Source organism: Antrihabitans stalagmiti (assembly GCF_016482825.1).
GTDB lineage: Bacteria > Actinomycetota > Actinomycetes > Mycobacteriales > Mycobacteriaceae > Antrihabitans > Antrihabitans stalagmiti.
Genome location: NZ_JAEMNV010000001.1, coordinates 172,424 through 287,766, shown reverse-complemented (window position 1 = coordinate 287,766; position 115,343 = coordinate 172,424). Strand labels below are relative to the sequence as shown.

At 64.3% G+C, this 115,343-nt stretch carries 114 protein-coding genes and 1 riboswitch (2 of these 115 running past the window's edge); of the genes, 41 read left to right on the top strand and 73 right to left on the bottom strand.

Annotated elements, in window-relative coordinates:
• Both JGU71_RS01395 and JGU71_RS01390 read right to left on the bottom strand, forming a co-directional pair.
• Window positions 1-406, bottom strand: the 5' portion of a protein-coding gene (locus tag JGU71_RS01395; protein WP_199701245.1) for an NfeD family protein. The gene continues 26 nt to the left of window position 1, outside the view; the window shows 406 of its 432 coding nt (coding positions 1-406); the start codon lies at window positions 404-406; its stop codon lies beyond the left edge, outside the window.
• A gap of 9 nt (window positions 407-415) precedes the next feature.
• Window positions 416-1,246, bottom strand: coding sequence for a DUF3097 domain-containing protein (locus JGU71_RS01390; RefSeq protein ID WP_233528677.1), 831 nt, complete (start codon window positions 1,244-1,246; stop codon window positions 416-418).
• Between the two features lie 106 nt (window positions 1,247-1,352).
• Here JGU71_RS01390 and JGU71_RS01385 point away from each other — a divergent pair, with 106 nt between their 5' ends.
• A complete protein-coding gene (locus JGU71_RS01385; RefSeq protein WP_199701243.1) occupies window positions 1,353-2,168 on the top strand; it encodes an Rv1486c family protein in 816 nt (271 codons plus the stop codon).
• Window positions 2,169-2,180: 12 nt separating this feature from the next.
• Here JGU71_RS01385 and JGU71_RS01380 read toward each other — a convergent pair whose 3' ends face one another.
• From JGU71_RS01380 to JGU71_RS01345, 8 genes are all read right to left on the bottom strand, one after another.
• Window positions 2,181-3,152 (bottom strand): ferrochelatase, encoded by a 972-nt coding sequence (locus tag JGU71_RS01380; protein WP_233528676.1) that lies wholly within the window; start codon window positions 3,150-3,152, stop codon window positions 2,181-2,183.
• A gap of 64 nt (window positions 3,153-3,216) precedes the next feature.
• On the bottom strand, window positions 3,217-4,014 hold the full coding sequence (inhA, locus tag JGU71_RS01375; protein WP_199701241.1) for an NADH-dependent enoyl-ACP reductase InhA: 798 nt from the start codon (window positions 4,012-4,014) through the stop codon (window positions 3,217-3,219).
• A gap of 54 nt (window positions 4,015-4,068) precedes the next feature.
• Window positions 4,069-4,782 (bottom strand): 3-oxoacyl-ACP reductase FabG1, encoded by a 714-nt coding sequence (gene fabG1, locus JGU71_RS01370; protein ID WP_199701240.1) that lies wholly within the window; start codon window positions 4,780-4,782, stop codon window positions 4,069-4,071.
• 44 nt (window positions 4,783-4,826) lie between these two features.
• Entirely contained in the window at window positions 4,827-5,831 is a 1,005-nt protein-coding gene (locus JGU71_RS01365) for a VWA domain-containing protein (protein WP_199701239.1), read from the bottom strand.
• On the bottom strand, window positions 5,828-6,778 hold the full coding sequence (locus JGU71_RS01360; RefSeq protein ID WP_199701237.1) for a DUF58 domain-containing protein: 951 nt from the start codon (window positions 6,776-6,778) through the stop codon (window positions 5,828-5,830). The genes JGU71_RS01365 and JGU71_RS01360 overlap by 4 nt, the downstream gene beginning before the upstream one ends.
• Complete coding sequence (locus JGU71_RS01355) at window positions 6,775-8,016, bottom strand: AAA family ATPase (RefSeq protein ID WP_199701235.1); 1,242 nt, start codon at window positions 8,014-8,016, stop codon at window positions 6,775-6,777. The genes JGU71_RS01360 and JGU71_RS01355 overlap by 4 nt, the downstream gene beginning before the upstream one ends.
• 152 nt (window positions 8,017-8,168) lie before the next feature.
• A complete protein-coding gene (locus JGU71_RS01350; protein ID WP_307829444.1) occupies window positions 8,169-9,653 on the bottom strand; it encodes an NlpC/P60 family protein in 1,485 nt (494 codons plus the stop codon).
• A gap of 348 nt (window positions 9,654-10,001) precedes the next feature.
• Entirely contained in the window at window positions 10,002-10,550 is a 549-nt protein-coding gene (locus JGU71_RS01345) for an Rv1476 family membrane protein (RefSeq protein WP_199701233.1), read from the bottom strand.
• Window positions 10,551-10,849: 299 nt separating this feature from the next.
• On the opposite strand from JGU71_RS01345, the gene acnA reads away from it, so the two are divergent.
• Together acnA and JGU71_RS01335 are read left to right on the top strand one after the other, a co-directional pair.
• Entirely contained in the window at window positions 10,850-13,666 is a 2,817-nt protein-coding gene (acnA, locus tag JGU71_RS01340; protein ID WP_199701231.1) for an aconitate hydratase AcnA, read from the top strand.
• An 82-nt stretch (window positions 13,667-13,748) separates the two neighbouring features.
• On the top strand, window positions 13,749-14,330 hold the full coding sequence (locus JGU71_RS01335; RefSeq protein WP_199701230.1) for a TetR/AcrR family transcriptional regulator: 582 nt from the start codon (window positions 13,749-13,751) through the stop codon (window positions 14,328-14,330).
• Window positions 14,331-14,336: 6 nt separating this feature from the next.
• Here the strand turns inward: JGU71_RS01335 and JGU71_RS01330 are convergent, their stop codons facing one another.
• Both JGU71_RS01330 and JGU71_RS01325 read right to left on the bottom strand, forming a co-directional pair.
• A complete protein-coding gene (locus tag JGU71_RS01330; protein WP_199701228.1) occupies window positions 14,337-14,738 on the bottom strand; it encodes a VOC family protein in 402 nt (133 codons plus the stop codon).
• Between the two features lie 63 nt (window positions 14,739-14,801).
• Window positions 14,802-15,311: a MarR family winged helix-turn-helix transcriptional regulator gene (locus JGU71_RS01325; RefSeq protein WP_199701226.1), complete on the bottom strand. Its 510-nt coding sequence runs from the start codon at window positions 15,309-15,311 to the stop codon at window positions 14,802-14,804.
• 79 nt (window positions 15,312-15,390) lie between these two features.
• On the opposite strand from JGU71_RS01325, the gene JGU71_RS01320 reads away from it, so the two are divergent.
• Complete coding sequence (locus JGU71_RS01320) at window positions 15,391-15,891, top strand: cupin domain-containing protein (RefSeq protein ID WP_199701224.1); 501 nt, start codon at window positions 15,391-15,393, stop codon at window positions 15,889-15,891.
• Here the strand turns inward: JGU71_RS01320 and JGU71_RS01315 are convergent.
• The gene (locus JGU71_RS01315) at window positions 15,888-16,118 is read right to left on the bottom strand and encodes a helix-turn-helix domain-containing protein (protein ID WP_199701222.1); all 231 of its coding nucleotides are present in this window, start codon (window positions 16,116-16,118) and stop codon (window positions 15,888-15,890) included. The genes JGU71_RS01320 and JGU71_RS01315 overlap by 4 nt on opposite strands.
• Before the next feature lie 101 nt (window positions 16,119-16,219).
• Window positions 16,220-17,851: an ABC-F family ATP-binding cassette domain-containing protein gene (locus JGU71_RS01310; RefSeq protein ID WP_199701220.1), complete on the bottom strand. Its 1,632-nt coding sequence runs from the start codon at window positions 17,849-17,851 to the stop codon at window positions 16,220-16,222.
• A gap of 186 nt (window positions 17,852-18,037) precedes the next feature.
• Between JGU71_RS01310 and JGU71_RS01305 the strand changes: the two genes are divergently transcribed.
• Genes JGU71_RS01305 through ku form a run of 3 tightly spaced genes read left to right on the top strand, consistent with a single transcriptional unit; the run spans window position 18,038 to window position 20,840 of the window.
• Entirely contained in the window at window positions 18,038-18,763 is a 726-nt protein-coding gene (locus tag JGU71_RS01305) for a DUF2071 domain-containing protein (RefSeq protein WP_199701218.1), read from the top strand.
• Between the two features lie 5 nt (window positions 18,764-18,768).
• On the top strand, window positions 18,769-19,950 hold the full coding sequence (locus JGU71_RS01300; RefSeq protein WP_199701217.1) for a lycopene cyclase family protein: 1,182 nt from the start codon (window positions 18,769-18,771) through the stop codon (window positions 19,948-19,950).
• Window positions 19,947-20,840, top strand: coding sequence for a non-homologous end joining protein Ku (gene ku / locus JGU71_RS01295; RefSeq protein ID WP_199701214.1), 894 nt, complete (start codon window positions 19,947-19,949; stop codon window positions 20,838-20,840). The genes JGU71_RS01300 and ku overlap by 4 nt, the downstream gene beginning before the upstream one ends.
• Window positions 20,841-20,844: 4 nt before the next feature.
• Here ku and JGU71_RS01290 read toward each other — a convergent pair whose 3' ends face one another.
• The 3 genes from JGU71_RS01290 to JGU71_RS01280 form a co-directional block, all read right to left on the bottom strand.
• A complete protein-coding gene (locus tag JGU71_RS01290) occupies window positions 20,845-21,093 on the bottom strand; it encodes an anti-sigma factor family protein (protein ID WP_307829443.1) in 249 nt (82 codons plus the stop codon).
• Complete coding sequence (locus tag JGU71_RS01285) at window positions 21,090-21,761, bottom strand: RNA polymerase sigma factor (protein WP_199701213.1); 672 nt, start codon at window positions 21,759-21,761, stop codon at window positions 21,090-21,092. Before JGU71_RS01285 ends, JGU71_RS01290 begins: the two co-directional genes overlap by 4 nt.
• Window positions 21,762-21,838: 77 nt before the next feature.
• On the bottom strand, window positions 21,839-22,453 hold the full coding sequence (locus JGU71_RS01280; protein ID WP_199701212.1) for a hypothetical protein: 615 nt from the start codon (window positions 22,451-22,453) through the stop codon (window positions 21,839-21,841).
• 201 nt (window positions 22,454-22,654) lie between these two features.
• Between JGU71_RS01280 and JGU71_RS01275 the strand changes: the two genes are divergently transcribed.
• The 8 genes from JGU71_RS01275 to JGU71_RS01240 are packed head-to-tail and all read left to right on the top strand — an operon-like array spanning window position 22,655 to window position 33,516.
• Window positions 22,655-25,375, top strand: coding sequence for a phosphoenolpyruvate synthase (locus tag JGU71_RS01275; protein WP_233528560.1), 2,721 nt, complete (start codon window positions 22,655-22,657; stop codon window positions 25,373-25,375).
• Entirely contained in the window at window positions 25,372-28,716 is a 3,345-nt protein-coding gene (locus JGU71_RS01270; protein WP_199701211.1) for an AMP-binding protein, read from the top strand. Before JGU71_RS01275 ends, JGU71_RS01270 begins: the two co-directional genes overlap by 4 nt.
• Entirely contained in the window at window positions 28,713-28,961 is a 249-nt protein-coding gene (locus tag JGU71_RS01265) for an acyl carrier protein (RefSeq protein WP_199701209.1), read from the top strand. Before JGU71_RS01270 ends, JGU71_RS01265 begins: the two co-directional genes overlap by 4 nt.
• A complete protein-coding gene (locus JGU71_RS01260; RefSeq protein ID WP_199701207.1) occupies window positions 28,958-30,046 on the top strand; it encodes an SDR family oxidoreductase in 1,089 nt (362 codons plus the stop codon). Before JGU71_RS01265 ends, JGU71_RS01260 begins: the two co-directional genes overlap by 4 nt.
• Before the next feature lie 44 nt (window positions 30,047-30,090).
• Window positions 30,091-31,002 (top strand): nucleoside-diphosphate kinase, encoded by a 912-nt coding sequence (locus tag JGU71_RS01255; protein ID WP_233528559.1) that lies wholly within the window; start codon window positions 30,091-30,093, stop codon window positions 31,000-31,002.
• Entirely contained in the window at window positions 30,999-31,979 is a 981-nt protein-coding gene (locus JGU71_RS01250; RefSeq protein WP_199701204.1) for a ScbA/BarX family gamma-butyrolactone biosynthesis protein, read from the top strand. Before JGU71_RS01255 ends, JGU71_RS01250 begins: the two co-directional genes overlap by 4 nt.
• A gap of 26 nt (window positions 31,980-32,005) precedes the next feature.
• Complete coding sequence (locus tag JGU71_RS01245; RefSeq protein ID WP_307829442.1) at window positions 32,006-32,614, top strand: nitroreductase family protein; 609 nt, start codon at window positions 32,006-32,008, stop codon at window positions 32,612-32,614.
• The gene (locus JGU71_RS01240; RefSeq protein WP_307829441.1) at window positions 32,611-33,516 is read left to right on the top strand and encodes a hypothetical protein; all 906 of its coding nucleotides are present in this window, start codon (window positions 32,611-32,613) and stop codon (window positions 33,514-33,516) included. Before JGU71_RS01245 ends, JGU71_RS01240 begins: the two co-directional genes overlap by 4 nt.
• On the opposite strand, the gene JGU71_RS01235 is transcribed toward JGU71_RS01240, so the two are convergent.
• Genes JGU71_RS01235 through JGU71_RS01225 form a run of 3 tightly spaced genes read right to left on the bottom strand, consistent with a single transcriptional unit; the run spans window position 33,506 to window position 35,600 of the window.
• Window positions 33,506-34,753 carry a glycosyltransferase 87 family protein gene (locus tag JGU71_RS01235; protein WP_199701201.1) on the bottom strand — a complete coding sequence of 416 codons (1,248 nt, stop codon included), beginning with the start codon at window positions 34,751-34,753 and terminating at the stop codon, window positions 33,506-33,508. The genes JGU71_RS01240 and JGU71_RS01235 overlap by 11 nt on opposite strands.
• A 25-nt stretch (window positions 34,754-34,778) precedes the next feature.
• Window positions 34,779-35,084 (bottom strand): hypothetical protein, encoded by a 306-nt coding sequence (locus tag JGU71_RS01230; RefSeq protein ID WP_199701198.1) that lies wholly within the window; start codon window positions 35,082-35,084, stop codon window positions 34,779-34,781.
• Between the two features lie 39 nt (window positions 35,085-35,123).
• A complete protein-coding gene (locus JGU71_RS01225) occupies window positions 35,124-35,600 on the bottom strand; it encodes a hypothetical protein (protein ID WP_199701197.1) in 477 nt (158 codons plus the stop codon).
• Between the two features lie 208 nt (window positions 35,601-35,808).
• Between JGU71_RS01225 and JGU71_RS01220 the strand changes: the two genes are divergently transcribed.
• Window positions 35,809-36,336 (top strand): MarR family winged helix-turn-helix transcriptional regulator, encoded by a 528-nt coding sequence (locus JGU71_RS01220; protein ID WP_199701196.1) that lies wholly within the window; start codon window positions 35,809-35,811, stop codon window positions 36,334-36,336.
• Window positions 36,329-37,546, top strand: a complete 1,218-nt coding sequence (locus tag JGU71_RS01215) for an MFS transporter (RefSeq protein ID WP_199701194.1) — start codon at window positions 36,329-36,331, stop codon at window positions 37,544-37,546. Before JGU71_RS01220 ends, JGU71_RS01215 begins: the two co-directional genes overlap by 8 nt.
• A gap of 1 nt (window position 37,547) precedes the next feature.
• On the opposite strand, the gene JGU71_RS01210 is transcribed toward JGU71_RS01215, so the two are convergent.
• The 3 genes from JGU71_RS01210 to JGU71_RS01200 all read right to left on the bottom strand — a co-directional run bounded on the left by JGU71_RS01210 (window position 37,548) and on the right by JGU71_RS01200 (window position 39,979).
• A complete protein-coding gene (locus JGU71_RS01210) occupies window positions 37,548-38,759 on the bottom strand; it encodes a DUF6297 family protein (protein ID WP_199701192.1) in 1,212 nt (403 codons plus the stop codon).
• Between the two features lie 209 nt (window positions 38,760-38,968).
• The gene (locus JGU71_RS01205) at window positions 38,969-39,607 is read right to left on the bottom strand and encodes an ABC transporter ATP-binding protein (protein ID WP_199701190.1); all 639 of its coding nucleotides are present in this window, start codon (window positions 39,605-39,607) and stop codon (window positions 38,969-38,971) included.
• A 72-nt stretch (window positions 39,608-39,679) separates the two neighbouring features.
• Window positions 39,680-39,979, bottom strand: coding sequence for a DUF6412 domain-containing protein (locus JGU71_RS01200; RefSeq protein ID WP_199701185.1), 300 nt, complete (start codon window positions 39,977-39,979; stop codon window positions 39,680-39,682).
• A 225-nt stretch (window positions 39,980-40,204) separates the two neighbouring features.
• On the opposite strand from JGU71_RS01200, the gene JGU71_RS01195 reads away from it, so the two are divergent.
• Entirely contained in the window at window positions 40,205-40,795 is a 591-nt protein-coding gene (locus tag JGU71_RS01195) for a hypothetical protein (RefSeq protein WP_199701184.1), read from the top strand.
• Window positions 40,796-40,881: 86 nt separating this feature from the next.
• Here the strand turns inward: JGU71_RS01195 and JGU71_RS01190 are convergent, their stop codons facing one another.
• From JGU71_RS01190 to JGU71_RS01155, 8 genes are all read right to left on the bottom strand, one after another.
• The gene (locus tag JGU71_RS01190; RefSeq protein WP_199701183.1) at window positions 40,882-41,217 is read right to left on the bottom strand and encodes a transglycosylase family protein; all 336 of its coding nucleotides are present in this window, start codon (window positions 41,215-41,217) and stop codon (window positions 40,882-40,884) included.
• Window positions 41,218-41,657: 440 nt separating this feature from the next.
• Window positions 41,658-42,032 carry a metal-sulfur cluster assembly factor gene (locus JGU71_RS01185; RefSeq protein ID WP_199701176.1) on the bottom strand — a complete coding sequence of 125 codons (375 nt, stop codon included), beginning with the start codon at window positions 42,030-42,032 and terminating at the stop codon, window positions 41,658-41,660.
• Complete coding sequence (gene sufU, locus JGU71_RS01180; protein WP_199701175.1) at window positions 42,029-42,478, bottom strand: Fe-S cluster assembly sulfur transfer protein SufU; 450 nt, start codon at window positions 42,476-42,478, stop codon at window positions 42,029-42,031. The genes JGU71_RS01185 and sufU overlap by 4 nt, the downstream gene beginning before the upstream one ends.
• 3 nt (window positions 42,479-42,481) lie before the next feature.
• Window positions 42,482-43,735, bottom strand: coding sequence for a cysteine desulfurase (locus JGU71_RS01175; protein WP_199701174.1), 1,254 nt, complete (start codon window positions 43,733-43,735; stop codon window positions 42,482-42,484).
• A gap of 4 nt (window positions 43,736-43,739) precedes the next feature.
• A complete protein-coding gene (gene sufC / locus JGU71_RS01170; protein ID WP_199701173.1) occupies window positions 43,740-44,522 on the bottom strand; it encodes a Fe-S cluster assembly ATPase SufC in 783 nt (260 codons plus the stop codon).
• Window positions 44,523-44,550: 28 nt separating this feature from the next.
• Complete coding sequence (gene sufD / locus JGU71_RS01165; protein WP_199701172.1) at window positions 44,551-45,780, bottom strand: Fe-S cluster assembly protein SufD; 1,230 nt, start codon at window positions 45,778-45,780, stop codon at window positions 44,551-44,553.
• A complete protein-coding gene (gene sufB / locus JGU71_RS01160) occupies window positions 45,777-47,219 on the bottom strand; it encodes a Fe-S cluster assembly protein SufB (RefSeq protein WP_199701171.1) in 1,443 nt (480 codons plus the stop codon). The genes sufD and sufB overlap by 4 nt, the downstream gene beginning before the upstream one ends.
• 66 nt (window positions 47,220-47,285) lie before the next feature.
• Complete coding sequence (locus JGU71_RS01155; protein WP_372433070.1) at window positions 47,286-48,065, bottom strand: helix-turn-helix transcriptional regulator; 780 nt, start codon at window positions 48,063-48,065, stop codon at window positions 47,286-47,288.
• A 153-nt stretch (window positions 48,066-48,218) separates the two neighbouring features.
• Here JGU71_RS01155 and mptB point away from each other — a divergent pair, with 153 nt between their 5' ends.
• From mptB to JGU71_RS01135, 4 genes are all read left to right on the top strand, one after another.
• Window positions 48,219-49,919, top strand: a complete 1,701-nt coding sequence (mptB, locus tag JGU71_RS01150) for a polyprenol phosphomannose-dependent alpha 1,6 mannosyltransferase MptB (RefSeq protein ID WP_307829440.1) — start codon at window positions 48,219-48,221, stop codon at window positions 49,917-49,919.
• On the top strand, window positions 49,910-50,842 hold the full coding sequence (locus JGU71_RS01145; RefSeq protein WP_199702739.1) for an ABC transporter ATP-binding protein: 933 nt from the start codon (window positions 49,910-49,912) through the stop codon (window positions 50,840-50,842). Before mptB ends, JGU71_RS01145 begins: the two co-directional genes overlap by 10 nt.
• Window positions 50,839-51,612: an ABC transporter permease gene (locus tag JGU71_RS01140; RefSeq protein ID WP_307829439.1), complete on the top strand. Its 774-nt coding sequence runs from the start codon at window positions 50,839-50,841 to the stop codon at window positions 51,610-51,612. The genes JGU71_RS01145 and JGU71_RS01140 overlap by 4 nt, the downstream gene beginning before the upstream one ends.
• A 121-nt stretch (window positions 51,613-51,733) precedes the next feature.
• Window positions 51,734-52,717, top strand: a complete 984-nt coding sequence (locus JGU71_RS01135; protein ID WP_199701168.1) for a COX15/CtaA family protein — start codon at window positions 51,734-51,736, stop codon at window positions 52,715-52,717.
• Here the strand turns inward: JGU71_RS01135 and JGU71_RS01130 are convergent.
• Window positions 52,670-53,617, bottom strand: coding sequence for an endonuclease/exonuclease/phosphatase family protein (locus JGU71_RS01130; RefSeq protein ID WP_199701166.1), 948 nt, complete (start codon window positions 53,615-53,617; stop codon window positions 52,670-52,672). The two genes, JGU71_RS01135 and JGU71_RS01130, sit on opposite strands and share 48 nt — an antisense overlap.
• 10 nt (window positions 53,618-53,627) lie before the next feature.
• Complete coding sequence (locus JGU71_RS01125) at window positions 53,628-53,975, bottom strand: hypothetical protein (RefSeq protein WP_199701165.1); 348 nt, start codon at window positions 53,973-53,975, stop codon at window positions 53,628-53,630.
• A gap of 46 nt (window positions 53,976-54,021) precedes the next feature.
• On the opposite strand from JGU71_RS01125, the gene JGU71_RS01120 reads away from it, so the two are divergent.
• Window positions 54,022-54,987: a quinone oxidoreductase family protein gene (locus tag JGU71_RS01120; RefSeq protein ID WP_199701161.1), complete on the top strand. Its 966-nt coding sequence runs from the start codon at window positions 54,022-54,024 to the stop codon at window positions 54,985-54,987.
• A 19-nt stretch (window positions 54,988-55,006) separates the two neighbouring features.
• Here the strand turns inward: JGU71_RS01120 and JGU71_RS01115 are convergent, their stop codons facing one another.
• Complete coding sequence (locus JGU71_RS01115) at window positions 55,007-55,915, bottom strand: heme o synthase (RefSeq protein WP_372433092.1); 909 nt, start codon at window positions 55,913-55,915, stop codon at window positions 55,007-55,009.
• Between the two features lie 424 nt (window positions 55,916-56,339).
• On the opposite strand from JGU71_RS01115, the gene tkt reads away from it, so the two are divergent.
• The 6 genes from tkt (at window position 56,340) to JGU71_RS01085 (ending at window position 63,572) form a co-directional block, all read left to right on the top strand.
• Window positions 56,340-58,439 carry a transketolase gene (gene tkt / locus JGU71_RS01110; protein WP_199701158.1) on the top strand — a complete coding sequence of 700 codons (2,100 nt, stop codon included), beginning with the start codon at window positions 56,340-56,342 and terminating at the stop codon, window positions 58,437-58,439.
• A 4-nt stretch (window positions 58,440-58,443) separates the two neighbouring features.
• Complete coding sequence (gene tal / locus JGU71_RS01105; protein ID WP_199701157.1) at window positions 58,444-59,565, top strand: transaldolase; 1,122 nt, start codon at window positions 58,444-58,446, stop codon at window positions 59,563-59,565.
• A 3-nt stretch (window positions 59,566-59,568) separates the two neighbouring features.
• Window positions 59,569-61,113, top strand: coding sequence for a glucose-6-phosphate dehydrogenase (gene zwf, locus JGU71_RS01100; protein WP_199701155.1), 1,545 nt, complete (start codon window positions 59,569-59,571; stop codon window positions 61,111-61,113).
• Window positions 61,110-62,018, top strand: coding sequence for a glucose-6-phosphate dehydrogenase assembly protein OpcA (gene opcA / locus JGU71_RS01095; protein ID WP_199701154.1), 909 nt, complete (start codon window positions 61,110-61,112; stop codon window positions 62,016-62,018). Before zwf ends, opcA begins: the two co-directional genes overlap by 4 nt.
• Window positions 62,011-62,748, top strand: coding sequence for a 6-phosphogluconolactonase (gene pgl / locus JGU71_RS01090; RefSeq protein WP_199701153.1), 738 nt, complete (start codon window positions 62,011-62,013; stop codon window positions 62,746-62,748). The genes opcA and pgl overlap by 8 nt, the downstream gene beginning before the upstream one ends.
• Window positions 62,749-63,089: 341 nt before the next feature.
• Window positions 63,090-63,572, top strand: coding sequence for an SRPBCC domain-containing protein (locus tag JGU71_RS01085; protein ID WP_199701152.1), 483 nt, complete (start codon window positions 63,090-63,092; stop codon window positions 63,570-63,572).
• A 42-nt stretch (window positions 63,573-63,614) separates the two neighbouring features.
• Here the strand turns inward: JGU71_RS01085 and JGU71_RS01080 are convergent, their stop codons facing one another.
• Together JGU71_RS01080 and JGU71_RS01075 are read right to left on the bottom strand one after the other, a co-directional pair.
• Window positions 63,615-65,234, bottom strand: a complete 1,620-nt coding sequence (locus JGU71_RS01080; protein WP_199701146.1) for a cutinase family protein — start codon at window positions 65,232-65,234, stop codon at window positions 63,615-63,617.
• Between the two features lie 142 nt (window positions 65,235-65,376).
• Window positions 65,377-66,087 carry a MerR family transcriptional regulator gene (locus JGU71_RS01075; RefSeq protein WP_199701145.1) on the bottom strand — a complete coding sequence of 237 codons (711 nt, stop codon included), beginning with the start codon at window positions 66,085-66,087 and terminating at the stop codon, window positions 65,377-65,379.
• Window positions 66,088-66,138: 51 nt separating this feature from the next.
• On the opposite strand from JGU71_RS01075, the gene JGU71_RS01070 reads away from it, so the two are divergent.
• A complete protein-coding gene (locus JGU71_RS01070) occupies window positions 66,139-67,386 on the top strand; it encodes an erythromycin esterase family protein (protein ID WP_199701143.1) in 1,248 nt (415 codons plus the stop codon).
• Between the two features lie 13 nt (window positions 67,387-67,399).
• Here JGU71_RS01070 and ppc read toward each other — a convergent pair whose 3' ends face one another.
• A complete protein-coding gene (gene ppc, locus JGU71_RS01065) occupies window positions 67,400-70,159 on the bottom strand; it encodes a phosphoenolpyruvate carboxylase (RefSeq protein ID WP_199701141.1) in 2,760 nt (919 codons plus the stop codon).
• A 70-nt stretch (window positions 70,160-70,229) separates the two neighbouring features.
• Complete coding sequence (secG, locus tag JGU71_RS01060; RefSeq protein WP_199701140.1) at window positions 70,230-70,463, bottom strand: preprotein translocase subunit SecG; 234 nt, start codon at window positions 70,461-70,463, stop codon at window positions 70,230-70,232.
• 149 nt (window positions 70,464-70,612) lie between these two features.
• On the opposite strand from secG, the gene JGU71_RS01055 reads away from it, so the two are divergent.
• Genes JGU71_RS01055 through JGU71_RS01040 form a run of 4 tightly spaced genes read left to right on the top strand, consistent with a single transcriptional unit; the run spans window position 70,613 to window position 72,709 of the window.
• Window positions 70,613-71,119 (top strand): RNA polymerase sigma factor, encoded by a 507-nt coding sequence (locus JGU71_RS01055; RefSeq protein WP_307829437.1) that lies wholly within the window; start codon window positions 70,613-70,615, stop codon window positions 71,117-71,119.
• Window positions 71,116-71,712 carry a hypothetical protein gene (locus JGU71_RS01050; RefSeq protein WP_199701138.1) on the top strand — a complete coding sequence of 199 codons (597 nt, stop codon included), beginning with the start codon at window positions 71,116-71,118 and terminating at the stop codon, window positions 71,710-71,712. Before JGU71_RS01055 ends, JGU71_RS01050 begins: the two co-directional genes overlap by 4 nt.
• Window positions 71,713-71,714: 2 nt before the next feature.
• Entirely contained in the window at window positions 71,715-72,176 is a 462-nt protein-coding gene (locus tag JGU71_RS01045; protein WP_199701136.1) for a hypothetical protein, read from the top strand.
• Complete coding sequence (locus JGU71_RS01040; protein WP_199701134.1) at window positions 72,173-72,709, top strand: carboxymuconolactone decarboxylase family protein; 537 nt, start codon at window positions 72,173-72,175, stop codon at window positions 72,707-72,709. The genes JGU71_RS01045 and JGU71_RS01040 overlap by 4 nt, the downstream gene beginning before the upstream one ends.
• A 70-nt stretch (window positions 72,710-72,779) precedes the next feature.
• On the opposite strand, the gene tpiA is transcribed toward JGU71_RS01040, so the two are convergent.
• From tpiA to uvrC, 7 genes are all read right to left on the bottom strand, one after another.
• Window positions 72,780-73,565 (bottom strand): triose-phosphate isomerase, encoded by a 786-nt coding sequence (tpiA, locus tag JGU71_RS01035; protein ID WP_199701132.1) that lies wholly within the window; start codon window positions 73,563-73,565, stop codon window positions 72,780-72,782.
• Window positions 73,562-74,779 carry a phosphoglycerate kinase gene (locus JGU71_RS01030; RefSeq protein WP_199701130.1) on the bottom strand — a complete coding sequence of 406 codons (1,218 nt, stop codon included), beginning with the start codon at window positions 74,777-74,779 and terminating at the stop codon, window positions 73,562-73,564. Before JGU71_RS01030 ends, tpiA begins: the two co-directional genes overlap by 4 nt.
• 11 nt (window positions 74,780-74,790) lie before the next feature.
• Entirely contained in the window at window positions 74,791-75,810 is a 1,020-nt protein-coding gene (gap, locus tag JGU71_RS01025) for a type I glyceraldehyde-3-phosphate dehydrogenase (RefSeq protein WP_199701128.1), read from the bottom strand.
• Between the two features lie 131 nt (window positions 75,811-75,941).
• Window positions 75,942-76,919, bottom strand: coding sequence for a DNA-binding protein WhiA (gene whiA, locus JGU71_RS01020; RefSeq protein ID WP_199702735.1), 978 nt, complete (start codon window positions 76,917-76,919; stop codon window positions 75,942-75,944).
• The gene (locus tag JGU71_RS01015) at window positions 76,916-77,914 is read right to left on the bottom strand and encodes a gluconeogenesis factor YvcK family protein (RefSeq protein ID WP_199701124.1); all 999 of its coding nucleotides are present in this window, start codon (window positions 77,912-77,914) and stop codon (window positions 76,916-76,918) included. The genes whiA and JGU71_RS01015 overlap by 4 nt, the downstream gene beginning before the upstream one ends.
• A complete protein-coding gene (rapZ, locus tag JGU71_RS01010) occupies window positions 77,911-78,837 on the bottom strand; it encodes an RNase adapter RapZ (RefSeq protein ID WP_372433069.1) in 927 nt (308 codons plus the stop codon). The genes JGU71_RS01015 and rapZ overlap by 4 nt, the downstream gene beginning before the upstream one ends.
• Window positions 78,838-78,923: 86 nt before the next feature.
• Entirely contained in the window at window positions 78,924-81,029 is a 2,106-nt protein-coding gene (gene uvrC / locus JGU71_RS01005; protein WP_199701117.1) for an excinuclease ABC subunit UvrC, read from the bottom strand.
• Between the two features lie 65 nt (window positions 81,030-81,094).
• On the opposite strand from uvrC, the gene ggt reads away from it, so the two are divergent.
• Entirely contained in the window at window positions 81,095-83,083 is a 1,989-nt protein-coding gene (gene ggt, locus JGU71_RS01000; RefSeq protein ID WP_233528556.1) for a gamma-glutamyltransferase, read from the top strand.
• Here ggt and JGU71_RS00995 read toward each other — a convergent pair.
• The 6 genes from JGU71_RS00995 to JGU71_RS00970 form a co-directional block, all read right to left on the bottom strand.
• Entirely contained in the window at window positions 83,080-83,520 is a 441-nt protein-coding gene (locus tag JGU71_RS00995; RefSeq protein ID WP_199702725.1) for a PH domain-containing protein, read from the bottom strand. The two genes, ggt and JGU71_RS00995, sit on opposite strands and share 4 nt — an antisense overlap.
• Complete coding sequence (gene ribH, locus JGU71_RS00990; RefSeq protein WP_199701115.1) at window positions 83,520-84,014, bottom strand: 6,7-dimethyl-8-ribityllumazine synthase; 495 nt, start codon at window positions 84,012-84,014, stop codon at window positions 83,520-83,522. Before ribH ends, JGU71_RS00995 begins: the two co-directional genes overlap by 1 nt.
• On the bottom strand, window positions 84,011-85,264 hold the full coding sequence (locus JGU71_RS00985) for a bifunctional 3,4-dihydroxy-2-butanone-4-phosphate synthase/GTP cyclohydrolase II (protein WP_199701114.1): 1,254 nt from the start codon (window positions 85,262-85,264) through the stop codon (window positions 84,011-84,013). The genes ribH and JGU71_RS00985 overlap by 4 nt, the downstream gene beginning before the upstream one ends.
• A gap of 49 nt (window positions 85,265-85,313) precedes the next feature.
• Window positions 85,314-85,919: a riboflavin synthase gene (locus tag JGU71_RS00980; RefSeq protein ID WP_199702723.1), complete on the bottom strand. Its 606-nt coding sequence runs from the start codon at window positions 85,917-85,919 to the stop codon at window positions 85,314-85,316.
• 2 nt (window positions 85,920-85,921) lie between these two features.
• On the bottom strand, window positions 85,922-86,953 hold the full coding sequence (ribD, locus tag JGU71_RS00975; protein WP_199702721.1) for a bifunctional diaminohydroxyphosphoribosylaminopyrimidine deaminase/5-amino-6-(5-phosphoribosylamino)uracil reductase RibD: 1,032 nt from the start codon (window positions 86,951-86,953) through the stop codon (window positions 85,922-85,924).
• Window positions 86,954-87,028: 75 nt separating this feature from the next.
• Window positions 87,029-88,384 (bottom strand): HNH endonuclease, encoded by a 1,356-nt coding sequence (locus JGU71_RS00970; protein ID WP_199701112.1) that lies wholly within the window; start codon window positions 88,382-88,384, stop codon window positions 87,029-87,031.
• 210 nt (window positions 88,385-88,594) lie between these two features.
• Between JGU71_RS00970 and JGU71_RS00965 the strand changes: the two genes are divergently transcribed.
• Entirely contained in the window at window positions 88,595-89,824 is a 1,230-nt protein-coding gene (locus JGU71_RS00965) for an ankyrin repeat domain-containing protein (protein ID WP_199701110.1), read from the top strand.
• A riboswitch (ZMP/ZTP riboswitch) is annotated at window positions 89,825-89,912 on the top strand.
• A gap of 22 nt (window positions 89,913-89,934) precedes the next feature.
• On the top strand, window positions 89,935-90,795 hold the full coding sequence (locus JGU71_RS00960) for a bifunctional 5,10-methylenetetrahydrofolate dehydrogenase/5,10-methenyltetrahydrofolate cyclohydrolase (protein ID WP_199701108.1): 861 nt from the start codon (window positions 89,935-89,937) through the stop codon (window positions 90,793-90,795).
• Here the strand turns inward: JGU71_RS00960 and JGU71_RS00955 are convergent.
• Window positions 90,779-91,219 carry a hypothetical protein gene (locus JGU71_RS00955; RefSeq protein ID WP_199701106.1) on the bottom strand — a complete coding sequence of 147 codons (441 nt, stop codon included), beginning with the start codon at window positions 91,217-91,219 and terminating at the stop codon, window positions 90,779-90,781. The two genes, JGU71_RS00960 and JGU71_RS00955, sit on opposite strands and share 17 nt — an antisense overlap.
• Window positions 91,220-91,249: 30 nt before the next feature.
• On the opposite strand from JGU71_RS00955, the gene JGU71_RS00950 reads away from it, so the two are divergent.
• Window positions 91,250-91,888, top strand: coding sequence for a hypothetical protein (locus tag JGU71_RS00950; protein ID WP_199701104.1), 639 nt, complete (start codon window positions 91,250-91,252; stop codon window positions 91,886-91,888).
• A 1-nt stretch (window position 91,889) separates the two neighbouring features.
• On the opposite strand, the gene rpe is transcribed toward JGU71_RS00950, so the two are convergent.
• From rpe to def, 6 genes are read right to left on the bottom strand one after another with little or no spacing between them, the layout of a single operon-like run.
• Window positions 91,890-92,570: a ribulose-phosphate 3-epimerase gene (gene rpe, locus JGU71_RS00945; protein WP_199701103.1), complete on the bottom strand. Its 681-nt coding sequence runs from the start codon at window positions 92,568-92,570 to the stop codon at window positions 91,890-91,892.
• Between the two features lie 33 nt (window positions 92,571-92,603).
• Window positions 92,604-93,650 (bottom strand): DNA glycosylase AlkZ-like family protein, encoded by a 1,047-nt coding sequence (locus tag JGU71_RS00940; protein WP_199701101.1) that lies wholly within the window; start codon window positions 93,648-93,650, stop codon window positions 92,604-92,606.
• Window positions 93,651-93,656: 6 nt separating this feature from the next.
• Window positions 93,657-94,007, bottom strand: a complete 351-nt coding sequence (locus JGU71_RS00935; protein WP_199701100.1) for an MmcQ/YjbR family DNA-binding protein — start codon at window positions 94,005-94,007, stop codon at window positions 93,657-93,659.
• A 49-nt stretch (window positions 94,008-94,056) separates the two neighbouring features.
• On the bottom strand, window positions 94,057-95,490 hold the full coding sequence (locus tag JGU71_RS00930) for an RsmB/NOP family class I SAM-dependent RNA methyltransferase (RefSeq protein WP_199701098.1): 1,434 nt from the start codon (window positions 95,488-95,490) through the stop codon (window positions 94,057-94,059).
• Window positions 95,487-96,410 carry a methionyl-tRNA formyltransferase gene (gene fmt, locus JGU71_RS00925; protein ID WP_199702719.1) on the bottom strand — a complete coding sequence of 308 codons (924 nt, stop codon included), beginning with the start codon at window positions 96,408-96,410 and terminating at the stop codon, window positions 95,487-95,489. The genes JGU71_RS00930 and fmt overlap by 4 nt, the downstream gene beginning before the upstream one ends.
• A gap of 1 nt (window position 96,411) precedes the next feature.
• Window positions 96,412-96,960: a peptide deformylase gene (gene def / locus JGU71_RS00920; RefSeq protein ID WP_199701097.1), complete on the bottom strand. Its 549-nt coding sequence runs from the start codon at window positions 96,958-96,960 to the stop codon at window positions 96,412-96,414.
• Window positions 96,961-97,071: 111 nt separating this feature from the next.
• Between def and JGU71_RS00915 the strand changes: the two genes are divergently transcribed.
• Complete coding sequence (locus JGU71_RS00915) at window positions 97,072-97,278, top strand: hypothetical protein (RefSeq protein WP_199701096.1); 207 nt, start codon at window positions 97,072-97,074, stop codon at window positions 97,276-97,278.
• A gap of 68 nt (window positions 97,279-97,346) precedes the next feature.
• On the opposite strand, the gene JGU71_RS00910 is transcribed toward JGU71_RS00915, so the two are convergent.
• Both JGU71_RS00910 and JGU71_RS00905 read right to left on the bottom strand, forming a co-directional pair.
• On the bottom strand, window positions 97,347-98,345 hold the full coding sequence (locus JGU71_RS00910) for a lipase family alpha/beta hydrolase (RefSeq protein ID WP_199701095.1): 999 nt from the start codon (window positions 98,343-98,345) through the stop codon (window positions 97,347-97,349).
• 73 nt (window positions 98,346-98,418) lie between these two features.
• Window positions 98,419-99,045, bottom strand: coding sequence for a PadR family transcriptional regulator (locus tag JGU71_RS00905; RefSeq protein ID WP_199701091.1), 627 nt, complete (start codon window positions 99,043-99,045; stop codon window positions 98,419-98,421).
• 192 nt (window positions 99,046-99,237) lie between these two features.
• On the opposite strand from JGU71_RS00905, the gene JGU71_RS00900 reads away from it, so the two are divergent.
• Complete coding sequence (locus JGU71_RS00900) at window positions 99,238-99,735, top strand: GNAT family N-acetyltransferase (RefSeq protein WP_199701090.1); 498 nt, start codon at window positions 99,238-99,240, stop codon at window positions 99,733-99,735.
• Here JGU71_RS00900 and JGU71_RS00895 read toward each other — a convergent pair.
• The 6 genes from JGU71_RS00895 to mihF form a co-directional block, all read right to left on the bottom strand.
• Complete coding sequence (locus JGU71_RS00895) at window positions 99,732-101,732, bottom strand: primosomal protein N' (RefSeq protein WP_307829435.1); 2,001 nt, start codon at window positions 101,730-101,732, stop codon at window positions 99,732-99,734. The genes JGU71_RS00900 and JGU71_RS00895 overlap by 4 nt on opposite strands.
• A 29-nt stretch (window positions 101,733-101,761) precedes the next feature.
• Window positions 101,762-102,976, bottom strand: coding sequence for a methionine adenosyltransferase (metK, locus tag JGU71_RS00890; RefSeq protein ID WP_199701089.1), 1,215 nt, complete (start codon window positions 102,974-102,976; stop codon window positions 101,762-101,764).
• 106 nt (window positions 102,977-103,082) lie between these two features.
• A complete protein-coding gene (coaBC, locus tag JGU71_RS00885) occupies window positions 103,083-104,354 on the bottom strand; it encodes a bifunctional phosphopantothenoylcysteine decarboxylase/phosphopantothenate--cysteine ligase CoaBC (protein WP_199701088.1) in 1,272 nt (423 codons plus the stop codon).
• A gap of 19 nt (window positions 104,355-104,373) precedes the next feature.
• On the bottom strand, window positions 104,374-104,679 hold the full coding sequence (gene rpoZ / locus JGU71_RS00880) for a DNA-directed RNA polymerase subunit omega (RefSeq protein ID WP_199701087.1): 306 nt from the start codon (window positions 104,677-104,679) through the stop codon (window positions 104,374-104,376).
• A 37-nt stretch (window positions 104,680-104,716) separates the two neighbouring features.
• Window positions 104,717-105,298 (bottom strand): guanylate kinase, encoded by a 582-nt coding sequence (gene gmk / locus JGU71_RS00875; protein WP_372433066.1) that lies wholly within the window; start codon window positions 105,296-105,298, stop codon window positions 104,717-104,719.
• Window positions 105,299-105,342: 44 nt separating this feature from the next.
• Entirely contained in the window at window positions 105,343-105,663 is a 321-nt protein-coding gene (mihF, locus tag JGU71_RS00870; RefSeq protein ID WP_199701084.1) for an integration host factor, actinobacterial type, read from the bottom strand.
• Window positions 105,664-106,164: 501 nt separating this feature from the next.
• Here mihF and JGU71_RS00865 point away from each other — a divergent pair.
• Entirely contained in the window at window positions 106,165-107,043 is an 879-nt protein-coding gene (locus tag JGU71_RS00865; protein WP_199701078.1) for a TIGR03564 family F420-dependent LLM class oxidoreductase, read from the top strand.
• Window positions 107,044-107,051: 8 nt separating this feature from the next.
• Here the strand turns inward: JGU71_RS00865 and pyrF are convergent, their stop codons facing one another.
• The 7 genes in view from pyrF to pyrR are tightly spaced (at most 1 nt apart) and all read right to left on the bottom strand, a layout consistent with a single transcriptional unit that may run on beyond the window.
• Window positions 107,052-107,876, bottom strand: a complete 825-nt coding sequence (pyrF, locus tag JGU71_RS00860; RefSeq protein ID WP_199701077.1) for an orotidine-5'-phosphate decarboxylase — start codon at window positions 107,874-107,876, stop codon at window positions 107,052-107,054.
• Window positions 107,873-111,238: a carbamoyl-phosphate synthase large subunit gene (carB, locus tag JGU71_RS00855; protein WP_199701075.1), complete on the bottom strand. Its 3,366-nt coding sequence runs from the start codon at window positions 111,236-111,238 to the stop codon at window positions 107,873-107,875. The genes pyrF and carB overlap by 4 nt, the downstream gene beginning before the upstream one ends.
• On the bottom strand, window positions 111,238-112,386 hold the full coding sequence (gene carA / locus JGU71_RS00850; protein ID WP_199701073.1) for a glutamine-hydrolyzing carbamoyl-phosphate synthase small subunit: 1,149 nt from the start codon (window positions 112,384-112,386) through the stop codon (window positions 111,238-111,240). The genes carB and carA overlap by 1 nt, the downstream gene beginning before the upstream one ends.
• On the bottom strand, window positions 112,383-112,916 hold the full coding sequence (locus JGU71_RS00845) for a PH-like domain-containing protein (RefSeq protein WP_199701069.1): 534 nt from the start codon (window positions 112,914-112,916) through the stop codon (window positions 112,383-112,385). Before JGU71_RS00845 ends, carA begins: the two co-directional genes overlap by 4 nt.
• 1 nt (window position 112,917) lies before the next feature.
• A complete protein-coding gene (locus tag JGU71_RS00840) occupies window positions 112,918-114,219 on the bottom strand; it encodes a dihydroorotase (RefSeq protein WP_199701068.1) in 1,302 nt (433 codons plus the stop codon).
• The gene (locus JGU71_RS00835) at window positions 114,216-115,157 is read right to left on the bottom strand and encodes an aspartate carbamoyltransferase catalytic subunit (protein WP_199701067.1); all 942 of its coding nucleotides are present in this window, start codon (window positions 115,155-115,157) and stop codon (window positions 114,216-114,218) included. The genes JGU71_RS00840 and JGU71_RS00835 overlap by 4 nt, the downstream gene beginning before the upstream one ends.
• Window positions 115,154-115,343: the 3' portion of a bifunctional pyr operon transcriptional regulator/uracil phosphoribosyltransferase PyrR gene (pyrR, locus tag JGU71_RS00830; RefSeq protein ID WP_199701066.1), read on the bottom strand. Its footprint extends 464 nt past the window's final position; 190 of the gene's 654 nt are visible here — the last part of the coding sequence; its start codon lies off the right edge, out of view — the gene reads right to left on this strand; it ends in the stop codon at window positions 115,154-115,156. Before pyrR ends, JGU71_RS00835 begins: the two co-directional genes overlap by 4 nt.

Genomic DNA, 115,343 nt, shown 5'->3' with positions numbered 1-115,343 from the left:
TAGCGCCGTCGATCTTCATCACGGTCACGGTCGTGCCAGGCGGGTACACCTCGGTGACGTCCAGCGGCCGGGCTGTCCAGACGTCGCCGTCGAGTTTGACTTGCCCCGCATGTTCGCCGACCTCCTCCAGCACCAACGCATGCTTGCCGCTCAACGCATCGGCGTTCATCGCCAGCGCCGGACGCGACGACATCCGGCGCAACAGCACAGGGCGAACCGTCACGAGCATCGTCGCGGACACGAAGGCGAAAACGATTGCGTCCGCCCACACCGGAAAGTCGGTGAGCGCGCTGACACCGGCAGTGGCAAGCGCCCCACCGGCGAGCATCAGCAGAAACAGATCACCGGTGAGCGCCTCCGCGGCAGCGAGCAGCAATCCCGCTACCAACCAGATCAAAGCCGCCATAACTCAAGACTAACCAGATCCCCCGGTCTCGCCAGCGGTTACGAAATCGACGAGCCGCTCGACGGCTCCGATCAGCGGCGCTTCGAGGTCACGATAGGAGTTCACCGCCGAATACACCCGCCGCCAGCCTTCCTGCGGCGTCCCCCACCGCAGGCGGGTGCAGATGCCCGTCTTCCAGTCTTCACCGCGCGGCACCTTGGGCCACGCTTCGATTCCGACAGCCTTGGGCCGCACAGCTTCCCACACGTCGATGTAGGGATGACCGGTCACCATGACGTACGGACCCAGCCCCTTGGTCAGCTGCGTTTCCTTCGAGCCCGTGACCAGATGGTCGACGAGCACTCCGACCAAACGTCCTGGACCAGGCTGGAATTCGGCGAGTCGCTCGCCGAGGTTGTCGAGCCCTTCCAGGTGCTCGACAACGACGCCTTCGACACGCAGATCGTGGCCCCACACCCGCTCGACGAGTGCGGCATCGTGCACACCTTCGACCCAGATCCGACTCGGCAGCGCTACCCGGGCGCGCAAACCTTCGACCTTGGTCGACCCGGACGCCGACCGCGTCCGCGCTGCCTGAGCGGGCTTCGCCGTCGGTCGCACGAGCGTCACCGGCTTGCCTTCCAGCAGAAAGGCCGCCTCGCGCATGGCAAACAGACGAGTCCGTCGCGCGCCGTCCTCCAACCGGACGAACTCGCCGTCGTAGGACCGTTCGAAGCCGACGACAGCGCCACAGAAGCCTGTTGCCGCGTCCTCGACGACCAGGTCTCGTTCGGCCGCAACCTTCGGCACGACTGCCTTACGCGCCCTGCTGTGTCCGGACAAAATGTCCCCGCCGTACATATCCCGCGGTGTCACGTTCGCTGCACATCCCTTCGTATCAACGAAAGACGCTAAGCGATGCTCATCACCGAGCGCGGCACGCCACGCCGTCCTATGCTCGGTCATTATGAGTGCTCCAAGCGCCACCCTCGCCGTGTGGGCCAGCTCCTGGCTGGCAGGCACAAGCGCGCCCGACGACGTCCTGGAGGCGTTGGGAACCTGGGCACCGAACACACTGGTACTTGCCAGCGATCCAGGGGTCGCCGCCCGCACCGGGTTGCCGTGGCCGGAACCCGAAAGAACCGGAGCAACAACGCTTCTCAAGACGATTCGCGAAGCGCTGGCATCGCAGTCGAGTGAAATGCGGATCCTCTTCCCGGTACCCGGCGACGTCCGCGGTCTGCCGACCGGCACACCCTTCGCGACGGACGCGATCGAGGCAGGCGAAGGACTCCTTGTCGGCGAACCTGGACGCAGAGGCACCGGCCTCGTCCCTGGCTGGACCGACGAGGACACCCTGTGCTGGACCGTGCACGACGTGCCGATCACCGACGTTCGAAGCAACGAGCTGACACTCGGCGAAGCCGAGTTCGCGATGCGCGAAGCAGTGCGTGCCGCCGCCGACGCGCTCTCCAAGCTGGCAAGCGTCACCTCGCAATCACGTGACGAGGATCCCCGTGACGCGATCGAGGACGAACTCGCCGAGTACACAAGGCACCCGTACCCGCCGTCGGTCACACCACGCGCCCTGCGGGTACTCGACAGCGCCGATCAGGTTGCCGCAATTCTGACTGTCGCACAACGGGGACCGGCAATGGATGCGCTCACAGCGACAATCGACACGGCCAGGCAAGATCAACTTCGTCCACTGTGGGACGCCGTCCGATCGGCGCGGCTCGCTGCGCTCGACTCGTGCCTACGGTCGGGTGTCCGGCGGGCGTGATCAGCGAGCTGATTACCGTGCGCAGCAACCTGTTCGGCAACTGACGCCGTCACGACCGACCCCGTAGGACGGTTCTATCCCCAAGCGCTGCACCGGGATATCGCCACGCTGCTCTGCGATCAAGTCGATCACCAGTTCCGCGAAGCGCGGGTCGGTTCCCGGCGTTCCCGCCCGAGCGAACGCGATGCCCAGTTCGGCGGCCTTCTCACTGGCTTCGGTATCGAGATCCCACACGACCTCGAGGTGGTCGGACACGAAACCGACAGGGCAGACGACAACCGCGTCGGTACCGTCGGCGGCCAACGCTTCCAGATGGTCGCAGATGTCGGGATCGAGCCACGGCACCTGCGGCGGACCCGACCTGGACTGCCAGACCAGATCGTGCGACTCGAATCCTGCTGCGGCAGCGACCAATCGAGCAGCTTCGGCTACCTGGCGGCTGTAGAGGTTGCCGCCGTCCTCCGGCGGTCCGGCCGCGGCGTCGGCGGCGATGGGCACCGAATGTGCGGTGAACACCAGTCGTGCACCGTTACGTCGGTCGGCGGGTAGTTCGGCCACCGCAGCACCGACTGCATCGGCGAACGACGCGACGAGCAGCGGATGGTCGTAGTACTGCCGCAGCTTCACCAACTGCGGGGCATTCGGACCTACGGCAGACCGGGCACGCGCGATGTCCTCGTGGTACTGCCTGCATCCTGAGTAGCCACCCCACGCCGACGTCGGGAAGACGAGTGCCGACCTGACGCCGTCGTCGCGCATCTGCGCAACGGTGTCCTCGATCATCGGATGCCAGTTGCGATTACCGAAATAGACCGGCAAATCGATTGCCGCCGAACGCAATTGCGCCTCGACGGCCGTGATGATCTGCCGATTCAGCTCGTTGATCGGCGAGACTCCGCCGAAATGCATGTAGTGCTCGGCAACGGCTTCGAGGCGAGCGCGTGGCACTCCCCTGCCGCGAGTGACGTTCTCGAGGAACGGCATAACGTCGTCGGGCTGCTCGGGACCGCCGAACGAGAGAAGAAGCAGGGCGTCGGGCACCTGCTGCTCAGCCGCCCATGTGGCTGGCGCCGCCGTCGACGTAGACGATCGAGGCGGTGGTCGCAGGCAGCCAATCCGACAGCACGGCACAGACCGACTTGGCGACCGGCGTCGGGTCGTCGACGTTCCAGCCGATCGGCGCCTTCGCGTCCCATGCCGTGTTCAACTGGTTCAGCTGCGTGGCCTCACCCGTCGCTGTACCTGCAATCGCCTTGGCCGCAAGCGTTTTGATCGGGCCGGCCGCGACGAGGTTCGAGCGAATGCCACGATCGCCGACCTCGCGCGCAACGTAGCGGTTGACGGCTTCCAGGGTGTTCTTCGCGACGCCCATCCAGTTGTAGAAAGGCACCGCGGTGCGCGGATCGAAATCCATACCGACGATCGAGGCGTTGTCGTTCAGCACCGGCAGCAGGGCTTTCGCGAGAGCTGAGTAGGAGTACGCCGAGACCTCCAGTGCGACGGCAACATCGGCCCACGGAGCGTCGAGGAACGGGGCACCGAGGCAGGTACGCGGTGCGAATGCGATGGAGTGGACGACACCGTCGATGCCCTCGGGAGCATGCTCGCGCACCCGCTCGGCAAGAGTCTCGAGGTGCTCGGGATTCTGCACGTCCAACGAGATCGCGGGCGGCACGGGCTGCGGGAGGCGCTGGGCGATGCGGTCGATCAGACGCAGTCGATCGAAGCCCGTGATCACGACCTTCGCACCCTGCTCCTGCGCGGTCTTCGCCACGTGGAACGCGATCGACGAATCGGTGATGATTCCGGTGACGAGAATGGTCTTGCCTTCGAGCAGTCCGCCCATGATGTGTCTCCTGATCGGTTGAAAAGTGTGTTGTGGGAGCCGAACCGAAACGGCCTAGTGGCCCATTCCCATACCGCCGTCGACCGGGATCACCGCGCCGGACACGTACGCCGAATCCTCGGAGGCGAGGAAGCTGACCACAGCGGCCACGTCTTCCGCCTTGCCGAGACGCTGCAACGGGATGAACTCTCGCGCCATCGTCTTGTACTTCTCGTCCAGTTCGGCCGTCATGTCGGTTTCGATGAAGCCGGGCGCAACCACGTTCGCGGTGATCGAGCGCGAACCGAGTTCCCGCGTGATCGAACGAGCCATACCGATGACACCGGCCTTGGACGCCGCGTAGTTGATCTGACCGGGTCCGCCGCCCATACCCACAACGGAGCCGAGGAAGATCATGCGTCCCCAGCGAGCCCGCAGCATCGCGCGGTTCGCCCGCTTGGCGCAGCGGAAGGCGCCGGTCAGGTTGGCATCGATGACCCGGCTGAACTGTTCCTCGCTCATGCGCATCAACAGCGTGTCGTCGGTGATGCCCGCGTTCGCGACGAGCACCTCCACGGCGCCCTGATGATCCTCGACCTCTTTGAACGCGCGATCGACGGCGTCGGAATCGGTGACGTCGCACACGACGCCGAACAGACCGTCCGGCACGCCCGAGCCACGATGTGTAACAGCGACTTTGTGACCGTCGGCAGCGAGCCGAAGAGCGACAGCGAGACCGATTCCGCGGTTGCCGCCGGTGACCAAGACCGAGCGCGAGGGGTTCGACATACCGAACAACCTATCGTCTGGAATTTTCGGAACGGAGATCGGGATCACGGGATCCGTTGTCGAAGCACAAGCGCAGTCGCAACGCCTGCGGCCGTGACAAGGCCGCTGAGCAGGAACCACAGCCTGCTCGCGTCGCCGCGCCTTATCTCGTAACCGATCTGCTGTTCGAGAGTGTCGTAGACGGCCGTCAGCTCTTCCAAACTCGACGCCGTATAGAACTCGCCACCGGAGAGGTTCGCGATTTCCCGCAGCGAATCGTCGTCCACAGGCACTTCGACCCGGTCGGTACCGCCACGCTCCTGGTCGGGTATCTCGACCGTTCCATAACTGGTTCCGAACGAAATCGTCGACACCGGAATGCCTTTCGCCTTCGCCTCACGGGCGGCGACGAACGCGTGCCGAGGATTGCTGACGTCCTGGTCGTCGGGAACGGTCTGTTTACCGTCCGACATCAACACGATCCGCGCCGGCGGCGGTTCTTCGGCGCCACCGATCACCGCGCCGAGCGTCTCGATCGAATTCAGGGCAGAGTAGATACCTTCACCCGTCGCGGTTCGCTCACTGAGTTTGATCCTGTCGATGGCAACCTTGACGGCCTCCCGGTCCGTTGTCGGCGACACCAGCACGGACGCGGTGCCCGCGAACGCGACGAGACCGAGGTTGATCCCGGACGTGAGTCCGTCGGCGAAATCCTTCGCGGCTTCCTGCGCGACTGCGAGCCTGCTCGGCTTGACGTCGGTTGCCTCCATCGACAGCGAGACGTCGAGAACCAGAACCACGGTCGCGCGGTTGCGAGGTACCCGCTGTTCCTTCGTCGGGGACGCCGCTCCAACGGTGAACAGCAGCAGACCGATCAACAGCAGCGCAACCGGAAGGTGTCGCATGCGATTGGGTCGGGTGGGTGCGACCTTCTCGAGCAACTCCATATTGGTGAACCGCATGACGTCGCGTTGTTTGCGGCGTTGGCCGAGCCAGTAGCCGATTGCGAGAGCAACGACGACGAGTCCGAACGCAAGCCAGATCGTCGCGGTGAATTGCGTAGGAATCACTGGCGCGGTGCCCCGTTCACTGGTGCGCCGAAACTCGTGCGTCGTGTGGCGACGAAGCGGACGACATCGGATATCCAGTCGCGATCGGTGCGCAAGGTCAGCACCGGCGCACCACAACTACGCAACGTCTGCTCCACGTCGATTCGGTGTTGTTGTGCAGCGTGGGCGAAGTCGGCACGCAGTTCGGGACTCACGTTGAATTCACGCGTGCGTCCGGTCTCCGGATCGTGCAGAACGACGTTGCCGACATCGGGAAGTTCGAGATCGCGCGGATCGAGCACTTCGACAGCGAGCAGGTCGTGGCGATTGGAGATTGCGCGCAACGACCGCTGCCAATCGATCGGGCCGAGGAAGTCACTGATCACCACGGCGAGTCCACGTTTGCGCTGTGGCCGACGCAACGATTCGATGCCACCTTTGAGGTCGCCACGCACGCCGTCCTCGGCATGTGGTGTCGCAGCGATCTTCCGCAGCAGAGCGTGTGCGTGCATCCTGCCGCTCCTGGCCGGAATGCGAATCGTCTTGTCACCCGTGGTGACGACGGCACCGATCCGGTTGCCGCCACCGCTGGTGAGGTGGGTGATCGCAGCGGCAGCCGCGATGACGAGGTCGCGTTTCTCGCAGTCGGCGGTTCCGAAATCGAGGCTCGCCGAGAGGTCCGCGACGATCCACGTTTCGAGCTCACGATCGGCAACCATCTGCCGCACATGTGGATGGGTCGTGCGGGCGGTGACCGACCAATCCATCTGCCGCACATCGTCACCCGGTTGGTAGAGCCGGGCGTCGCCTGGTTCGGAGCCCGGTCCGGGAATCAGACCTTGATGGTCACCGTGCAGCACGCCGTCCAACCGGCGACGAACTGTCAGTTCGAGCGTTTTCAGCGCTGCTGAAAGTCTCGGGTCGTCGAGATTTCCCGAGCGAAAAGACGGCGGAGTATTCGCCGTCACTGCGACTTGGTGAGGGACGTCGACGGCGCCGGACCGCCACCGGGTGCACTACCCGGCTGTGGTCCTTGCTGTTGGGATCCAGCCGGAGGCACGGGTTGACCCTGCTGCTGCGGCGGTCCTTGCTGAGGCTGACCTTGCTGCGGAGGTCCCTGCTGGGGCTGACCCTGCTGCGGCGGACCCGGTACGTGTGGCTGCGGCGGACCCTGCGGTGCGGGCGCGTGCGGCTGGGCCGCGATCGGCTGTGCGGCCACCTGCGGCAGGCCGACCGTTTGCAGAATCTTCGTGATGATGTCCTCGGGGGACACCTCGTCTGCGAGGGCGTCGTAGGACAGCACCAGGCGGTGCCGAAGCACGTCGGGGATGACCTCGAGGACGTCCTGCGGTACGACGTAGTCGCGCCCGCGAATCAGTGCGAGTGCACGTGATGCGGCGATGATGCCCAAGCTCGCGCGCGGCGAAGCGCCGTAGGAGATCCAGCCCGCCACATCGTCGAGGCCGAACTGCGCCGGATTACGGGTCGCGGAGATGACCCGAACCACGTAGTCGACGAGCGCGTGGTGGACGAACACCTCGCTGGCGACCTTCTGCAACCGCACGACCTCGGCCGGGTTGAGGATCGGCTTCGCAACGGGCGGAACGACACCCATGCGGTAGACGATTTCGCGCTCTTCCTCGACCGACGGGTAGTCGACGAGCACCTTGAAGAGAAAGCGGTCGCGTTGCGCTTCGGGGAGCGGGTAGACACCCTCGGATTCGATCGGGTTCTGCGTGGCCATGACGAGGAAGGGACTCGGCATCGGATAGGTCTTGCCACCGATCGACACGTGCCGCTCCGCCATCACCTCGAGCAACGCGGACTGCACCTTCGCAGGCGCACGGTTGATCTCGTCTGCGAGGACGAAGTTCGCGACGACCGGGCCGAGCTCGGTGTCGAACTCTTCGCGACCCTGCCGGTAGATCCGCGTACCGATCAGGTCGGTCGGAACGAGGTCGGGCGTGAACTGCACGCGCGAGAACGAGCCACCGACGACAGTCGCGAACGTCTCGACCGCCAAGGTCTTGGCGATGCCGGGGACACCTTCCAGGAGCACGTGGCCGCGAGCGAGTACACCTACGAGAAGACGTTCGACCAGTCGGTCCTGACCGACGATCACACGCTTGACCTCGTAGATCGCTTTCTCGAGGATCTGGACGTCCGTTGCGAGGCTCGACGCAGCACCGTCGGATGAGGTCACCAAGAATCCACCGCTTTCAACCTAGGAATCGTGCTCGAATCAGCTACCCGACACAACTATTCCAGGTGTCCGGCGATTGCGCCGTAACGGGTTTGTCCAAGGCAGGTCGTCGGGCATGTCACGAACGCGCCGCCACGATGGGGCGGTGCTCTCGACTAGTCGTACAGGCGGACCGCGTACGGCATGATTCCACCCTCACGAACAGGGGAAATCTTGACCACGTCGCCTGATTGCGGCGCTTCGAGCATCTCGCCGTTGCCGAGGTAGAGCGCGACGTGCTGGCTGCCGTTGGGTCCCCAGAAGAGCATGTCGCCGCGTTCCATCTCGTCGATCGGAACCTGCTCACCGGAGGTGTACTGGTAGCCGCTGTAGTGCGGAAGCGAGATCCCGATACCGGCGAAGGCGTAGACCATAAGCCCCGAGCAGTCGAAGCCGACCTTCTTGTAGTCGCCGTGACTGTCGGCGACGCCGCCGTCCTTGATGCCCTTGGTCGGGCCGTTTTCGTCGCCGCCGCCCCATGCGTAGGTCACGCCGAGTTGCGACATACCGCGGTCGATCACGGTCTCGACTGCCGCGGAACCCGTTACCTTCGGCTTCGTCTTGCTCTTCGGCTTCGACTTGGTCTTGGGCGCCGGCGTCGAATCCTCGTCGTCGTCTTCGACCTGGGTGTGCGGCCGCTGCCCCGACGAGAGTTCTGCGGCGCGGTCACGCGCGGCCTGGTTCGCCGCTACGCGAGCAGCGGCCTGCAGTGCGAGTTCCTGGGCCGTTTCGGCGGCGGCGGCGATTGCCTGCTCTTCGAACTGCCGCTGGGTGTCCCACTGCTCGTAGTTCGAGCGCTGATCCTGCAATCCCGCGACGTTGGACCGCGCTGCGTCGAGCTGTGCCTGTGCGGACGCGCGTTGATCCTCGATCTGCTGTTTGCGGTTCGCCTGCTCCGCAAGTGCGGACTGGGCGACCGCAATCGCTTGTTCCGCTTCGCCCTTCTTCGCCTCGGCGTCGGCTGCGGCGACGTCGGCGTCCTGCTTCGCCTTGCGGGCGGACGAGTCCTTGTTCGCCTGTGCAGTGCGGGCCCGTTGCAGGTTGTCGACGACGGCTTCCTGGCTCGACGACACAAGCTGCAGCAACTGCGCCTGGTTCATGACGTCGTCGGGAGTTTTCGATCCGAGGTAGGACCCGACCGAGGCCGCGCCGGCGTTGCCCTGCATGTAGGACTGTGCCGCGTAGCCGTCGAAACGTGTCTGAGCTTGCTCGATCTGGGCGCCGGCGTCGACGAGTGCCTGCTGAGCGGTGCCGACGAAAGCGGCGGCGGCATCGACCGCGCTGCGCGCGTTCTGCAGGTCGACGAGGGCCTTGTTGACCTCTTCACGCTTTGCCGCAACCGCGTCGTCGAGCTGGCGAAGCTGCTCGTTCGCGGCGGCGACCCGATTGATCAGCTCGCCGACGTTGCCGAGTTGCGCTTGCACCTGCGTGTCGGCCTGCGCGATGTCGGAGTCGCTGGGATTGGGCGGTGGTGGCGGGACCGCGGCGCTCGTACCAGGTACGGCAGCGGCAAGGGCGACGGCGACGATCATGCCGATCAAAGCCCGCGCCGCAGTCGTAGCTGTCCGCGGCCGGCCGCGGCTGCTCGACTTCTGCTTCACAAATCTCTCCCTCGGTCCACTGAGCCCACGGGAAAAACGGACGCAAACCGGCACAAGACGCACACCGTCGAGCACTCGAACCGTCCTGAATCACTGGAAACTCGGGACCACTTCGCACTCTTTGCGACACTTCTTCCCCAAGAGTGTCAATGGCACCGTACGACACTTTTGCCGCTAAAGGAACTCCAGTAACAAATAACATCGACGTAATTTGTTGCCCTCTACCTGCGACGATGCGGTGGATGCTCGTGGTTTCAGCGGAGAACCCGCTCGGAATACGGCCAAAAAAGTCAGGCTGCACTCTTTTCGAGTGCAGCCTGATTCGAATCGATGCCCGATGATTTCTACCTAATCGGGAATTTCCGACTTTTCGGTCGACGGAGTTACTACGGGTTCGTCCCTGCGGGATTTGACGACATACAGCCCGGCAACCACAGCAACCGTCACGGCAAGCAGCACTGCTGTGATCGCAGTCCACGGCAGGCTGTCCGTCATCAGCTCGTCTGTGAACTTCTGTGCCGCGACCGTCGAATTTCCACCTTGATTCTTGGCCGGGTCCTCTGCGGTCTCGAGCTGGACCCGACTGATCGTCGTGCTGTAGGTCCCGATCCAGTCGGGGCTGAGCACGACGACGGTGCCGCCCTCCTGCTTACCGACCTCGGTCGCGAGGTCTCGCAACATCGAATCGTGACCGGGGTTGGCGGGGATCACGATGATGGAGAGCTCGATGCCCGCCGACTGCGCTTGCTCGACGATGTCGACCAATTCGGCTGTTTCCTTCGTGGTCTTGCCCTCGGCTGCGACGTGGTCGCCCGCGAGATCGGCGACTATCTCGTCGACGTCGATATTCGGAGGCAACTCTGCGCGAGCAGGCTGGAACGAGGTAACAAAGGACACAGGCGGTTCATCCGGTTCGGTCGAGGGTGCGTGAGCACAGGCGGTCGAAGAGCGATGTCGGTCGAGTCGAGACTCGTTGCACACTACGCGAACGGGTCAGTCGATCCCGCTCCGATCGACTTCCGGCGAGGCGAGTCGTTCCAAGATTTTCAGTTCGTCGATTCCGCCCCGCGGTTTCACAGGACAAGCGTACTGTTAGACTCGGGAGCGAGGTTGAAAGCCGAATCCTCGGTCCACAAGCCTCAACGAGCCGTCGACACAGCCCCGTCGGCGGCGACCCTCACCTGAGTGGAGCTGACGTGACCGCAAGCATTGATACGTTCGGCGCCAAGGGCACCCTCGAGGTCGGAGACAACTCCTACGAGATCTTCCGACTCTCGGCCGTGCCTGGCACCGAAAAACTTCCCTATTCCTTGAAGGTCCTCGCGGAGAACCTGCTTCGTACCGAAGACGGCGCGAACATCACCGAGGACCATATTCGCGCCATTGCAAACTGGGATCCGTCCGCGGATCCGGACACCGAGATCCAGTTCACCCCCGCCCGCGTGATCATGCAGGACTTCACCGGCGTGCCCTGCATTGTCGACCTCGCCACCATGCGTGAGGCGATCGCGACGCTCGGTGGCGACCCGAGCAAGGTGAACCCGCTCTCCCCCGCCGACATGGTCATCGACCACTCGGTCATCCTCGACGTCTTCGGCCAGGCCGACGCACTCGAGCGCAACGTCGATCTCGAGTACCAGCGCAACGGCGAGCGCTACCAGTTCCTGCGCTGGGGTCAGGGCGCGTTCGACGACTTCAAGGTCGTCCCCCCTGGCATGGGCATCGTGCACCAGGTCAACATCGAGTACCTTGCGCCGACCGTCATGGTCCGCAACGGCCAGGCCTACCCCGACACCTGCGTCGGCACCGACTCCCACACCACCATGGTCAACGGTCTCGGTGTGCTCGGCTGGGGCGTCGGCGGCATCGAGGCAGAGGCGGCCATGCTCGGCCAGCCCGTCTCCATGCTGATTCCGCGTGTGGTCGGCTTCAAGCTCTCCGGTGAGATCAAGCCGGGCGTCACCGCGACCGACGTCGTCCTCACCGTGACCGAACAGCTTCGCAAGCACGGCGTGGTCGGCAAGTTCGTCGAGTTCTACGGCAAGGGTGTCGCCGAGGTTCCCCTGGCGAACCGCGCGACACTCGGCAACATGAGCCCCGAATTCGGTTCCACCGCAGCCATTTTCCCGATCGACGGCGAGACCATCAACTACCTGCGCCTCACCGGCCGCAGCGACGAGCAGCTTGCTCTCGTCGAGGCGTACGCGAAGGAACAGGGCATGTGGCATGACGCCGACAAGGAGCCCGTCTACTCCGAGTACCTGGAGCTGGACCTCTCCACCGTCGTCCCGTCGATCGCCGGACCGAAGCGCCCGCAGGACCGCATCCTGCTCAGCGAGTCGAAGATCGCCTTCCGCAAGGACATTCACAACTACACGAACGACGCAGAGGGCCACTCGGCAGCGACGCCGCACTCGCAGCTCGACGAAGCCATCGAAGAGTCGTTCCCGGCCAGCGATTCGGCGAGTCTGTCGTTCGCGGACGACGGTGCTGTCGACGTTGCGTCTGCTGCCAACGGCGCAGAGGGCCGTCCGACCAAGCCGGTCAAGGTCACCACGGACGAGAAGGGCGAGTTCATCCTCGACCACGGCGCCGTCGTGGTTGCGGGCATCACGTCCTGCACCAACACCTCGAATCCGTCGGTCATGCTCGGCGCGGCACTGCTCGCTCGCAATGCGGTCGAGAAGGGTCTCACGACCAAGCCGTGGGTCAAGACCAACATGGCACCCGGTTCGCAGGTCGTCACCGACTACTACGAGAAGGCCGGCCTGTGGCCCTACCTCGAGAAGCTCGGCTACTACCTCGGTGGTTACGGCTGCACCACGTGTATCGGTAACACCGGACCGCTGCTGGAGCCGATCTCCAAGGCGATCAACGACAACGACCTCACCGTCACTGCCGTGCTGTCGGGTAACCGCAACTTCGAGGGTCGCATCTCCCCCGACGTCAAGATGAACTACTTGGCGTCGCCGCCTCTGGTGATCGCGTACGGTCTCGCAGGCACGATGGACTTCGACTTCGAGAACGACGCGCTCGGCCAGGACTCCGACGGCAACGACGTGTTCCTGAAGGACATCTGGCCGTCCGCGCAGGAGATCGACGACACGATCAAGTCCGCGATCAACCGTGAGATGTTCTCCTCGTCCTACGAAACGATCTTCGCGGGCGATCACCGCTGGCAGGGGCTCGAGACCCCGGAGGGCGACACCTTCGAGTGGGACGAGAACTCGACCTACGTGCGCAAGGCACCGTACTTCGAGGGTATGACGATGGAGACGACTCCCGTCGCCGACATCAAGGGCGCTCGTGTGCTTGCGCTGCTCGGCGACTCGGTCACGACCGACCACATCAGCCCGGCCGGTCCGATCAAGCCGGGCACCCCGGCCGCGCAGTACCTCGACTCGCACGGCGTCGAGCGCAAGGACTACAACTCGCTCGGCTCTCGTCGCGGTAACCACGAAGTAATGATCCGCGGCACGTTCGCGAACATCCGCCTGAAGAACCAACTGCTGGATGATGTTTCGGGTGGTTACACCCGCGACTTCACCCAGGACGGCGCACCACAGTCGTTCATCTACGACGCGTCGCAGAACTACCAGGCGGCCGGCATCCCGCTTGTCGTGCTCGGTGGCAAGGAATACGGGTCCGGATCCTCGCGCGACTGGGCGGCCAAGGGCACGAGCCTGTTGGGCGTCAAGGCCGTCATCGTGGAGTCGTTCGAACGTATCCACCGGTCGAACCTGATCGGCATGGGCGTTGTCCCGCTGCAGTTCCCGGCGGGCGAATCTGCCTCGAGCCTGAAGTTGACCGGCACGGAGACCTTCGACATCGACGGCATCTCGGCGCTGAACGACGGCAAGACCCCGAAGACGGTGCACGTCACTGCGACCAAGGAAGACGGCTCCAAGGTGGAGTTCGACGCGGTTGTCCGCATCGACACACCGGGTGAGGCGGACTACTACCGCAACGGCGGCATCCTGCAGTACGTGCTGCGGAACATGGTCCGCTCCTAGGCGCTTCGCGCTCGTGAGTCTTTTTGGAGGGCCCGCCCTCCGAAAAGACTCACGAGGCCGCAGGCCCTACGAAGGAGGCCTTTTGCCCAAGGTCAGCGATGACCATCTCGCCGCGCGCCGTAGTCAGATTCTCGACGGCGCGCGACGTTGTTTTGCCGAATTCGGTTACGACGGCGCAACTGTCCGGCTGCTCGAGGAAGCTACCGGGCTGTCTCGCGGTGCGATCTTCCACCACTTCCGTGACAAGGACGCGCTCTTCCTTGCGTTGGCCAGGGAGGACGCGGCACGGATGGCCGAGGTCGCAGCGACCCAGGGTCTGGTTCAGGTGATGCGTGACATGCTGGCGCATCCGGAGCAGTTCGATTGGCTCGGAACACGTTTGGAGATCGCGCGGCGTCTCCGCACCGACACCGAATTCCGCCGCAACTGGGAGCAGCGGTCCGAAGAACTCACCGCAGCGACGATCGCACGATTGGAACAGCGCAAGTCGGAGGGTCGACTACGTGAAGACGTACCGACCGACGTTCTGCTCGGCTATCTCGACCTTGTGCTCGACGGCCTGATTGCGCGCATCGCATCCGGACATGTCAGCGAGAACCTTTCGGCTGTACTCGATCTCGTCGAAGCATCGGTGCGCACGCAGAGTCCGACGCTCGAGAACTGACCTCGCTCACACGCTGAACGCAGCCTGCTCTTCGCTGAACGGAATCACCGTCACGACGTCGACGAGCAAGCCGTCCGGGTCGACTGTCATGAAGTGGCGTTGGCCGAATTCTTCGCTGCGCAGCGGCATCACGATGGTCAGTCCGTGTTCGACGGCCCTGGTGTGGATCGCGTCTGTGTCGTCGACCTCGACGGTGACCAGCACTCCCGAAGGCGCGGTTCGATAGCCGACGGGGACGGTGTCGTGCTCGCGGGCGACGATGCCCAACTGAACCGTCTCGTTCGCCGGGTCCTGCAGGTGGACGAACCAACCCGAATCGAAGACGACCTTCATGCCGAGCAGATCGCGGTAGTAGTCGCGGCTGAGCGCTACGTCGGAGGCGCAGATGACGGGGTACAGGGAGAACATGTCGGGCTCCTTCTGGTTGTTTCCAGCGACAGCACAACCATCTGGCCTCCCGTTGCTGGAGAGTCAAGTACCTGCTTCGAGACCTGCCAGAAGCAGCCGCGAGATTCGATCGAGTTCCCGCCGATCCTTCGCGGCCAACACCGAGAGCAACCGCTCCTCGTTCTCGACGTGGTCGGCAACGACGATGTCGACCAGGGACCGTCCCGAGGGTGTCAGCGCAACCCGAACGCTACGGCGATCTGCCGAGTCTGCAATGCGGCGGACAAGTCCGGCACCTTCGAGCCGATCGAGCCGACCGGTCATGCCTGCGCGCGAGAGCATCATCGTTTCGGCGAGAACCGAGGGGTTCAGTTCGAAGGGCGCTCCCGAACGACGCAGTGCTGCAAGCACATCGAACTCCCCGCGCTGGAGACCGTGCCGATCGAACGTCGCGTTTATCGCGGCCTCGAGCAGCATTGCGACCCGACCTAGACGGCCGAAGATGCCCATCGCCTCCGTCGGAAGGTCCGGTCGTTCTCGCGACCACTGATCGACGATCACATCGACTCGGTCGACTTTTCCTTGCGCTGCCATGGACGTATCTTATTCGCTGGCATATAGTTCGGTAGCGAATTATCTTTCACCGAATTATCTCGGCGATACGGAGGACACCATGGAACACGCAGCGGTTGTACAACCGAGCGACGTCGAGGTCATCGGCAACGAACACGTGTCGACCCACCTGCTCCTCGACGCGAGCAGCACGGGCGGTGCTCTATCCACCCTCGAAGTCCGGCTGGACCTAGGCGCAGACGGTGCCGCACCGCATTTCCACACCCGATCGTCGGAATTCTTCTACGTGATCGACGGCGAGATTCAGATCCTTCTCGACGACCGCATCGTGACGGTCGGCGCAGGCGGGTCCGCGGTGGTCCCGAAACGGATGACGCACGCATTCGGTGCCGCACCGGGCACGTCGGCACGACTTCTCATCGCCCTGACACCCGGGGTCGAACGATTCGACTACTTCCGGTTGCTCGGACGCATCCAGGACGGCACGGCGACACTCGCCGATCTTGCTGCCTCACAAGAGCTTTACGACAACCACTTCGTCGACGCGCCGAACTGGTGGCAGGAGCGCACCGCGGGCCGAACAGTCGCCGCACAGGCCTAACCGGCTGCGGCAGAGGCCCTTCTACGATTCGCCCCGCCACGGCTACGCAACTGCGTGTGCGACTCGACGAGGACGTTGTGGATGAAGCCGTACGATCGCCCCGTCGATTGCGCGAGGGAGCGGATGCTCGCACCGGCTTCGTACTGCTTCTTGAGCTGACTCTGCAGCTTGTCTCTGGACTTGCCCGTCACGCGGGCGCCTTTGGGTAGTCCTGCACGTTCGCCCATGGCGTCCTCCAGTCGCTGACCAGCGTAGATCCAAGGCTAGACACTCACCTCGAGCTGATCAACCACCATCGACTTGCTACTCGCGAGTAGTCGAACAAGTTTCACGCCAACTGAATGAGTTCCAGGTATTCGGCCGACCAGTGATCCTCGGTTCCGTCGGGCAGCAGGATCACGCGCTCGGGGGAAAGAGCGTCGGCGGCACCAGGATCGTGCGTGACGAGAACGACTGCGCCCGCGTAGCTGCGCAACGCGTCGAGCACCTGTTCGCGCGAGATCGGATCGAGGTTGTTGGTCGGTTCGTCGAGCAGCAGCACGTTGGCTGCCGACGACACCAAACCTGCCAGCGCGAGTCGCGTCTTCTCGCCACCGGAGAGCGTGCCCGCAGGCTGCTCCAACTGCGGCCCGGTGAACATAAACGCACCGAGCAGCGAGCGCAGGTCCTGCTCCCCCGCGTCCGGGGCCGCGTGGCGAATGTTGTCCCACACACTGGCGGTGTCGTCGAGGGTGTCGTGTTCCTGCGCGAAGTAGCCGATCTTGAGGCCATGCCCCGGCACGATCGAACCCGCCTCCGGAGTCTCGACACCGGCGAGAATACGAAGCAACGTCGTCTTACCCGCACCGTTGAGGCCGAGGATGACTACGCGGCTACCGCGGTCGATGGCGAGGTCGACACCGGTGAAGATCTCGAGCGAGCCGTAGACCTTCGTGAGGTTCTCGGCCATCAGCGGCGTCTTCCCGCACGGAGCCGGTTCCGGGAAACGGATGTGGGCAACCTTGTCGGAGACGCGGACGTCGTCGAGGGCTGCCATCAACTTGTCCGCGCGCTTCGCCATGTTCTGTGCAGCAACAGCTTTGGTTGCCTTGGCACCCATCTTCGCGGCCTGCACCCGAAGTGCGCCTGCCTTCTTCTCGGCATTGGCGCGTTCGCGACGCCGACGCTGCTCGTCTGTCGCCCGCGCGTCGAGGTACTTCTGCCACGTCATGTTGTAGATGTCGGCCTCGCTGCGAACAGCGTCGAGGAACCACACCCGATTGACGACGTCGGCGAGCAGTTCGACATCGTGACTGATCACGATCAGCCCACCGTCGTGGCTCTGCAGAAAACTGCGCAGCCACGTGATGGAGTCGGCGTCGAGGTGGTTGGTCGGTTCGTCGAGCAGCAGGACCGTGTCCGACCGACCGCCGCTACCGTCGGAGGCAGCGAACAGGATTCGGGCGAGTTCGATACGTCTGCGCTGACCACCGGACAGCGTGCGCAGCGACTGGGCAAGCACGCGATCGGGCAGTCCGAGACTGTTGCAGATGCGGGCAGCTTCGCTCTCGGCGACATAACCACCGAGCGAGGAGAACCGCTCTTCCAGCTGCCCGTACTTACGGACCGCGCGGTCGCGTTCGGTCTCGTCGACCACCTCGGCCATCAGCAGTTGCTGCTTCTCGAGGTCACGAAGGATCTGATCGAGGCCACGTGCCGAGAGCACTCGGTCCTTCGCAAGAACGTCGAGATCGCCTTCGCGCGGATCCTGCGGCAGATAGCCGACGTCACCCGAGCGGATCACCGCACCCGCATAGGGCTCGCCTTCGCCGGCGAGAATGCGCAGTGTGGTCGTTTTACCTGCACCGTTACGACCGACGAGGCCGATCCGATCGCCGGACTGGACGCGTAGAGCCGGACCCGGAGCCGAAAGGAGAGTGCGCACACCGGCACGGACCTCGAGGTCGGTGGCGGTAATCACAGGGTTCTCCTTGGGTTGGCTGAGCTTCACGGTTGGTTCGAAGCTGGGTCGATGCCCGGTTCCGAGCACAAGAACCACCCATTTTACCGCTTCCGGACAAGGCCGCCTGCCACCTTCGTGGTGACTCCGCTAACGTTGCCGAACATGACGAGGGACCAGGTTCTGTCGGGCAGGCTCTGAGCACACATGGGTTCACGCCTTCCCTCGGTGAGCGCGCGTATGCACGAGCGGTTCATCGTCAATCTCAGGGTGCCGCCGCAGGTGTTGCGCGACCGACTGCCAGCCTGCGTCACACCGCAGGTCGTCAACGGTTACGCGGTGGTGTCGTTCTGCATGCTCGACCTCCGCGGCGTGACGTTGGCACCACTCCCCCCGATCGTCGGTCCACGCAGTATCTCCTGCGCTCAGCGGTATGCCATCCTCGCCGAGTCGGGTGAACCGGCCGTGTTCGTTCCGGAACGCCAGACGAACTTTGCGGTCGGCGCACGGTTGTCGGCACTCGGGTTCGCGGCGCCGCATCGCCTCGTCGACATCGCGATCGAGCGCGAATCGCCAGCCACCGAACTGCGGGTGCAGGACGGCAACGACATCATGTTCGAGGCCGCGCTGCGACCGAGCGGCGAATTCTCGTCCGCCGTCTTCGCAACCCTCGACGATTTCGCCGCGTTTATGGCGGCAGGGGTTCGCAGTTACGGCCGCTCCCGCCACGAAGGCCGCCTCACGGTTCTCGACCTGCACAAGGACGACGGCTCCTACGAGCCGCTGTTCATCGAGTGGATCGGTGGCACCTTCGTCGACGACTGCCTGGCCGTCGGTGCGCAGGTCGACAGTGCCCTGCGGACGACCGATGCGCACTACGTCTGGAAGTACCACGGCCTGATCGCGGACGCCGTCGGTTCGACCAGGTCCTGAGTCCGATGGCACCTCTGGACACGACGCCGACCGACGTTCTCGTCGTCGGTCTCGGTCCTGCCGGTCTCGCACTGAGCCATCGCTGCGCGGAAGCGGGTTTGTCGGTTCGCGCCGTCGAGACACATCCACATCGAACGTGGACACCGACCTACGCCATCTGGGACGACGAACTCCCGCACTGGCTCGATCGCTCGGTCATCGCGACGACGACGGACGAGCCGGACGTCTGGACGACAAGACGGCAGACGATTCCGCGCGCCTACTCGGTACTGAATTCTCGCCGCCTGCAGGATTCGCTCTCGTTCGACTACAACTTCGTCGTGACAGGAACGGCGGTCGACGTCGCCGAGGACTCGGTGACGCTGACCGACGGCACGACCCTGCGCGCAGGAACCGTGATCGACGCGCGCGGGACGACGCGGACGCCGGCGACAGCCGAGCAGACCGCGTTCGGCGTCGTCGTCGATGGCGAGACGGGGCGACGCGCGCTGGAAGGTGCCGCCGCGTGGTTTATGGACTGGCGTCGCGACAACGGCACCTCGCCGACGGATCCGCCGTCTTTCCTCTATGCGGTGCCGCTCGGCAGCGACGAAATCCTACTCGAGGAGACCTGCCTCGTCGGTCGCCCCGGTCTGCATCTGCGCGAGCTGCGCGCACGCCTGGAGGTGCGTTTGCGCTCGCGAGGGGTGCGAATCGACGGAACCGAACGGTTGGAACGCGTTCGGTTTCCCGTGGAACCAGGTCCACGCAGGCTGTTCACGAGCACCGCAACAGCTTTCGGCTCACGCGGCGGATTTATGCACCCGGGAACCGGCTACAGCGTCGCCATGGCGCTAGGCCTCGCCGACCCGGTCGCGAAAGCCATCGCCGGAGGCGAGGACCTGCGAGAACTGTTGTGGCCGTTGCCCGCTCGCGGGGTTCGCAAGCTGCGTCGCGCTGGCCTCAAGATGTTGCTCGGCATGGACGCGGCGCAGGTGGCGCCGTTCTTCGCCACGTTCTTCGACCTGCCGATCGAACTACAGCGGGCCTATCTTTCCGATCGCAACGACCTCGCGGGCACCGCCGTTGCGATGCGAAAGTTGTTCGCACATTTCCCGCCGGGACTGCGGAGTATCGCCGTGAAGTCGACGATCTTGCCAGGCAATCGCTCGCCTAAACGGTCGGATTCGACCATCATGGACACATGAGGTCGATCTGGAAGGGCTCAATCGCGTTCGGACTCGTGAACGTTCCGGTGAAGGTGTACACCGCCACCGACGATCACGACATCAAGTTTCACCAGGTACACGCCAAGGACGGCGGTCGAATCAAGTACGACCGAGTCTGCTCGGTGTGCGGAAACTCGGTGCAGTACGCCGACATCGACAAGGCATGGGAATCCCCCGAAGGTGATCGGGTGATCTTGACCGACGTCGAATTCAACAAGTTGCCCGCGGCCGAGAAGCACGAGATCCCGGTGTTGCAGTTCGTACCTTCCGAACAGTTGGATCCGATCCTGCTCGACAAGAGCTACTACCTCGAACCCGACTCGGCGACGCCGAAAGCGTATGTGCTGCTTGCGAAGACGCTAGAGAAGATCGACCAGACCGCGCTCGTGCATTTCACTCTTCGCCAGAAGACCCGGCTTGCTGCACTGCGAGTTCGCGACGGCGTGCTCGTGTTGCAGACCCTGCTGTGGCCGGATGAGGTTCGTGCAGCGGAGTTTTCGTCGTTGGACGACGTCTCCGAACCGCGCCCCCAGGAATTGAAGATGGCCGAAACGCTTGTCGAGAGCATGTCCGGCGACTTCGATCCGTCGGAGTACACCGACGACTATCAAATCGAACTGCGCAAGATGCTGGAGGATGCCGTCGCGGCAGGCGGCAAGGCCGTCATCCCCGCGGCCGAAGCCGAAGAGGAATCCGAGGACGCCGAAGTCGTCGACCTGGTCGCTGCATTGCAACGCAGTGTGGACGCGGCAGCCGGTAAGAAGTCGAGCACCACACGCGAGCCTGCGAAGAAAGCACCGGCCAAGAAGGCTGCCGCGAAGAAGGCACCGGCCAAAGCGACGGCGACCAGGGCTCGCAAAGGCGCCTGAGAGTTTACTTCCAGTCGCGAAATGCGCTGAGCAGTCGCAGCGTGAAGTCTGGGTTCAACTGTTGCGGTGCATCGGTGTGCAGCGAGGCCAGACTGCCGACCGTCGTCTTGAATTGCTCGACGTAGGCGACGCAGGGGTCGCACTCGGCCAGGTGCTCGTCGAATCGCCGCCGCGTCGGCTCGTCCAACGCATCGTCGAGATAGGCGGTGATCAGTTCGACCAGGTCCTGGCAGTCCATCGGCGTGGCGGTCACGAGTGGACTCCTAGATAGTCGGCCAGACTCGCTCTGATGCGCGTCCGACCTCGGTGCAGCAGAACCCGTTGGTTCGCGGGCGTCAAGGACAGCAAGGTGCACACCTCCTGCGCGTCGAAGCCGAGGACATCGCGCAGCGCGACCACCTGCCGTTGCTGCTCGGGTAGGCGCTCGAGTTCACGCCGGGTGATGTCACGCATCTCCGCCTCCAGTACCGAACCCTCCGGGGTCGGTAGCCACGCCGGCGGTGGCGTCACCCAATGCCGAGGCCACGGATCGTCTTCCGTCCGGAACAGAGTCGGATCGACCGACGCGCCTGCCGGGTACGGTGCCCGCTCTGCGACAGCGACGTTGTGGTCGCGAACGCCCCTTGTCTTTGCGATGTTGACGAGAACTCGGAACAACCATGTCCGCAGACTCGACCGCCCTTCGAACTTGTCGACGCCTTTGACCAGCGCGATCCACGTCTCCTGGACAACTTCCTCGGCCGTTTCGTGGTTGGCTACGTAGCCGCGCGCGACGCGCAGCATCATCGGTGTGTGGGCCTCGACAAGTTCGACGAACGCCCGCTCGTCGCCCGCTCGAAGTCGTTCGACAAGTAGCCGCTCGCGTCGGACCTGATCGTCGGAGTCGAGGTGAGCTGTCATCGGGGCAAACGCTACCGGCATGGAACCTCCTCACGTCGGATGTCGAAGTCGCAATCTGACCCGTTCATACCGCACAGTGCGAAGAGCAGCCGAAAGCGTTACACGGCCGCCTCCTGCCTGCCCTGTTCGAAGAACTCGACGATCGATTCCGCGGTCGGCAGGTCCCCGACGGCCCGTTGGGCACCGAAGGACGCGTTCCAGAACGGTCCGGTCCGCGGCGTGTGTGGACCGACGTACGCGTAGGGGTCCGGGTGCGCGTCGTCGCCCGGTGAGATTCCGTAGTTGACGTCGCCGACGACGATGCCGAGGTCGAAATGCTCCGGCCACAGCACAGGGTCCTGCGTCGGTGCGAAGGCGCGCAACGCGCTGTCGCCGAGCTTGAACCAGCCGAGCACGAGGCTCATCGCAGCAGGGTCGATCTCCAGTTCCTCGTCGGCGGAGACGCCGGAGGTATCGGTGTACAGCCCATCGGGTCCGCCCGGCTCCACTCCGGCGACGGCAGCCAGTGCCCGGTAGCTGCCGGTCAGCGGGTATCGCCCCTGTGGGGTCACGAGTTCGGTGGCTTCGATCGCGATCGGCATCTTCGCACCGGCGATCCCCTGCGGTGTAACGATCAGGCGGATCGACTCGTACAGGCGATACTGGGGTCCGGCGATCAGGAGTTCGATGATTCCGTGCAGTGACCTGCGGGTCGCGGCGAGCGTGTCGTTCATCCGATACCTCCTCCAGGCCGGTCGCGACGACCGACAGGTTCCTCCATTGTGCGCGTTGCGCCGACGCGCCGTACGGGTGTCGGTGATGACAATGTTGCGTTTATGCGATTAGCTGCGATATCGAACATAGAAATCGTTCTTTCGGCGCTGTGCCCATAGAAATAGGGGCATCGTTGCCAAAAGCCTCGGGGAGGGTGACTTTTGCAGATTTTGGTGGCCACGTCGACGGCCGAATTGGTAGGCGAACTCGCTGGAGGCAAGGCCCGTGGCCTGCATACGTTGACCTCCAACGGGTTTCGCGTGCCGAATTGGGCTGTGCTCGGCGTCGACGTGTTCGGCGCGTTCATGACCGCGAACGGCCTGGACGCTGATCTCGAAACACTATGCGCTGCAACCGATCTAGACGAGGCGCTGCGGCTGGCAACAGCGCTGCGGCAGCGGATAACGGATGCCGAACTGCCGGAAGCGATCCGCGCGCTCGTCGATCGCGCCTACACCGAGGTCGGCGGCGGGGCCGTCGCGGTCCGATCGTCCGGCGCTGCCGAAGACGGCGCAGCGTTGTCGCACGCGGGTCAATTCGATTCCTATTTGAATGTCAACGATTTCGCCGCTGTGCAGCGTGGCGTCCAGCGTTGTTGGGCATCGGCTTATTCGAACCGTTCGGTCGGGTATTTGTTCACACACGGCGCCCCGATATCGAATGTCGGTATTGCGGTAATCGTTCAGCAACTCGTATCGGCCAAGGCCAGCGGTGTCGTCTTCACCGCCGATCCGATCTCGGGCGCACGCGACGTTGTCGCAGTCAGTTCGGTCTACGGCCTCGGCGAAGGGCTGGTTTCCGGTGCCGTCGATGCCGACTACGTCCGTGTGGACAGAGCCACAGGCGTGATACTCGACCGGGTCGTCGGCGACAAGACCGAGCAGTACCTGCCCGCGACGGACGACGGCTGCACCGTGACGCCCGTTCCCGAGCAACTGCGCAACGAACCGTCGTTGTCGGACGTCGAAATCGCCGAACTGGTCCAGCTCGGCATCGCGATCGAATCGTTCGACACCCGTCCCCTCGATATCGAGTGGGTGAGCGACGGCGCGGCCGTCTGGGTTGTCCAGGCTCGCCCGATCACGACCCTGCACGATGTCGTTTCCCCCGAGTCCGGTGTCGTACGCGGTGCTGCCGAGACCGTGACCGACGACGCGATGCGAATCTGGGACAACTCCAACATCATCGAGAGCTTCAGCGGGATCAGCTCGCCGCTCACCTTCACAACGGCGTCCGACGTCTACGGACGTGTCTACCGCAGCTACGCGCGCTCGCTTCGGGTGTCGCGCAACGAGCTTCGCCAGCTCGACGAGTGGACGCCCGCGATGCTCGGCTACTTCCACGGTCGCGTGTACTACAACCTGCTGCACTGGTATCGGATGGTCGGGATCGCTCCCGGCTATCCGTTGAATCGCCGGGTCCTCGAAGTTGCCCTCGGCGTCGACGAGAACCTCGACGACGACATCGCGAAAACATTGCGGCCGTTCGTGTTCGACTCCGTTGCCCGCCGTGTGGTCGCGCGGACCGTCACCACCGCGACCTACATCAAGCGGTTCGCCGAGATCGACCGCAAAACAGAGCGATTCATGACCGAGTTCTACCGCGTGTACGACGAGTACGAGGCGATCGACTACAACGCACTGTCGGGAGACGAGGTCTACGCACGGTACCGGCGCTGCGAACGCGATCTGGTCGACCGCTGGGGACCGATGATGGTGCTCGACGCGATCTTGCTGACGTCGTCGGGAATGTTGTTCGCGCTCACCAAACTTTTCCTGCGTGACACGCCGGAATGGTTCACCTACGCCGTCGTCAGCCCGGGTTCCGACGTCGAATCCGCCGAACCCGCACGGGTGATGGCGGAATTGGCACGCTTCGTTCGAGCTGACCCCGCATTGACGGAGTTCATCAATACAACTCTCCCGGACGAGGCGTACGGGGCGCTGCAGGCGGCGAAGTCGTCGAGCCCGGCGTGGCAGGATTTCGCCGCACAGGTCGACGACTACATCAGCAGATTCGGGTACCGCAGTCTCGACGAGCTCAAGCTAGAGACACCCGATCTCCGTGAGGATCCGGCGAGCCTGTTCGTCATGCTGCGCAGCGCCATGCCGGATGCGCCACTGAGTCGTCGCAACGATGCCGACACCTATCTCGACGAGCGGCTCGATGGGGTTCGCCGCAGGATCTACGAGGCACTACGCAGCAAGACCAGCCGTGCGCTCGCCAACCGGGAACGGTTGCGCTTCTGCAGAACTCGCGCCTTCGGCATGGTCAAGCGCATGATCCGCGCGATGGGCCGCGACCTCACCGCTCGCGGCGTCCTCGACGAGTTCTCCGATGTGTTCTACCTCCGGCTCGACGAGTTGCACGGCTGCTACGAGGGAACCACCGACGTCACCGAGCTCGCCGGACTGGTTGCAGCTCGCAAAGCTCAGCGCCTCGTGGACGCGGAACTGGTTGCGCCGTCACGATTCACGACGCATGGTCCTGCGCTGAGCGACGCCGAGCTGACGGCACAGGGCTGGATCCCGGTGCACGACAAAGAATCAGCGAAGACCGGCTCGGTTCTGCGTGGCACACCGTCGGCGGCAGGCGTCGTACGAGGAACGGCGGTGGTCGTCACCGAGCCGCGCGACGTTGCCGGCGGCATCCTGATCGCCTATCGGACCGATCCGGGTTGGGTGGCGGCGCTGCCGTCCGCGTCTGCTCTTGTGATCGAACGCGGCAGTCCGCTGACCCACGTCGCAATCGTTGCGCGCGAGCTCGGGATTCCGACCGTCGTTCAGGTCAAGGACGTCACGACCCTCGTTCGAACGGGCATGACGATCGAGATCGACGGCGCCGGTGGCACGGTGCGCATCATCACCGGAGAAGCGGAATGACCGCCGCGACGTCCCGTTCCGAAACGGCGCTGCGCCACTGGCTCACAGCACCTGCGGACGGGCACGGTGTGCACCTCGCCGACGAGTCGGACGGATGGGCATTCCATACCTATGCCGAGCTGGCCGACAGGTCACGCCGAGTGGCGTCGTTGCTGCGGGGGCGTGGATTCGTTGCAGGTGACAGCGCGTGTGTAGTACTACCGACAACTGCGCTGTGCATCGCCGCGTTCTACGGAACATGGTCCGCCGGTGGCGCGTTCACGCCGATCTCGCCGCCGATGTTCGAGGATCTCGAACGCTATACCGAGCACTTGTCCGGCATCCTTGCGCAGGCGGCGCCACGGGTCGTGGTGACCTCCCCCGATGTCGTCGATCTGGTTGCGGCCGCAATGGCGGCGGCGGGCAGGACCGACGCTGCGTTGGTGCTCGACGACGCAACGGTCGCCGCGGCCGAGCCCATTGCAGCGATCGCACCGGCCGGCGAACACTGCCTCGTGCAATTCACCTCCGGCTCGACGGCGACGCCACGTGGCGTGCAGGTCGGGTGGGACAATCTCGACGCCAACATCGACATGATCTGCGACGTGATCGGTTGGCGCGAAGGCGATGCCATCGCATCCTGGCTGCCGCTCTATCACGACATGGGCTTGATCGGCGCATTGCTGACGGCCGTCGCACGGCAGGGCGACCTCTACCTCATGCGACCGGACCAGTTCGTCCGCGACCCCGCTCGGTGGCTGCAAGCCATGCAGTACGCCCAGCATTCACCCTCTCCCGCTTTCGCGCTCGGCTACATCGGACGCAGGGTCGACTCCGAACAGCTGCGTGGCATCGATCTCTCGGGCTGGCGATCGTTGGTCATCGGCTCCGAGCCAGTTCCCGCCGCCGACGCCCTTGCCTTCTCGGCATTGCTCGGCGGCAACGGTTTCCGCCTGTCGACGTTCACGATGGCGTACGGACTCGCCGAGGCGACGTTGCTTGTCACGTCGTCGTCGCGGTCGGCGCCTCTGCAGGCGGTGCGTATCGATTCGTCGACGCTCCGCTTCGGTTCCGCTGTCGACGTTCTCGAACGTCGCGAACTGTCGGACGGCGACGAGATCGAGGGCAGCGGGTGGACGACCGGCCTCGGCTCCACCACAGCCGCGTCGACGGTCACCATCGTCGACACCGATGGAACGCCGCTACCCGATGGCCACCTCGGCGAAGTTGTCGTCGAAGGTTCGTCGGTTGCCCGTGGCTACACCGGCGACGCAGCTACCGCGACGACGCGGTTCGTGGACGGTCGACTGCACACCGGAGATGCCGGATTCCTCTGCGCCGGTGAGCTGTTCGTCTTCGGTCGAATGGGTACGAGTACCAAGGTCATGGGCCGGTCGGTGTTCATGGAAGACGTGGAGGCTCGCGTCGCCGACAGCCTCGGGATCTCCCGCGGAAACATTGCGGCAGTTGCGATCCCCGACGTAGCCGAGATCGTCCTGTTCGTCGAACGTCGATCCGAAGGTCACGATGCCGACTTTGTCGAGCAGGCACGCCACGCTGCGAATGCCGCGATCGGCGGGAGCCGGGTCAGGGTTGTCACCGGCCGGCGTGGACTGATCCGTCGCACGTCGAGTGGCAAGCCGCGGCGTCGGCACATGTGGCAACTGCTCACCGCCGGGGTGCTCGAGACCGACGACAACCTGATCCTGTCGATCGACTACATCCGCGAGTTGCTCGACCGCGCAGCCGAACTGGTGTCGGTACCGCCGAACTGCACAGTCCTGTTGGAAGGCTCCATCGCCGAAGGCTTCGGCAACGACGGGTCCGACATCGACTTTCTGATCGTCTCCCCCGGCGACGAGCCGATGCCGACCATGCCAACGGTGTTGTTCATCGACGGCAGACGCGTCGAAATCCGCACCCGGTCACTGGCACAGCTGCGTGGGCAAGTCGAACGCCTGGCAGCGGGGCAACTCGACGAAGACACGCTCAATCGGGTACAGCGTTTTCACCGTGCCCGAATCGTTCAGGCCGGCGACGTCGACATCGACGCTGTCCGGAACATTCTCCCGTACAACGAGTTCACCGTCGCGATCAGCGCCTGGTGGACCGAACGTGCCACACAGGCGCTCCGCTATGCCGTGGCGCTCGACGCCCTCGGTGCGCGCGAGGAGGCCGGCGACTGGGCTCGTGACGGCCTCACCCAACAGCTGAAGGCCTGGGCAGCAACGCGTGGCGAAGGCTATCTGGAATCGAAGTGGCTTCCGCATCAGCTCGACCGAATCGGTCCCGACCCGCTGATCGACGCGTATCGGGACCTGATGTCCGACAGCTCCACTGCGGAGTCCTATCTCGATCGTGTACTCGACGTCGCTGTCGCAGCCGGTGGTCCTGCAGTGCCGAACGACCCGAATCTTGTTCGACTACGGCGAATTTCGGACATCACAACCTGGCCGATCGGCTCGCGACTGCACGTGGTGCGGGACCGACGTGACGTATTCGGTCTGTCCGACCACGCGGCCGCCGCGTGGCGATCGGTTGTCTTCGGCCAGTCCCTCGCAGCCGTGATCGCCCGGTCGCCCAGCGATGTTCGAAGCGAGCTCGCCGAGTTCCTACGCCTCGGCTTCGTCGGGCTACGGTGGCACGGAGCAGGTTCGATCGAACCTGCACTGGCGATGTGCGACGGCGTCGCGCCGTACACACCGCCACCCGGCACCGCAGTCCCCGCACTCGGAATTGCCGGTGCCGCAAGGACTCCTGGCGAGCACGCCACGCTATCGCCACTGCCTGCACAGCGATTCGCCGAAGCGGCGCTCACCCTGATCTGGTCGAACGTCGTAGCCGAGAACGCCCGCGAAGACCTCACGGGAGCGATCAAGAACTCCCAATGGCAGGTCGCAGGCATTGCAGCGCATCGCCTGATCGCCATGTGCACACGGGTTGTGTTGTCCGCGTTCGGTATACATCCACTTCCCGCAGATGTTGCACCGAGCACGACCATTCGGCGGCTGCTTCCGGCCGGTCCGCAACGCGACGAATTGCTCGAACGCCTCGACCGGGCGCAACGACTGCGCTTCGCACCGCAGTCGACCGCAGCCGATTCGGCGCAGACCGATCTCGCTGTCCTCGACGAGTTGCTGGACTCCGTTCGTGAGATCGCGAACGGCAGCGACTTCCCTTCGTCGTTCGCCTCCCGTGAGCAATGGCGCGCGACACTGGACATCTGCTACGACTGGCTCCGCCTCGGCGGCTACCTGAACAGCCGTCTACCGATCGACGAGGCGCGAGACCTGCTCGAGTCCGGCGGCATTCAGCCGCACACCGTCTCCGAAAACACCACCGCTGCGAAGGAAAGCCGATGACCGACGACACCGTTCGCAGCCTGGTCGCATCGATGGCACCGAGCCGTCCGACGACCGTCACCGACGATCAGCGTCTCGTCGAAGACCTGGGATACGACTCGCTCCGGCTTATGGAGCTGACAGTGGTACTGGAGCGCGCCTTTTCGCTGCCCCCGTTCCGGCCGGAGCAACTCGCCGGGGTGCGTACAGCGGGCGCGGTTGTGACGTTGATCGACAACACCATGGCCAAGGAGGTCGAACAGTGACGCCGGGCAAGGTACTGCTCACGGGCGCAAGCGGTCTGGTCGGCGTCGAGGTCCTTGCTCGCCTCGTCGCTGCGGGCACCGCGGTCACCGCTGCGGTGCACAGCAACTCGGCGTTCGTCGCCAACGACGGCAGTACCGTCGATTCGAGTCGATTCGACACTGTCGACGCAAACGTCCGCCGACCGTCGTTCGGTTTCTCGGACAACGTTCGCCGTGCACTCGGCGGGTCGCAGACGTGCCTCGTGCACTGTGCCGCAACAACCGATTTCGGAGCGCCGACAACCGAGTACGACGAACTCAACGTTGCGGGCACCGCCAACGCGATCGCGCTGGCACTCGAGTGGGACATTCCGTTCGTCTACGTCAGTACCGCGTACGTGTGCGGCCTCCGCAACGGTGTGATTCGTGAAAGCGAACTCGACACCGGTCAACGCTTCGGCAACGACTACGAGAACAGCAAGTTCCGCGCGGAATTGCTTGTCAAGGAGGCGATCACCCGGGGTTTGCGAGCAACCGTCGTCCGCCCGTCGATCGTCACCGGGCTGGCAAGCGACGGCGCGATCCGCGACCACAAGAATCTGTATCCGGTCGTGAAGCTGATCGTCGAAGCCAAACTGCGTTCGCTGCCAGGACGTTACGACGCGACGCTCGCGCTCGTCCCTGTCGATCACGTCGCGGACGTGATCACCGCGGTCGTGCACAACATCGACGACGTCATCGGTACGACGTTCCATGCGGTCGGGCGCGATGCGCTCTCGCTTCGGGACGTGTCCGACGTCTTTGCCGAGTACCCCTCGTTCGCTGTCGCGAAGTTCGTTCCGCCGTCTACGTTTTCGGTCGACGACCTAGGTCGTGACGAGCGCGAGTACTTCACGCGGATCGGTTCGCTGTACACAACGTATTTCGATCGTCGACCGGCTTTCGAGTACACCAATACGGCCGACATTCTCGGCATCAAAGCACCGGCAACGGGTCAGGAGTACCTACGACTGCTACTCGACAGCTGCCTCGAAACCGGCTACCTCGGTGACACGCTGCCCTCGATCGAACAGATCCTCCGGCAACACGGATTGGGTGAGAAATGACCGTGACCGCCGACCACAGAACGCCCTTGGACACTCTCACGACCATGCCCGAGAAGTCCGCTGCATACACCCACGACACCTACTACCTCGAAACCGCCGACCAACTCGCGACGCTGGACATCGATGCGCACACCTTCGCGCATCGCCACGGTCTACTGTTTCTCAAACCAGATGCCATCGCCGCCCGCGCCGTCGAACCGACAGTGGAGTGGTTGCAGGCGAACAGTTTTCGTATCGTCAGCGCACGCAAGGTCGTCGCGGACCGACATCTGGTGAGGGCGCTGTGGTACTTCCAGTGGAATATCGCATCACCGGAACGTCGGCGGCTTGCCGAGCTGCTGGTCGACATTTCGTCCGCGCTGCTGCTCGTGGTCACCGATACAGCTGACGAGGTACCGACGTCGGTCCGACTGACCGACCGCAAGGGACCGACCGCTCCGTCGAAACGACGTCCCGGCGAGCTACGGCACCTGCTCGGCGGCAGCAGCTACCTGTTGAACATGGTGCACACCGCCGACGAGCCTGCGGATGTTCTTCGGGAACTCGGGGTCTACCTCACCGAATCCGACCGTGCCGCCGTCATTGCCGAGTCCGTCCGGGGCGCCGACCGTAGCGGCGACGCACGGCACCTCGGCTCGGAGATCTACACCGATTGTCCCTCACGCAGTTTCGATCGCGCTCATGCCGAAGCGGTGCTTCGCGAGCAACTCCGGGATGCGAATCTGCCCGCGGCGGTGCGGGATTCGGCCGACGGGGTGCAGGTCGCCACTACGTCGGACGCCGGCTGGGCTGCTGTGATCCTCGCTTGCTGGCAGCACGGTGTCCGGCTCGACCCGTGGGCCACGCTTGTCGTCGGCTCCGCAGTACTTCCGATGAGAACTCCGACCGGGACGCAAACCCTCGGCCCCGTCGGACCCGCACAATGGCACACCAACCGATACGGAGGCACCACATGACCACGACGATCTCGCGCCCGTCGGGTGTGCACACCATCCCACGAGAGTTGGTGCACCGTATCGCCATTGCCGAGGTGTTCGTCACCTCGATCGCCGCGCGCAGCGAAGCTGAATTCGTCACGACCGCACAGTTGCCGCGCTCGCACGCCTACTTCGGCGACCACACCGGTGGTCTCGAATTCCGGTACGACCCGATGATGGTGATGGAGGCCGCACGCCAATCCGGTATGGCGGTGGTGCACAGCTACTTCGGCATTCCGTTCGACCGCGCCTTTCTCCTGCGCACCTTCAACGGAACAGCGGCGGCAGGGCCGGTATGGGAAATCGAGGCCCAGCCTGCGGAATTGGAGCTCGTCACCCGCATCACGCGACTGTACAAGACCGACGACGCGCTCACCGGTCTGAGCGTCGAGGTCGAGGTGACGCGACGCGGCGTGCGGATGCTGAGCGTCGACAGCAAGTTCTCCTGGATCGAGCGCAAACAATGGGACCTGTTGCGACGCAACGTCCGCAAGGCTGCTGGACTAAGCGACCTGTTCACGGAAGCACTCCCCCTCGGCACCCGCGCTACGCCGGCCGAAGTCGGCCGACAGTTGGCGTCGAACGTCGTCATCTCGTCGCCTCGGACTGCCGGTGACGCGACCATCGCAACACTCGTCTCGGACACGAACCACGCAACGATGTTCGATCATCCCGTCGACCACGTGCCGGGTTCGTTGCAGATCGAAGCGTGCCGACAGCTGGGAGTGTCCGCGCTGAACAGTCGAACCGGTTGCGGAACAGCCGCACTCGACAGCGTGCAGAGCAACTTCACGGGCTTCCTCGAACTGGACCGACCGAGCGAGATCACGGCCACGGTCGTCACCGTCGACGACGGCCACGCCACGATCAGGGCCACGATCGATCAGTTCGGCCGCACCGCAGCGCATTTCGAACTCGGCTTCACGCTGCCGTTCGGCGCTCGAAGCGACCGTTGAACGTGGGCGATCTCTCGGTGGCAAACGTGTTGACGACAACACGAACGTTCCGCCGAAAGCTGGACCTCACCCGCCCCGTGCCGCGCGAGGTGATCATGGGGTGTCTCGACCTCGCCGTGCATGCGCCGAGCGGATCCAACAGGCAGGGTTGGCGATTCGTCGTCATCGACGAGCCCGACCTTCGCGCGGCGATTGCTCACTACTACAGGCTCGGTTCCGCGGCGAATCTGTCCGGCAGAGTTCCGACGCCGGAGCAACTCGCGGACTTCGAATCAGCCACCTACCTGGCCGATCATCTGCACGAGGTGCCCGCTCTGGTACTTGCGTGTCAGAGCGGCCGACCACCGACGTCGCCTGCGAAGCTGGCGAGCTTCTACGGATCGATCTTTCCTGCGGTCTGGAGTTTTATGCTCGCGTTGCGCTCGCAGGGTCTGGGAACAAGTCTGACGACGGCCCATCTGGCACACGAGCGTGCAGTCGCCGATGTGGTCGGACTTCCGTTCGACTCGGTCACGCAGGTTGCTCTGCTGCCAGTCGCCTATCTACGGGCGGGCAACGTCTCCCCCGGCGCTCGGATACCTGCGGAGCGGGTGACGTCGTGGAACGGCTGGACTTCGAGCGAGCAAACACAGTGAACGGTTCCTCCGTCGGGCGGATCGTCGACTTCGTCAGAGTCATGTATCGACCGCACTATGCGCTGTACGGGTTGCTGTGGGTGCTCGCGCTGGAGGGCACGGCAGCGCTGGTATCCGGTGTGCCCGTCCGCTGGCATCCCACCTGGGAGACAGCGGTTCGGCTACTGGTCGTACTGGTGGTTCTGCTTTATCTGCGGATGGTCGACGAGCAGAAGGACCTCGAGTACGACAGGATCAACAATCCGGATCGACCGTTGGTCACCGGCGCGATAAGCGCGACCGAACTGCGCGTGTCGATGGCGTTGATCGGAATTGTCTCCGTCGCAGCAAGTCTCACGTTGTCCGTCGCTTCGGCTGTGACGATCACCGCTGCGCTGGCGTACGGATTGTTCCTGTGGGCGGCGGAGGAAACCGTACCTGCGGTTCGACGCAACATCATGGTCAACCTCGTCATCACCTATCCGGTGCAGCTTCTGGTCACGGCATACGTCGTCGTGTCGGCGATCGACACCGGCCAGGTAGAGCAGCAGTGGCAGGCCTACGCGACAGCGATCATCTTCGCGGGCGCGTTCCTCCAGTTCGAGTTTGCGCGCAAGACCACGAAAATGATTGCACCGGAGCAGTTGCTGTATTCGAACACACTCGGCGCGACCGGCAGCGCGGTCACGACAGTGCTGTTCGCCGCGGCTGCGGTTGCGGCAGACCTGTTGCTCGCGCAGCCGTGGCAACTCGGTGGCGCGGCAGCGGTCATCGGCTGGATTCCGTTGGTGCTGATCGTGATCCCACTCGTTGGTCTGCGGGAGTTCCTGCGCACACCACGCGAGACGTTTCCACTCGGTCCACCGGTGGTCTTCATCATCGCTTTGTACGCGACGTTGATCGCACAGGCTGCTACCGCGTGAGGTCGTCCTCGCTGGAGGGTGCCAACGTCGGCAGCCACACTGGCAGCGACACCAGAGCTACGACAGTGACGACGAGGTAGCCCGTCGCTGCGAGCACCACCTGCTCGGAGATAGCGAATGAGCGACCCTCCGCCGTCCACTCCGTGGGCACCGCAACCACGAACAGCGGCACGTAGAACCAGACGGCCGTCGCAATTGTCAGCACCCGGGCCACCCGCGATACACAGCGCCACGACGCGCAGCAGAGCCAGATCAGCGTCGGAACGATCCAGACGAAATGATGCGGCCAGGTCACAGGCGACACGAGCAGCGCTGTGTAGCCGACGACAATCGTCGCAACGAGGTCGTTGCCTCGCCGGTGCACCGCCGCCGCACCGATCAGACCAGCAACCCCGGCGACCGCGCTGACGAGGAGCCACCAGTGCGACGTGGCGAAGGTTTGCGACGCTCGAGCGAGCAGTCCCGGCAGCGACTGGTTCTGCACGTCGGCGAGGTCGGCGACCCGATTCGCCTGCAGGAAAACACCATCGAACCAGTAGGTTCGCGAATCGGTTGGCAGCGCAACAAATCCGACCGCGAGTGTCGCGACGAAGGCGGCAAGCCCGCGCGCGGCGTCCGCTCGTCTGCCGATACACAGGTTGTAGACGAGAAACAGCAACGGCCACAGCTTGATTCCTGCAGCGACACCCGTCGCTACACCTCGCCAACGCTGCGGTACGACACCGGCCGCGTCCAGCAATAGCAGTGCGAGCAGGACCATATTGATCTGCCCGAGCGTCGTACTCGCCAGGACGGGCACGAGTAGCGAACCTGCGATCGTGCCAACCGCTGACCAGCGAAGTCGACGACTGCGGTCGGCAATTCCGCACCAGCCCAACGTGATCCAGCAGACCAGGCTCAGTGCCACGACGCAGACGAATACCCACAGCACCTGCGAAAGCCCCTGTGCGAGTATCGACATAGGCGTGAACAGCAGCGCAGCGAACGGCGGATAGGTGTATTCCATATCGCCGAACGCCGACGACTCGACGACGAGGTCGTAGAGGGGAACACCGTTGCGTACAGCTCGGCCGGCGGCGTCGTAGACACCGAAGTCCGCCATCCAGATGCTCGTCGAGCGCAACAGCGCGGCCTGCACCGCCGTCATGACAACCGCGACTGCCCCGAGCAGGAGGAGAGGTTTGTATCCGGACCGCGACGAGGGGTCGCGCGCATCATCTTCGGTCGCGGGATTCATCACCCGTCAGGCTAGCGGCTGGACATCAGCTGCGCGCCGGAAGCAGGACCCAGGCAGGAACCCAGTGCGTCACGTCCTTCTTCTTCGAACCGTAGGCGATTTCGTAGGTCACCAGTCCCCACCAGTCGCCGGATTCGCACAACCCCCAGCACGTGAGTCGACCGTCGACCACCTTGTGCATCTGCAGGCCGCTCGGGTTGTAGCGGCCGCTGCGATGCGGCTGCCGCGGAAACAGCGTCGTCAAGTCGACCAGCACTTTGATCGGCGGATCGACTCGACGGAACGGATCACGGATCGGCTGCCCGTTGTATCCGATCGACTGTAGATCCACTGTTCGATCATACGTTCGATCTGTCCGATTGGAAGTGCCTCACATCATCATCGGGGCGAGGATGTAGCTCGCGTTCACCGCTGGCGCACCCGATTCGATCGAGGTTTGCACGTCGAAGTTCTGGACGTTGTGACCGGTCACACCCGAGCCGTTGGTCGTTGCGCCCATGTAGTCGTTGGTCGACACGAAGTTCGCGACTGCACCGAGGCTGCCGTATCCGTAGGAGATCTCGAGCGGGAAGACGGGGGTGGAGTTGTTCGACACCGCGGTCACGATCTCTGTCTCGTGCGGCGCCAGGGTCCGATGTGGTCCCGCAATCCAAGAACCGTAGGGATTGGTCGAGTTGGCAAGCCACAGGGTCTGGTTCGTGTCGTTGGTGATCGTCATCGCGGTGGTGGGAGCGTTCGTGGGCAGCGTGCCTGCGGATGCCACTCCTGCCATCCCGACCATCGTTGCGATGGCCGCTGTGGCCGCGAGTGGAGCGAGGATGAGGCGGCGGCGGTTCGTGGTGTTCATTGGATTGGACCTTTCGAGAATCTGCCTGCGGCGCATCTGCCGTTGCGTTAACTATCCATCGGGGCACATCCGCGTGGCATCCACCAAAGAGGTCGTTTACCAGGGGATTTCCGTGTCCCCCGATCGGGGGACAACGTCTGAGACAGCCGCTCGAAAGCCCTCTCCGCAAATAGTTGCCTGCGGCAGGCAGGTAATTTAGAGTGGAAACATGAGTCGGCTGGAAAATCTGTTGGGTGCGCAAGCGTTGGCCGTGACCGACCGGCTGCTCACGGCCGACGGCGACGGCGAATCCTCCCTGTCTGCATCTGAGCGAGCCGCCCTGGTCACGCTCTACACCTATCCCGATCACCTGGTTTCGTGGCTGGGCGGAGTGCTCGGGCTCACGAGTTCGGGCATCACACGCTTGGTCCACCGGCTCGAAACCGCAGGCTGGGTGACTAGGACTACCGGGTCGGACGCTCGTTGTCGTCGAGTCGGCCTGACAGCTGCCGGGCGTGCCCGCGCGCACGCTGCCCTACACGCTCGCAACGCCGCGATGGCCGAACTGCTCGGCCCACTGTCCGAGCCCGACCGCCGTGAACTGGAGCGGCTGTTCGAGCTGCTCGTCGGCAATCTCGCCGAGACCCGACTTCCCGCCCTGCAGGTGTGTCGCCTTTGTGACAGGTCCGCGTGTGCGGGCGAGGGTAAGAGGTGTCCGCTGGCCCACACCGACACCGGGGACAACGACGATGACTGACCTCGCCACCAAGCCCGCGGAGCCGACGAGCGCAACGGTCCGCACCGTGCTGCCAGGGGCGGCGATGATCGCGGTGACCTTCGGTCTGGCTCGGTACGGCTACGGACTACTTCTGCCCGACATGCAGTCCGACCTGGCATTGACGCCGGGTGCCGCTGGGCTCATCGCGTCGGGCACGTATCTGTCGTACCTGTTCGCCAACATCGGTGTGGTTTCCGTCGCGCGGCGGGTAGGTCCGCGCGGTGCGATCGGCATCGCCGCACTGTTCGCAACGGTCGGTATGGCAATCGTCGCCGCTGCGAGCAGCGCGCTGATGATGGCAGTCGGCGTTGTCGTGGCCGGCGCGGCTGCGGGATTCGCGTTCCCGCCGTATGCCGACCTCGTCGCCCGTGAGGTGCCACCCCGGCGGCGCGACCTCGCATGGTCGACAATCAGTTCGGGCACCGGATGGGGCGTCGCCATTGCCGGACCGATCGCCATCGTCGCCGGTGAACAGTGGCGGATCGCGTGGATGGTCTTCGTCGCGATAGCCCTGGCAGTGGGTTTTGCCGCAGTTCTGGCTGCGCCGCCGAACAGAGGAACCGACCAGCTGCGACGTCCGCAGCTGAGCTGGACCTGGTTCGTGTGCCCGAGGTCGCGGCCCCTTCTTGTGTCGACCGTGTTGATCGGTATCGGTACCGCAGTGTTCTGGGTCTTCAGCGTCGACGCGCTTCGCCATGCCGGTCTCGACTCGACATCGGCTCGAATCGTCTACGCGGTGTGCGGCGTCGCCGGCATCCTCGCCTCTGCCAGCGGCGCAGTCTTCGCCCGATTCGGGCTCCGCACCGGCTACCTCGTGGCCTGCGCGCTGCTCGCAGGCTCTCTTGCGTTGCTTGCAGTGACAGACGGTCGGCTGCTGCCTGCCATGGCTGCGGCGATAATGTTCGGCGTGTTCTTCAACACCGTCATTGCCGCACAGGGCATTTGGAGCTCTCGGGTGTTCGCCGAACACCCGTCCGCCGGACTCTCCGCCATCAACACCGCCCTCACCGTCGGGACTCTTGTCGGACCCACGGTCGCAGGTACGGCGATCACCACGTTCGGCTACCCGGCGACACTCGCAGGTGCAGCTGTAGCCGTTCTCACCGCGCTGGCATTCTGCCCGCCGAGCGAGCACCGCCGCCGAGTTCTTGCCGCGCATGTGTGCCACGCGGCCTCGGTACGGAGCTGACTCACCGAAGGAGAAGCAACGCCACCTGCACTGCCCCGGCTGCAACCAAAGCTGCAGGGCCCGTGAGCAGTTGGCGGAACAGGTCCAACGGAACCCGACCAAGACCGGTTTCGAGGACCACACCGCCCAACTGCGTCGGCGGTCGGCGACGGGCGCGGTATACCGCGACAAGAGCTCCGAGCGGCGCGATGACGAGCACTCCCCACCCTGTCGAATACACAGCTGGGGCCGAGGCCAGCCACACGCCGAGTATCGCGAGTGCAGGTATCGGCAGATGACAGAGACGCAGCCGAATATCGCTACCCCCCAACGCAAATCGTAATGCAGCGGAACCGCACACGTCTCGAAGTCCGCCGCTGCATGACATGCCGACGACGAAGCAGGCGACGAGTTGGGTGATCGCAACGAGCACAGGCGAACCCACCGCGTGCACTGCATATGGGCAGACCGACGCCGCGCCGACAACCGTCCAGGTCCCTCGGTGACGTCGGAGACGACGCAGATCGGCGGCGATGAGGGTGCCGACTCCGGTGCCTGCGAAGCCACGCGATGTCACCGTGCCGACTCGACGCCACCTCCGAGCCTCCAGCGCGCCGGACAGATAGGACGGATCGAGCGCGGTGCACGCGGCGGAGATGCCTGTAATCAGATCCGTGGACCCGCCGAGGGCAGCACGGTCGATGCGTCCCGACCACCGCAGCGCGGCGACGAACAGCACGACCGCCACACCCGCCGTCAGCACGGCAGTCGGCGAGCCGAGCGACATCGGAAATACCTCCGCAGGAACAGTATTCGAGGCGGCGGCTACCGCAATACCGAATCCAGCTGCCCACAGGCCACCGATCAGGAGAACCAGCAAACGTCGCACCGTCACGAAGATCTGGCCGAAGACCGCGATACTCAGCAATCCCGACCACCCAGCGGCAGCGTAGCCACCCAACACCCACCAGTCCGACACGGTCGGGAAGACGAACGTCACCGATCGCGCTGTCCCGACACCCATCGCCAGTGCGATGGTCGTCAGCCCGCAGATCCGGAGCGTCAGTGCCGCGCGCCTGTCTACTCGACCCGACAGAATCCACGCCAACTCCCCCGCCTCGGCGCTCACCGGGCCGAGCGCACGGAACAGTTGCATCGAAACCGCCGCAAGGATCAGGACGAGCGCCCACGCGTACCACTGACCGACAACAGTATCGATGCTGACCGAGAACAATTGGTGTGTAGATGAATTCGCCGCTGCTCTCCCGGATGGCAGCTGAGCTGACCACCAAAGGATCCCGGAACAGACATATGCGGGCACACCCCACACCGCGAGGATCGACAGCGCACCTCGCCGTGGCCGCCGGTTTTGCTGCCGGAGGCGGACCCACTTACGCAGCGTTCGGGCCGATTGCAGCGTATCCGGCTGTGGCGCAGTGGTGTTCATCGCCAGGCGTCGGCGTCGATGCGCTGGTCGGCGACCTCGGCGACGAGATCCTCGTCGTGCGACGCCAGAACGACGCTCACCCCGGCAGCTTTCTCCGCGACGAGAGTATCGGCAAGCCAGCGGCGACCCTTGGCATCGAGGTGTTGCTCCGGTTCGTCGAGCACCACGATCGACCTCGGCCGCACGAACGCGGACCCGAGCGCAAGCCTCCGTTGCTGACCGCTCGACAACGTCCCCGGCAGTTGATCAGCCGCGCCGGTCAGTCCGATCGCGTCGAGAACGGTCCCTGCGGCGCTGCTCGAATGGTGAACACCATGTGCGGATGCGATCAATTCGAGGTGTTCTCGCACCGATAGATGCGGAAACACCGCGTGGTCGTCGAGAACCGACGCAACGGCAGCTCGAAACCTCGGCGCTGATTCGTCTACCGGTTCCGCACCAGAAGGTTCCAGACCGAAAGTGATTGTGCCGTACTCCAACCGGTCGGCACCGACGATGCAGCGCAACAACGTGGACTTACCCGATCCGTTGGACCCGACCAGCGCGCACGCTTCGCCGGGCAGCACGTCGAACCCGACGTCGGAAAATACGGTGAGTGCGCCGAAACGTCGGCAAGCACCGGAAACATGCAACATGTGAAGGGCTTCCAGGAATCCTCTTGGCAGCGCACGCAAAGGCGGCGCCGTGGACAGACGAGGATGCGGAGATCAGCGCTGACGCGTCTCCGCTGCACAACCGGGAGCCCTGGGCAGCGGACGACCTGGAGCGTCGGGAGCGCTGTGCCCGCGATACGGGCTTCGGATCCATCGATCGGGTACCGCAGGCCCATGCGTCACAGCCCGATAGCCGATCGCGCGACCGTGGCCGACCGAATACAAGACGAGAGCAGCGATCGCGATCGTGGCGACAAGCAATGCGATCTCGGTCAGGTTGTTGCCCGAAGGAGGCAGGGTCACAAGCAGGAACAACAGGACGGCCACGCCGACGAGGTACCCGGGAAACCGCACTGCAATCCCCTCCCCTGTCGGTCGCTTGTACGCCAGCATAAAGCGCAACAACATAGGTCGCGGAACGCCCTCGATTTTGTGCGACCTCGCATGCCAGTTGCGGACTTCACATTCCTGATCAGGCGTGTGAGGTCGGTAATGCGTTGGCGACGTTGCGATGGACCGCGATTCCGGCCGGGCACCCGTTCTCTTTCTGCCGCCAACCTGCGGACGTACAGTGAAAGGGTGGTCGGCCGGCGCATCGTCGCGCTCGCGTTGTTGACTGTCACGACACTCGCATCGTCGTCGTGCGGATACTTCTGGCGCGGTCCGCCGCCGGTTCGCCTCGTCGCTCAGGTCGTCGACCAAGCCAATTGCGCGATCCCGTCGTCGTTGATCGGACATTCGGCGCTGCCGATCGCGCGGGCGTACGAGCCGTCGCCGCTGCCAGGCACAATCCCCGACGGATTCGAGCCCGTCGCTGCGATTACGTGCGACCCGTGGCACAGCCCAATAATCGGTCCCGACCTGACGGTCACCTTCTACGAACACCGCTGGACCGGGGACTTCACCGAAGCGGTCAGAAATCTGAAGCGACCGTCCGAGGGGCAACGACTCGACCAGGACACGTGCCCGGTGGCAAGCCTTGCCGCGTTGCCGGATCTGTGGTTGATCAACTCCGACGGCCTGGCAATGCGACCGTCCTATCCCGTCGACGAATGCAATTTCGCGTGGATTCGCGGGCTCAGGGATGTCGAGCAGCTCGACGAGGTCGCCACGATCGAGCATCGGGTTCAGTTGACGCTCGGCGGGTTGGTCGACGTCCTGGGTCGATGAAGTAACTACTTGACCAACTCGGGTCGTGACGACAGAAAGGCCCCGCCCGATGTGGGCGAGGCCGATCGTGTCCATTCAGCGATAGATCAGAGCGCGCTGCCGCAGACCGGCCAGGCACCGGGGCCCTGGCTGGCAAGGGTGTTCTCGGCGACGCGGATCTGCTCTTCCTTCGATGCCGTGTGCGGCGAGCCCGTGCCGCCGTTGGCGGTCCAGGTGCTCGGCGAGAACTGCAGTCCGCCGTAGTAGCCGTTGCCCGTGTTGGTGGACCAGTTGCCGCCCGACTCACATGCTGCGACGGCGTCCCACTGCGAGCTCGATGCTGCGCTGGCGGTGCCGGTGCCCAGAGCCAGCGGCGCGACGACGAGTGCGCCGGCAGCGGCAGTCAGGGTGGCGGTGCGTTTGAAGTTCGTGAAGGTGCTCATGCGAATTGGTACCTTTCCGTAGTTGGCGAGATGCAGCGCAGAACAAAGCGCCGCAAGCGTCGTCCGGTGGTGATCGCTTCTCGCTCCTGCCCGGGGATTAATTGCTTACTCGACCCGGCGGGCGTATTGAATTACTTCCAACAAATGTTCCTGCCGTGCTACCGGCTTTCGAACTGCGAACCACTGTAGCCGTTCCGTTACCGAATGTCGTGGGTGCAAAATCGAATTCGACTTATGCGAAACAATGCATAACATTCGTCGTCTGCGCAGTTCAAAGTGACAATTCGGGCCGTAGAGACCACACGAACAACGGGCTGATTGTTAGCCGGATCATATGTCTATCGAGACCCGGCTCACATGCCGAGTCTTTATCAATGCACAAAAAAGCGGCCGCACGAGCAATGCTCGAACGACCGCTCTTCAGGTAAGTCGGTACAGATTCAGACAGTGAATCCCAATGCGCGCAATTGTTCGCGACCATCGTCGGTGATCTTGTCCGGGCCCCACGGCGGAACCCACACCCAGTTGATTTTCAATTCCGATACCAACCCGGTGCGGACGAGCGCATTGCGAGACTGGTCTTCGATGACGTCGGTCAGCGGGCAGGCGGCAGAGGTGAGCGTCATGTCGAGCAGGCAGACGTCGTCTTCGTCGACTGCGATGCCGTATACCAAGCCGAGGTCGACGACGTTGATACCGAGCTCGGGATCGACTACGTCGCGCATCGCTTCTTCGAGATCTTCGATTCTCTGCTGATCTTCCGCGCTGAGTTCCGCGGGTTCGGCGGGGGCTTGCGCCTCCGAAGTCTCGGTCATGATGCCTGCCTCTCGTTGATACGAACAACGGCGTCCTTGAACGCCATCCACCCCAGCAATGCGCATTTGACGCGTGCCGGGTATTTCGACACACCTGCAAAAGCGATACCGTCGCCGATCACGTCTTCGTCACCTTCGACGCTACCCCGGCTACTGATCATCTCGTTGAAGGCATCGACAACCCGCAGCGCCTCGACCAGCGGTAGTCCGGTGACCTGATCGGTGAGAACCGAGGTCGACGCCTGACTGATCGAACACCCCTGGCCGTCGTAGGACACATCGGCGACGGTGCCGTCTTCGGCGAGATGCACGCGCAGCGTGACTTCGTCGCCGCAGGTCGGATTGACGTGGTGTACTTCGGCGCCGAACGGCTCGCGCAATCCACGCCCGTGCGGGTGTTTGTAGTGATCGAGGATCACTTCCTGATACATCTGCTCCATCCGCACGGCTCACACCACCCCGAAGAACTTCTGGGCCTTGCGAACTGCGGCGACCAGCGCATCGACTTCTTCGACGGTGTTGTAGACGGCGAAAGACGCGCGTGCTGTTGCGGCAACACCGAACCGACGGTGTAGCGGCCACGCGCAATGATGGCCGACTCGAATCGCGACACCCTCGTCGTCGAGGATCTGGCCGAGGTCGTGAGCATGGATGCCGTCGACGACGAACGCGACAGCTCCCCCACGATCGTCCGTTGTCGTCGGACCGATGATCCGAACCCCGTCGACCGCACCGAGGCCGGCAAGCGCCGCGGATACAAGCACGTGCTCGTGTGCGGCGACAGCGTCCATGCCGATTGCTTCGAGATACCGCACGGCCGCGCCGAGGCCGACGACCTGCGACGTCATCGGAACACCAGCTTCGAAACGCTGCGGTGGTGGCGCGTACGTGGTGGCTTCCATCGTGACCGTTTCGATCATCGATCCACCGGTCAAGAACGGCGGCATCGCGTCGAGCAGTTCGCGCTTCGCCCACAGCACACCGACACCCGATGGACCGAGCATCTTGTGGCCCGAGAACGCGGCGAAGTCGACATCGAGTTCACGAAAGTTCACGGGCATGTGCGGAACCGATTGGCATGCATCGAGAACCACGAGCGCACCGACCGCACGCGCACGACGCACCAGTTCGGCAACGGGCGCTACCGCGCCCGTCACGTTCGACTGATGGGTGAACGAGACGACTTTCACCGCATCGGTCAGTTCGAGGGAATCGAGATCGATACGACCGTCGTCGGTAATCCCGTACCACCGCAGGGTGGCACCCGTTCGGCGCGCAAGCTCTTGCCACGGAACGAGATTCGCATGATGTTCGAGTTCGGTGATGACGATTTCGTCGCCTGGCCCGAGCACGTACGGGAACCGCTCGTCGGAGAACGAATACGTGACGACGTTGAGGGATTCGGTCGCGTTCTTCGTGAACACGATCTCACCCACATCGACGCCGACGAAGCGCGCAATGTCTTCGCGCGCTCCCTCGTAGGCATCGGTCGCCTCTTCGGCCAACTGGTGCGCGCCACGGTGAACGGCCGCGTTGCTCGTCGTGAGGAACTCGCGCTCGGCATCGAGAACCTGCACCGGACGCTGCGACGTCGCACCGGAATCCAAGTACACCAACGGTTTTCCGTCGCGCACGGTCCGGCTCAGGATCGGGAAGTCGTCCCGAACCCGAGTGATGTCGCGTGTCTCGGCTACGACCGTCATGGATCTACGCTCCTGCTGATGCCGTCGATGCCGCGGTGAAGCGGTCGTAGCCGTTGGCGTCGAGCTCGTCGGCCAGTTCGCTTCCGCCCTGCTCGACGATGCGACCGTTGATGAAGACGTGCACGAAGTCCGGCTTGATGTAGCGCAGGATCCGGGTGTAGTGCGTGATCAGCAGAACGCCGCCGTTCTCGCGTTCCTTGTAGCGATTGACGCCTTCGCTGACGATGCGAAGCGCGTCGACGTCGAGGCCGGAGTCGGTCTCGTCGAGAATCGCGATCTTCGGCTTGAGCAGGCCGAGCTGAAGAATTTCGTGGCGCTTCTTTTCACCACCGGAGAAGCCTTCGTTGACGTTGCGCTCGCCGAACGAAGGATCGATCTCGAGCTCGCTCATCGCCTGCTTGGCTTCTTTCACCCAGTGCCGCAGCTTGGGCGCTTCGCCGCGAACCGCGGTCGCAGCCGTGCGAAGGAAGTTCGACATCGACACACCGGGAACCTCGACCGGGTACTGCATCGCGAGGAAAAGTCCTGCGCGCGCCCGCTCGTCGACCGACATCTCGAGGACGTCTTCGCCGTCGAGAGTGATGGTCCCCTGTGTCACCGTGTACTTCGGGTGGCCTGCGATCGCGTAGGACAGCGTCGACTTGCCTGAGCCGTTCGGGCCCATGATCGCGTGCGTCTCACCCGAGCTGATGGTCAGGTCGACACCTTTGAGAATGTGAATCGGTTCGCCGTTGGCATCCGGATTCGCAACCTCGACGTGCAGGTCTTTAACTTCAAGCGTTGTCATAAGAAAAGGGTCCTTTACCTGGTAAGTCTCAAGCACCGACAGCGGCGAGTTCGAGCTCGATCGCCGCCTCGAGCCGTTCGCGGATCTCTTCGACCGCGATCTTGTTGATGATTTCGTGGAAGAAGCCTCTGACAACGAGCCTGCGTGCCTGATCCTCGGGGATGCCTCGCGCACGTAGGTAGAACAGCTGCTCGTCGTCGAATCTTCCCGTGGCACTTGCGTGTCCGGCTCCGGCGATCTCACCGGTCTCGATTTCCAGGTTCGGAACCGAGTCGGCACGGGCGCCGTCGGTCAACACGAGGTTGCGGTTCAGCTCGAACGTGTCCGTGCCTTCGCCCGCGACGCGAATCAGCACATCGCCGACCCACACGGTGTGCGCATCCGGCTTGCCGGACTTCGGATCACCTTGCAGCGCACCCTTGTACGTGACGCGGGACTTGCACTGCGGTTGCGAGTGATCGACGAGCAGTCGCTGTTCGAAATGCTGGCCGGCATCGGCGAAGTAGAGACCGAGGAGTTCGGCGTCGCCGCCGGGTCCCTTGTAGTTGACGGTCGCGGTGAGGCGAACCAGGTCGCCACCGAGTGTGACGGCGGTGTGGCGAAGCACTGCGTCCCTACCGAGCGAGGCGTGGTGCGCCGTGAGATGCACGGCGTCGTCGTTCCAGTCCTGCACCACGACGACGGTCAGCTTCGCACTGTCACCGAGGACGAATTCGACGTTTTCGGCAAACGTGCCGCTGCCCTGCTGATCGATGACGATGGTCGCCGATGCGAAGTTCGCAAGCCGAATCTGGGTGTGCCCGTAGGCGACATTGCCCTCGCCGGGTCCAGTGATCGTGAGAACCACAGGGTCGGCAACCTCGACCTCGGCACCGACGCTGACGACAGTCGCCGTCTCGAAAGCCGAGTAGGCCTGCGCGGCAACACGATCCGCAGGAACGCCTGCCTTGCCGAGGCGGACGTCGTCGCGACCGACGGTCTCGACCGTGACATCGCTACCGGCACCGGCGATCTCGACAGTTGCCGAGCCGCTGACTACTGCTGCGCCGTCGTGCAGGCCACGAAGACGACGCAGCGGAGTGAACCGCCACGCTTCGTCACGACCGGACGGCACCTCGAACTGTTCGACATCGAACGAGGTGAACACCTCGCCCTTGTTGGTCGCTGCGCCGGCTCCGGGATTCTGAACGGGCTTGACGGGGTTCTCGCCGGCAACCGCCGAGATCACGTTGTCCGTAACCGTGTTTTCGGAACTCAACCGACCGACCCTTCCATCTGCAGCTCGATCAAGCGGTTCAGCTCGAGTGCGTATTCCATCGGCAGTTCCTTGGCGATCGGCTCGACGAAGCCACGCACGACCATTGCCATCGCCTCGTCCTCGCTCATGCCGCGGCTCATCAGGTAGAACAGTTGGTCGTCGCTGACCTTCGACACCGTCGCCTCGTGACCCATCGTGACGTCGTCCTCACGGATGTCGACGTACGGGTAGGTGTCGCTTCGGCTGATCGTGTCGACGAGCAGCGCATCGCACTTCACGGTCGACCGCGAGCCGTATGCGCCCTTGTTGACCTGCACGAGACCGCGGTAGGAAGCGCGGCCACCGCCGCGAGCGACCGACTTGCTGACGATCGTCGACGTGGTGTGCGGCGCCAGATGCAGCATCTTCGCACCGGTGTCCTGGTGCTGACCTTCGCCTGCGAACGCAACGGAAAGAACCTCGCCGTGCGCATGCTCACCGGTCATCCAGACGGCCGGGTACTTCATGGTCACCTTGGAGCCGATGTTGCCGTCGATCCACTCCATCGTCGCGCCCGCTTCGGCCTTCGCCCGCTTGGTCACGAGGTTGTAGACGTTGTTCGACCAGTTCTGAATCGTGGTGTACCGGCAGCGGCCACCCTTCTTCACGATGATCTCGACAACCGCGGAGTGCAGCGAGTCGGACTTGTAGATCGGCGCGGTACAACCCTCGACGTAGTGCACGTAGGCACCCTCGTCGACGATGATGAGCGTCCGCTCGAACTGGCCCATGTTCTCGGTGTTGATCCGGAAGTAGGCCTGCAGCGGGATGTCGACGTGCACGCCCGGCGGAACGTAGATGAACGAGCCACCCGACCACACCGCGGTGTTCAGCGCCGAGAACTTGTTGTCGCCTGCGGGGATCACCGTGCCGAAGTACTGGCGGAACAGCTCTGGCTGCTCCTTCAGTGCCGTGTCGGTGTCGAGGAAGAGCACGCCCTGCTGCTCGAGATCCTCACGGATCGAGTGGTAGACGACCTCGGACTCGTACTGCGCGGCGACGCCGGAGACCAAGCGCTGCTTCTCCGCTTCGGGGATGCCGAGCTTGTCGTAGGTGTTCTTGATGTCTTCGGGCAGATCGTCCCAGGTCGCGGCCTGCTTCTCGCTGGAGCGCACGAAGTACTTGATGTTGTCGAAATCGATGCCACTCAGGTCGGAACCCCAATTCGGCATCGGCTTGCGCTCGAATGTGCGCAACGCCTTGAGGCGCGCCTCGAGCATCCACTCGGGCTCGCTCTTCTTTGCCGAGATGTCCGCGACGACAGCCGGGGAGATACCGCGCTTGGCGCTGGCGCCTGCAACGTCTGAATCCGCCCAGCCGTAGCCGTAATTGCCCAGCGACGCGATGGTCTCCGCCTGAGTCAACGGTTCCGTCGGCGTCACCTGGTCTGTGACAGTCATTCGAGCTCCTTCCGGAGTCTTGTGCGTGCCGATGCAGGGCTGGGCATCGGCTTTGGAGCTTTCGAGCTATCCCGTCGCCGTCTTCGCAGACAGCGGTGGGGTGAGTGGTACATGGGTCGTGCAGGCACAGTCGCCGTTCGCGATCGTCGCGAGACGCTGAACATGGGTGCCGAGCAAATTCCTGAAGGCGTGCAATTCGGCATCGCACAGTTCGGGAAATTCCTCGGCGACATGCGAGACCGGGCAGTGATGCTGGCAGATCTGCACACCGTTGCCGACCTTGCGGGTCGTTGCCGCGAAGCCTGCCGAGGTGAAAACGTCGGCAATCTCTTCGGCCTTGTCGGTCAGCGCTTCGGTGTCACGGTCGGCAGCCGGATCGACACCTGCGACGATCGCGGCCACTCGCTTGCGCGCGAACTCCTCGATAGCGGACTGCCCACCGATTTCTCGCAGCTGCCGCATCGCGGCGCCTGCCAGATCGTCGTATGCATGACCGAGCTTGCCTCGTCCGGCAGGAGTCAGCTGGTACTGCTTCGCGGGCCTGCCACGGCCGCGTTGCTGCCAACTGGCAGACGTTGCCGCGCGTGCCTCGCCTGCTTCGATAAGAGCATCGAGGTGTCGACGGACTCCCGCTGCTGTCAACTCCAACTTCGTACCGATAGCGGTCGCCGTGATCGGTCCCTCTTCGAGCAGCAGCCGAACGATCGCCGCACGGGTGTGGCCGTCGTGTGACACTGCGACGCTGACCGGGACACCACCGGCTTGCGCGACGGGCTCGACCGAAGCGGACATGGCGTTGCCGCCCGCCCCTTCGTCGATTTTCGTCGGCGTGCCGATAGTTTTCACAACACCAGTGTGACGGAATTAGCTGGACCGGTCTAGCAAGGGTGCCCTGACAAACCGGCACGGGCCGGTGAGAGCCGTGCCACACAGCACCGAAACGGCGTCCGACCAGGGTCCTGACCCGACTTCGGCCGTCCAATAGCTACGCTTCCATTCGTGACGCCAGATCGAAAGAGCGCGAACCACTCGGTGGTGAGGCGATCCATCGATCTCGGACGACGCGCTCTCGGTCTCGACTCGCCGACACCCGACCACTCCGTCGCGAAACTGCACGGCGACGAAGCTGAAGCACCTGGGCTCAACGCCAACGAAACACGGCAGTTGCGCTACGTCCGCCGGATGGGAACGACCGGCGCGGTGCTCATGGCGATCGGCGCACTCGGCTTCGGCGCCCAGCCGGTCCATCAGAACCCCACCCAGGGCCTACGAATCCTCGGTCTGCCCGCCCGCCTCGGCGCGGCAGGACTGACCCTGACCATGACCGGGACCGTCACCGTCGTCCTCGCCTGGCTTCTGCTCGGCCGCTTCGCCATCGGCCGCGCTCGCGACGGTGGCGTCGCTCGTCGGCTGAGCCGGTCCCAACTCGATCGCACCCTGCTGCTGTGGATCCTGCCGCTGTCCGTCGCGCCACCGATGTTCAGCCAGGATGTGTACTCCTACCTCGCACAGAGCGAGATCGCCCACCGTGGCCTCGATCCCTACGAACTCGGACCTCGTCCCGCGCTCGGGCTCGACCATGTCCTCACCAACAGTGTTCCGAACATCTGGCAATCGACGCCCGCACCCTACGGTCCGCTGTTCCTCTGGATGGGTCGCGGTATTTCGTCGATCGCTGGCGACAACATCGTCGCGGGCGTCTGGCTGCATCGGGTACTCGCGCTAGGTGGTGTCGCCCTGATCGTCTGGGCCCTACCTCGTCTCGCACGACGCTGCGGAGTAGCCAGTGTGAGTGCGCTCTGGTTGGGTGCAGCGAACCCGCTGCTGCTGTTTCACCTGGTAGCGGGCGTTCACAACGAGGCATTGATGCTCGGGCTTATGCTCGCAGGCCTCGAATTGGCGATGCGTGCCATCGAGAACACCGACCCGTTGCGAGGATGGAACCTTGCCCTGCTCGCAGCGGGCTGTGCAGTCATCACCATGTCGTCGACCATCAAGATCCCGTCGTTGATCGCGCTCGGGTTCGTCTGGATGGCCCTCACCAGACGCTGGGGCGGCACGTTCCGCGCCCTCGTCAAAGCCACAGCTCTGACCGGAGTCGTCGCGCTGACGGTCACTCTGATCGTCGCGTTCGCCAGCGGACTCGGGTTCGGCTGGGTGAATACCCTCGGCACGGCCAATGCGGTCCGCAGTTGGATGTCGCTGCCGACGTCGCTCGGCATCTTCACCGGGTTCGGCGGCGTGCTGCTCGGACTCGGCGACCACACGACCGCCGTGCTGTCGATCACCCGACCGATCGCGGCGCTCACGGCGGCATTCATCGCCGTTCGCATGCTGATCGCGGTCTATACGGGTCGATTGCACCCGATGGGTGCGCTCGGCGTCGCACTCGGCGCGATAGTGCTGCTTTTCCCCGTCGTGCAACCGTGGTACCTGCTGTGGGCCGTGACACCTCTGGCCGCATGGGCGACACGACCGGCGTTCCGCATACCGACGATCGCGTTCTCGTGTGTTGTCAGCGTGATTCTTATGCCGACCGGCGCAAAGGTCGAGCCGTTCCAGATCGTCGAAGCGGCTATCGCGACAATCCTGGTCTGCGGCACTGTGATTCTCGTTACGCGCAAAATTCTGCCGTGGCGCGCGGAGGCGGGGGCACCGACGGCACCGGCCGATCGCGACGCTTACGCTCAATCCTCGTGACCAACCAGCCAGCGGTGCGCCTCGACGGCGTCGTCAAGGCATTCGGCTCGGTAACCGCCGTCGACGGCCTCGATCTTGTGGTCCAACGCTCGCAGGTGCTCGCCCTGCTCGGCCCGAACGGCGCGGGCAAGACGACGACGGTCGAAATGTGCGAGGGGTTCGTCGTACCCGACGCCGGTTCGGTGCGCGTACTCGGCTTCGACCCGATCCGGGAGTCCGCTTCGGTGCGATCTCGAATCGGCGTGATGCTGCAGGGCGGCGGCGCCTATCCAGGTTCGCGCGCGGGGGAAATGTTGGCACTCGTCGCGTCCTACTCGGCGAATCCGCTCGACCCCGACTGGCTGCTGCGAACGCTGGGTTTGCAGGACACGACGAAGACCCCGTACCGACGATTGTCCGGCGGCCAGCAGCAGCGGCTTGCGCTTGCGTGCGCCCTCGTCGGTCGTCCCGAGTTGGTGTTTCTCGACGAACCGACCGCCGGCCTCGACGCACAAGCTCGGTTGATGGTCTGGGAGTTGATCGATTCGCTACGGCGAGACGGTGTTTCGGTTCTGCTGACCACACACATGATGGACGAAGCCGAACAACTCGCCGACGAACTGGTGATCATCGATCACGGCAAGATCGTGGCATCCGGCACCCCTTCGGAACTCACGAAGCGTGGCGCCGAGGGCCAGTTGCGGTTCACCGCGCCCGCCAATCTCGACCTTTCACTGCTGGTAACCGCTCTGCCGGAGGGCTTTTCGCCGCGCGAGACGTCACCGGGTTCCTACCTCCTCGAAGGCGAGATCGATCCGCAGGTTTTGGCGACGGTCACCGCATGGTGCGCCCGAATCGGTGTCCTTGCCACCGACCTGCGAGTCGATCAGCGTCGGCTCGAAGACGTCTTCCTCGAATTGACCGGACGGGAGTTGCGCGGGTGACGAATCGCTTCACGCCGGGAATTTTCACCCCCGACCCGCGCCCGAACGCGCCGCTGCGGATGCTCGTCGCGCAGACCAGGCTCGAGCTGATCCTGTTGTTGCGCAACGGCGAACAACTCCTGTTGACGATGTTCATACCGATCACACTGCTGATCGGGTTGTGCCTACTCCCGGTCGGCGACCTCGGCGAACATCGCGTCGACTCGGTTGTGCCCGCGGTGATGATGGTTGCGGTGATGTCGACCGCGTTCACCGGGCAGGCGATTGCGGTCGGCTTCGATCGGCGCTACGGCGCGCTCAAGAGACTCGGCGCGACCGCATTGCCGAAGTGGGGAATCATCGCAGGCAAGAGTGCCGCCGTGGTGATCGTGGTCGCCCTGCAGGCGGTGCTGATCGGGGCGATCGGATTCGGTCTCGGCTGGCGACCCGGCATCGGTGGACTCGCACTCGGTGCGGTGATCATCGCTCTGGGAACTATCACGTTCGCCGCGATGGGACTCCTGCTCGGCGGCACGCTCAAGGCAGAGATCGTCCTCGCGCTCGCGAACATCCTGTGGTTCATCATGCTCGGAATCGGCAGTGTCGTCTTCGCATCCGACGACCTGCCCGAAGTACTTCGTCTTATAGCGAGACTCATCCCCTCTGGCGCCCTCGCCGAGACGCTCAAAGCTGCACTGGTCGGGTCCGTCGATTGGTTCGGCGTAGCCGTCCTCGCGGTCTGGGCCACTGCGTGCGGCTATCTGGCGACCAAAACCTTCAAGTTCACCTAGAGGCCGCTCCGCGGCTCGTGAGTCTTTTCGGTGGGCGGGACCGCCGAAAAGACTCACGAGCGGCGTAGCCGCTCTGCCGCCCAACGACAGCCTGTAGTTGACGGGCATCTACCATCGAAGCGTGCTCTATCGCGGCTATCTCGGCCTTGTCGATCGTCTACCGCTCCCCTCGCTTCGGGTGCAGCGCGCGATCGCGCTCGGCGTCATCCTGACCCAGGCAGGCATCGCCGTCACCGGCGCTGTCGTCCGTGTGACCGCATCCGGACTCGGTTGCCCCACCTGGCCACAGTGTTTCCCCGGCAGCTTCACCCCCATCGGGGTCTCCGAGGTCGCGGTGCTGCACCAAGCGGTCGAGTTCGGCAACCGCATGCTGACCTTCGTCGTCGTCCTCGCCGCCGCAGCGGTTGTCCTTGCGGTGACGCGGGCCCGACGCCGCCGCGAAGTGATCGTGTTCGCGTGGTTGATGCCGGGCGGAACTGTGGTTCAGGCGATCATCGGCGGCATCACGGTCCGCACCGGACTGCTCTGGTGGACCGTTGCCGTGCACTTGATCGCCTCGATGGCCATGGTGTGGCTTGCGGTGTTGCTCTACGCGAAGATCACCGAAGACGACGACGCCGAACCCGTCGCGGTCGTCCCCGCTCCCCTGCGTTGGCTCACCGCGCTGTCCGGCGTCGCGCTCGCAGGAACACTCGTCGCAGGCACGTTGGTCACCGGTGCGGGTCCGCATGCGGGCGACAAGAGCCTCGAACGCACGGTGCCGCGGCTCGAAATCGAGATCGTGACGCTCGTCCACCTGCACGCGCAGTTGGTGATCGGCTATCTGGCCCTTGTGATCGGGTTGGCCTTCGGGCTGTACGCCGTGCGCGCACCGAAAGCGGTACTGACCCGAGTGCAGGTCGTCGTTGCCGTCGTGGTCGCGCAGGGTGCGGTCGGCGTCGTCCAGTATTTCACCGACGTGCCCGCCGCACTCGTCGCCGTTCACGTCGGCGGCGCGGGAGCATGCACAGCAGCGACGGCAGCCCTGTGGGCAAGTGGGCGTGGGCGCAGGGCGGCGTCAGCCGACCATCAGGTCAGCGATGACCGCGCGGTGTTGTCCGCCTGACACGTCGACGGTCCACACCTCGGTCGAGACTATCGACGGACCCGCCGTGAGCACCTGATCCAGCCGCACTCCGAGCCACGCGGGTACCGAGTTCGGCCAACTCCCCGTGAGCTTGCTGAGAGTTCCCCCACTTGCCCTGCACCCGGATCCGATCAGTTCCCGGAACCGCGAGTGATTGAAGGTGGCATTCAGATCGCCTGCGATAACCGTCGGACTGTCGCTTCGGCATGGCGGGACCAACGCGGCCAGGTCTGCATCCCAGGTCGCCTCGGACCCCAGATTCGGCGAATTCGGATGTACCGCATGCACATTCACCGCATGACCCGCAACTGTGACGGTCGTGGTGACCGTCCCGAGACTGAGCGGCAACCGTGCCACAGGCACTGCCGGCCGCAGCGACGAGCGGATCAACAACGACGTCGCGCCCGCCGTAGCAGCCGAACGCGTGCCGATCGTGTCGTCGAAGACATCGAAGCCGGGCCCGACAAGACGCGCGATTTCACGTGCGTACACCGAAGACCCTTCGGGCATGGCGATCACGTCCGGTCGGAACTGCCGGATCAGGTCGGCAAGCGGCTCGACGTGCGCCGAATCGGCGCCGACGTTGACAGTCAGCACCCGCAGGTTTGCCACACCGGTTCCAATCGGGCCCGAGGACTGTGGGAATACCGTCGCGACGGATATCGATCCGACGACGCCCAGCACCACCGCCGAAAAGGGGCGAACGAACGCGACAACGACGGCCGCGGCAACAGCAAGCACCGCAAGATGGACGCGGAACGCGGTCAGCTGCGCGACGACAGGTAGCCGATCGAGCGGTAACCCCACACCCGCAGGCAACCACGTGAGCACCACGCAGATCGCAACGAGTAGCACTCCTGCTGCGACCGCGGTTCGCACCGTGGATCGATCAGACGTCGTTGCGCGCCTTGGGGAATCGCGTCTGATTCGCGACCCAGCCCGCCATCTTCTTCCAGTGGCCGACCCGAGGCGTGACGATCGAGGTCAGTTCGCGGTCCCACTCCGAGACCGTGATGGCGTCGAAGCTCTCGACGACAGCCTTGGCGGTCGGCAGGTCGGCGACCATCTGGTCGCCGAGGATCCCGTCGGCACCGACGAGGGTGATTCGCACGCCCATGCGCCCGACCGGCTGCAGGACGGCACTCGCGGCGTCACCGTGATCGGTCAGGAACTTCTCGATCGACTTCCGGACGTGGGCAGGAACCTTGACGTCGGTCTGAGCGGCATCGGTCGTCATACGTCGAACAATACTGGCGAGCTGTGCAGGTGTAGAAATGAGGGCCATGCGCGCTATACAGGTGAACCAGCACGGCGGACCCGAAGTACTTCAGCTGGCCGAGGTTCCGGATCCCGAGATCACCGCAGGTCAGCTCCTTGTGCGGACCGAAGCGGTCGGCGTGAACTTCATCGACACGTATTTCAGAACGGGCGCCTACCCGCGGCCGGTGCCGTACATCCCTGGCGCTGAGGGAACCGGTGTCGTCGAGCAGGTCGGCGAGCAGGTCAGCGGGTTCGCAGTCGGCGATCACGTCGCATGGGCGTCCGCCGAGGGTAGCTACGCCGAGAAGGTTGCGGTGGACGCCGAACGCGCTGTGCCGGTACCCGCCGGCGTCGAGGCACCCGAAGCGGCATCCGCGCTGCTGCAGGGCATGACCGCGCATTACCTACTGAATTCGGTCTACAACGCGCAGCCCGCGGACTGGGTGCTCGTGCATGCCGGCGCAGGCGGTGTCGGTTTGATCCTCACGCAGCTCGCGGCAGCCCGCGGTGTGCGAGTGATCACCTCGGTGTCGACCGACGACAAAGAAGCGCTGTCGCGCGCTGCTGGCGCTGCAGAAGTGGTCCGTTACGGCGACGAACTCGCCGCGCAGGTGCGTGACATCACCGACGGTGAAGGTGTTGCGGCCGTGTACGACGGTGTCGGTGCCGCAACCTTCGAGTCGAGCCTGGCCGCACTGCGAATTCGCGGCACGCTGGCGCTGTTCGGTGCCGCGAGCGGACCCGTCCCACCGTTCGACCCACAGCGGCTCAATCCAGCGGGGTCGGTGTATCTGACCAGGCCGACCTTGGTTCACTTCACCCGCGACCGCGAGGAACTGCTGTGGCGAAGTGGCGACGTCTTCGCTGCGATCGCGGACGGATCGCTCCAGATCACGATCGGTGCGACCTATCCGCTTGCGGACGCCGCGACCGCACACCGTGATCTGGAAGGTCGCAAGACCACCGGGTCGATCGTCCTGCTCCCCTAGTCGGCGAGCCGGTCGCGCATCATCCGAGGATGCTGCCGACCGTCGTCCAACCGAGGACGGAATCGACCGCGAGGCCGCAGAAGACGATCGCAAGGTAGTTGTTGGACTGCAGGAACAGTTTGAGCGGCTTGACCGATTCGCCGCGCCGGACACCCGCGTAGAGCTGGTGCGCCATCAGCAGGAACCAGGCGCCGGCCGCGACAGCGACGGCGGCGTAGACGACTCCGGTCGCAGGTATCAGGGCGATCGTCGCGAACACCGTCAGCCAGGTGTAGACGACGATCTGCTTGGTGACCTTCTCTTCGGTGGCAACCACTGGCAGCATCGGCACACCCGCTGCTTTGTAGTCCTCCTTGTAGCGCATCGCGAGCGCCCACGTATGCGGTGGCGTCCAGAAGAAGATGACCGCGAACAAGACGAGCGACTGCCAGCCGATCGTGCCGGTGACAGCAGACCAGCCGACCAGCACCGGCATACATCCGGCAGCGCCGCCCCAGACCACGTTCTGCGAGGTCCGACGCTTGAGGCCGAGGGTGTAGACGAAGACGTAGAAGAGGATCGTTCCGACGACGAGCAGCCCGCTGAGCAGGTTTGCCGCCCACCACAGCCAGGCGAACGACCCGAGTCCGAGGGCCACGCCGAAAACGAATGCGTGCGACGTTGGCACTGCCGCGCGGGCCAGCGGCCTACGTTCGGTGCGCTTCATCAGCTTGTCGATGTCGGCATCGGCGACGCAGTTGAGTGTGTTGGCGCTTGCCGCGCCCATCCAGCCGCCGAAGAGTGTGCTGAGGATCAGCGCGATGTCGACAGTCCCACGCTGCGCGAGCAGCATCGTGGGAATGGTGGCGACCAGCAACAACTCGATCACACGCGGCTTCGTCAAGGCGATGTAAGCCATCGGCTTCGCGAAAATGGGCTTGGTGAGAATCGAGGACCGCGGCGCAACGCCCTCGGCGGAGACCGGGTCGGTGGGAGCCGGGCCGCCGAGGCCATGTCCACTCGGCTGTTGCCCTATCCGCACTATCGCTCCTCGCACCACACGCATTCGCATGAAAATCGGCCATGTCGAAGCAGCGCGCGGACCTTCGCACGACGCAGCTACTACGCAAGATGGTAGACGCCGGGAGAGGTGGTCCATCGCCGAACCCCCAACGTGACCGTTTCGCCGGGTGCTGCCGCAGGTCGGAGTCGACCGATCGAGCCGCACGGATTGCATAGATGTGCGGACGTTAGGGTCGGATCGAACTAAGGTTGTGTCAATCCGGCAGTCACCACACTTCGAGTACCAGTCACGTCGCTCACAACACCTTTCGCCACACCTTTCGCAATCGAATGTCAGGAGACTTCTGCTCGTGTCGATCACAGACGACATCCGTGTTCTCACCCAGCCGAATCACCCCTCGGACTGGACCGACTTGGATACCAGGGCCGTCGACACCGCGAGGGTTCTTGCCGCGGACGCCGTGCAGAAGGTCGGCAACGGTCATCCTGGTACCGCAATGAGCCTTGCGCCGTTGGCCTACACGCTCTTTCAGCGTGTGATGCGCCACGACCCGACCGACACACACTGGATCGGTCGCGACCGATTCGTGCTGTCGTGTGGTCACTCGAGCCTCACCCTCTACATTCAGCTCTACCTCGGCGGTTTCGGGCTCGAGCTGGCCGACATCGAAGCACTGCGGACCTGGAAGTCGAAGACACCGGGCCATCCCGAGTTCCGCCACACCCAGGGCGTCGAGATCACGACCGGTCCGCTGGGGCAGGGTCTGGCATCCGCGGTCGGCATGGCGATGGCGTCGCGCCGCGAGCGTGGCCTCTTCGATCCCGAACCCGCGTGGGGCGAGAGCCCGTTCGACCACTACATCTACGTGATCGCATCCGACGGTGACATCGAGGAGGGCATCACCTCGGAGGCATCCTCGCTCGCCGGCGTACAGGAACTCGGCAACCTGATCCTGTTCTACGACGACAACAAGATTTCGATCGAGCACGACACCACCATCGCGCTCGGCGAAGACACTGCGAAGCGCTACGAGGCCTACGGCTGGCACGTCCAGGTCGTGGAGGGTGGCGAGAACGTCACCGCGATCGAAGAGGCGACGGAAGCCGCCAAAGCCGTTCTCGATAAACCGTCGATCATCATCGTCCGCACGATCATCGGTTTCCCAGCGCCGACCAAGCAGAACACCGGCGGTGTGCACGGCTCGGCGCTCGGCGCGGACGAGGTCGCTGCAACCAAGAAGATTCTCGGCTTCGATCCGGAGAAGAACTTCGAGGTGACCGACGAGGTCATCGAGCACACCCGCGGCCTGCAGGAACGCGGCCGCAAGGCGCACGAGGCCTGGGACGTCGACTTCGATGCGTGGGCGGCACGTGAGCCCGAGCGTAAGAAGCTCCTCGACCGGCTGACCAGCGACGACCTGCCAAAGGGCTGGGCCGATGGTCTGCCGTCGTGGGAGGTCGGCGGCAAGGACGTCGCGACCCGCTCCGCATCGGGCGAGACGCTCAACGCACTCGGACCGGTACTGCCCGAACTGTGGGGCGGCTCGGCCGACCTCGCAGGCAGCAACAACACGACGATCAAGGGTGCCGACTCGTTCGGTCCGGTATCGATCGCGACGAAGGACTGGAACGCGACGCCGTACGGCCGCACCCTGCATTTCGGTATTCGCGAGCACGCCATGGGCGCGATCCTGAGCGGCATCGTGATGCACGGCCCGACCCGCGCATACGGTGGCACGTTCCTGCAGTTCAGCGACTACATGCGGCCGGCAGTCCGGCTCGCGTCGCTGATGGACATCGATCCGATCTACGTGTGGACCCACGACTCCATCGGGCTCGGCGAAGACGGTCCGACCCACCAGCCGATCGAGCACCTCGCGGCATTGCGTGCGATCCCGAACCTCAGTGTGGTTCGCCCCGGCGACGCCAACGAGACCGCGTTCGCCTGGAAAGCCGTGATCGCCAAGAGCAGTAGCTCGGGCCCGGTCGGTCTGATCCTCACCCGCCAGAACATTCCGATTCTCGAGGGCACGAGTGCCGAAGGTGTCGCCAAGGGCGGTTACGTCCTCGTCGATGCGTCGACGGCAGCTCCCGAGGTCATCATCGTCGCGACCGGTTCGGAACTGCAGCTTGCGGTTGCCGCGCGCGAGACGCTCGAAGCTCAGGGCATCGGCACCCGTGTCGTATCGATGCCATGCGTCGAGTGGTTCGAGAGCCAGGACCAGAACTACAAAGATCAAATTTTGCCCCCCACGGTGAAGGCTCGAGTTTCGGTCGAAGCGGGTATAGCAATGCCGTGGCACAAGATTGTCGGAGGCTACGGCGAGACCGTCTCGCTGGAGCACTTCGGCGAATCCGCCGACTACAAGGTTCTGTTCCGCGAGTACGGGTTCACCCCCGAAGCCGTCGTCGCGGCAGCACAGCGCTCGCTCACCTCCGTGAAGGGATAGCACAGTGACTCAGAATGCCAACCTCGAAAAACTTTCCGCCGCAGGCGTTTCCGTCTGGCTCGACGACCTCTCGCGCACCCGCATCCAGTCCGGCAACCTCGTCGAACTGATCAACACGCGCAGCGTGGTCGGCGTGACGACGAACCCGAGCATCTTCCAGGCTGCGCTCAGCAAGGGCGAGGCCTACGACGCCCAGGTCAACGAACTCGCTGCGCGTGGCGCCGATGTCGAAGCCACGATCCGCACCATCACGACCGACGATGTGCGCGACGCGTGCGACATCTTCCTTCCGGTCTACGAATCGAGTGGTGGCGTCGACGGACGCGTCTCCATCGAGGTCGATCCGTACCTCGCATTCGAGACCGACCAGACGGCGGCGCAGGCCATCGAGTTGTGGAAGATCGTGGATCGACCCAACCTGCTGATCAAGATCCCGGCGACGGAGGCAGGCCTGCCCGCGATCGCGAAGACGATCGGCGAGGGCATCAGTGTCAACGTCACGCTGATCTTCTCCGTCGAGCGGTACCGACTTGTCATGGACGCCTACCTCGAAGGCCTCGAAATTGCCAAGGCGGCGGGACGCGACCTGACCAAGATCCACTCGGTCGCATCGTTCTTCGTCTCGCGTGTCGACACCGAGATCGACGCGCGCTTGGACAAAGACGGCTCCGACGAAGCACTTGCGCTTCGCGGCAAAGCCGGCGTTGCCAATGCGGTTCTGGCGTACGACGCCTACCAGGACGTATTCGAGACCGGTGACCGTTTCACCGAGCTCCAGGCCGTCGGAGCCAACCGGCAGCGTCCGCTGTGGGCATCGACGGGTGTCAAGAACCCGGACTACTCCGACGTCATGTACGTCACCGATCTCGTTGCCCCGAACACCGTCAACACGATGCCGGAGAAGACCCTCGAGGCCGTCGCCGACCACGCGAAGATCACCGGCGACACGGTCAGCAACAAGGCAGGCAACGCGCAGAAGGTGTTCGACCAGCTCTCTGCGGCAGGCATCGACCTTCCCGACGTGTTCCGCGTCCTCGAGACCGAAGGCGTCGACAAGTTCACGAAGTCGTGGAAGGAACTACTCGACGCCACCGAGGAACAGTTGCAAGCAGCGAACAAAAGCTGAGCTGTGACCGACTCGGCGAGCGGTGCCGACTGGGTGAACCCCCTTCGGGACGAACGAGACAAACGCGTTCCACACATCGCAGGTCCGTGCAGCGTCGTCATCTTCGGCGTCACGGGCGATCTCGCGACCAAGAAGTTGATGCCGGCGATCTACGACCTCGGGAACCGGGGGCTGCTACCGCCCGGCTTCGCGTTGATCGGTTTCGCTCGCCGGGACTGGGAACACGAGGACTTCGCTGCGATCGTGCTCGAGGCGGTCAAAAAGCACGCTAGGACGCCGTTCCGGCAGGAGGTGTGGGACCGGCTCTCCGAAGGAATTCGGTTCGTGCAGGGCACTTTCGAGGACGACGCCGGATTCGAGAACCTGGCGACGACGCTCGCAACACTCGACGAAGAGCGCGGCACGGGTGGTAACCATGCCTTCTACCTCTCGATCCCTCCGGGCGCGTTTCCTGTTGTGCTCGAACAACTGTCGAAGTCCGGTCTGGCCAAACCTGCCGACGGGCAGTGGCGCCGGGTCGTCATCGAAAAGCCGTTCGGTCACGACTTGGCGAGCGCCAAAGAACTCAACAAGGTCGTCAACCGAGTCTTCCCCGAGCACACCGTCTTTCGCATCGATCACTACCTCGGCAAAGAGACGGTTCAGAACATCTTGGCGTTGCGTTTCGCCAACCAGCTGTTCGACCCGATCTGGAACGCGCACTACGTCGACCACGTCCAGATCACCATGGCCGAGGACATCGGTCTCGGCGGTCGCGGCGGCTACTACGACGGCATCGGTGCCGCCCGCGACGTGATTCAGAATCATCTGCTGCAATTGCTCGCGTTCACCGCGATGGAAGAGCCGATCAGCTTCAACCCGGCAGAGTTGCAGACCGAGAAGATCAAGGTCCTTTCGGCGACCAAAGTCGTCGAGCCACTCGACGAGACGACGGCGCGCGGCCAGTACGCGGCCGGTTGGCAGGGTAGCGAGCCGGTCGTCGGGTTGCTGCAGGAGGAGGGCTTCTCCAAGGAGTCGACCACGGAGACCTACGCGGCGATCACCCTCGAGGTGGATACCCGCCGCTGGGCAGGTGTGCCGTTTTACCTCCGCACCGGAAAGCGGTTGGGCCGCAGGGTCACCGAGATCGCCGTCGTGTTCAAACGCGCTCCGCATCTGCCGTTCGACCAGACGATGACAGAGGAGCTCGGCCAGAACGCACTTGTCATCCGAGTACAGCCGGACGAAGGTGTCACGCTGCGGTTCGGATCCAAGGTCCCTGGTTCGGGTATGGAGGTCCGCGACGTCAACATGGACTTCAGCTACGGCGAAGCGTTCACCGAGTCGTCTCCCGAGGCGTACGAGCGGCTGATTCTCGACGTTCTGCTCGGCGTGCCGTCGCTGTTCCCCGTCAACGCCGAGGTCGAGTTATCTTGGCGCATACTGGATCCCGTGCTGGAGCACTGGGCCGCGGGCGGTAGTCCCGAGCAGTACGAATCGGGTGGCTGGGGTCCGGATTCGGCGACGGAGATGCTTGCCCGCACCGGAAGGGAATGGAGGCGACCATGATTGTCGACATTGCCGATACCGATACGGGTGCGATCAACAAGAAGCTCATCCGATTGCGTGAGGACAGCGGGTCCGTCACGCTCGGCCGCGTCCTCACGCTCGTGGTCTGCACGTTGGACACCGCGGAGGCCGAAGAGGCGATCGAGGCCGCGAACGACGCGAGCAAGGAGCATCCCTGCCGCGTCATCGTCCTTGCCAGGGGCGATCGCGACGCCGACAACCGGCTCGACGCGCAGATTCGGCTCGGCGGCGACGCAGGCGCCTCCGAGGTGCTGATCCTGCGGATGCGCGGTGAGCTGTCGCAGCACGAAGCCAGCGTCGTCACTCCGTTCCTGCTCCCCGATACTCCTGTCGTGGCGTGGTGGCCTCGTGGCGCGCCGGTCGAACCGTCCCGAGATCCGGTGGGACAGTTGGCAACTCACCGCATTACGGACGCGACGTTCGCCGAGGATCCGATGGCGACGATCAAGGCGCGGCGCGAGTCGTCCGTCGCAGGCGATGCCGATCTGGCCTGGGCGCGTATCACCTACTGGCGTGCATTGCTCACAGCGGCGCTCGACGAAGCACCGTTCGTCCCGGTCGAATCGGTGACCGTGTCCGGCCTGCGCGAAGAACCTGCGCTGGACGTTCTTGCAGGATGGCTCGCAATTCGGTTGCAGTGCCCGGTGAATCGGCTCGTCGGCGACCTCTACGTCGAACTGCAACGCGGCGACACCGCGATCACCCTGTCGCGACCGCAGACCGGCCGCACCGCGACACTCGGCAGGACCGGGCAACCGGACAAGCGACTTGCGTTGCCGCGCAGGGAAACCTCCGAATGCCTCGCCGAAGAACTGCGCAGGCTGGACACCGACGAGATCTACCAGTCGGCACTCGAAGGCTTGGAGTTGGTGACGTATGAGTGAGGTCGTCGTCGAGCGTTATGCCGACACCGAGGCGTTGGTTGCGGCAGCCGCGCGCAGGTTCATCGCTGCGGTCGAACAGGCACAGGCCAAAAGAGGTTCGGCGTCGGTCGTGCTGACCGGCGGCGGCACCGGTATCGGACTGCTGAAGGCGCTGCGCGAGGACTCTGGATCTATCGATTGGCACCAGGTCGACATCTATTGGGGTGACGAGCGTTTCGTCCCTGCTGCCGATCCCGAGCGCAACGACCTGCAAGCTCGCGAGGCACTGCTCGACCACATCGGTATCGATCCGTCCCGCGTCCACCCGATGGCGGCGTCGGACGGCGACTTCGGAGACGACCCGGAGGCGGCCGCCAGAAACTACGTCGACGTCCTCGCGGCGAATTCGACGGACGGCCAGCTCCCGGCGTTCGACATCCACCTGCTCGGCATGGGCGGTGAAGGGCATATCAATTCACTGTTTCCCGACACCGACGCGGTTCGCGAGACGGCGAAGCTCGTCGTCGCCGTGACGGACTCCCCCAAGCCACCACCGACCCGAATCACGTTGACGCTGCCCGCTGTTCGTCGATCGAAGCAGGTGTGGTTGATCGTGTCCGGCGCAGCGAAAGCCGACGCGGTAGCAGCAGCGATCGGCGGCGCGGATCCAGTCGATATTCCGTCGGCGGGCGCGTCGGGTGTCGAGAAGACGGTCTGGCTGCTCGACGAAGCCGCGGCCTCAGCGCTGTAGGTCACAGCGCATCGTCGTCTTCCTTCGGCCGCACCCGCGGCAGTGACTTGTTGTTTTCGAGGCCATCGACGCGTGCACACACACTTCGGATCGCAGGACGGTTCCGCGAACGTGCCTTCATGCCGCGTCGCAACGACGAACCGCATCCCGACGGACTGTTTCCCGAATGAATGTCCACTGTCGCCAACCTTCTCACTGCCGCTGCTTGGGAAGCTCAGGGCTGCTTGCCCGTTCGAATGGTTGGACGTTGCGTCTGCGCGATCGGTTCCATGTGGACCGCGCTCGATGTTGAATGGACGCACGGCAGAGTTGCCCATTCCAAGTGACGGAGGTAGTCCGACGTGGTCACCACATCGACAATCGGCGAGGTCCGGCCCGAACACGATCGCGAAGCAGGCAGCGATCTCGTGTTGCTGTATTTCGTCCGAGGGTTCGCGCTACCGATCGTCGAACTGTGGTCCTATCTGACCGAGCCCGATCGATTGGAGGCATGGTTCGGCACCATGACGGGTGATCCGTTCTCCGGCGATGTTCGGATCACCGCGGACGACGACTGTCGGACCGAAACCGTTGACGTCCACGTCGATGCCTGCACATCACCACATCAGCTGAACGTCACCTTCGATGGCGCGATCCTCGAATTGCACCTGCATCAGGTAGGAGTCGTGACGACACTGGAGGTTGTCCGCAGGCATCTGCATCCCAACGAGGTCGCCGAGATCGGACCGCGTTGGCAGTACTACCTCGACAGACTCGAAACGACGATCGCGCGTGTGCCGCTGCCCTCCTGGAACGACTATCGCGAGCTGGCTTCGGAGTATTGATCCGAGGTCAGCCCGCGACAGTCGTGCTTGAAAAGGTCCAGCTCAGCTGACCGGAGCCGGCGTCGCCGTCGTTGTGGTCGGCGTCGTTGTCGGAGCCTCGGTTGTAGTGGTCGGCTCCGTCGTGGCCGGCTCGGTGGTGGTAGCCGGCGCGGTGGTGGACTCCGTTGTCGTCGGAGCCTCGGTTGTGGTCGGGGCAGTTGTCGACGGGGTAGTGGTTCCCGGCGTTGTGGTGGCCGGCGTCGTTGTTGTCGTTGTGGTCGAAGTGGTTGTCTCGGCCTCCGGCGACAGTGCGGCGGCGAGCGATGCTTGCGACGGCTTGACGGACTTGTCGACCGGCTCCCCGTTCTGTGCCTGCTTCGCAAGTTCGGTCAACCATGCCGCGGCGTATTCTGCCGAGGTCAGCGGCTTTCCGGTCTCCGGGTTGGCGTCACGCCAGTAGTCGAAGTGATGACCGGAGTGGTTCGGGCCGAGTGTGGTGTTGTACGGATCGCTCATGACGACAGGAATCGTGTTCTGATTCGTCACGACGAGCCCGATGATCTCCTTGAAGATCTTCTGCGGCAGGTAGGCCAGCGGCGACATCGCGTCGACCGAGATCGAGCTTGCGTCGGTCGCGGGCGGCGGCGTCGCACCCGGCTTGTAGGCCGGATCGGACACCTTCAGCAGCACGTCGAGGAATGTTTCGTCGCTTTGCATCCAGTTCGGGTTGTTCGCGATGTCGGCGAAGGCAGCGAACGCGATCTTGCCCATCGTGACAGCGACGTCCTGACCGGTTGCCGGAGTGAGTCCGTCACGTTCGAGGGCGTCGACGTTGATCTGCCTGCCGACGTTCACGGCAAGCTGCAGCAGCGAGATGTTCTCCGGCGCTGCACACGTGAGGTCGCCGTCCGAGCAGAAGGATGCGATCTTGCCGTTCAAGGCGCCGAAATCACCGCTGGTGCCTGGTAGCGCGCCCTTGCCCGAGGTCGGGTTCTTGCCGTTCTGGTATTTCTGATCGAAGCCGTCGGGATTGGCGAACGGATCTTCCGCACCGATGAACGGACCGTCACCCGCGCTGCGGCCGGCGTCGGCAAAGATGACAACTCCGACAACGTTGTTCGGATCGACAACGCCGTAGTTGCCGTTCGCGTCGGCCTCGTCGTGGCCGACCTTCGTCGCAACGCGACGGACGACATCCGCGCCTTCGCTGTAGCCGACGATGGAGAATTTGGTGTCCGGGCACGCAACGGCAATCTCGCGCATGACCGATTCGGTATTGGCGACACCGGCGTTGACGGCGTCTTCGTAGCTCGCCATGTTCGCGGGGTACGCGATGTAGACGGCGGCGTAGGAGTCGGGGTCGACCGCGTTGTCCGGTGCATTCACGACCGGGTCGACCCAGTTGCTGCTGTAGTCCCCTGACATCGCCGCGGGCAACGGGTTGCCGTTCGCGTCGAGCAGCATCTTCGTTTCGCCCTCGCGAGGCGTGTCACCACGGCCCGCGACGGAGATGGTGACCATGTCGTGGCACTCGGTGACCGACGAAGTCATCTCGGTGTCGATGGCCGTAGGTCCTGGTGATGCCGCCCAGGTGACGGCAACAATCGCCGCGACGCCGAGAATGGCAGGTGCTGCCGCAGTCGAGGCGATACGGTGCCGCCCGACAAATTCACGAATTCCCATGTGTATCTCCCGATCTCGTATTCGATTCACGTGCAATCGAATCTCGAATCCCTATGCGTGAATCGCGCGAAACAACCCCCGGGCCGCGCTTGATGTCACACGTCTCGTCGTCGCACGGAGCACACGCGTTACAGATTGCTGGTCAGGCGTACAACTTGTCGAGGTAGGTCTGTAGCGCTGCGGCACCGATAAGCATCGACCGGCCACGCGTGTTCACCCGTTCGCGCCACTCCCCGATCAGCTGCGCCAACGCCTCGACGCTACCTGCCGAGCGCACCTGAACCACGATCGGCGCAATCTGATTGAGCAGATACCCGCCGCGGCGGAGTTGATGCACAAGATGTGCGTCGCGGATGTCCGCAGGCCCGTACACACGGTATCCGGTCGACGGATCGCGGGCGGGCGCCAAGCCGGCGTCTTCCCAGCTCCGCAGCGTCGTCGGTTCGACGCCGATGCGCCGCGCAAGCTCGCGGACCGAAAGGAACTGTCGCGCAATGTCCTCGGTGGGCACAGCCTGCGCGACGGCCCGCTCGACGGAATCCAAGGTCAGCCGATCGGTCCGCAATTCGGTGTGGCTGTCGTCGATGAGCGCGAGCGCCTCGTCGACGGCTCCTCGATTGACCGCTGCAAGCACGGCGGTCGCGACACCATGACCGTGGCCGGGGACGAGAGCGACGAACGTGCGCAACGCGGCCGCATGGACGAGGGTGTAGACGCGATATCCCGATGCCGATCGGTCTGCGGCAGGCAGTATTCCGGCGGCTTCGTAATTGCGAACCGCTTGGGTCGACAGTCCGTGTTCGCGGGCAAGATCGACGGGTCGGTACTTTGAGGGTTTCGGTGAACTAGTCATTGTATTTCGTCCAAACTGTCAACCGTTGCGGTAATGATAGCGTCGAAGCACATGACACTCGGCACAGCGCTCGAACAGCACGGCACACCATTTTCATCGGACGGCGGTTCCGATCTCGCGGCCGCACTCGCGGAATTGTTGCGACACCTACCGGTTGCTCCACGTCTCCTCGGCTTCGGCGAGCCGATGCACGGCGAGCAACTGTTCCTGCGACTGCGCAACCAGATGTTCCACCAGCTCGTCGAACACGCGGGCTATCGGTCGATCGCGATCGAAAGCAGCTGCCTCGGTGGGCTTCTCGTAGACGCCCTGGTCGATGGTGGTGCCGGGTCGGTCGACGACGTCATGACCAGCGGGTTCAGCCACACCTTCGGCGAGTACGACGCCAACCGAGACCTCGTGGAATGGCTGGTCGCCTACAACCGCGGACGATCACCACACGATCGGGTCCGGTTCTACGGTTTCGATGCCCCGATGGAAACGATGGGAGCCGAAAGCCCGCGGCGTAGCCTGTTCGCGCTGCATACGTACCTGTCGACGACCCTCGATCCAGACGACCTGCCCTGCACAGGCGCCGAACTCGAGACATTGCTCGGTGCCGACGCCCGCTGGAGCAATCCGGCAGGAGCGATGGATCCGACGCAATCGATCGGCGCGAGTTCGGACGCGATCCGGCTGCGACACCTGACCGACGACCTGGTGCTGCTGCTGCGGATGGAAGCGCCACGACTGCACGCCGCGACGGCCCCGGACGAACGTTGGCTCGCCGACCTCCATGCTCGGACGGCTGCCGGCCTGCTCGACTATCACGCGGTAATGGCCTCCGACAATGCTCGACGGGTACCCCGACTGCTCGGTGTTCGCGACCTCATGATGGCCGACAATCTGTGCGCGATCGTCGAGCGCGAAGCCGACCGTGGACCGACCTTCGCCTTCGCTCACAACGGCCACCTGCAGAAAGGTGAGTCGCAGTGGACGATGGGCGAACAGCAGCTGCACTGGTGGTGTGCGGGCGGCCACCTCGACGGCCGGCTCGGCGACGCCTACCGCGTGATCGGTTCGGCGATCGGCACAGCTCACCACCACACCATCGCCGAACCCGAAGCTGCCTCGCTCGAAGGTGAGCTCTACGCGGCAACGACGGGGAATGTGCTGATAGCCACCGATGCCCTACCGAACGGGCAACGCGAGCGCCGCACGTCGGCGAACTACGCCTACATCCCACTGGAAACGACAAGCCTCACCGAACTCGATGCCATCGTTTTCGTGCGCGACATCGAGCCGGTGCAGGCGGCTTAACCGCTGTTGCCGTCTAACCGCTATTGCGCAGTGCCGTCGCCAAGCCGTTCATCGTGAGCAGGATGCCGCGCTTCACGAGTTCACGGTCGTCTCCGGCACGGAACTGCCGCAGCAGTTCGACCTGCAGGTGATTCAGTGGTTCCAGATACGGGAACCGGTTGAACACCGACCGCGCCACCGCCGGGTTGTCGGCGAGCAGATCGTCGGCGCCGGTGATCGCCTTGTACATCCTGATCGTTTTCGCGTGCTCGTCGCTGATCATGCCGAAGACCTTGTTGCGCAACTCGACGTCCGGAACCAGTTCGGCATAGCGAGCCGCCAACCCGAGGTCGGACTTCGCGATCACCATCGCCATGTTGGACAGCACGGTTCGGAAGAACGGCCAGCGTTCGTTGAGGTCGGCCAGCTGGGCGAGCTTGTCCGCGTCGCCGTCCACCCATTCCTCGAACGCTGTTCCGACGCCGTACCAACCTGGCAGCATGACCCGCGATTGACTCCAGGACATCACCCACGGGATCGCACGAAGGTCGTACACAGAATTCGTCGGCTTTCGCGATGCCGGGCGGCTACCGATGTTCAGCTCACCGATCTCGGCGACAGGAGTCGACATCCGGAAGTATTCGACGAAACCCGGTGTCTTGTGGACGAGTTCGCCGTAGGCGCGTCGGGCTCGTTCGGCAAGATCGTCCAGAATCGCGTACGCGGGTTCGGCGGCGGCACCGAGGCCCTCGACGTCGAGCAGCGTCGACTCCAGCGTCGCGGCGAGCAACGACTCCAGATTTCGTCGCGCGATCCTCGGCTCGGCGTACTTCGCGGCGATGACCTCACCCTGCTCGGTGATACGAAGTGAACCCGTCACGGCTCCGACCGGCTGCGCGAGAATCGCCTCGTAGCTCGGGCCACCACCACGGCCGACCGCTCCCCCGCGACCGTGAAAGAGCCGCAACCGAATTCCGCTCTTGCGTGCCGCATCGACCAGGTCGAGTTCGGCGCGATAGAGCGCCCAGTTCGCGGCGAGGTACCCGCCGTCCTTGTTCGAATCGGAATAGCCGAGCATCACTTCCTGGTTGTCACCGCGCGAGCTGACCAGCGCTCGGTAGACCGGGACGTCGAGAGCGGCGAGCAACGTCGCCGCACCCTGCTGCAGATCCTCGATCGTCTCGAAGAGCGGCACAACACCGACCGACGAGGTCGGCGTCCCTGACCCCGGATCGAGGATGCCCGCTTCCTTGAGCAGAACCGACGCTTCGAGCAGATCGCTCACCGACGTGCACATACTGATGATGTAGTTCGGCACCGAGCGTGGCCCGAGCGTGCGAACGGCAAGTGCCGCCGCGCGGGTGATCGCCAACTCTTTCGTCGTCAGTTCGCTGAATTCCGCATCGGGACTCGACAGCGGTCGCCGTGTCGCCAACTCCTGTGCAAGCAACTCGACGCGCTCGTCCTCGGGCAGGCTCCGATAGTCGGGGTGCACACCCGCCCAGGCGAACAACTCCGCGACGACCTCTTCGTGTATTTCGGAGTTCTGCCGCAGATCCAGACTCGACAGATGGAAACCGAACGTCTCTATGGACCACCGCAGCGCGGCGAGCCTGTCGTCGGCGAGGATGGCGTCGCCGTGCCCGCGCAGCGAGGTGTCGATCGCGTCGAGGTCGTTCAACGCCTGCTGCGGCGTCTCGTACGGTTCCAAACCGAGCGAGACCGCATCCGCCGGAAGTTTGTCGAGAATCTGCTCCGCGGTCGCGGTGAGTCGGCCTCGTACACACCGCACAGCTTGTCGGTAGGGCTCGTCGTCGCGGTTGGACCCGCTGTCCCCCGATGCTTCTGCCAGCTCTTGCACCGCGTAGCTGATCGTGACGAGGCGAGCCGACATCGACAATTCCTGCTCGAGTTTCGACAGCTCGGCCAGGTGATGCTCGATCGCGACGAACGCCGCGCGATGGGTCGCGTTGTGCACCACCTCGGCAGTGACGAACGGGTTCCCGTCGCGATCGCCACCGATCCATGAACCGGGCCGCAAGATCGGCTGTTCGAGGAGGTTCACGTCCGGCCACCGACGTCGCAGCTCGTCTCTCACCTGCGCGTTGATCCGCGGAATCACCTCGAGCAACGACAGATGGAAGTACCGCAGCCCGACCTCGATCTCGTCCTGAATCCGCAAGCGTGACAGCCGAATCAGCGCGGTCTGCCACAGCGTGATGATCTGGCGGCGCAGTTGCCGATCGACTTCGGCGGTCTCGTCGTCGTCGAGTTCGGTGCGCTCCCGAAATCGCATCAGTTCGGTGATGCGGGATTGCACCTCGAAGATCGTGCGACGCCTGGTTTCGGTCGGATGCGCGGTGATGACGGGCGCGACGAGGGCATCGGTGAGCAGGTCGGCGACCCTGGACGAATCGAGTTGGGCCGCATCGAGTTTCGCGTAGGTTGCCGCGAGCGAGCTGTCCTGCGGTGGCTCACCTGCGCGGATGTGAATCGATCGCCGTCGATCGCGATGGATGTCTTCGGCGAGATTGGCGAGCAACGAGAAGTGACTGAAAGCGCGGATGACGGGGATCGCCTTGCCGATCTCGATACCGTCGAACAAAGTCGCAAGTTCCGCACGGTCGATCTCCGAGCGCCTGACCCGAAACGATTCGACGCGCGCCTTTTCCACCAGCGCAAAGACGTCTTCGCCTTCTTGATCGTGAACTATCTGGCCGAGGATTCCGCCGAGGAGTCGGATGTCTTCACGAAGCGGTTCGGTTGCCGCACGGCCTGGATCGGTCGATGTCATGGCAACAGTAAATACTGTCGCGGTTACGCGGTTATGACGTCACCCGAAATGACGCCGGCCGAACTTCGGACTAGCTGTACTTGATTTCGAGACCGATACCGAGGATGGCAATCAGCCAGACGACAGAGGTGAAGACAGTGATGCGATCGAGGTTCTTCTCGACAACCGTCGACCCGGACAGGCTGGACTGCACGCCACCACCGAAAAGGCTGGAAAGGCCGCCACCCTTGGCACGGTGCAGCAGCACCAGCAGCATCAGCAGCAGGCTCGTCGCCACCAGCAAGATATCCAGGAACAGATCCATGTTCGCCCTCAAAGTCGACTACGCGCGCAATTCGGGATCAACAATACAGGGCCGCTCGAGGCCGATTGCGCACCCCGACCCGGTAGCGCGCCCGCATCGGCGAATGTGAAACGTTACGGGCGACCGCCTCCGCACGAAGGATTGGTGACGTGGCAACCGAGTTCGCCGAGATGTACCGCGAACACGTAGCGCCGACCTGGCGCTACGTGCGGGCCCGGCTGCCATCGGATGCCGATGCGGAGGATGTGACCAGCGAGGTGTTCACGCAGGCGATGCGTTCGTGGGACACCTACGACGCCGAATTGGGTCGGGTCGGTGGCTGGCTGATCGGCATCGCCCGGCATGTCCTGGCCGACTGGTGGCGTCGGCGTGGTCGAGAACTACCCGTCGAGGCGGTCGACTCCGACGGCTTGCGCTCGGACCGTACCGACACCGAGCACGATCCCGAAAGTTGGGCGTTGCGCCTCGACGGCGTCGACGATCTACGACGCCAACTCGGCCTGTTGACCGTCCGCGAACGAGAGGCTGTCGCGCTGCGCTTCGGCAGCGACATGTCGTCCGAGCAGATCGGGGCCGCGATGGGGATCTCGGCGACCGCCGCGCGCATGCTCGTCTACCGAGCGGTCGGCAAGTTGCGGGAGGTGATGAAGGCATGAGCAGCGACCTGAACGGCGACGAGTACTTCGATCCCGATGAACTGGCCGCGGCACAACGACTCGACGACGACATCGGTCGTACGCTCGCCGGCGACCCATCTCGTGAGACCGACCCGACCGTCTTGTGGTTGGCGACCTCCTTGCAGGCGCGTCCTTCGAGGTCGGTCTACAAACGCATTTCTGCAGCCATCAGCGTTCGCGAACAACGTGAGTGGCGGATAGTGCAATTCGTAGCCGCCGCTCTCGCGCTGCTGATCGCGTCACACGGGATCAGCATTTTCACCAGTGGTGAGTGGATCGCGCGCAATATCGGCGAGCCCTACGCACCACATGCCGCGTTCGAAAGTGCTTTTGCATATCTCGCTGTTGCCGGCACGATCGCGGCCGGTGCGATCAGGAAGAGCTGGACACCCGTCGCCGTCGTGGCGGGTCTGCCGCTCGGGCTTGTGCTCGCGATCCATGGCGCCTCAGAGGTGACCCATTTCGCCTACGGTGCCGCTCTACACCTGTCGGAGGGTGTGTTCGCTGTGGCGCTTGTCATAGTCTGGTGGCGATTCGGGCGTTACGGAACAGGGAGCAAACGCCAAGAGTAGGTGTGAGCAAGCCTGATCGACCGGCGGTCCTGTGGACCCGTGTACTCCTCGCCGCATTGGCGGTGCCGCAACTCTTCACCGGCCTGTGGGCCGTGACTGCCACCGAGAGTTGGTATCGCTCGTTTCCGGGATTCGGGCCCATGCTCGTGGCCGCCGAACCGCCGTACAACGCTCATTTGGCGTATGACGCCGGAGCTGGCTTTGTCGCGACAGGGGTGTTTCTGCTGCTCGCGGCGTGGTGGGGTGACCGCAGGGTGGTGCTGATCGCGGGGATTTCACTGCTGTCGTTCGCACTACCGCACGTCATCTATCACCTAGCCCATCCGTCACCGGGGCTCAGCGACCCCGAAAACGTCGTCAACGCAGTAGTTCTCGCCATCGCAGCTGTGCTGCCGCTGGCCGTAATCGTCGCAACCGCACGGGCAGATCGATCCACACCAACGAAGGAGAACACACACCGATGAGAGCGCTTCGAAGGATCTGGCACTTCACGAAGGTCATGGCCAGCGCCAAACGTAATCGCACCGATCTGTGGGGCTGGCTCATCAGGCGACCGATGTTGCTGTTGGCAACGCTGTTCTACGAGTTCTCTCTGATCTTCAGCAATCGTTTGGACCCCAAGTACAAAGAGCTCGCCGAGCTGAAAGCAGCGGGCTTGATCAACTGTGAGTACTGCCTCGACATCGGGTCGGCGCTCGCGCACCACGGCGGGCTCACCGAACAGCAGATCCGGGACTTGCCGAAGTACAAGACGAGCGACGCCTACACCGACCTCGAGAAGCTCGTCATCGGATTCGCGGAGGCCATGACGGTGACGCCGGCTGTGGACCTCGAAGAGATCCGTACCGAACTGTTGACGCACTTCACACGTGGTCAGCTCGCCGAGCTGGCTGGCGCTGTCGCGTGGGAAAACCAGCGGGCGCGCGTCAATCAGGCGCTAGGAGTGCGTCCGACAGGCATCGCAGACGGAATGGTCTGCGCGATTCCAGAGAGATAGGCCGCAAGCGGCTCGTGAGTCTTTTCGGTGGGCGAGCCCACCGAAAAGACTCACGAGCGGCGAAGCCGCCTCAGGGCAGCGGGCCACCGGCGGCGATTGCGCACAGGGTCGCGAACTCTTCACCCTTGAGTGACGCACCGCCGACGAGTGCACCGTCGACGTCGGGTTCGGCAACGATCTCGCCGACGTTCTTGGAACTGACCGAGCCGCCGTAGAGCACCCGAACACCGGCAGCGACCTCGTCGGATGCCAGCTTCGCCAGCTCGGCGCGGATCGCACCGCACACTTCCTGCGCGTCGGACGGTGTCGCCACGCGACCGGTGCCGATAGCCCACACCGGCTCGTAGGCAACGACTACCTTCGCTATGTCGGCCGCCGACAAGCCCTGCAGCGAACAGCGCAACTGCTCGAGGTTGTACTCGACCTGATTGCCTGCCTCGCGAATGTCGAGACCTTCACCGATGCAGACGATCGGCGTCAGACCGTGCTTCAGCGCAGCCTTCGTCTTTGCCAGCACCGTCGCGTCGTCTTCACCGTGCAGTGTGCGTCGCTCCGAATGCCCGACGACCGCGTACGTCGCGCCGAGCTTCGCCAGCATCGAACCGCTGATCTCGCCGGTGTACGCACCCGAATCGTGTTGCGACACATCCTGTGCGCCGTAGGTGAGCAGGAGCTTGTCGCCCTCCACCACGGTCTGGACGCTGCGGAGGTCGGTGAACGGCGGGATGACCGTCACGTCCACCTTGTCGAAGTACTTCGCAGGCAACGCGAATGCGATCTTCTGCACCAGGCCGATGGCCTCGAGGTGGTTCAGATTCATCTTCCAGTTGCCCGCGATCAGCGGCTTGCGGCTCATTCTGTGCCCTCTAGTGCCGTGATTCCTGGAAGCTCTTTGCCTTCCAGGTATTCCAGCGACGCGCCGCCGCCGGTGGAGATGTGCGAGAAACCGTCGTCGGGCAGCCCGAGCGAGCGGACAGCAGCAGCAGAATCGCCGCCGCCGACAACGCTGAACGCGCCCTTGGCGGTCGCTCCGGCGATTGCCTCGGCCACTCCCCTGGTCCCGTCGGCGAACTTCTCGAATTCGAACACACCCATCGGGCCGTTCCAGAAGATCGTCTTGGCCGCACCGAGCACCGCGCTGAATCGCTTGGTGGACTCGGGTCCGATGTCCAGACCCATCCAGCCGTCCGGAATCTGATGCGAGGCAACAACCTTCGCTTCGGCATCAGCGGAGAAGCTGTCGGCTACGACAACGTCCTTCGGCAGATGAATGACGTCGGCGAACCGGTCGAGCAGGTCCTTGCAGGTGTCGATCATCTCGTCCTGCTTCAGCGAGTTGCCGACCGAATAGCCTTGCGCCGCAAAGAAGGTGAAGCACATGCCGCCGCCGATCACCAGCGTGTCGACCTGTGGTGCCAGCGCTTCGATGACCGCGAGCTTGTCGGAAACCTTCGAACCACCGAGCACGACCGCGTACGGCCGTGCGGGCTCCTCGGTCAGCTTGGCAAGCACGTCGACCTCGGTGGCGACTAGGTTGCCCGCATAGGACGGCAGCAGCTTCGCGACGTCGTAGACCGAAGCCTGCTTGCGGTGTACGACACCGAAACCGTCCGAGACGAAAGCACCGTCGTCACCGACCAACTCGACGAGGGCCTTGGCGAGCTTGGTGCGCTCGGCCTCGTCCTTGCTCGTCTCGCGGGCGTCGAAGCGGATGTTCTCGAGCAGCAGCACGTCGCCGTCGGTCAGTCCTTCCGAGCGGGCGAGGGCGTCTCCGCCGACGACGTCACCTGCGAGTTGCACGTTGCGACCGAGTTCTTCGCTCAGCCGCGCAGCAACCGGAGCCAACGAAAAGGCTGGGTCCGGTGCACCTTTCGGACGTCCGAGGTGCGCGGTGACAACAACTTTGGCACCGGCCTCGACCAGCGCCTTGATCGTCGGCACCGACGCGATGATGCGGCCGGGGTCGGTAATGGTGCCGTTGTCGAGCGGAACGTTGAGGTCGGAGCGCACGAGCACGCCGCGACCTTCGACCCCTTCGTCGAGCAGATTCTGCAGAGTCTTCACAGCCACGTGCGCGCGCCTCAGAGAGACTTGGCGACGAGGCCGATGAGGTCGGCAAGACGGTTCGAGTAACCCCACTCGTTGTCGTACCAGGACACGATCTTGACCTGGTCGTCGATCGCCTTGGTCAACGGCGCGTCGAAGATCGACGAGTGCGGATCGGTCACGATGTCGCTGGACACGATCGGGTCGGTGTTGTACTTCAGGATGCCCTTCAGCGGGCCTTCGGCTGCAGCCTTCATCACTGCGTTGACCTCGTCGGCGGTGGCCGACTTGCGCAGGTTCGCGGTGAGGTCGGTGACCGAACCCGTTGGGATCGGCACCCGGAGCGCGTAGCCGTCGAGCTTGCCGAGCAGCTGCGGGAGCACGAGGCCGATGGCCTTGGCTGCACCGGTGCCGGTCGGGACGATGTTCAGTGCAGCCGCGCGAGCGCGACGCAGGTCTGCGTGCGGTGCGTCCTGCAGGTTCTGATCCTGGGTGTAGGCGTGGATCGTCGTCATCAAACCCTTGACGATGCCGAACTCGTCGTCGAGGACCTTGGCGATCGGGCCGAGGCAGTTGGTGGTGCACGAGGCGTTGGAGATGATGTTCTGGCTGCCGTCGTACTTGTCGTCGTTGACGCCCATCACGATGGTGATGTCTTCGCCCTTGGCGGGTGCGGAGATGATGACCTTCTTCGCGCCTGCGTCCAAGTGGCCCTTGGCCTTTGCCGCGTCGGTGAAGATACCGGTCGACTCGACGACGATGTCGACGCCGAGGTCGCCCCACGGCAGTTCGGCGAGCGGTCCGCGGTGCGCGAGTGCAGTGATGCGCTGATCGCCGACGACGATCGTGTCTTCACCATCGAGCGAGACGTCGTACGGCAGGCGACCGAGGATCGAGTCGTACTTGAGGAGATGCGCGAGTGTCGCATTGTCGGTCAGATCGTTGACCGCGACAATTTCGATGTCAGTCGTGCCGAGCGCCTTCTGTGCGTCGACCGCACGGAAGAAGTTCCGTCCGATACGACCGAAGCCGTTCACGCCTACACGTACCGTCACAGTTTGCTCCTTTTAGGTTTATCCATGGGATTTATGCATGGGTTTCGGCTGCCAGCCTAGTGCGCGCACACGTCGCGAATGCACGCCCCTGACGAGAAACGATCGCCAATTCGGCTACCGACCAGTAGTTATCAGGCTTCGTCGAGCAGATCAGCGGTGACGACCGACTCCGTATCTGGTACGCCCGTCTCTTTCGCCCTGCGATCCGCCATCGAAAGCAGGCGGCGAATACGTCCTGCCACAGCGTCTTTGGTCATCGGCGGTTCGGCGAGCTGACCCAACTCCTCCAACGACGCCTGACGATGCGCGACGCGAAGATTGCCGGCTGCCGCGAGATGGTCCGGAACATCGTCACCCAGAATTTGCAAAGCGCGTTCCACCCTGGCGGCCGCAGCGACCGCAGCACGAGCGGAACGTCGCAAGTTGGCGTCGTCGAAATTGGCGAGTCGGTTGGCGGTAGCCCGGACCTCGCGCCGCATCCGGCGCTCTTCCCACGTGAGCCGCGTATCCTGCGCGCCCATCCGCGTCAGGAGTGCGCCGATGGCCTCGCCGTCACGAACGACAACTCGATCGGTGCCACGAACTTCCCGCGCCTTCGCGGCGATACCGAATCGGCGCGCCGCTCCGACCAGCGCAAGCGCTGCCTCCGGACCCGGGCAACTGACCTCGAGTGCCGACGACCGACCTGGCTCGGTGAGGGATCCGTGTGCGAGGAAGGCGCCACGCCACGCTGCCTCTGCGTCACCGACACTTCCGCCCACGACCTGAGCGGGCAGACCGCGGACCGGACGACCGCGCACGTCGAGCAGACCGGTCTGCCGAGCGAGCGCCTCGCCCTCCTTCGCAACGCGAACGACGTAGCGCGAACTCTTCCGCAAACCACCTGCGCTGATGACGTGGACGTCCGAGCCGTAACCGAACAGTTCGAAAATTTCGCGTCGCAGCCTCCGTGCGATGGATCCGAGGTCGACCTCAGCTTCGACAACAACCCTGCCGCCGACGATGTGCAAACCGCCCGCAAACCGCAGCAGCGCGGAAAGTTCGGCCCGACGGGCGCTCTGCTGGGTGATGACGAGTCTGCTGAGCTCGTCTTTCACCTCCGCTGTCATCGCCACGAGGCGCTCTCCTTTCCACCGAGACCCGAACTGTCCGTATCGCGTCGGGCGAGTGTCGCCAACACCGATGCGAGTTTGCCGGAATGATGCTTGTGCGTGCCCGGCTCTGCGACATCGGCGAACAATACCTGTGCGCCGAGCGACTTCGCAGCCCGGCGAAGATGATCCCGTTCCCGACCCTCCGGCACCGACCCCGAATCGATCACGACGTGGTCGACCGCCAAACCCGGTGCGTGTTGGGACAATACGTGCAAATGGCGCTCGGCGGAGAATCCGGCGGTTTCTCCCGGTTGCGCGGCGAGGTTGAGGACGAGCACCTTACGCGCCTGCGTCCCGATCAACGCTTCGAGTAGTTCCGGCACGAGCACATGCGGAATGACGCTGGAGAACCACGATCCCGGTCCGAGGATCACCAGGTCGGCGTTGTCGATCGCGTCGAGAGCCTCGGGGCACGCCGGCGGATCGGACGGTATGAGCCGCACTCTGCGGACCTGCCCCGGCGTGGTCGCGACGGCGACCTGACCTCGGATCGCGCGGTTGACACGCGGATCGGCTTCGAGGCCGGCGACGTCGGCTTCGATCGTCAGCGCGATCTGCGCCATCGGCAGCACCCTGCCGTCGAGTTGCAGTACGCGGCCGAGTTCGTCGAGCGCGGCGACCGTGTCGCCGAGCACTTCGGTGAGGCCGGCGATGATCAGGTTGCCGACAGAATGCCCGGCCAACGCACCGGTACCACGGAATCGATGCTGGACGGTTCGGGTCCAGACCTCGGCGCTTTCACCGTCGCCCGCCAGCGCAGCCAGAGCCATGCGCAGATCGCCGGGCGGTATGACGCCGAGTTCCGCACGCAATCGCCCCGACGAACCGCCGTCGTCGGCGACCGTGACGATGGCCGTGATCGCGCTGGTCAGCCTGCGTATCGCAGTGAGCGTCGCGAAAAGACCGTGGCCCCCGCCGAGCGCAACAACGGACGGTTGATCGCCCGTCATTCGCGACCCAGATCGCGGTGCACAACCCTCACAGCAGTGCCTCCATCGCCTTCGCCGTCGCCGGTGATCACGTCCGCCAACGCCTCCGATATCGCGACACTGCGATGCTTGCCGCCGGTGCAGCCCACAGCAATCGTCATGTACCGCTTGCCCTCCTGACGGTAGCCCGCAGCAGTCAGCTCGACCAGGCGATGCGCGGTCTTCACGTAGTCTGCGGCGCCGTCGCGGGAGAGCACATAGTCCCGCACGGCCGCCTCCTGCCCAGTTTGTTCTCTCAGCTCCGGAATCCAGTGCGGATTGGGGAGAAAACGCAAATCCAACACGATGTCTGCGTCGATCGGAACCCCATACTTGAAACCGAACGATTGGACTGTTACCTGCAGCGATCCTGGCCCGTCGCCGCCGACCCCGTAGGTTTCTTCGATCCGGCGATGCAGTTGATGCACCGAGAGCGCCGTGGTGTCGATGACGACGTCCGCCGCCGTTTTCACCTTCGACAAACGTTCGCGTTCGAGCGCGATTCCGGCCGACAACGTGCCGTCGGCGCTCTCACTTTGCAGTGGGTGCCTGCGGCGGGCGAAGCCGAACCTGCGGACCAGTACCTCGTCGGACGCTTCGAGGAACAGCACGCGGGTACGTACGGATCGCGACTCGAGGTCGTGAATCACTTCGGTGAGGTCGTCGGAGAAGAACCTACTGCGGACGTCCATCACGACGGCGAGGCGTCGAATCGGTGGTTCGGTTGCAAGCCCGAGATCGATCAGGCGGGAGATCAGAACCGGCGGCAGGTTGTCTGCGACGTACCAGCCGAGGTCTTCGAACACCTTCGCCGCTGTGCCACGGCCCGCGCCGGAAACACCGGTCACAACAACGACGTCGACGCCTTGATCCCCGCTCTGGTCGCTGTTCGCCTGCTCGCTCACCGTGTCTGCCCCCATCGTTTTCGGTCACGAATTGCGGTCGAATCGTTGCTGGTTACTTCGAAGCAAACCGGCGTGTGCTGGCAACCCTAGTCACTGCCATCATTCCCTACTTGCACCGACTGCGAAGCCGAGCCGGCATCGACGACGGTCTCCGATTCCGCGCCGAGAGCGTCGAGGACAGCCCTCGCTGTCGTGACACCGATACCCGGAACCTCGGTGATCTCTTCGACCGTCGCCTTCTTCAATCTCGCGACGGAACCGAAATGCAGCACCAACGCCGTCCGACGGGTTTCGCCGAGACCTTTCACCGAGTCGAGCGCCGACGCCGTCATCCGCCGCGACCGTTTGCTGCGATGGAACGTGATGGCGAAGCGGTGCGCTTCGTCGCGTACTCGCTGCAGCAGATACAACGATTCGCTCGTCCGCGGCAGGATGACGGGATCGATCTCGCCGGGTACCCAGACTTCTTCGAGCCGCTTGGCGAGCCCGATGACGGCGACATCGGTGATGCCGAGTTCGTCGAGCACTTCCGCCGCCGCGGCGACCTGCGGCGCGCCACCGTCGACCACGTACAGGTTCGGCGGATAGGCGAATTTGCGCGGGCGGCCGGTCTGCGGATCGATGTTCGCGTCCGGGACGACCGGGCTGTCGTCGTGGATGACGGTGAGGTCACCTGGAACCGCACCACTCGTCAGATCACCGGTCGCGAAATCGCGGCGCATGCGGACGAATCGCCGTCTCGTCACCTCGGCGATGCTCGCGACGTCGTCGGAGTGACCGCCACCGGCGGCTTCTTTGATGGCGTAGTGCCGGTAGTCGGATTTGCGCGGCAGACCGTCCTCGAAGACGACGAGCGATGCGACGACATCGGTGCCCTGCACGTGGCTCACGTCGACACATTCGATGCGCAGCGGCGCAGTGTCGAGATCGAGGGCTTCCTGTATCCCCTGCAGTGCAGCCGATCTGGACGTGAAATCGCTCGCGCGTTTGAGCTTGTGCTGCGCCAGGGCCTCCATCGCGTTGCGCTGCACGGTCTCTGCCAGCGCCTTCTTGTCGCCGCGCTGCGGGACCCGCAACTGCACCGCGGAGCCGCGCAATCCCGACAACCATTCCTGCACCTCGTCGGCGTTCGGCGGCAAAGCGGGCACGAGCACTTCGCGTGGGACAACGGCACCCGGTTGTTCGACTTCGCCGCCGTCGGTGAGTGCGACCTCCTCGCCGTAGAACTGGGTGAGGAACTGCTCGACGAGGATCGGCAGGTCTCCCCCAGCCGCACCTGACTCCCCTGCCGTAGCCTCGACTTCGACTGCCTCGCCTGCCTTTTCGACGACCCACCCACGCTGACCGCGCACCCGCCCGCCACGGACGTGAAACACCTGGACAGCGGCCTCCAGATCGTCTGTGGCGAAGGCGACGAGGTCGGCGTCGGTTCCAGCACCGAGGACGACGGCCTGCTTCTCCAAAGCCCTTCGCAATGCGCCGACGTCGTCGCGGAGCCTCGCAGCGGTTTCGAAATCGAGTTCGTCGGCGGCTTCCTGCATTCGCTTCTCGATTTGCCGGACCAACCGGTCGGTGTGGCCGGCGAGGAAGTCGCAGAAATCGTCGACGATGTCACGATGCTCCGCGGCGGATACGCGGCCGATGCAGGGAGCCGAACACTTGTCGATGTAGCCGAGCAGACACGGCCGACGGATCTGCTTGTGCCGCTTGAACACTCCCGCCGAGCAGGTACGAGCGGGGAAGACGCGGAGTAGCAGATCGAGGGTCTCGCGAATTGCCCACGCATGGGCATACGGACCGAAGTAGCGGACCCCTTTTCGACGTGCTCCCCGGTAGACGAAGAGCCGCGGGTACTCCTCGTTGAGCGTGACGGCAAGCACCGGGTACGACTTGTCGTCGCGGTAGCGGACGTTGAAGCGCGGATCGAATTCCTTGATCCAGTTGTATTCGAGCTGCAGCGCCTCGACCTCCGTCGAGACGACGGTCCACTCGACACTGGACGCAGAGGTAACCATCTGACGGGTCCGTGGGTGGAGCCCGTAGATATCGGCGAAGTACGAATTGAGCCGACTGCGCAGGCTTTTCGCCTTGCCGACATAGATGACTCGGCCGTGCTGATCACGAAATCGGTAGACGCCCGGTTCGACGGGTATGGATCCGGCAGCGGGCCGGTAGGTCGAGGGATCGGGCACAACAATCAGGTTAGTCGTGCCCTCGGACACTCCCATTCGGCGGCGAGGCGGGTTAGCGTCGGACTATGACCCGCGTCACAAGAACCGTCATCGGATTTCGGGCCGCAGTTGCGGCAGTACTCGCCTTCGGCATGGTTGCTGCGTGTTCGTCGGACGGCAGCGACGACTCGGCGGCCAACACCGACGAGTCCTGCACGAGCGCACCCAACGGAACACCCGTCACGGCAGCACCTGCGCCGCCACCACCCGGCGGACCGCCGACGACGCAGAACCTGTCGACGAATCCCGAGATCGCGACCGGCTATCGATCGAACATGGTCGCGGTCAGGACGTCGTCCTACGCGGTGTCGACCGCAAACCCTCTCGCAACACAGGCCGCGTGCGAGGTGCTTCGTGACGGCGGCACCGCGGCCGATGCGCTGATCGTCGCGCAAACCGTCCTCGGGCTCGTCGAACCGCAGTCGTCCGGCATCGGGGGTGGCGCGTTCCTGCTCTACTACGACGCCGAATCCAAGAGCGTCGAGGCCTACGACGGACGCGAGACCGCACCGAAGTCGGCAACCGAGGACTACCTGCGCTGGATCAGTGACACCGATCGGACCGAACCCAAGCCGACAACACGGGCGAGCGGACGATCGATCGGCGTGCCCGGTGCGCTGCGGATGTTGGAAATGGTGCACAACGACCACGGTGGCAAGGAGTGGCGCGACCTCTTCGACCCTGCCATCACGCTCGCCGACCACGGGCTGGACATCAGTGCGCGACTCGCTCAGCAGATCGCAGAATCTGCCAAGGATCTCGCAGTCGACGAGAACGCCCGCGCCTACTTCCTCAACCCCGACGGGACGCCGAAGCCGGAAGGAACGAGGCTGACCAACCCAGCGATGGCAAAGACACTCGGAGCCATCGCGACGGACGGCGCCGATGCGTTCTACACCGGGTCGATCGCACAGGCCATCGTCGACGCCACCGCCACGACGAGCGGTGGCCGCACACCCGGCCAGATCACCCTCGAAGACCTCGCCGGTTACCAAGCCAAGAAGCGAACACCGCTGTGCACGTCGTATCGCGATCACGACATCTGCGGCATGCCGAACCCGTCGTCGGGAGGCACTGCCGTTGCGGCGACCCTCGGCATTCTGGAGAACTTCGATCTCGGCGAGTTGGGGCCGACCAACGTCGACGATCCCAACGGCGGTGTACCCGACGCGAAGGCCGTGCACCTGATCACCGAGGCCGAGCGCCTCGCCTACGCCGACCGCGACAAGTACGTCGCCGACTCCGACTACGTACCGCTGCCTGGCAATTCGACGGACACGCTGCTGAACGAGGACTACCTGAAGCAGCGAGCGGCGCTCATCGACCCAGGTAAGAGCATGGGTACCGCGCAGCCCGGTGACTTCGGTCCGGTGCCGCTCAGCAACGGCGGCCAGGACAAGGAACACGGCACCAGCCACATCTCGGTCGCCGACGAGTACGGCAACGTGGCCGCGATGACGACAACTGTCGAGTCGGCGTTCGGGTCGTTCCACATCGTCGACGGATTCGTCCTCAACAATCAGTTGACGGATTTCTCCGCGCAGCCTGTCGGCCCGGACGGTGTGCCGTTGGCGAACCGCCTGGAACCAGGCAAGCGGCCGCGCAGTTCGATGTCGCCGACCCTCGTGTTCGACCTGAACGACGACGGCACGCGCGGTGACGTCGCCCTTGTCGCCGGTTCACCCGGCGGTTCGGTGATCATTCAGTTCGTCGTGAAAACACTTGTCGGCGTGCTCGATTGGGGACTCGATCCGCAGCAGGCGGTCTCTGCCATCGCGTTCGGTGCCGCCAACACACCAGCGACAGGCATCGGCGGTGAGCACCCGAATATCAACGCCGCCAACGACGGTGCAGACGATCCCCTCGTCAAAGAACTCCGGGCGCTCGGGCATCAGGTGTCCGTCGCACCACAATCGAGCGGGCTGTCCACCTTGCAGCGAACCGATTCCGGCTGGATAGGTGGAGCAGATCCGCGACGGGAAGGCGCGGTGATGGGCGACAAGTCGAACGGCTAGCGCTGGCCCGCGTACTTGTCGCCGAGCGCGCGGAAACGCCGAACGGCCTCGACGGCACGTTCGCGGTCGTTCGCCTGAATCGCGAGGACCGGGAGGTATTCGTCGTCGGGAAGTTCGATGCGGGCCCAGGCTGCGCCGTCGGGAAAGGTCAAGTCCTGCACCAGGTCCCAGTCGACAGCTTTCTCCGTGAACAGGGTGCGGACGCGCACTCCGGATGCGTCAGCGCGCAGTCGCGGCCTGGTGAACAACAGCACAGCACCAGCGAGAATGAACCCGAGGACCACCATCGCCGCCTGGTCGGCAGGCTGGAAGAACACACCGGTATCCGAACGGCGCAGTAAGACACCGACCAGTATGAAGAACAGCACCAGCGCGACCGCGAACGCGATGGCCAGTCGGGTGGTGCGGTGTGGCCGCACTTCGAGATCCCACGCCATCAGGACGACTGCCTTGTCCACGGCTGGCGCAGCCCGCGCAACGTGAGTGCGGCGTCTATCGCTGCCGCACAAGCCTGTTCGCCTTTGTCCTCCGCCGATCCGGGCAAGCCTGCGCGGTCGAGCGCCTGCGCCTCCGTGTCGGTGGTGAGGACACCGTTACCGATCGGGGTGCTCTCGTCGAGCGACACCCGCGTCAGGCCGGCTGTGACGGCGTCGCAGACGTACTCGAAATGTGGTGTGCCACCCCGAATGACAACACCCAGTGCAACGACCGCATCATTGGAGCGTGCCAATGTCTGTGCGACAACGGGCAATTCGCCCGCACCCGCGACCCTGACGATCGTCACATCGGTGATGCCGACCTTCGCGGCGACTCGCTGCGCACCGGCAACGAGCGCTTCGCAGATTTCGGTGTGCCACCGCGACGCGACGATGCCGAGCTTGATGTCCTTCGCCTCGGCCAGTTTCAGATCGGGAATGCCGGACCCGCTCATCGAGCCGTGCCCGCGTCGAAGTCGTCGAGACCGATCAGGTCGTGACCCATACGGTCGCGTTTGGTCCGCAGATAACGCAGATTTTCCGCATTCGCACGAACCGGCATCGGGACCCGCTCGGTGATCTGGAGACCGTATCCGTCGAGGCCGACACGCTTCGCCGGGTTGTTGGTGAGCAACCGCATCGAGCTGATGCCGAGGTCGACGAGAATCTGCGCGCCCGTGCCGTAGTCGCGCGAGTCGGCGGGCAGGCCGAGCTGCAGGTTCGCGTCGACGGTGTCCTGGCCCTGATCTTGGAGCTGGTAGGCCTGCAGTTTGTGCAGCAACCCGATGCCGCGACCTTCGTGGCCACGCATGTACAACACGACGCCTCGGCCTTCCTGGGCAACCATGTCGAGCGCGGCGTCCAGCTGCGGCCCGCAGTCGCACCGCAGCGAACCGAACACGTCACCGGTGAGACATTCGGAGTGCACGCGAACAAGCACGTCATCACCCTTGCCGTCTGCCCCCGGGATGTCGCCGCGGACCAGCGCCACGTGCTCGATGTCGTCGTAGATGCTCTGGTAACCGACTGCGCGGAACTCGCCGTGGCGCGTCGGAATCCGAGCATCTGCCACACGTACCACGTGCTTTTCGTGCTTGCGACGCCAGGCGATGAGGTCGGCGATGGAGATGAGCGCAAGGTTGTGTTCGTCGGCGAAAACACGCAGCTCGTCGGTCTGGGCCATGTGACCCTCGTCCTTCTGGCTGACGATTTCGCAGATCACGCCGGCGGGCCGGAGGTCGGCCATCGTCGCGAGGTCCACTGCTGCCTCGGTGTGCCCGGGACGACGCAGGACGCCACCCTCCTTGGCACGGAGTGGGACGACGTGGCCGGGACGGGTGAAGTCGTTGGCGCCGGTGCTCGGGTCGGCAAGCAAACGCATCGTCGCGGCCCGGTCGGATGCGGAAATGCCTGTGCCGATGCCTTCGCGCGCGTCGACGGTCACCGTGTAGGCAGTGCCGTGCTTGTCCTGATTCGTCGCGAACATGGGCGGCAGGCCCAGCCGGTCGCAGTCCTCGCCCGAAAGCGGAACGCACAGGTAGCCGGACGTGTAGCGGACCATGAAGGCCACCAGTTCGGGGGTCGCCTTCTCGGCCGCGAAGATCAGATCGCCTTCGTTCTCGCGGTCTTCGTCGTCGACCACGACAACTGCTTTACCTGCGGCGATGTCTGCGATCGCCCGCTCGATGCTGTCGAACCTGGTCACGTGCCTGCGCTCCAATTCAATCGGCTGTCACTAGAAGGTTACGGCGAGGTCAGCCGCGCAGTTGCAGCCGCTCGACATACTTGGCAATTACGTCGACCTCGAGGTTCACCGGGTCGCCGACCTTCGCGCGCCCGAGGTTGGTCAATTCCAGTGTGGTCGGGATGAGCGAGACCTCGAAATAGTCACCGGAATCGTCGACGCCGAGCGACGACACAGTCAGCGAGATCCCATCCACCGTGATCGAGCCCTTCTCCACCACGTAGCGAGCGATCGGGTCCGGCAGTGCGACGCGAACGATCTCCCAGTGCTCCGACGGGGTTCGCGACAGGATCCGCCCGGTGCCGTCGACATGCCCCTGGACCAGGTGACCACCGAGGCGACTGTTCAGCGCGGCAGCGCGCTCGAGGTTCACGACACTGCCGACGTTCAGTGCGCCCAGACTCGACCTGTCGAGGGTCTCCTTCATCACGTCGGCGGTGAACGACGTGTTGTCCACTACATCGACGACCGTCAAGCAGACACCGTTCACTGCGATCGAATCACCGTGTCCCGCATCGGAAGTCACCAGCGGTCCGCGCACGGTGAACCGAGCGGAATCGCTCAGGTCGTCCTTTGCGACGATCTCGCCGAGTTCTTCGACAATTCCTGTGAACAACGTCATTCCTCCGAATAATCAGTGTCGAGCGTGCTGCCGACGTTGTGCCTGTCGAACTGGACCAATGACAACAGAACGTCGGGTCCGATCGTCTCGACGCTCTCCCTTCGAAACCGCAACGCCTGCTCGATATTCCCGATGCCAGCGCCACCGAGCGCCGACCGCCCGTCCCCGAGTAGAACGGGCGCGATGTAGGCAAGGATCCGGTCGACTCTGCGGGCTTCGAGAAACGCCCCAGCCAACGTCGGTCCGCCTTCCAGAAGAACGTCGGTGTACTCGGCGAGAGCGTCGACAACCTCGTTCGCGTCCCTGGTCTTCAGAAGCAATGTCGGCGCAGCCTTGTCGAGAATCCGAGCTGTCGACGGGATCTCGGTGTGTCCGACGACGACGCGCATCGGCTGATGCGGGGCCAATTCTCCACTGGGCAGCCGTGCGGTCAGCCACGGATCGTCGGTGAGGACGGTCCCTGTGCCGACGACGATGGCGTCGAGTTTGGCGCGTTCGGCGTGGACCTGTGCTCGGGCAATCGGTCCGGTGATCCACTTGCTCGTGCCGTCGGCTGCGGCACTACGCCCATCGAGGCTGGCTGCATACTTCCAGGTCACGTGTGGTCGGCCGGTGCGTTGTTTGTGTAGCCACGCGCGCAGCGGGCCTGCCGCCACTTCGTCGGCCAACACCCCGGCGTGGGTTGCGATACCGGCCTGTTGTAGCGCCGCCGCTCCCCCTGCCGCGGCCGGATTCGGATCTCGCAGAGCAAAATGTACGGTCGCGATGCCGGCGTCGATCAGAGCCTTCGTACACGGCGGGGTGCGGCCGAAGTGGTTGCACGGCTCGAGGGTGACGACAGCGGTCCCGCCGCGGGCGAGCTCACCTGCCGCTTGGAGCGCGACCACCTCAGCATGCGGTCCGCCGGGAGGTTGGGTTGCGCCGGTACCGACGATCGCGCCGGTGACATCCAAAATCACCGCGCCGACAGGCGGATTCGGATACGTGGTCCCGCGAACACCCTCTGCCGCGGAGATCGCCGAACGCATCGCGGTATCGATCACGGCATCGGAAGTCGGCACGTCGCGAGTTTAGACCGGGGCGTCGTTCGCCTTCGGTACCTGTCAGGCCGCCCACAGGATTTTGACCAACTTCTCTTCGACCGACCAGCTGTCGACGATATCGATGTTGTGGCGAGGCAACGGTTTCGGTAATGCCGGCGCGGTCGAGCGGTAGTGATGCCCAGTCGGGGTGGTGATCCGGTAGCTGTGCAACTCTCCCGGTTGTTGTTTGTCGGGTGTTGTCGTCCAGCCGTCGGCTTCTTTGGCGTAGTTGCACGCTTCGCAGAGTCCGGAACTGTTGTCGAAGGCCGTTTTACCGCCCTTGGCGACCGAGACGGTGTGATCACCATGCCTGACCGGTGCGCCACACCAAGGGGTCCGGCAGACCTTGTCTCTGAATTTCGTCATCCGCAGTATCCCGGTCGGGAAGCCTCGGGATTTCGATTCCATCGCCGTCAACGCCCCGGTCTCAGGGTTGGCGTACAGCCTGCGCAGTTCGTTTTTGGCGTCGTCGTCGTGCAGCCACCGGATGACCAGATCCGTCGGGACGGGTCCGTAGCCCTCGACCTCGGCCGGTTCGCAACTGCCACCGAGCAACGCTTCGTCGGACAGGACGGCGTTGACGGTCACCGGTACTGCTGTCGCGGTGGACAGTCCGGTGACGCGTTCGACGAGCAGGTCGGCCATGATCTGACTTTTGGTTCGTTCGTCGCCGGCGCCGAGGATCGCGGCACTGTCCCGCATCAACGTTGCATGCACACAGACCGCTTGTTTCACCGGCAGCAACGCCGACAGATACGCCATCGTGTCCGGCGCAGGGCGGGAGGTGACGCGACGGTCGCCGACAGCTTTCGATGCGCGGCGCACGAGGACCTCGGCATCGATCCGCACTACCGCGGCGCGAGCGATGGCGGACACCTGACTATCGCTCTTACCCATCAATGTGGCCGGGTCACTGCACAATTCGCGGTCGACGAGCGCACGATCTTCACGGGAGAGGCCGAAGGTGTCACGGACGATGATGGTGGCCCGCCATTCCGAGAGATCACCACAGGCGAGACGGGCCAGGGTGTGCGGCATCTCGTCGACCAACACCCGCGCGAAGCCGAGGTGACGACCCCCCTTGTTCGGCGAATCATGGCGGGCCAACCCGATTTCGGACGCGATGCCTGTGTCCCACTGCCGTTTCGGCAGACCTTTCGCGGCGCGTTCGGCGCGACGCGAGGTGTGCAGATCGGCCGTTGCGACGGCCTGCGACGCTGCGCTTGCCGATTTCACCACTTCGAGTGCTGTGATGACGTCGGCCCTCGTGGTGTCGGTGAGGTCGCGTCGGATTTTCGCGATCTGGCCGGCTGTCTTCAACAACCAAGCGACTTCCGTGTCGGACGATGTTTCTTCGATTTCCCCGGTATCGAACATGCGTTCTAGCCTACCAGAATGATCATGAAACACAAGCAATAATTCGCCCTTGACCTGCATCTTCGTGACTGGTGCTAGCATTTTGTCGGGCGCGCAGGAACGCCCGATGTCCGCTCGAAGAGGCTCAGCCTCCCTGCTGTGGTTGTGTCCCGTACCGACCTCTTCTCACGCCTGACTTCGCGGACGCCAGGTTTATGAGAGGAGGCCGTCATGGCCAGCAGTCTGCCGAACAATCCCTCAATCGATCGCATGCGCGACGATGCGCGCAAGCTCCAGCGCGGGGTCACTGCGTCGACAAGTCGAGCGATCAATATCGTTCGCCGCTACCACCCCCGCCCTGACGTCGCACTCGCCAGCGCACCCGACCGGTTCGCGCTGCACGATGCCCAGCTCACCGTGGCGCGCGGCTACGGCTTCACCGGCTGGCCGGCGCTCGTCCATTACCTCGAAGTGGCCGCGAAGCTCAGCTTCGACCCGGACAGCGTCACCGAGGATTCGCTCGCGGCGGCCGACCGGTTCTGCACCTTGTCGTCGCTCTATTACAGCCAGTCGGACGCGCCGCCACGACGAAAGGCGGCCGCAGACCTGCTGACCGCAGACCCGGGATTGGTCGAGCAGCACGTATGGGCCGCCGCAGCCGCGGCCGACCAAGGTGCTCTTGCCAACCATCTTGCTGCCCGACCCGAGCTGGCGACGACTCGCGGTGGCCCTTTCGGCTGGGTTCCGTTGCTGTACTTGTGCTTTGGACGTGCCCAAGTCAACCAAACCGAAGCTGGCGTGCTAGCCGCAGCGACGCTGTTGCTCGACACCGGCGCCGATCCGAACGCGGGCTACCTGTGGTGCGGTCTGTCGACCCCGTTCACCGCGCTGACCGGGGTGTTCGGTGAGGGTGAACAGGGACCCGGCAGGCAACCTCGACATCCGTTCGCGCCCGCACTCGCCACCCTGCTACTGGAACGCGGAGCGCATCCTGTCGATCAGCAGACGCTGTACAACCGGATGTTCCGACCCGACGACTCGCACCTCCAGTTGCTGTTCGCGTACGGCCTCGCCGATGCGGGGCCTAGCCCGTGGGAGGTGAAACTCGGCGAGGCAATCGAGACCCGTGAGCAGATGTGGAAACGCCAACGCGATTGGGCAGCGGCGCACGGATTCACCGACCGGCTCGAACTGTTGGCTCGGCACGGTGTCGACGTCGCCGGCGTCGAGGTCGTCGTGCCGTCGATCCCGGACGATCCCAACAATCGCGACGAACAAGGTGCCACTCCCCTGCACCACGCGGCGTGGGCAGGCGACCTCGAACTGATTCAACGACTCCTCGACGCCGGAGCAAACACGTCGATCACCGATGGACAGTTCGACGCGACGCCTTTGGGATGGGCCGAACACGCCTACCAAACCGAAGCCGCCGACCTGCTGCGCGCGCTCGAGCTACCGTGAACACGAGGCCGTGACTGGCGCTGAGGTGGACAACCACCGGGAAGCGGGCTCACCGTCATCGGTTACGCCGTGCGCCTGGGCAATTCGTTCGAGTTACCTCGGGAGAAGCCATGCCCACAGCGCAAGCCCAACTGATGAACGGAACAGATCTCGCACGCACGCTCATCGACGACACCGCGCGACGTGCGGCCGCCCTCACCCGCGACCAACACGTCGTCCCAACCTTGGCGACAGTCCTTGTCGGTGACGATCCAGCGTCGGTGACCTACGTCCGCATGAAGCAAAAGCGTTGCGAGCGTGCCGGATTGCGATCCGAGCACGTGGCACTTCCCGCGTCGACGAGCACAGCGCAACTCGTCGACGCCCTCGGAGTGCTGTCTGCTGATCCTGGGATTCACGGCATCCTGCTGCAGCATCCGGTCGGTGATCACATCGACGAACGTGCTGCCTTCGATGCAATCGCTCCGGAGAAGGACGTCGACGGCGTGACGTCACAGTCGTTCGCTGCAATGGCCCTCGGCGGCAACGGCTTTGCATCCTGCACGCCCGGCGGAATCATCCGACTCCTCGACCACTATGCGGTTGATCCCGCTGGTATGCACGCCGTCGTTGTCGGCCGTAGCCCAATTCTCGGCAGACCGGTCGGGATGCTGCTTCTCGGCCGAAACGCCACGGTGACGTATTGCCACTCGCACACGCGCAACCTTGGCTCGATCGTCAGTGCGGCCGACCTGCTCGTCGCGGCCGTTGGCAAACCCAATTTCATTGTCGGAGAAGACATCAAACCGGGGGCGGTGGTGATCGACGCCGGCTACAACGCGGGCAATATCGGCGATGTCGAATTTTCAAGTGCGCGAACCCGGGCCAGCCTGATCACCCCGGTGCCGGGTGGCGTCGGACCGATGACGATCGCTACGTTGCTCGCACAGACGATCGACGCCGCTGAGCCGCAAACTACGGCAGGGGAATGATCGCCATCTCGAGTTCCGAGACTCCGGGGAAGCGCAGTCTCGTGACAGTTTCCTCGATTCCAGCGCCCGGCCATCCGGCGGCGATCGCCAACTCGTCGCTGTCGACGGATTCGAGAACGTACACCGATTCCTTGTAATACCGGTCTTCTGTGTTTCCTTCGCCTCGCCCGCCGAGGGGCATAAGCAATGTGACGGTGTTGTCGATTACGCGGAACGAAAACGGCGCTCCGCGTCCTCGCTGCATTGCCTCGGCGTAAATGCCGACACCGACGACTACCACGGAGAGGTGTAGCCCGGACGAATACAGCACAGCCGAGCGCAAACCGAGAAAGCGGCCGCGAGCCTGCGATAGGACCACCGGACCGTGGGCGACTGCGCCGAGTTCGGCCACCGTCGGCTGCTGGTTCTTCGGTGCACGCGCCATTCCCGGAATATAGCTAGCTAATATCCTTCGGTGATCAGAATGTGCGGAGCGGTCGGTTCCATAGCGTCGGTAGCTGCGGTACTCGTCCTTGCCGGATGTGGCCAAGACAGCGGCGGCGACGAGCAGACGTCGGAGGCCGCGCCACCACCGGCGGCGGCGCCGTGCACGTTGCTCGACGCCGCGGCAATCGAAGATCTCGCAGGTACTGCGCTGGAAGGTAGCGCGAACACGATTAATGGCACCGACTTGGCTGCATGCAGATACGGGAACTTGTCCGAGGTCGGAATCCAGGTTGCTCGGGTTCCCGCGAACGAGTGGGCCACCGCACTGCCTGCGGCGGTCGACGCGCTCAAGAAAATGCCTGCCGGCGCCATCCCACCAGGCGTAGTGACGCAGTTGGAGGACGCCGCCAAGCTCATCGACGAGGGAAAGTCCATTCCGGCCGACGAAGCGTGTGACTACTTCAGCACGTTACTCGAGGTGCAGAACCAGCCGCCGGGCTCGACCAAATCCGTAACGCTCTATCCGAGCGCCCGAGCGCCCAAGACGATCAACGGCCAGCAATGCGTGGACAACACCTACACGACCATCACCGTCGGCCGACCGGACATCGCAACAACGCCCGACCTGAAGACGAAGGTCGAGACCATCCTCGATCAGCTGAAGTAAGTCAGCCGAGCGTCAGGTGATGCGACGCGCGCGCCGCCTTGCTGCGTAGTGCGCGCACCGCCGCGGCTGGATCGCTCGCGCCGTAGACGGCCGAACCTGCGACGAAGCAGTCGACTCCCGCTTCGGCGGCTGCTTCGACGGTGTCGTCGTTGATGCCGCCGTCGATCTCGACGAGAAGTTTCAGTTCACCGGAGTCGACGAGTTTGCGTACCGCGCGGGCTTTGCTGAGCACCTCGGCGATGAACGACTGCCCACCGAAACCGGGTTCGACGCTCATCACGAGCAACGTGTCGAACTGCTTGAGGATTTCGAGGTACGGCTCGATCGGCGTTCCCGGTTTGATGCTCAGACCGGCCTTCGCACCTGCTGCGCGAATGTCGCGGGCGACGGCGACCGGGTCGTCGGACGCCTCCGCGTGAAACGTCACGTTGTGCGCGCCTGCCTCGGCGTACGGCGGCGCCCACCGAGCCGGGTCGTCGATCATCAGATGGCAATCGAGCGGGATATCGGTGGCCTTCAGCAGGCTCTCGACGATCGGAAGACCGAGCGTGAGGTTCGGAACGAAATGCGCATCCATCACGTCGACGTGGAGCCAGTCCGCGCCTTCGACGGCTTTCGCCTCGTCAGCGAGTCGAGCGAAATCGGCGGACAGAATCGATGGGGCAATCATGGGTGCGGACACAGCGGGACAGTTTACGTGCACACCCGAGCATGCTTAATCCCAGACGACTGTCAGCTCCTCGCCGGCAACATCGGCCACGCGCTGAGCGCTCTCCTGCGCACCCGCGCGATGCTTGGCAGCGACCTTGGCGAACGGCGTGATCGTCAACAACTGGTCGTTGCGCCGGTATCGCCACACGCCTGCCACTTCGCCATCGATCAGCAGCGCGCCGGGCCCTGATACGGCCTTCCAGACCTGTTGTCGCAGCTTGCTGTCGCTGACCAACAACGTCCGGTCGACCTGCCGCAGGTACGCGTCGTTCGGCGGGACGAGGACAACTCCCTCGGCTGGCGGCGCGTTCGTGACGTCGTCGACGAGACTTTCGGGAAGGTCGAGGCGCTTGTTGTCGACCTGTACTCGGACGACGTCTTCCAACTGGCCCCACTCCCGCGCCACGCCGGCCGTACTGCCACCGACCCAGTCGCGGTACAGCGTCTTCGAGGTCGGACCGTTGACTCGGATGAAAGTGGTGAGCAAGGTCAGGCGCGGATTGTCGATCGTCACCTGCGACGCCGTTGGAGTCGGCGTCAGCATCGTCGTCCTGGCGTCGTCGCCGAGCGCGAGTTGCGCTTGGCGACCGGCATCGCGGAACAGACCGTCGGGGACGTGGTCGGCTCCGCAGCGTGCACACCACGTGACCAACGACTTCGCGACGATGCGTGTCACCTCGGAACTTGCGTCCGACTTTGTGGCCGGCGACGTCACGACCTTCTTCAAAGCCGCTGCCACCTCGTCGACCGCCTCGACATAGTCGGAGCCACCCTCGTCACAGTCTCGGGGCGCCAACGCATTACGGACGAAGTCGAGATGCGACGCACGATGGGTGTGCGGCGCCCCGCGCACGGACCACATCGACACCAACCCGCGGCCGGGAGCCTTGTCCGTGCGCTGTCTCATCGACTGCTCTGCACCGGACTGTCGACTGTCCTGAAACCCCAGCACGAGCAGGTCGTCGAAGGCCGCGCCCCTGTCACCGAACCCATGCCCCTGCCAGCGGTAGCCGAGCCACTGCTCCCTACCGACTTCGATCGCGGCTGCCATACCGAGTCAGGTACCCGACTCGTCGAGTTCTCGAACCAGCTTCTTGGACGCCTTGATGCGCCACGACTCTTCGATCAGTTCGACAAGCTGTTCCCGATCGATGCGATCGAGATCGACGAGAATCGCGCCGTAGCCGTCGTAGTGCGGCGTCGTGTAGAACGCGGCGTCACCGGACGCGAGCAGCGCTTCCTTCTCTTCGATGCTGCACATCAGGACCAAGCCGCCCTCCGCCTCGGATCGCAAGCGCGCGAAGCCTTTACCTGCGACCTTCAGCGACGGCGTGTTGTACCAGGTCGATTCCTCGACCGACGGCAGCGCGGTGCCAAGAGCGACGACGTCTTCCCAGGTAATTGCCATGGCACCAGTCTGCGACAAGAACAGACCGGTGCCTTGCACAAATGAGAACTCACGGCTTGCGCAGCGCCGCCATGAACATCGCATCGGTGCCGTGCCGGTGGGGCCACAACTGCACGCTCGGCCCGTCACCGAGGTCGGGCACGCCGGGCAGCAACTCGCGGGTGTCCAGTTGCGTCACACCGAATCGGCGCACCGCATCGGCGACAACGCCGACTGTCTCCGAAAGGTGGGGCGAGCACGTCGAATACAGCACAACCCCGCCCGGACGCGCCAGTCCGATCGCAGCCTCCAGCAGCTCGCGCTGCAGACGAACGAGATCGGCGACATCGGAAGCGGTTCGCCGCCAACGAGCTTCGGGTCGACGACGCAGCGCGCCGAGGCCGGTACACGGTGCGTCGACGAGGACGCGGTCGTAGCCGGGAGCGAGTCCGGACTCACGACCGTCGGCAACGTGCACATCGACAGGTAGTTCGCGGGTCGTCTTACGGACGAGCTCGGCCCGATGTTCTGCGGGTTCGACGGCGTCGAGTCGCCACCCTTCGATGCCGGCAAGCGCCCCGACCAGTGCCGCCTTGCCGCCCGGACCAGCGCACAGATCGAGCCAGCGACCGCCGTCGGCACCGTCGAGCGGTGCGAGGGTGAAGGCGCGCGCGACAAGCTGGCTGCCCTCGTCCTGCACCCCCGCAAGCTGTTCGCGGACCGGCTCGAGCCGACCCGGGTCGCCGCCGTCGAGATAGACGGCGTACGGCGAATACTTTCCGATCTCACCACCGGTGATCAGCGCGAGTTCGTCGGCAGAGATCTCCCCCGGACGCGCGACGAGATGAACGACAGGACGAGAATCATCGGCCGCCAACACATCTCGCAGTTCGCCCGCCTTCGGACCGAGCGCGTCGGCAAAAGCCTGCGCGATCCATTTGGGGTGCGCGAACTCGAACGCGAGATGGCCCACCGGGTCCTTCGACGCGTCGGGAGCCAGTTCGGCGACCCACTGTTCAGCGGTTTTCTCGCTGACTCGACGCAACACCGCGTTGACGAAACCTGCCTTGCCGCTTCCGGATTCGATGCGCACCAGATCGACCGACGTCGCGACCGCCGCGTGTGCCCCGATTCTGGTGCGCAGCAACTGATATGCGCCGAGGCGAAGCACGTCCAGCAACGGACCGTCGATCTCGCCGATGGGCCGACCCGCGGCGCTCGCGATCACCGCGTCGAGCAGACCTTGTGCACGGCAGGCGCCGTACGCCAACTCCGTGGCAAGCGCGGCATCACGTCCCGAGATCTTACGTTCGCGTAAGAGGTTGGGCAGCACCAGGTTTGCGTAGGCATCACGTTCGCGCACCGCGCGAAGCACGTCCCGGGCGACCGATCGCGGTGCGTCGACAGCACCGACCGACGCTGGATTCTGCGGCCGTTTGGGTCGTCGTGATCTGTCGCCGGGGCGGGACCCCGCCGACTTCGAGGGCCGTCGTGATTCGTTCACTCCACCACCGCTTCCGGTTCGAGCCGTGCCCCACGCGCCCAGTCGAGCGCGCGCATCATTTTCTTTCCAGGTGGCTGAACCTGTTCCAGCACAATCGCATCGGTCGCCGTGCCGACGAAGACGCCTGCCTTGGTGACCTCGATCCGGCGCGGCGCGACGGCATGATCGGCGACCGCTGCCTTGCCGACCTTGACCCGCGCTCCGCCGATCGTCGTCCAGGCTCCGGGGGCAGGTGTGACCGACCTGATGTGACGATCGACCGCAAGAGCCGGTTCGTCCCAACGAATTCGGGCAGCCTCGACCGTTACCTTCGGTGCGTAGCTGACCCCGTCGCTCGACTGCGGTACCGGCCGCACCGCGCCGGCCTGGATGCCGTCGAGCGTCGATTCGAGCAATGCGGCGCCGCCATCGGCAAGACGGGCAAGGAGATCGCCGCTCGTGTCCGTCGGCCGGATGCGTTCGGTCAACACCCCGAACACCGGACCCGTATCGAGCCCTTCCTCCAGCAGAAATGTTGCGGCACCGGCAAACTCGTCGCCCGCGTTGATAGCAGCCTGCACCGGAGCCGCACCGCGCCAGGCGGGAAGCAATGAGAAGTGGAGATTGATCCAGCCGTAGCGCGGGATGTCGAGCACCGACCTCGGCAGCAGGGCACCGTAGGCAACGACCGGACAGCAATCGGGTGCAAGGTCACTCAGTTGGGCAACGAACTCCGGTTCCGACGGCTTCCGTGGTGTCAGTACCGGCACGCTGTATTCATCTGCAAGCATCCCAACGGGTGACCGCGATACCTTGCGGCCACGCCCGGCGACCGCATCCGGCCTCGTGACGACGGCGACCACCTCGTGGTGTTCGGATTCGAGCAGACGCTGCAACGACGGCACAGCGGGAGCGGGCGTACCCGCGAACACGATCCGCACGTCAGCGACCCAGCCCATGCAGACCGAGCGGGTTGGCCTTCACCACCGGCGGCGTAGCGCCGAACCAGTCGGACTCGCGGATGAATCGCATCGCTTCCTTTCGTGCGGCGGCGTCGAGTCTGTCGACGAAGAGCACGCCGTCCAGATGATCGATTTCATGTTGGATGCAGCGCGCGAGCAAATCGCTGCCTTCGACGACGATCGGCTCGCCGTGCATGTCGAAACCACGAGCAACGACGCTCATCGCTCGCAAGCAGTCGGCGCGCAGTTCCGGTATCGACAAGCAGCCCTCTGACCCGAACTGTTCTTCGTCCCCGACGACCTCGAACGACGGATTCACCATGTGGCCGCTGAAATCACCGACGTCGTAAGCGAACACCCGCAAACCGACACCGAGTTGGGGTGCCGCAATGCCTGCACCGCCCTGCTCGTGCATCGTGTCTTCGAGATCGGCGACCAGTTTGTGCAGTTCCCGGTCGAAATCGGTGACCACCGCTGCTTTCGAACGCAGAATCGGGTCGCCGAACAGCCGGACGGGTTGCACGGACACTGGTTACTCCATGAGATCGAGAGACAATCGGGCAGCGACCAGTCTAGGGTCGGGGCTGGGTCGGCTCCAACGAGAACGGCCGTACCGGCACGACGTCTATTGGAGGTTCACGTGGCAGGCATTGCGGACAAGTTCGACAAGGCATACGAGACGAAGCCCGTAGAGGAACTCGCGGCGGCACCCGTCGCTGCACTACAGGGCATCAGCGACGCCAAGGCGGAGCTGCTTACACAGGCGCTCGGCATCAAGACAGTCGCCGATCTGGGTACCAACAAATACTTCCTGTGGGCTCAGGCAGTCGCAAAACTGGCCGAATAAACTGCGAATGGCCGGGTGGGGGTTCATCGAGCCCCCGCCCGGCCATTGCCGTGTCCGGTTGTTACCTACTACGAATGCGCGGCGCCGACGACCTCGGGAATACCTGTGCCGAGCGGAACGGCTACGCATTGTGGCTGCTTCGCGGCCGCCGGATCGAGTGCGTTGACAACCAGTTGCAACGCGTACGGATCGTAGGCGAGCTGGAAATGGCCGCTCATGTTGATCGGGCACAGGTCCTGCAGCACAAGATTTGTCGCGTTCGGTCCGTGTAGCGCCATGTTGGTGAAGGGCTGAATCATCTCGTCGACGTTGGACGAGACGGTTGTGTACTTCACGCCGGCGACGGTGTCCCCACCACTGTTGAGGGCAGTCAGGAAGTTGGAGCCCTGCATCTGCTGAACGACCGCTGTCGTCAGGGTCGGCGTCAACATATCGACGGCACCTGGCACAGCCTGCGCTGCCGGACCGAGTCCGTAGAAGACTCCGCCGTAACTCGGTGATGCCATGCCGACCCAGTTGCTCACGTACTGCGCTCCGCCGAGTCGGTTGATGAAGTACCGCGACACGGTCGCGCCCTGCGAGTAGCCGACGATGTCGACCTTCTCGGCACCGGTCGCTGTTAGGACCTGCTCGACGAAGGTGGCGACCTGCACACCGCTGATCGCCATGTCTTCGGTTCCGTACGTTTGCCGCGCCGGGTCGCGTCCGAAGTTGAGCGCGAATACGCAGAACCCGGCATCGGCGAGCATCGGCGAAAGAGCGGCGTAGTCGGAGTATGCGCTGGAATCGGTCCCGTGTACCAAAACCACGGGCCTGGGGTGCGCTTCGGTTGGCCGGCAACCGAAATCGTTCGCCCCGACGGGCACGGCATCGAGATTCTTACGGACGTACTCGGTGGCGTAGCCGTGGACCGTTTGCACCGGGCCCGGCACTGTCGGCACGGACCACACGCTGACCGGACTCGCAGTGGCCGTCGACTGGGTGAAAATTTGTGCGACGCCGGTGACACAGAATGTCAGGAGAACGACCGCCACACGCCCCGGCCGACTCTTTCGAGAACGGTTCATGACTACTCATCAATCTTGTGACTCAAAACGTTTCGGTCTCGAGGTTACAAGATTGGGTCGATCGGATGACAGGTCAGCTCTGCGTGTCTTCGTTCGGCGCCACGTCGTCTTCGGCAAGGATCCGATAGAGCGACCGCCGCGCTTCGGTAAGCACAGCGCTGGCCTTCTCCGCCTGCGCCGGAGTGCCCGATTGGGCGACCTGCGCTGCGGCTGCCATCAGCTGACCGATCAGTCCGCGCAGATCGAGAGCTTGATCGCCGACCTCTGCGTTGATGTCGGCCCAAGGATCGCCGAGATCGTCCCTGTTCGCTTCGATGTACTCGCGGCCTGCGTCGGTCAGCTTGGCAGTCTTGCGACCGACAACCTTCTCGATCAGGACGAGACCTTCGTCTTCGAGCTGCGCAAGTGCCGGGTAGATCGAGCCCGGGCTCGGCTTCCAGACGCCGTTGCTGCGCTGCCGGATCTGTTGGATGAGTTCGTACCCGTGCATCGGGTCGTTTTCGAGCAGGAGCAGGATCGCCGCTCGGACATCGCCGCGGCGGCCACGGCCACCCCGACCTCGCCCGCGACCGAACTGAGCGTCCGGTCCGAAACCGCGACCGAAGCGAGCCTCCGGACCGAAACCTCGCGGTCCGTGGCGGTGCTCTCGGCGGCGATCTCGACGATCGCCTGGCGATTCGGGCCTATCTTCGGAATCCATCGGACTCCACTGTACGAATGGGGCTCCGCGTCCGTGTGAACGCCTCCCCCGCATTCCGTGTTCGGCGGGTATGCCTTCCATGATTGCCTCCTATGGCTTAACTGGTTGAACACTATCGACGATATATCGGCAATGTGTCGGCGTCAAGAATCTTTCTGCGGATCTTCGAAGTGAGGTGCCACACTGGCTCCCATGATCCGGCTAGCTCGCACTTCCGACGGTCCCCGTCTGCGTCAGATCGAGGCGGCCGCAGGCGAGCCCTTCCGTGAGCTCGATATGGCCAGAATCGCCGACGACACTCCCCCGACGCTCGAAACCCTCGCGGTCTACATCGACGACGGCCGCTGCTGGGTCCACACCGAGGACGAGGTTGTCAGCAGCTACCTCATTGCCGACGTCGTCGACGGATATGCGCACGTAGAGCAGGTTTCGGTGCATCCCGACTACAGTGGCCGACGCATCGGCGCCGCACTGATCACGCAACTCGACGGCTGGGCGCGCGACCGCGGACTAGCAGGTTTGACGCTCACGACCTATCGCGACGTGCCTTGGAACGCGCCCTACTACAACCGCCTCGGCTTCGAAACCGTCGACGAACCAACCGCTGGGCTCGGCGCCATCCGACGCCACGAAGCACTGAACGGGCTCGACGAGTGGCCGCGGGTCGCGATGCGCAGGGCATTCACCTAGCCGATATCGACAGGATCTATCTGCACTCGCACCGGCAGGTCGTTTTTACGCGCGCTGCGGTTGGCCTGCGCATCAGCGAGCGCTCGTGAGAGGGCAGCACCTGCCGACCTCGGCACCCGCAGCAGCATCCGTTCGACTTCGATCGGCTCGACGGCGTCTCCCGCGAACGGTTTACGAGCGCCTTCCGGCAGTGGAACGGGTCCGAGTTGTTCGGTGTCCGTTGGTAGTTCGGCAATCTCGAGCAGGGCGGCGATCGCCGACGCACTGCCGTCGACCGCTGCCACCCGCACAGCTGGTGGCAGCCGCACTTCCGCCCGCTCGGCGAGCTGAGTTTGCGCGTGCCCGACCGGATCCCAGCGAACCAGTGCCTGCACGGTCGGGATACCTGGATCGGCGACGACGATCACCCGACCGCCGTCCGCGCCGGAGCGCACCAAGGCAGCTGCACTCATCCACCGCCGCAACGCTTCTTCGGTCGCACGCAGATCGGCACGGCTCAGCAACGCCCAACCGTCGAGCAGCAGAGCGCTGCCGTACCCGCCGACCGCGACGGGTTCGGCACCGACCGTCGCAACCACAAGCCGCGGACCAGCTTTCACCGTGTCGACGACCTCGGACCCACCCGAATTGACGACGACAACGCCAGGAAACGCCCTGCCGAGTTCTTCGGCGGTTCGGCCCGCCCCGATGACCAAGGCGCGCAACGCACGTGAACCGCACACCCTGCACCGATAGGACGGATCGGCGATCCCACACCACCGGCAGGTCGGGCTGGACGCGACATCGTCCCCACCGGACGGCAACGCCAGCGGACCGTTGCACCGCCGGCATCTGGCAGGTGCTCGACACTTCGCACACGCCAACGACGGCAGATAGCCGCGCCGCGGAACCTGAACGAGCACAGGATGTCCCGCATCGAGCGATGATCGGACCGCCGCGAAAGCAACCGCAGGCAGCCGTGCCTGTGCCGCGGTCGGATCACGCTCCAGTGCGTGGTCGCTGTCGCCGGGGACGGTGATGTGCGGCGAGCATTCGCGGACCGTTCCGCGCGCGGCGACAAGATCGTGCGCCCAGCCGGATTCGACGAGCGATTGCACCTCGGCGGTCCGCGCAAAACCACCGGCAACAAAACCGCAGCCGGCTTCGTGGGCACGGAGCAACGCGACTTCCCGCACATGCGGATAGGGAGCACGCAGTTCGGCGTTGCTGTCGTCGCCGTCGTCCCAGACGACGACGAGACCGACGCGAGGCACCGGAGCAAAGACGGCGCTACGGGTGCCGACGACAATCGCCGCAGTCCCACGCAACGCCGCCAACCAACGGCGATAGCGGGCCGCGGGACCAAGACCAGCCGCAAGAGCGACTGCTCTGGATTTGCCGACCAGGTCGACGCACGCGGCATGCACACGATCGAGATCCCGCTGATCGGGCACGACGAGGACCGCTTGTTCGCCACGTTCGACGACCGTCGCAGCCAACTCGGCAAGACGTCGCGGCCAGTCCTCTCCCGGTAGCGCCTGCCACGCTGCTCGGGGCGCTCGCCCGGCGGCGAGCGCTTCGACAAAGGCCGAGCCGTGCGAATATCGGTCCCACGCCGCCGTGTCGATCGAAGTGACCTCCGCCGCCGGGACAGGCGCTTGTTCCTCGTTTTCCGTCCGCGCGTGTCGGGGCGGAATTGCAAGACGCAGAACATCCGAGCGCGTTCCGGCGTAGCGGGCCGCGACCAGCGTCGCCAACGTGGCGATCTCCGGCGTCAGCACCCGCTCCGACGAGACGACACGGTCGAGCGAACCCAGTTTGCCCTGATGGTCGCTCGACGGCACACGTTCGAGCAGGTAACCGTCGACCAGTCTGCCCGCGAAGCGAATACGAACCCGCACACCGGGTTGCGCTGCCTCGTCGAACTCCGCCGGAACGAGATAGTCGAACTCCCGATCCAGGTGCGCGAGCGGAAGCAACGGCAGCACCCGGGCGATGGGTAGCTGCTCGGCGGTCACCCGTGCATGTTTAGCAGAACCAGGTGACGTCAGAGACCGGCCGCTGAGCGCAACTTGTCCGCGCGGTCGGTGTGCTCCCACGGCAGATCGATGTCGGTCCGACCGAAGTGTCCGTACGCAGCGGTCGGCGCATAGATCGGACGCAGCAGGTCGAGGTCACGGATGATTGCGCCGGGACGCAGGTCGAACACCTCGATGATCGCCTGCTGAATCTTGGCAGGATCGGTCTTCTCGGTGCCGAACGTCTCGACGAACAGACCGACCGGTGCTGCCTTGCCGATGGCGTAGGCAACCTGGACCTCGATGCGGTCGGCGAGGCCGGCAGCAATCGCGTTCTTCGCAACCCAGCGCATCGCGTACGCGGCCGAGCGGTCCACCTTCGACGGATCCTTGCCGGAGAATGCACCGCCGCCGTGGCGTGCCATGCCGCCGTAGGTGTCGACGATGATCTTTCGGCCGGTCAGACCGGCGTCGCCCATCGGTCCACCGAGAACGAAGCGGCCGGTCGGATTCACGAGAAGTCGAACATTCGACGTATCCAGCGACGGCAGATCCAGATCGCCGAGCACCGAGCCGAGGACCTGGTCACGAATGTCCGGGGTCAGCAGGTTGTCGAGATCGATGTCGGCAGCGTGCTGCGTCGAGATCACGACGGTATCGAGCCGGACCGCGGCGTCACCGTCGTATTCGATGGTGACCTGCGTCTTTCCGTCCGGGCGCAGGTAGGGCAGGATGCCGCTCTTGCGGACCTCGGTGAGGCGGCGAGCAAGCCTGTGTGCCAGCGCGATCGGCAACGGCATCAGTTCCGGGGTCTCGACGGTGGCGTAACCGAACATCAAGCCCTGGTCGCCTGCACCCTGGCGGTCGATCTCGTCGTCGGACGCACCGTCGACCCGTGCTTCGTGGGAATGGTCGACACCCTGCGCGATTTCGGGCGACTGCGCGCCGATCGCGACGTTGACACCACAGGAATTGCCGTCGAAGCCCTTGGCCGACGAGTCGTACCCGATTTCGAGAACCTTGTCGCGCACGATCTTCGGGATGTCTGCATACGCCGAGGTCGTGACCTCGCCCGCGACATGTACCTGACCGGTCGTCACCAACGTCTCGACGGCGACCCGGCTGTACGGATCCGCGGTCAGCAGTGCGTCGAGAATCGAATCACTTATGGCGTCACAGATCTTGTCCGGGTGGCCTTCAGTCACTGACTCGCTGGTGAATAGGCGGCTTCCGGACTTGCTCACAGATTTCCCTCTCGGTATGCGGCTCAAAGATTTGTGGCGGACTTACGACCTTAACGAGCGCAGGCGCTGTGTCCAGTGTTGCCATCAGGGTATTCGGTAAACCCGCCTACTTGGATGGGCGGTTCAGCAAGACGGTCAAAGCATCGAGCACCCGGCTGGCCATCAAAGCTTTGGAACCGTGATCGAGAGCCTGTTCACGGCCGTCTGCGGTGAGTAGCCAACCGTCGTTGCTGTCGACCTCGAAAGCCTTGCCGTCACCGACCGGATTCACCACGAGCAGGTCGCAGCCCTTGCGTGCCAATTTGGCCCGTGCATGGGTGAGAACGTCGCCGTTCGCGTCGCCCGTTTCGGCGGCAAAGCCGACGATCGCTGTGGCAGCAGCCAAAACGCCATCGCGTCGAGCCTGCACGAGACCCGCGAGGATGTCGTCGTTGCGGGTGAGCGGGATCGTGTCGGGCTCGTCGGCGCCCTTCTTGATCTTCGACGTCGCAACGGTCGTCGGGCGGAAGTCGGCGACTGCAGCAGACATGATGACGGCGTCGGCTCCGAGAGCCTGCTTGTCGACGGCTTCGCGCATCTGCTCGGCGGTCTGAACGTGAACGACATCGACGGCCGCTGGGACTGCGACTCCGGACGTGATGCCGGAGATCAACGTCACATCCGCGCCCCGCTGTGCGGCGAGTCGCGCGATCGCGTACCCCTGCTTGCCTGAACTGCGATTACCGAGAAAGCGGACCGGATCCAACGGTTCGCGGGTACCGCCTGCCGAGACGACGACGCGGCGACCGACCAGGTCGCGCGGCAAGGCGTCGGACCGTTCGATCAGCAACGACGCCAACGCAAAGATTTCTTCGGGTTCGGGCAACCTGCCCGCACCGGTGTCCGAGCCGGTCAAACGCCCGGACGCGGGTTCGACGACGGTCGCGCCGCGCTCGCGCAGCGTCGCAACATTGGCGACGGTGGCAGGGTGCTCCCACATCTCGGTGTGCATAGCAGGCACGAACATCACCGGACAGCGCGCGGTCAGCAGCGTCGCCGTCAACAGGTCGTCCGCGCGTCCGCCGACGGCACGCGCCATAAGATCGGCTGTGGCAGGCGCAATCACGATCAGGTCGGCTTCCTGCCCGATCCGGACGTGCGGCACCTTCGGAACGTCGGTGAAGACGTCGGTGTGCACCGGATTGCCGGACAGCGCCTCGAAAGTCGCCCGCCCGATGAATTCCAGAGCCGATTCGGTCGGGATCACGCGTACCTGGTGCCCGCTCTCCGTGAAACTTCGGATGAGCGAGCAACTTTTGTACGCGGCGATGCCGCCACCGACACCGACGACGATTCGTTTCGCCGACGGCGTCCGCGTCACGGCAGTTGTAGGAGTCACCGCGGGGACTTTTCTTCGGTCACTCGCCTTCGGTGTGCTCGAGCAGGTCGCCGTGGATCTCGCGCATCGCGATCGACAGCGGCTTCTCCTGCAGGCCCGGCTCGACCAGGGGACCCACGTATTCGAGGATGCCGTCGCCGAGCTGGTTGTAGTAGTCGTTGATCTGCCGCGCGCGCTTCGCCGCGTAGATCACCAAGGCGTACTTGGACGACGTACGTGCGAGCAACTCGTCGATCGGCGGGTTGGTGATGCCGAGCGGGGTGTCGTACGCAGGCAGAACTCCACGGCCTTCGGCGTCGGACACTGCTGCTGAATTACTGCTCACTCGGTTGCTCCTGAGGAAGTGTTATCTGGTGTAGTAACTAGGGACCGACCGACTGAGACGGCCGTCCAACCAACAAGGATACCAACTCCTCGCAGGACTTTTGCACCTCGTCGTTCACTATGACCGCTTGGAACTCGTCCTGAGCGGCCAATTCGATCCGTGCAGTCTCGAGCCTACGCTCGATAACCGCTGCCGACTCGGTGCCACGCGAAGTCAATCGCGCGACCAGTTCGTCCCAACTCGGCGGTGCCATGAACACGAGCACCGCTTCGGGAAGGGCGGCTCGCACCGCGCGGGCGCCGGCGAGATCGACTTCGATCAGGACCGGCTTACCGGCACTCATCGCAGCCTCGATGGGTTTCGCGGGAGTCCCGGATCGCTGCAGGCCACCATGGATATCTGCCCATTCGAGCAGCTCACCCTCGGCGATCATGCGGTCGAACTCGGCGCGCGTCACGAAGGTGTAGTCGACGCCGTCGACCTCTCCGGGGCGCGGCGACCGCGTCGTAGCGGAGACACTGAACGTCAGGTTGGGTACCTGCTCGCGAACGCACCGGACGACGGTCGACTTGCCGACAGCTGAGGGGCCGACCAGAACTACCAGCCGGCCCCTCCGCACATCACTCATATTCGACGGTCGGCCATCACTGGCCACGTTGATCGTCAGGAGTCGAAATCGAACCTGGCGAGCAGCGCCTTGCGCTGCCGATCGCCGAGGCCACGCAAGCGGCGAGTCGGAGCGATCTCCAACTCGGTCATGATTTCCTGCGCCTTTACTTTGCCCACCTTGGGCAGAGCTTCGAGCAGTGCCGACACCTTCATCTTGCCGAGGATCTCGTCCTTCTCGGCGTCGGTGAGCACCTGCTTAAGGTCGGTGCCACCGCGCTTCAGGCGCTCCTTGAGCTCAGCCCTGGCGCGACGAGCGGCAGCCGCCTTCTCCAAAGCAGCAGCACGCTGCTCAGCAGTCAACTGGGGAAGGGCCACGGTTCCTCCGTCTCATCGTTTGCATTTGGTCTACGCCGCTGGCTCGTCGAATGATTTCGCCAGCAGCCTTTGCGACCGTACCCACGGCGAGCGGCGATTGCGAACCCACCCCCCTGGTCAGGCGGCATTTCCGGTGTGTTGTCCCGGCGAGTCGGCTCCCCGCGACACCCGATAATCCAACCCGAAGTTGGTTTTCGAAGCAGTTGACACCCGCCGCCTCCGTGTCCATCGCCAGCACTCTGACCTGCGATGACAGTCGATCCGGCGGCTGCGCGGACGAGCCGGGCGAGTGACTCCAGCTCACCTCGCGGGTCCCTGTCGCAACCATTTTCGAATTCCGCGCACATGCGACACCCCCGACCGACATCGCCATGTGCAAAATACGACGGTCGACGCAGGTCGCGGGCGCTTCGAGCAGTGTCGGAGCCCGGATATTGCGAGCGGGGACGGGTGACTAGCCTCGAATTCACCGAAGTCGGCCACCATCGAAAGGCGCAACAAATGAAGATCGGTGTGTTCGTGCAAGAGGGTCGGATCGACAAGGCGGTCGAACGGATTCGCGACGCCGAGGAGCGCGGATTCGCCCGCGCGTGGATGCCGCAGATCTTTGCGATCGACGCCATGACGACACTCGCGATCGCCGGTCGTGAGGTGTCCCGTATCGAGCTCGGCACCGCGGTCGTTCCCACCTACCCTCGGCATCCGACGTCGATGGCCATCCAGGCACGGACCGTCCAGCAGGCGTCAGGTGGCCGATTCACCCTCGGAGTCGGGCTGTCGCACAAGGTCGTCATCGAGGGAATGCTCGGAATGAAGTGGGGCGAAGTCCGACACCTGCGCGAATATCTTTCGATCCTGCTGCCGCTGGTCCGCGGTGAGGTTGCGGAGTTCGAGGGCGAAACGCTGACCGGAAAGATCGCCCTCGACGTGCCGTCGGACCCTGTTCCGGTTCTCGTCGCCGCCCTCGGTCCGAAACTGCTGGACCTGGCAGGCCGCCTGACCGAAGGAACGACGACGTGGGTCACCGGGCTGGAAACCCTGCGTAACCACGTCATACCGTCCATTCAGGCGGGCGCAACCGCCGCTGGACGCCCGCAACCGCAGGTTGTCGCCGCGCTCCCCGTTGCCGTCACCGACGACCCCGACGCTGCGCGTGCCGTCGCGGCGAAAGCGTTCGCGGTGTACGGCCATCTGCCGTCGTATCGGGCGATGCTCGATCGTGAGAATGCCGGAGGTCCTGCCGACGTCGCGATCGTCGGCAACGAGGCGACCGTCAAGGACCGCATCGAGCAGTTCGCGGAAATCGGCGTCACCGAGTTCGTGGTCGTTCCGTTCGTCGAACAGGAAAGAACGCTCGACTTCGCTGCGACCCTGATCTGAGGAATCACCTACTCCTGCAAGAAAGCGAAACTGTCCGTTGTCCGCGCCAACGCGTCGCGTAGCGCGGTCACGGACGGTCCCTCGCGCAGGATCTCGCGCGATGCACTCGGTACTGCGGCACGACCATGTGTGCCGACCAGTTTGCGGACCTCGTCCGGTCCCCCGCCCTGTGCCCCGACGCCGGGGAGCAGGATCGGACCGTTCAGCTCGGTCAGATCGGGTGCGCTGGCAAGTGTTGCGCCGAGCACGATGCCGACCGACCCGAGCTGCTCGCCGACGTTGCGCGCCGCGACCTCGTCGACGATCGTCTGACTGACGCTGCGGCCGTCGGTGTTGCGGGCGAGTTGCACCTGCGCGCCCTCCGGATTCGACGTGGCTGCGAGGACGAACACACCGTGGTTGTTCCGACTTGCCAGGTCGAGCGCAGGCTCGAGTGATCCGAAGCCGAGAAACGGCGACACCGTGACCGCGTCGGAACACAGTGGCGATTCGTCGTCGAGCCACGTCCTGGCGTAGGCCGCCATCGTCGATCCGATATCGCCGCGCTTCGCGTCCGCGAGCACAAGGGTCCCCGAGGCCCGCAGCACGCTGATCGTGCGCTCGAGCACCGCGATCCCCTGTGATCCGAAAGCCTCGAAAAACGCGACCTGCGGTTTGACGAGTGCAACCAGTCCGTCGAAAGCCTCGACACAGATCTCTGCGAACTGCTCGAGACCTTCGGCGGTGACCGGTAGCTCCCACGCTTGCATCAGCTCGGGATGCGGGTCGATGCCGACACACACCGGTCCGAGCTCGGCCATCGCGGCCTGCAAACGCGGTCCGAAGGTTTTCATTTTCCGACCGGCTCCCGGAGTTCGGCGTGTTGCTCCTGCAGCGATCTGACGCCGATGTCGCCACGTATCGTCGCTTCGATGCCCTGCACCGCCGCCGCGGCGCCCTGCACGGTTGTGATGCAGGGAATGTTCACCATCACTGCGGCACTGCGGATTTCGTAGCCGTCGATGCGCGGACCCGAGTTGCCGAACGGTGTGTTGAACACCATGTCGACCTCGCCGTCCTTGATCTGATCGACAATGTTCGGCTCGCCGTCGGGCAGCACGTCCGACACCTTGCGAACGTTCTCACACGGTATTCCGTTGCGCCGCAACATTTCCGCGGTTCCCTCTGTGGCAAGGATCCGGAAACCCAAGTCTGCCAAGCGTTTCACGGGGAATACCATCGACCGCTTGTCCCGGTTGGCGATCGAGACGAACACCGCGCCTTCGACGGGTAGCGACCCGTAGGCGGCGGTCTGCGATTTCGCGAACGCCCGACCGAAGTCGGAGTCGATACCCATGACCTCGCCGGTCGACTTCATCTCCGGGCTGAGCAGCGAGTCGACATTGCTGCCGTCGGCGCGGCGGAACCGGTTGAACGGCAGGACCGCTTCCTTGACCGCGACAGGCGCGGTCGCTGCGACCTGACCGCCGTCACCCGTCGCAGGCAGCATGCCGTCCGCGCGGAGGTCGGCGATGGTGGCGCCCATCATGATTCGAGCAGCAGCCTTTGCGAGCGGCACCGCGGTGGCCTTCGAGACGAAGGGCACGGTCCGCGAGGCACGCGGGTTCGCCTCGAGGACGTAGAGCACGTCGTCCTTGAGCGCGTACTGCACGTTCATCAGGCCCTTGACGCCGATGCCCTTGGCGAGGGCTTCGGTCGAGCGGCGGACCGCATCGATGTCGCTGCGGCCCAACGTGATCGGAGGCAGCGCGCAGGCGGAGTCGCCGGAGTGGATACCGGCCTCCTCGATGTGTTCCATCACGCCGCCGAGGTAGACCTCGGTGCCGTCGCAGAGTGCGTCGACGTCGATTTCGATCGCGTCTTCCAGGAAGCGGTCGACCAGCACCGGATGCTCGGGCGTTATCTCGGTTGCCCGCGAAATGTAACCCTCCAGCGACGCCTCGTCGTAGACGATCTCCATGCCGCGGCCGCCGAGCACGTAGGACGGGCGCACGAGCACCGGGTAGCCGATCTCGGAGGCGATCTTCTTGGCCTGGTCGAACGTGGTCGCCGTGCCGAACTTGGGCGCGGGCAGCCCGGCTTGGGCAAGCACCTCGCCGAACTCGCCACGGTCCTCGGCGAGATCGATCGCGGCCGGGCTCGTTCCGACGATCGGGACGCCCGCATCGGCGAGTCGCTGCGCGAGCCCGAGCGGGGTCTGCCCGCCGAGCTGCACGATCACCCCGACGACGCCCGGTCCACCACGACCCGATTCGGATTCGGCGTGATAAACCTCGAGCACGTCTTCGAATGTCAGCGGTTCGAAGTAGAGCCGGTCGGCGGTGTCGTAGTCGGTGGAGACGGTTTCCGGATTGCAGTTGACCATGACGGTCTCGTAGCCGGCCTGCGACAACGTCGTCGCCGCGTGCACACACGAGTAGTCGAACTCGATGCCCTGCCCGATTCGGTTCGGGCCGGAACCGAGAATGATGACCTTGCCGCGTTCGGTCTGCGGTGCGACCTCGGACTCCGCTTCCGGATCGAGCTCGTAGGTCGAGTAGTGATAAGGAGTCTTCGCTTCGAACTCCGCCGCGCAGGTGTCCACCGTCTTGTAGACCGGCCGAACGCCGAGCCGGTGCCGGAGTGTGCGCACGCCACCCTCGCCTGCCAGTTCCGGTCGCAGTGCGGCGACCTGACGATCCGACAGCCCGGCATGCTTGCACCGCCGCAGCAACGCTTCGTCGAGCACCGGCGCGTCGAGCAGATCCTGCCGCAACTGCACGAGGCCGTTGACCTCTTCGACGAACCACGGATCGATGCCGGACGCCTTCGCGACGGCCTCGACGTCGGCACCGAGGCGCAAGGCGCGCTCGACCTGATAGATCCGACCCTCGGTCGGCGTACGCAGGTCCTCGAGGATCGCGTCGGCCGCGGCGGCGCGGGCGGTGGCGGTGTCGTCGGCGGGCGCCCACTTACCGTCGTCGGTCGTCCAGAAACCGGTCGACTTGGTCTCCAGCGACCGCAGCACCTTGCCGAGGGCTTCGGAGAAGTTGCGGCCCAACGACATTGCCTCGCCGACGGACTTCATGGTCGTCGTGAGCGTCGGGTCGGCACCGGGGAACTTCTCGAATGCGAAGCGAGGGGCCTTGACCACGATGTAGTCGAGCGTCGGCTCGAAACAGGCAGGCGTTTCCTTCGTGATGTCGTTGACGATCTCGTCGAGGGTGTACCCGACAGCGAGCTTGGCTGCGATCTTGGCGATCGGGAAACCCGTTGCCTTGGAAGCCAATGCGCTCGACCGCGAGACGCGCGGGTTCATCTCGATGACGATCAGTCGACCATCGCTCGGATCGATCGCGAACTGGATGTTGCAACCGCCGGTGTCGACGCCGACCTCACGCAGAATCGCGATACCGAGGTCGCGCATCTTCTGGTATTCGCGGTCGGTGAGCGTGAGAGCCGGTGCGACAGTGACGGAGTCGCCGGTATGGACGCCCATGGGGTCGACGTTCTCGATCGAGCAGACGACGACGACGTTGTCACGGCTGTCCCGCATCAGTTCGAGTTCGAACTCTTTCCAGCCGAGGATCGACTCCTCGATAAGCACGTTCGCGGTCGGCGACGCGGCGAGACCACCACCTGCGATGCGGTCGAGATCGTCGTCGTTGTATGCCATGCCGGAACCGAGGCCGCCCATGGTGAAGCTGGGGCGAACGACAACGGGGAAGCCGAGTTCGGCGACCGTCTTGTGGACCTCGTCCATCGTGTAGCAGACCGCGGACTTGGCGGATTCGCCGCCGACCTTGGCGACGATGTCCTTGAACTTCTGGCGGTCCTCGCCACGCTGAATCGCGTCGAAGTCGGCACCGATGAGTTCGACGTTGTACTTCTCGAGAATTCCCCGCTCATGCAGTGCCACAGCGCAGTTGAGTGCTGTCTGGCCGCCGAGGGTGGCGAGAATCGCGTCGGGCCGCTCCTTCGCGATGACCTTCTCGACGAACTCGGCCGTGATCGGCTCGACGTAGGTGGCATCGGCGAACTCGGGGTCGGTCATGATCGTCGCCGGATTCGAGTTGACCAGCGAGACTCGAAGACCCTCGTCGCGAAGGACGCGGCAGGCCTGCGTTCCCGAATAGTCGAACTCGCACGCTTGGCCGATCACGATCGGACCGGAACCGATAACGAGGATGTGCTGAAGATCTGTGCGCTTCGGCATTACTTGTGTGCCCCCTCGAGGATGCCCGTGAATCGATCGAACAGGTACGCGGCATCGTGCGGTCCCGCTGCGGCTTCTGGGTGGTACTGCACCGAGAAGGCGCGGTCGTCGAGCAGTCGCACACCTTCGACGGTGTTGTCGTTCGCGCAGGCGTGGCTGACCACCGCGCGGCCGAACGGGGTATCGAACTGCTCCCCCGGTTCGCCTTCCAGCGCGAAGCCGTGGTTCTGCGCGGTGATGGAGATCCGGCCGGTCTCGTGCTCGATGACCGGGATGTTCATCCCACGGTGACCGAACTTCATCTTGTAGGTCTCGCGCCCGAGTGCTCGGCCGAGGATCTGGTTGCCGAAGCAGATTCCGAAGAGCGGAATACCCTTGTCGAGAACACCTTTGGTGAGTGCAACCGCACCGCCCGCGGTTGCGGGGTCACCAGGACCGTTCGACAGGAACACACCGTCGGGTTTGTGTTCGAGGATCGCGTCGAGGTCGGCGTTCGCCGAGACGACGTGGACCCTGATCCCGCGGTCGGCGAACATCCTCGGCGTGTTCGTCTTGATACCCAGGTCGACGGCCACAACGGTGAAGCGTGCCTCGCCGACCGGCTCGATGGTGTAGCCGGAGGTTGTGCTGACCTCGGTCGCGAGGTCGGCGCCGAGCATCGAAGGCTGGTCCTGCACGCGCTGGACGAGTTGCTCACGCTCGGCAAGTGCGTCGCCGGAGAAGATGCCTGCGCGCATGGAACCGCGCGTCCGCAGATGCCGTACCAACGCCCGCGTGTCGATGTCGGAGATGCCGACGACGTCTTGGCGGACCAGTTCGTCTTCGAGCGAGCCGGTGGCCCGCCAGTTCGACGTGCGTCGGGATGGATCCCGGATCGCGTAGCCCGCGACCCAGATCTTCGACTCTGCTTGGTCACCGGTCGGACCGACCGACTCGTTGTCTTCACCGTTCCAGCCGGTGTTGCCGATCTGCGGTGCGGTCGCGACCACGATCTGACGGTGATAGCTGGGATCGGTCAGCGTCTCCTGGTACCCGGTCATACCGGTGCAGAAGACGGCCTCGCCAAGGGTCTGGCCAACCGCTCCGAATGCGGAGCCGTTGAAAACGCGGCCGTCCTCCAGGACGAACGCAGCCGGGGTACGGCTCATTCGAGTTCTCCGTTCAATACGACCGGGTCGACGACCCGATCGCTGGTGTCGGTGACCGTTGCGGTCCAGTTCGGGTAGACCGACTTGTCGTCGGCACGGAAGCCGGTGTCGATCTCGGTGCCGGTCGGTAGGACCCAGCGGATGACAAGCAGTCCGTCCTTGGTCATCACTTTTCCGGCGAGCGCCCTATCGGTGCGAATCGCCTGGACCGACTTGGCCGGTATCCAGATGTTCGATGCTCCTGTGCGCTCGAGCAGCACGCCGTTTTCGAATCTCGTTATCTCGGCGGTCGAGCGGAAGCCGAGGTCGCCGACCGCAATTCGGTCCTGCCAGCTCGGCGCGATCGTGCTGCCGACGTAGAGACCCGTTGTCGGCTCCAGAAGTTGTGCGCCGAGGTCGCGCGGCACGGCGGGAAGTTCGCCGAGCAGCGGTGCCTGGCGAGCCGCTCGATTCTTCCAGCCTCGGTACATCAGCCAGAACAGGAACACACCGACTGCGATGCACGCGAGAACAAGCAGTGTTCTTTCCATGTCAGTCCCTCTTTCGAACATGCCCGGCCTGTGCGGTCACCCGACCGCGCAGAAACGTCGCTGTGACCCGCGCCGGAAGCGTCATCGATTCGTACGGGGTGTTGGCCGAAATGCTTGCAAGGTCTTTGCTGGTGACGGTCCAACTCGCGTTCGGGTCGACCAGAACGAGGTTGGCCGGCTCGCCGATCTCGATCGGTCGGCCCTGATCCGGCAGCCCGACGATCTCGGCGGGCCGTTCGCTCAGCACCCGCGCGACGCCGCGCCAGTCAAGCAGGCCGGGAGCGACCATCGTCTCGACGACGATCGAGAGCGCTGTTTCGAGGCCGAGCATGCCCGGCCGTGCAACCGCGAATTCGCAGCACTTGTCCTGTTCGGCATGCGGCGCGTGATCGGTTGCGACGCAGTCGATCACACCGTCGGCCAAGCCTTGGCGCAATGCAGCGACGTCGGTCGCTTCGCGTAGCGGCGGATTGACCTTGTTGACGGCGTCGTAGGTCTCCAGCCTGGAGTCGTCGAGCAGCAGATGATGCGGGGTGACCTCGGCGGTGATCGAAATACCCTGCCCCTTGGCCCATTTCACCAATTCGACGGTCCCTGCCGTCGAGGCGTGGCAGATGTGAACCCGGGTGTTCGCATCGCGCGCGAGCAGTGCGTCACGCGCGACGATCGACTCCTCGGCTGCCCGCGGCCAGCCTGCGAGGCCGAGTTTCGCGGCGGTCGGTCCCTCGTGCGCGACGGCACCGACGGTCAGCCGCGGTTCCTCCGCATGCTGCGCGATCAGGACGCCGAGCGAACTCGCGTATTCCAGCGCCCGCCGCATGAGCAGCGGATCGTCGACGCAGTGCCCGTCGTCGGAGAACATTCGCACGGCACCGACACCGGCTGCCATGGTGCCCATTTCGGCGAGTTGCTTGCCCGCAAGACCCACCGTGACCGCGCCGACCGGATGGACGTCGACAAGTCCGACCTCCTGTCCGCGCCGCCACACGTGGTCGGTGACGACAACCGAATCGGCGACCGGGTTGGTGTTGGCCATCGCGAACACCGCGGTGAATCCGCCGAGAGCCGCAGCCGCCGAACCGGATTCGATCGTCTCGGTGTCCTCGCGGCCTGGCTCGCGCAGATGGGTGTGCAGGTCCACGAAACCTGGCAGCAGCACCTGGCCGTCGGCCTCGATGATCTCGTCGTGCTCCTCGGCATCGAGTCCGGTGCCGATGGCGACGATCTCGCCGTCTGCCAGCCTCAGATCGACGTTGTCGCCCTCACCGTACGGACGAGCGTTTCGAATGAGCACCCCGCTCACGCGACCACCTCGTCCGTGCCGACGAGAAGGCGGAACAGGACCGCCATCCGCATGTGAACTCCGTTCGTAACCTGTTGCAATACAGCTGTTTTCGACGAATCGGCAACCGACGACGCGATCTCCATGCCCCGCAGCATCGGGCCGGGATGCAGGACGACCGCATGTTCTGCGAGCTGCCCGAGTCGCTTCTCGGACAACCCGAAGCGCACCGAGTACTCACGCGGAGAAGGAAAGAAGCCGCCGTTCATCCGCTCGGCCTGTACTCGCAGCAGCAGTACTGCGTCGGCGCCGGCCAACTCTGCGTCGATAGACGACGACACGGTCACCGGCCAGGTGTCGACACCGTTCGGCAGCAGGGTCCGCGGTGCGACGAGCACAACCTCGGCGCCGAGTTTCGCCAGCAGAAACGCATTCGAGCGCGCGACGCGACTGTGCAGGATGTCGCCGACGATCACGACCCGCTTGCCTTCGATGCTGCCGAGCCGCTGCCGCAGCGTCAGCGCGTCGAGCAACGCCTGGGTCGGGTGTTCGTGCGTCCCGTCACCGGCATTGATGACCGAGGGTCCGTCGCCGTCGACATTCGTCCACGCGGCGATCTGGTGTGCGGCACCGGATGCGGGGTGTCGCACGATCAGCGCATCGGCACCTGCAGCGTGCAGGGTCATCGCGGTGTCGCGCAGGGATTCGCCCTTCGACACCGAGGAACTGCTTGCGCTGACGTTGATGACGTCCGCACTCATCCACTTGCCCGCGACCTCGAAGGACACTCGGGTTCGCGTCGAGTTCTCGTAGAACACCGTCATCACGGTGCGACCTCGCAGGGTCGGCAACTTGCGCACCTCGCGACCGAGGAGTGCCTGCTCGAAGCGCTCGGCATCGTCGAGCAAAGCCGTCGCACTGTCGCGGGTGAGATCGGACACGGAAAGTAGGTGTTTCATGCCTGCGTGTCCTCGACGGACTTTGCGCCGTGGATCAGCACCGCGTCGCGCCCGTCGTGCTCGCTGAACAGCACCGAAACGTCTTCGCTTCGGGAGGTAGGGACGTTCTTGCCGACGTAGTCGGCGCGCAAAGGAAGCTCACGGTGACCGCGGTCGACCAGCACGGCGAGCTGTACGGCTCGTGCT

Excerpts from the sequence above, each read along its gene's own strand:
- JGU71_RS01390 (WP_233528677.1), bottom strand. The coding sequence starts at position 1,246 with ATGTACGGCGGGGACATTTTGTCCGGACACAGCAGGGCGCGTAAGGCA.
- JGU71_RS01385 (WP_199701243.1), top strand. The coding sequence starts at position 1,353 with ATGAGTGCTCCAAGCGCCACCCTCGCCGTGTGGGCCAGCTCCTGGCTG.
- JGU71_RS01380 (WP_233528676.1), bottom strand. The coding sequence starts at position 3,152 with ATGCCGTTCCTCGAGAACGTCACTCGCGGCAGGGGAGTGCCACGCGCT.
- inhA (WP_199701241.1), bottom strand. The coding sequence starts at position 4,014 with ATGGGCGGACTGCTCGAAGGCAAGACCATTCTCGTCACCGGAATCATC.
- fabG1 (WP_199701240.1), bottom strand. The coding sequence starts at position 4,782 with ATGTCGAACCCCTCGCGCTCGGTCTTGGTCACCGGCGGCAACCGCGGA.
- JGU71_RS01330 (WP_199701228.1), bottom strand. The coding sequence starts at position 14,738 with ATGTTCTCCCTGTACCCCGTCATCTGCGCCTCCGACGTAGCGCTCAGC.
- JGU71_RS01325 (WP_199701226.1), bottom strand. The coding sequence starts at position 15,311 with ATGGCAGCGCAAGGAAAAGTCGACCGAGTCGATGTGATCGTCGATCAG.
- JGU71_RS01320 (WP_199701224.1), top strand. The coding sequence starts at position 15,391 with ATGGAACACGCAGCGGTTGTACAACCGAGCGACGTCGAGGTCATCGGC.
- JGU71_RS01315 (WP_199701222.1), bottom strand. The coding sequence starts at position 16,118 with ATGGGCGAACGTGCAGGACTACCCAAAGGCGCCCGCGTGACGGGCAAG.
- JGU71_RS01305 (WP_199701218.1), top strand. The coding sequence starts at position 18,038 with ATGGGTTCACGCCTTCCCTCGGTGAGCGCGCGTATGCACGAGCGGTTC.
- JGU71_RS01300 (WP_199701217.1), top strand. The coding sequence starts at position 18,769 with ATGGCACCTCTGGACACGACGCCGACCGACGTTCTCGTCGTCGGTCTC.
- ku (WP_199701214.1), top strand. The coding sequence starts at position 19,947 with ATGAGGTCGATCTGGAAGGGCTCAATCGCGTTCGGACTCGTGAACGTT.
- JGU71_RS01285 (WP_199701213.1), bottom strand. The coding sequence starts at position 21,761 with ATGCCGGTAGCGTTTGCCCCGATGACAGCTCACCTCGACTCCGACGAT.
- JGU71_RS01280 (WP_199701212.1), bottom strand. The coding sequence starts at position 22,453 with ATGAACGACACGCTCGCCGCGACCCGCAGGTCACTGCACGGAATCATC.
- JGU71_RS01270 (WP_199701211.1), top strand. The coding sequence starts at position 25,372 with ATGACCGCCGCGACGTCCCGTTCCGAAACGGCGCTGCGCCACTGGCTC.
- JGU71_RS01265 (WP_199701209.1), top strand. The coding sequence starts at position 28,713 with ATGACCGACGACACCGTTCGCAGCCTGGTCGCATCGATGGCACCGAGC.
- JGU71_RS01255 (WP_233528559.1), top strand. The coding sequence starts at position 30,091 with ATGCCCGAGAAGTCCGCTGCATACACCCACGACACCTACTACCTCGAA.
- JGU71_RS01250 (WP_199701204.1), top strand. The coding sequence starts at position 30,999 with ATGACCACGACGATCTCGCGCCCGTCGGGTGTGCACACCATCCCACGA.
- JGU71_RS01235 (WP_199701201.1), bottom strand. The coding sequence starts at position 34,753 with ATGAATCCCGCGACCGAAGATGATGCGCGCGACCCCTCGTCGCGGTCC.
- JGU71_RS01225 (WP_199701197.1), bottom strand. The coding sequence starts at position 35,600 with ATGAACACCACGAACCGCCGCCGCCTCATCCTCGCTCCACTCGCGGCC.
- JGU71_RS01220 (WP_199701196.1), top strand. The coding sequence starts at position 35,809 with ATGAGTCGGCTGGAAAATCTGTTGGGTGCGCAAGCGTTGGCCGTGACC.
- JGU71_RS01215 (WP_199701194.1), top strand. The coding sequence starts at position 36,329 with ATGACTGACCTCGCCACCAAGCCCGCGGAGCCGACGAGCGCAACGGTC.
- JGU71_RS01205 (WP_199701190.1), bottom strand. The coding sequence starts at position 39,607 with ATGTTGCATGTTTCCGGTGCTTGCCGACGTTTCGGCGCACTCACCGTA.
- JGU71_RS01190 (WP_199701183.1), bottom strand. The coding sequence starts at position 41,217 with ATGAGCACCTTCACGAACTTCAAACGCACCGCCACCCTGACTGCCGCT.
- JGU71_RS01185 (WP_199701176.1), bottom strand. The coding sequence starts at position 42,032 with ATGACCGAGACTTCGGAGGCGCAAGCCCCCGCCGAACCCGCGGAACTC.
- JGU71_RS01175 (WP_199701174.1), bottom strand. The coding sequence starts at position 43,735 with ATGACGGTCGTAGCCGAGACACGCGACATCACTCGGGTTCGGGACGAC.
- sufC (WP_199701173.1), bottom strand. The coding sequence starts at position 44,522 with ATGACAACGCTTGAAGTTAAAGACCTGCACGTCGAGGTTGCGAATCCG.
- sufB (WP_199701171.1), bottom strand. The coding sequence starts at position 47,219 with ATGACTGTCACAGACCAGGTGACGCCGACGGAACCGTTGACTCAGGCG.
- JGU71_RS01125 (WP_199701165.1), bottom strand. The coding sequence starts at position 53,975 with ATGACGACCGATGCCGCTCAGACCGACGTCAAGGTTCCTGCCCACGTC.
- JGU71_RS01120 (WP_199701161.1), top strand. The coding sequence starts at position 54,022 with ATGCGCGCTATACAGGTGAACCAGCACGGCGGACCCGAAGTACTTCAG.
- opcA (WP_199701154.1), top strand. The coding sequence starts at position 61,110 with ATGATTGTCGACATTGCCGATACCGATACGGGTGCGATCAACAAGAAG.
- pgl (WP_199701153.1), top strand. The coding sequence starts at position 62,011 with ATGAGTGAGGTCGTCGTCGAGCGTTATGCCGACACCGAGGCGTTGGTT.
- JGU71_RS01080 (WP_199701146.1), bottom strand. The coding sequence starts at position 65,234 with ATGGGAATTCGTGAATTTGTCGGGCGGCACCGTATCGCCTCGACTGCG.
- JGU71_RS01075 (WP_199701145.1), bottom strand. The coding sequence starts at position 66,087 with ATGACTAGTTCACCGAAACCCTCAAAGTACCGACCCGTCGATCTTGCC.
- JGU71_RS01070 (WP_199701143.1), top strand. The coding sequence starts at position 66,139 with ATGACACTCGGCACAGCGCTCGAACAGCACGGCACACCATTTTCATCG.
- ppc (WP_199701141.1), bottom strand. The coding sequence starts at position 70,159 with ATGACATCGACCGATCCAGGCCGTGCGGCAACCGAACCGCTTCGTGAA.
- secG (WP_199701140.1), bottom strand. The coding sequence starts at position 70,463 with ATGGATCTGTTCCTGGATATCTTGCTGGTGGCGACGAGCCTGCTGCTG.
- JGU71_RS01050 (WP_199701138.1), top strand. The coding sequence starts at position 71,116 with ATGAGCAGCGACCTGAACGGCGACGAGTACTTCGATCCCGATGAACTG.
- JGU71_RS01040 (WP_199701134.1), top strand. The coding sequence starts at position 72,173 with ATGAGAGCGCTTCGAAGGATCTGGCACTTCACGAAGGTCATGGCCAGC.
- tpiA (WP_199701132.1), bottom strand. The coding sequence starts at position 73,565 with ATGAGCCGCAAGCCGCTGATCGCGGGCAACTGGAAGATGAATCTGAAC.
- whiA (WP_199702735.1), bottom strand. The coding sequence starts at position 76,919 with ATGACAGCGGAGGTGAAAGACGAGCTCAGCAGACTCGTCATCACCCAG.
- JGU71_RS01015 (WP_199701124.1), bottom strand. The coding sequence starts at position 77,914 with ATGACGGGCGATCAACCGTCCGTTGTTGCGCTCGGCGGGGGCCACGGT.
- ggt (WP_233528556.1), top strand. The coding sequence starts at position 81,095 with ATGACCCGCGTCACAAGAACCGTCATCGGATTTCGGGCCGCAGTTGCG.
- JGU71_RS00995 (WP_199702725.1), bottom strand. The coding sequence starts at position 83,520 with ATGGCGTGGGATCTCGAAGTGCGGCCACACCGCACCACCCGACTGGCC.
- ribH (WP_199701115.1), bottom strand. The coding sequence starts at position 84,014 with ATGAGCGGGTCCGGCATTCCCGATCTGAAACTGGCCGAGGCGAAGGAC.
- ribD (WP_199702721.1), bottom strand. The coding sequence starts at position 86,953 with ATGCGTTCGGCGATCTCCGCGGCAGAGGGTGTTCGCGGGACCACGTAT.
- JGU71_RS00970 (WP_199701112.1), bottom strand. The coding sequence starts at position 88,384 with ATGTTCGATACCGGGGAAATCGAAGAAACATCGTCCGACACGGAAGTC.
- JGU71_RS00965 (WP_199701110.1), top strand. The coding sequence starts at position 88,595 with ATGGCCAGCAGTCTGCCGAACAATCCCTCAATCGATCGCATGCGCGAC.
- JGU71_RS00960 (WP_199701108.1), top strand. The coding sequence starts at position 89,935 with ATGCCCACAGCGCAAGCCCAACTGATGAACGGAACAGATCTCGCACGC.
- JGU71_RS00955 (WP_199701106.1), bottom strand. The coding sequence starts at position 91,219 with ATGGCGCGTGCACCGAAGAACCAGCAGCCGACGGTGGCCGAACTCGGC.
- JGU71_RS00940 (WP_199701101.1), bottom strand. The coding sequence starts at position 93,650 with ATGGCAGCCGCGATCGAAGTCGGTAGGGAGCAGTGGCTCGGCTACCGC.
- JGU71_RS00935 (WP_199701100.1), bottom strand. The coding sequence starts at position 94,007 with ATGGCAATTACCTGGGAAGACGTCGTCGCTCTTGGCACCGCGCTGCCG.
- JGU71_RS00910 (WP_199701095.1), bottom strand. The coding sequence starts at position 98,345 with ATGAACCGTTCTCGAAAGAGTCGGCCGGGGCGTGTGGCGGTCGTTCTC.
- JGU71_RS00905 (WP_199701091.1), bottom strand. The coding sequence starts at position 99,045 with ATGGATTCCGAAGATAGGCCCGAATCGCCAGGCGATCGTCGAGATCGC.
- JGU71_RS00900 (WP_199701090.1), top strand. The coding sequence starts at position 99,238 with ATGATCCGGCTAGCTCGCACTTCCGACGGTCCCCGTCTGCGTCAGATC.
- JGU71_RS00865 (WP_199701078.1), top strand. The coding sequence starts at position 106,165 with ATGAAGATCGGTGTGTTCGTGCAAGAGGGTCGGATCGACAAGGCGGTC.
- pyrF (WP_199701077.1), bottom strand. The coding sequence starts at position 107,876 with ATGAAAACCTTCGGACCGCGTTTGCAGGCCGCGATGGCCGAGCTCGGA.
- carB (WP_199701075.1), bottom strand. The coding sequence starts at position 111,238 with ATGCCGAAGCGCACAGATCTTCAGCACATCCTCGTTATCGGTTCCGGT.
- carA (WP_199701073.1), bottom strand. The coding sequence starts at position 112,386 with ATGAGCCGTACCCCGGCTGCGTTCGTCCTGGAGGACGGCCGCGTTTTC.
- JGU71_RS00845 (WP_199701069.1), bottom strand. The coding sequence starts at position 112,916 with ATGGAAAGAACACTGCTTGTTCTCGCGTGCATCGCAGTCGGTGTGTTC.
- JGU71_RS00835 (WP_199701067.1), bottom strand. The coding sequence starts at position 115,157 with ATGAAACACCTACTTTCCGTGTCCGATCTCACCCGCGACAGTGCGACG.